The organism is Frankia sp. RB5 (assembly GCF_059816245.1).
The window spans coordinates 1-115343 of sequence record NZ_JCBATA010000006.1 but is presented as its reverse complement, the minus strand read 5'-3'; the positions used below and the strand labels follow the sequence as shown (position 1 = coordinate 115343).

Here is a 115343-nt window from a genome sequence, read left to right as displayed (position 1 = left end):
CCTGCATCGGGAGAGCCGGGACGCGTACGCGTTTCTCTACCAGCGTCGCGCCACCGCCTGGCTGTCGCCGGTCGACCAGTTCGAGCAGTGCTCGCTGCATTTCGTCTCCGCCAGCGGCTCGTCGTTCATCCAGCCGGCCGGCGACGGGGAACTCGGCCGATTCGCGCGTCCGGCGCGACCGCGTCGGGTGCTGGAGCCCCTGGTCACCCTTCTGGCGGCGCTGGGCAGAATTGACGACCACTTCGTGCGGGGGAGCTAGCGGAATCCGATGGACATCGTCGATCAGGCCCTGCTCCGATATGACGCGCAGGCGCTCGCCTTCCGGCCGGTTTCCTCGACGCTGGCGGACGGTGATCAGCTTCTCAGCAGCCCCCGGTTCGTCGCCCTGGCGGATGCGTCCTACCGGTCGCAGGACGTGCAGGCGCGCGCCAGCCTGTCCTTCGCGCGGGTGCCGGGGGACCCGCAGAACCGCGGAATGATCATCTGCAGGGTTCCGGACGTCCGCTCGCGCCGACTCGCCGCGGCGGCGCATGTGCTCATCGGCCGGGAGCTGAACGCCGGGACCGCGCTGGCGCTGTCCACCGCCTGGCCGCACTGGGACTGCACCGGCGGGGCGGCCCAGCCGCTGCAGCCGCTGGGCTGGTCGGGGCTGAAGAACGACGCCCAGCAGCGCAACCTCGACCTGCAGGCCGCCGCCCGGGCACCGGAGCTGGAAGCGGAGCTGACGCGGCTGGTCGACGCGCTGCTGCGGGTCGGGACCGGGCGGCTGGCGGTGATCGGCTATCGGTCGGACCCGGCTCTGCTGCTGGCGGGCGCACGGGAGATCCTGCGGGATTTCGTGGCGGAGGACTGGACCTTCTCGACGGGGGAGCCGGCGCAGAAGGCGGGCATCCGGATCACGTTCATGCTGCCGGGCGGCAGCGTGATGTCCGATGCGTACGCCGATCTGAGCGCCTATGACGCGGGCTCGTCCCAGCTGGTGTCCGTGGCGATCCTCGTGCGCGCCTTCATGAACTCGACGGACTTCAGGTCCTGGTCCGCCGAACGGGCCGAGCTCGAGATCAACGACCTCGACAGCCTGCTCGCCTGGGCCTCCCGCGGAGCGCCGTCGGCCCAGGCCGCCGTCCAGCTCGAACGCAACGCGCACGCGGAGGCCGCTCGGCAGTGGGAGCAGGCGCGAGGCGTGTGGGACTCCCAGCGGCGCGGCTGGGAGGCCAGTGCTCTCGAGGCGGAGGCCGAACGGCAGCAGCTGGCCGACGAGCTGGGCCGCACGCGGGATCAGCTGGTCGAGAGGGAACGAAAGCTCGCCGCGTCCCGGACCGAGGTGACGCATCTGCGCGAGTACCTGGCGGAGGCCGAGCAGACGGTGGTCGAGCTGCGGCAGGAACTCGGCGTCGCCAGAACCGGGCAGGCCAGGCGGGAACAGCAGGGGGCGTCGTCGATCGCCACCGGGCCGCAGGGCGGTCCGGCGCAGGCCGTTCAGACCGCTGCTGCCGCCGCCGCTGCCGCTGCCGCTGCCGAGGCCGCCGCTACTGCCACTGCCGAGACGGACAGGCAGACCGCCGCGGCCCGGCCTGGTCCGTGGACGCCGGACGCGTCGCCGGGATCGCCGCCACCGTCCACGGTCGTTCCGCCGCGCACGCTCGGCTCCGTGGGCCCGGCCGAGCGGCGGATGTCGTTCCCGCACCTCGACCCGGTCACCGTCTACATCGCCGTCGTCGTAGTCTGCCTGCTCGGACTCGTCCTGGTGGCGCTGGTCAGTGATGTGCTGTGGTGAGCACGGCGGGCAGCCGCCGGGCCGTGGACGGGCGGCTGTCGGTGGACGGCCCGCTGGTGGCGACGACGGGGCTGTTCGCGCTCGCTCCGGCCGCCGTCGCGATGCTGCTGGTGGCGGGGCTGCGGCAGCACCGGCCGGATCTGCGCGTGCCGCCGGCGTCCATGGTCGTGCTGCTCATCGGCCTGAGCGGATGGGCCGCGATGCTCGCGGCGGCGGTGAGCGCGCGGGGCTCGTCGCCACGACGCACCGAACCGTCGGGTGATCCTGACCGGGTCGTCGTGCCGCTGGTGGGCGCCGTCCACCTGCTGGTGGCGTTCGGTGTGCTGGTGCGGCTGCGGCTGGCGGGGGCCGGCGACGGCACCCGGTACCCGCTCACGGGGCTGATCCTTCCGCTGGTGGTGGGCACGGGTGGCCTGGTTCTGCTGGCCGGACTGGTCCGTGCGCTGCGGGCGGCGCCGTGGAGTCTCGAGGACGACGTCGTCCTGTCGCGGGTCGGCAGGTTCGCCGTGGTCGCGGCCGTGGTCGCGGTCCTGGTCGTCGGCCTCGCCGGCTACGACCACGGCGATCATCCCCGGCTGCGCCTGCTGGGCGCGGGCGTCCGGCCCGGGGCCATGGTGGCGCCGCTCGTGGTCGCCGCCTTCGCGCTGGCGGTGATCAGCTTCGACCCCCGCCTGGTCGGTCGCTACTCCTACGACGAGCAGGGCGACAGAGCGGCCACGGCACGGGTGGCCACGGCCATGCTGGTCATCATCGGCCTGGGCCTGGTGCCGATCCTCGGGACGCGCCATCCGGTGCCGGCGTTCGCCACCGTGGTCGCCCTGGCGGTGCTCGTCGCGGCGCTCACCGGTCACCGCGGGCTGCCCGCGGCGGGGTGTGGCCTGGTGCTTCTCGAATACCTGCTGATCGCCTGGGCGCAGGGGGTGTTTCACCACGACAACGGCTCCCGGGCCGCGGCGCTCGCGCTGGCCCGGGGTGGGCTGCTCGGCAGCGGGCCCGGCCAGGGGCTCGTGGAGGCCTACGAGCCCGGCCAGGGGGTGGGCGCGGGTGGCGGGCCCACGGGCACGGGCCTGGTCGCGGATCGGTACGCGCTGAACGTGCTCGCCGAGGAGGTGGGACGGGTCGGTCTGATCGTCGTGCTGGTCGCGGCGGTGATGATCGGGCTGTTGGTCGTCCGGCTCGCGGCCCGCGCCGGGCGCGGGCCGCTCGGTGCCTGGGCGTGGAGCCTCGCCGCCGCGACGGCGGTGACGCTCGCGCTGCCGCTCGTGCCGCTGGCCTGGTCGAACGTCAACGTCGAGGCGGCGCTGCCCGGCGTCGCCTCCGACGGGGTGGGCCTGGTCGTGCTGCTGTGGACGGTGGGGGCGCTCGTCGGCGTGGCCAGCGGGCGGGAGGTCTCCGACACGGCTCCACCAGATCCCGAGCTGCGCAGCCGCGTTCCGCTCGGTGGGGTGAGCCGGGTCCGTTCCGACCGGTGGACGTGGCTCGAGCGGCGGTGCCGGCGCAGTGCGCCGGGGCTGGTGGCGGCGGGCTGCGCGCTGCTGGTCCTGGTGGCCGTGATGGTCGGCCCCTCATCCGCGCAGCACCAGCGTGCAGGCGTCGCCCGGGAAGATCAGTGGATCAGGGACGCCGACCGTCAGCGGATTGGCATGTTCGGCGGGGTGCCGCTGGGCTGGCCGACGGCGGACGGCATCGATCCGACGGTCAGGAAGGTGCTCGACGACACCGTCGGGACCGTTCCCCGCTGCGCCGCGCGGCCCCCCGCGCAGGCCCGCGGCGATGGCCTGGGACCCGGCTGCCCGCCGCTGCCGACGGCGGTCCTCGACGTCAAGGGGCAGCGGGCGGCGTTCCGGGCGCTCGAGGAGAGCGGTTTCGACGGGTCGGTCGTGACCGTGGAGGTGGGCAGCGGCCGCCTGCCGGTCCTCGCGAACAGCGGGGCCGACGCGGCCGGCTGGTGGGCCGCCGCGCCGATCGGCGGCATGACGCGGCACCTGCTGGCCGCCACCCTGAACTCCGACGCGACGCTGGGCCGGGCCGTCCTCGGCGACCTGCGCCGCGCCGAACTCACGGAGCACGCCGCCGACCTGCTCAAGGCCGATCCGGCGTTCGACGCCGGGATGGTCGACCGCGCCCGCCACTCCCCGCAGTCGACGGAACCGGCCCTCGCGCCGCTGTTCACCGCGGTCGACCGGCGGATCAGCGACCGGTACAGGCGGTGCGTCAGCGACTTCGGCTCCTACGATGCCCCGCCGCGTTTCGCCTCGGACGGGGACTGTCCGCTGCGGTTGGCGGGGGCCGTGCTGGCGGACGGCGGCGGACCGGGCCACCCGAGTGTGTCCGGCCAGTCCGGCAAGGCCACGCAGCCGGATTCTTCGACCCCGGCGCCCCCGCCCCCGGCTCCTTCCCCCCCACCGCCCGCCCGGGACCTGCCGTCGCTGAGCCGGGACGCCCTGGCTGCCGTGCTGACGACGGGGCTCGGCGCGGCGGGGGAGCCACCCGAGGGCCTGGTCGGGGCGCTGCCGACGAGCAGGTCCGTGGCCGGCATCACCGCGGCCAGTGGTGGCGACTGCGGCGACGTCGACCGGTGCCTGCGTGCCAGTCCCCTGACGCTGACGGTCGTCGTCGCGGCGCTCGTCTGTCTGCAGGACCAGTCGACCCGCGAGCTGCCCGTGCCTCGTCTCCTGGCTGGCTACGTGGTGTCCGAACCGAAGCCGGTGCCGGTCAGCCTGGGCCCGACGGCCGTCGGGACGCTCGGGCGGGAGCGCGTGAGCGGGCGGGAACACGCGACGACCGTGCCGGACGGGGTCGGGGGAGCCTGGTCGGTCCGGATCCTGCCGAAGCGGTCCGGTCACCGGCAGGTGGTGCTCGTCGGCCATCTGCGTCCCGAGGGCGGCGCCGCCAAGGACCGGCAGGAACAGGCCGCCGCAACCGCCAGGAGTACCCAGACGGCCGCCGGCACCGTCCTCGACAAGGTCGCCCATGCCCTGGACGACTGACGGTGCCGGCCGGCGGCCCGCGGCGCCGGTACCGGTGCCGACACCGCGGGCCGCGCCGAGGCGCTCGATGATCCAGGTGTGCGGGAAGGGTTAGCGAGATCCGATGGACATCATCGACCAGGTCGTGCTCCGATACGACCGGGAGGCGCGCGGGTTTCGACCGGTGGCGTCGACGTTGCCGGCGGACGACCGGACGGCGGCGACGTCGCGGTTCGTCGCGTTGACGAACGCCTCCTACCGCACGCAGGACCTGACGGCGGGACGGAGCCTGTGCTTCGCGCGGGTACCGGACGACCAGGACGGCCGAAGTATGATCATCTGCCGGGCCCCGGAGACCAGCTCGGGCAGCGTCGCCGCGGCGGCGCACGTGCTCATCGGCCGGCAGCTGACCGCCCAGATCGCGCTGGCGCTGTCCACCTCCTGGTCGCGGTGGATGCTGACCGCCGGTGGGTCGGGGGCGCTCGCCCCCCTGGGCTGGACCGAGCTGGAGGGCGACGTGAAGGCGCGCAACCTCCAGGTGCAGGCCGACTCGCGGGCCCCGGAGCTGGAGGCGGAGCTGACGCGGCTGGTCGACGCGCTGCTGCGGGTCGGTTCCGGGCGGCTGGCGGTGATCGGCTATCGGTCCGACCCGGCCCTGCTGCTGGCGGGGGCGCGGGAGATCCTGGGGGACTTCGGGTCGGACGACTGGACCTTCTCGACGGGCGAGCCCGCGCAGAAGCGGGGGGTTCGGCTGACGTTCATGCTGCGGGGTGGCAACGTCACCTCCGACTCGTACGCCGATCTGGGCGGGTATGACGCGGGCTCGCCCCGGCTGATCTCCGCGGCGGTCCTCGTGCGCGCCTTCATGAACTCGGCCGCCCTGCGGACCTGGGCCGCCGAACGCGCCGAGCTCGGCATCCACGATCTCGACACCCTGTTGGACTGGGCCGGCCGGGGGGCGCCGTCGCCGCGGTCCCCCGAGTTCGCCAGCAGGTCACGTGAGCAGATCACCCAGCAGTGGCTGGCGGCACAGCGCGGCTGGGACAGCGAGCGGCAGACCTGGGACGCCGAGCGGCGAGCGCTGAACGACGAGCTGCTGCGCACCCAGCGGGAGCTGCAGAACCAGGATGTGCAGATGAAGATGAAGACCGCCAACGTCGTCGCCCTGCAGGAGCAGCTGGCCGCGGTGAACGCCAAGGTCGACGAGCTCAGCAACGAGCTCGACATCACGAGGTCGGTGCGCGGAGCCCTGGAGCGACACCTCATCACGAGGGACCAGCGGACTACCGCCTCCACCGCGGAGTTCGGGTCGACGCCGGCGCCCGGGGCCGGCGGCTCGGAAGCGGACGCGCGGTGAGCCCGCGCAGGGGTGGCGGCCGGCCGCCCGGCGCCGCGGGGCGCCCGGGGCGGTTCGCGGCGTGGCGGTCCCCGAGCAGCATCGACAGCCGGATCGGGCTGTGGGGGGCGACGAGCAGCGGGAAGACGACGATGCTCGCCGCGCTGCACACCGCCATGACCCAGCAGGACGGCGGCGACGACGACTGGATCCTCTTCAGCGCGAACGAGGCGACCCGAGCATTCCTGGCCCGGGCGCGGGCGCAGATCGCCCGGCGGGAGTTCCCGGTCCCGTCGCCGCACGAGGCCCGGGAGCTGTCGCTGAGTCTCCTGCGCCCGGACAGCGCCGGCTGGGCCCGGCGGCTGGTGCGCCGTGGAACGCGCCGCCGCGCGCGCCGCGCCGAGTTCCACATCACCCTGATGGACGTCAGCGGCCGGATGTACGCCCCGGCCACGTTCGACGACCAGGACGCAGACGACCGGAAACAGGCCGGCGACCTGTTCCGCGACGAGCCCGAGGCCGGTGACGCCGTCGAGCTCCTCGTCGACCATCTGGCCCGCGCCGACGGCATGGTCTATCTCTTCGATCCGCTGCGCGAGCTGGAGACCCAGGACTCCTACCAGTACCTGGAAAGCATGGTCGAGCGGGTGCTCGCACGGGCGGAGGAACTCGGCCGGCTGCCCGACGGCAAGCTGCCGCACTATCTCGCGGTGTGCATCAACAAGATCGACGACAGGCGCGTGTTCAACGCCGCCTACGACGGCGGTTTCCTGTCCGTCAGCGACAGTGACGAGATGCTGCCCGAGATCACCAGGGAGGACGCCGCGGACCTCTTCCGTCATCTGTGTTCCCGGGAGATGATGGGAGGGGCGGCCGGTAGTGGCCCGTGGGTCCGGGGCAGCATCGAACGGCATTTCCATCCGGGTCGAGTGCGTTATTTCGCCAGCTCGTCCATCGGTTTCTACGTCGGCAGTGGCGGCACCTTCCGCATTCAGGACTTCGCGAACATCGAGGCCGACGACCTGGGACGGCCGAGGATCCGCGGCCGGCTGAATCCGGTCAACGTGCTGGAGCCGTTCCTCTGGCTGGCCGAGTCGATCCGCGCCGCGCCCACGGCGCCCGCGCTCGAGAGCCGGCGAGGTGGCCCCGCCTCCACCGGCGAGGGCGACGGTCAGCCCGGGCACGCCGGCGCGGACGTCGACGACCCCCTGGCCGGAGACGACGCCGGACTGGGCGGGGTCCCCGGGCCCCAGCCGAGGTCCGACGAGGCGGACTGGGACGACAGCCCGTTCCAGACCCGCATCGACGAGATGCCGCCCCCGCCACCTCCGCCGCCCCCGCCGCCGTGGCAACCGAGGTGAGGCGGGTGAGGTGGCTCGGTGAGCCCGTCCGCGCCTGAGGACCCGGCACCCACGGCCGCCGGCGCCGCCCGCACGGGGCTCCCGGCTGGCGCGAGGCTCCCGACCGGCGCGAGGCTCCCGACCGGCATGGGGGCCGCGGGCGCGGGCGTGCCGGCCGGCTGGGCTGTGTATGGCAAGGTCGCCGGCACCGCGGACGACTACTCCGTGCTGCGCTCCAGCGGTGCCTACTTCAGCCGCGCCGACTACGACGGCATCCTGCGCCGCTTCGTCCCGGGCACGCCGCCGCCGCGCCCGCAGCGATCCGAGGCGTCCGGGCTGCCGTGGGCCACGATCAGCTACGCCCCGCTGCGCTCCACCGCGGCCGGCGGCGACGCGGACGCCAGCGTCCTGGGCCTCGCGGTGTGCGACTGGACGGACGTCACCGACGGCGCCGGCCGGCCGGTGGCCGCGACGTCCTACCTGTGTGCGCCGTTCGCCGCGTGTGCGGCCCTGCCCCTGGGCTACGAGGACCTGCACCTCGCCCTGCTCTGGGATCCGGCGGTCGCCGCGGCTCTCGGCCCGGGGGCGATCGGCCCGCGCCTGCCGCTCGCGGACCCGCCGGCCCAGGCCGGGGAGGTGACGCTCGGGTCGCTGCCCGGACTCGGCCCGGCGCACGTCGCACAGGCGCTGGAGGCGGATCCGGCGACATTCTGGCTCGCGGCCGGAACAGCGGCGCTGCTGTTGTGCCAGCCGGTGGCGCTGCTGGGCGCGCCGGCACTGGAACCGAGCACCCGGATCGCCGAGCGGCTCCGCTTCCTCGACGCGGTCGCGGCGCTGCTGCCGTACGGGCAGCGGGCCCGGCTGGTCGTCAGCACCTGGGCCGACTCCGGCAGCACCCACCGCATCCGGCTCGCCTACACCGACCGCGCCCGGCCCGGGGACGCCGCGGTGACGCTCGCCGGCCCGAACCGGGAGCCGAGTGTGCCGGCGCTGCCCCGCGGGGCGCGCGAGTACCACGCGCTGCTCGTCGAACTCCACGGGAACCGCGGGGTGCCGGTCGAGCGGATCGTCGAGCATCTGTGCGACCCGGCCTATCGGGCGGCGCGTCGCATCGCCGACCCGCGCCACGCCCTGCTCAGCCTCGCCGACCTGCCCGGGCCCACGTACTTCGCCACCCGGTTCGCCGCCCCAGCGCCGCCGAGGATCCGCGACGCGGCGCCGGCCGCGCGCTCCGCCAGGCCCACGGCGGCCGGCGGCAGGGGAGAGGTGCGCGGGACGGTGGCGCGACGCGACGGCACGGCGGCGGAGGTCGTGTCCGAGATCGTCGGCCTTGTCCGGGCGCAGCGGCAGCGGCGTCGGCTACTCGTCGGGGCATCCAGCGCCGAGTCGGACGCGGCGGTGCTCACGGTGCTGGCCGCTCGTACCGACACCGACGCCGTCGCCCTGGAACTGGTCCGGCTCGCCATCGAGGACGACCTGCGCGGTGCCGACGCCGAGCACCTGGGCCTGCCGACCGCGGCGCCGCACACCGTGGGCTGGCTCGGCTGGCTCGGGCGTGCGGACGGCCCCGGCGCGGCCGTGCGGCCCTTCGCCCGGATGATCTCCGGCCCGATCGACCCCGGCGCGCTGTCCGCCCTGGCGGCGCGCGGGCGTGCCCTGCGCGGAGACAGTCGCTACGCGCTGGCGTTCGTCCGGCTCGCCCGGCTTACCGGGCGCCGGCGGTCGCTGGACCAGCCGCTGTGGCAGTGGCTCACCGCCGCGGGGGCGACCGGGACGCTGGCGTCGCCGGAGTGCGCGGTCTGGGCGGAGGAGCTGAGCCGCCCGCCGATCGGCAGCGCCGTGGACGAGGCCCGCCTCGACCTGCTGCGGCTGCTGCTCGGCGCCGGGCCGGCCGAGCCCCTGCGGGCCCGGATGCTCAGCGTGTACTGGATCGACTACCACAACGCGCTGATCGCCGACTACCGCGAGCTGATCTCGCGCTACGAGCGTGACACCCGGCGGCTGACCGTCGCGGCCCTCGTCATGAACGGGCTCGCCGCCTCGCTGGACCGCGCCGGTTGGCCTGACGACGACCGCGCCGTGGATGACACGCTGCGGCTGCTGGCCCGGATGGCGCAGCGGGTGCGGTGGATCCCCCCGGGCCTGCGGGCCACCCTGGCCGTCTACCTGTCGGCCGCGCCGAAGGTGCGACTGCGCCGCTCCGAAGCCGAGCAGTGGATGCGTGACATGCTCGCCCTGTACGCCGCCGGCCCGACCACGCGCGGCGCGCCCTGACGCCGCGCACCGGACCTCACCACAGGTCGGTTCCCTCCTCCACCTGCGGGTCCGGCGCGCCCTGGGGGTCGCCGTACCCCGACCGCCGCGGGTACGGCGGCGAGGATCCGTTTCGCTCTCCTGACCGGTCCGCAGGGCGGTCACGGCCGCCCGGGTGCGGCGCGCCGGGGTGGCCCGGCGCGCTGGGCTGACCGTCCGCGGCCGGCCCCGGCGCGTCCCCATGCCCGCCCGCGCCCGGACGACCCGTTGTTCCCGATCCCCGCGCGGGCGGGCGCGGGGGTGGCGTGCCCTCGTCGTCGCGGCGGCCACGCCGACGTCCCCACCGCGGCTCGTCGGGCACCGGCCCCTGCGGTGGCCAGGTCCGCTGCGCGGTGCCCGTGCCGGAGCCGTTCTGGTCGGCGCCGTTCGCTGCGGCGGCGCGCTGGTGGGGCGGCAGGAGACCCGGCGCCAGGACCTGGTCCTGGCGCAGGTAGTTCACGTCCGTGTCGACGCGCCGCAGCTGCTCGCGCTTCCAGCGGTCGAGCCTGCGCTCGGCGACCTCGACCTGGTCGCGGACGCTGCGGCGGGCCAGCCCCTCCATCGCCTCGTCCCGGATGTCGCGCGCGGCCTGAGCCTCGCGCAGCGTGTCGACCTGGTAGATCATCTGCTCGGCCCGCAGTCGGCGGCTGCGCTGGCGGGAGATCGCCAGGTGCTCCCGTTCCTCGGCTTCCAGGCCCTCCTCGTACTTGCTCCTGCGGCCGAACGACATGAGGAGCTTGAACAGGATCGGCAGGCAGTCGATCGCCGTGATGAACGCGAGCAGCGTGTGGTGCGTGGTGCGCATCGTCGCGTTGTGCTTGGTCAGGTCGCCGAGCGCCTGCATGCGGATCAGCAGGCCGGTGTTGCGGCCGTTCGAGCTGTCGAAGCTGGACTGCAGCCGCCGGCGCTGGTCGAGCAGCGGGTTCAGCTGGCGCCGGTCCTCGTCCAGCCGGTCGCTCGCGTCCTGGACCGCCTTCGCCCGCCGGGCGGGAAGGTTCGCCACGGCGGTCGTGCGAGCCGTGTCCAGCTGCCGCTGCAGGGGATCGACGTTGGCCCGCTTGTAGTCGTCGGCCTGCTGGCGCAGGCTGCGCGTGCGGTCGCCCTCGCCGGGGCGGCCCGAGCCGACGCCGCCGCCGCAGTCGGTGCGGCCGGCCGCCTCACAGTTGGCCCGCCCGTTGAGCGCGTTGTACGTCTTCATCGGGTCCCGGTCCGGGCTCAGCGCGGCGCTCAGCCTGAGCACCGTCGTATCATCCTCCGCGGAGATGGAGCTTCCGTCGTTCTGGATGATCTTCTGCTGTGCGCCCACGTCCGCGGAGAGCTGGTTGATCCGTCTGACGATGGGGTTGTTCGGGTCGTTCCAGTCCTGCTGCTGGCTGGTCGCGGCGCTGGCCTGGATCAGCGCCACCTGCTGCATGATCTCCGGCTGGAAGATGCGCAGGACGAACGGCGTCGACACGACGAGACCGATGAGGAACGCCAGGGCGGCCCGGGGCAGCAGCAGCCACAGGTTGCCCCGCCCCGCGGTGGCCAGCAGCCAGCGGTCGAAGGACATGATGGCGGTGCCCCACAGCAACCCGGCGACGACACAGGCCACGATCGGCAGATCCAGCGCCATGTGCAGGGCGAAACCGCCGGACACCGCCGCCATGGCCGACGTGATGAACACCGAACTGCCAAGACCCACGTACTTGGGCCGGTCCGCCGGGAAACGGTCCAGGATCTCGAGGTTCGCCGTGGACAGCCACAGCATCAACCGCCCCATGACCGTGAACGGCGCCCTGATGAACCGGGCGCCCGCCCCGGCCACCGAACGCGGCGCCATCCCTGTCTCGTCCATGTTCGAGCCCCCGTCTCCCGCGATCAGGATACCCCGGACGGGGTGCCGGAACATCGCCGCCGCGTCGCGCGGGCCGCCCGCCTGGTGCGCTATTCACCGGGCCGCTCCCGCCCTTTCTGGGAAGCAAGCTGCGGACGGCCTGGATGGCACCCGCGACGACCTGCGGAAATAGCCATTTCAACGGCTGTGGAGGTGGCGGATGAGGGGGTGTCGGGCCGGCTGCGGTGGCGGTGCGCGCACCCTACCCGAACATCCGCCGCTCTGGACGCGGAACCTCGCCGTGCTAACCTTCCGGGCAGGGGGGAACAATGTGCGCCAGCATGCTGCTCGAGATCGCGGCGACACCGGAGGAAACCGCATCTCTCCGGGACAGGATGATGCGGAATCGGCACTCCGGTGCGCCGGAATCGGCGACTCCGGGCGAGAGCGCCGCGGAGCCCGCGGTGAACCGTGAGGGGGTTTCCGCGCGGGATCTGTGGGAGATTCTGACGTCCTCGGCGGTCCGTTGTGGCGGTGTTGTCTCCGGGATATCCGCGCAACCCGGCAGGTCGATTGTCACGGTGCGGCTCGACCTTCTCGCCTCGGCCGACGCGGACGCGCTGGAAGCCGATGTCTGCGCGGTGCTCGGGCTGCGGCGGGACGGCATTCGCTGGGACCGCCGGACGCGGGGCGCCGCCGGGCCCGGCAGCGTGTGCCTGCGGTGCGGAGGCGTCGACGACGATCATCTGGACGGCTGCGATGCCACGCGGAAATGACGCCGCCGGCGGGCGGCCGCGGTGACCGCTGCCGGTGACCGGCCGCGGCCCGCGGTGCGCCTGGGACGCGACCGGTGGAGCCCACCGGCTCCGGTCGGATACCTCGACAGCGTCCAGGCGCTGGGCGGGCTCGCCGCACCCCTGCTGGCGGGCGCCAGCTTCACCCTCGCGGCCCTGCTCCTGCCGGCGACCGCCGGCGGTGCCGGCGTCACCCCGGGCGCCGCGCCCGGGTCCCGGCTCTGCCGGTGGCCCGACATCACCCTGTTCTGTTTCATCGGGTCAGGGCTGGCGCAGGTCGCCACCGTCCAGGCGACGGTCTGGTGCCGCCGGCTGACCGCCACGCCCGCGGAGTTCATGACCTGGTACCCGGACGAGGTCCACGACGGCCGGCCCAGCCGCTGGCTGCGCAACGTGCAGGCCAGCCATCAGCGGCAGGCGTTGCGCTGGGCCGATCGGGCGCGGCTGTGGTACCACGCCGGGATTCTGCTGCTGCTCGCCGGCCTGGTCGCCGTGTCGGTGCCGCCGTGGCGGATCGGCGCCGAGCGCGGGGCCGTGGTCGCCCTGACGGTGCTCGGGCTGCTGGGGGAGCTGGCCTGGCTGGTCGTCGCGACGTTCCGTAGTCGGACCCGGCGGCGGCAGGGGCTGATCCACGGGGTGGGAGTGCTGTGCGGTCCGGTGCTGGCGGTGGCGGTCGCGGCCACCCCCTCCGGCACCTGGGGCACGTCCGGCGCCTTACGCGGCCTGGGTGCCGCCGGCGTGCTGGTCGTGGGGGTCGGCGTCCTGGCGGTGGCGGTGGAGATCGTCGTGCTGGTGAGCCGCCTGCTCACGTGGGGCTGGTTCGGCGTCCCGGTCAGCGGTGTCGGGCCGGGCTGGGCACGGGTGGCGACGCATGTCGTGGCCATCGTCGGGATCGCCGCCGCCGTCACCCTCGCACTGGCGGGCACGCGCCCCTGGCTGACGGCGGTGTCGGTGGCGGCGGTCGTTCCCGCGTTTGCGCTGGAGATGATCTGCGGCTGGCAGGTCTATGGTGCGGAACGGCATTCACGCGGCACCTGACGGTGCGATGACGTCGGGCGTGAGAACAGGAGACGGGGGCATGTTCGTGGGCGGTGGCGACGGGCCGGATGTCGGCCAGCCGGGCGACGAGCGGCGGGATACAGCGGGTCCGGAGACCGGCTCACCTGATATCGGCCGGCCGCGCATCCTGCCCTATTCCTGGATCATCGGACAGGACGATGCCAGGACCGCGCTGGAACTCTCGTTCATCGAGCCGCGTATCGGCGGCGTGCTGATCAGTGGTCAGCGCGGGACGGCCAAGTCCACCGTCGCCCGGTCGTTCAACCTCATGACGACCGGGAACCTTCCCGTCACACTTCCCATCAACGCGACCGACGACCGGATCGTCGGGACCCTGGACGTCCCCGCGCTGCTCGAGGGCAGATGGGCGGAACGCGAAAGCCTGCTGGAGGAAGCCGGCTCGCGCAAGGTGCTGTACGTCGACGAGGTCAACCTGCTGGACGACCACATCGTGAACCTGCTTCTCGATGTCGTCTCCACCGGTCAGCTCGTCGTCGCCCACGCCGCCACGGAACGGCGGGTCGAGGTCTCCTTTCAGCTCGTCGGCACGATGAATCCGGAGGAGGGCAGCCTGCGTCCGCAGCTGTTGGACCGATTCGGACTGCTCGTGGAAATGGTCACCGAGACCGACATCGACGTGCGAGCCCTGATCCTGGAGCGGGTGCTGGAGTTCGACCAGGTGTGCCGCACGGGCCCGACAAAGGCCTACCGACTGGCGCTGCGCGCCGACCGCCGACGCAAGGATCAGCTCAAGGGCGCCCGCGTGATGATCACGGACGGCGCGGTGGTGCTGCCGGACGCCGTGCGGGTCCAGTGCGCGCGCGTCGCGGCGGCGATCGGAGCGGTCGGCCACCGCGGCGACGTCACCCTCGCCCGCGCGGCCCTGGCGTTCGCCGCGCGGCGCGGCGCGGACGTCGCCACGGCGGAGGACATCAGGGCGGTCGCGCGGTTCGTCCTGCCGCATCGCCGGGGCGCCATCTCCCGCGGCGGCTCGGCGACCTGGAGCGAGGCCGACGACGCCACGGTGTCCAAGGCCCTCGGTGACGATGGCTGAGCGCGGGTCGGCCCGGCTCGACGCCCTGGTGGAATGCATGGCCCTGCACCCGGAACTACGCGGTCTGCTTCTGCTCGACGCCGAGCCTGACGGCGGCGAGGAACGTCTCGCGCTGGTCATCCGGCGGCTGGCCGGGGCGCTGAAGGCCGTGACCGGCCGCCCGGTCCGGGAGATCCGGCTCGGCGCCGGCACCTCCGACGACGACCTGTGGGCCGGGCTGCGGCTGCGGCCGGACCCGGCCGGGCGCGGCGTGCTCCTGGAGCACGTGCCGCGGCCGCTGCTCGAACAGCCGGTGGCGGGCGCGCCGATCGCCCCGATCCCGCTGGTGGCCGTCGCGGACCTCACCATCGTGAGCGTCCCCGCCGCCCGCGCGATCGTGACCATCGCCGCCGCCCCCGTCGCGGCGATGGAACGCGACGGCTTCTCCTGCCGGTGGGAGCCCACCGGGGCCTGGGTGGCGGTCTGCGACCCCACGAGGATCGGGAGCGTCAGCCCTCACCTGCTCGACCGCTTCCCGCTGCGCGCGCCGATCGCCAGCCTGGTCGCCTCCGCCTCCGCGTCCGTCTCCGTCGCTGGCTCCGATGCCTCGTCCGAGGTCCCCTCCACCGCCGCGGCCGACGCCGACCCGGGCGCCGCGCCCACCCCTGGGGATGCCGAGCGCGCCGAGGAGGGCCGGCGGTGGCCGGCCATCACCCGCTCGCTGCTCGTCGAGCTCGCCCAGCGGAGCCCGTCTGGTCCGGAGGGGCATCGTCGGCCCGTCGCGCTGGCGCGCCTCGCGGTCGCGTGCGCGCGTCGCCGCGGCGCCGACCAGGTCGAATGGGAGGACGCCGCGACGGCGTTCGGCCTGCTCGGCGTGCCGTGGTCGCACGCGGGCACCGACGCGGCCGAGGACCCGGGTGACGCGCAGGGCGCGTCCGTGTCCGGGCGCGTCACCGAGCCCACTGCGACGTCCACCTCCGGCCAGAGCGGCCAGAGCGGCCTGGCGACGCCGTCGGAGCACGCTCCCACCGCCCCCGACGCCACGCTCGTCCGGGATGAGTCCGGCCTCGGGCTGCCGGTCGAGCACGGCGGCCCCGCGGAACTGACGCATCAGGTGCTCCTGCCGACCGACCAGCGGGAGGCGGCGGCACTCGCGGCGGTGTACCCCGAGGACGACTCCGAGCCGCTGCGGGAGGCCGAGCCGCTGCGGCTGCTGTGGGCCGCCTCCCACAACCTGCGTCAGCTGCGCGGGCAGATCGTCGGCACGAGGGCCGCGACGGACCTGCGGGACATCGCGGTCGTCCCCAGCCTGCTGCGCGCGGCCGCCCGGCGCGCCGCCCGCCGGCCCCGGAGCCTGGCGCCGGACGGCCCGCTGCTGATCGACCGAGGTGATCTGCGCGCCTACCGGCGGATGCCGGTACCGGAACAGATACTGGTGCTGCTGCTCGACCACACCGCCCGGCCGGGCGCGTCGTGGGTTCCCGTGCTGTCGGGCTACCTGGAGTGGGCGTACGTCCAGCGGGCGCGGATGGCGGTCATCGAGGTCGGCGTGGCGGACGGGCCGGGGGCCGTACCCCAGCTGCACGCCGAGCGGTTCCTGGCGCGCGGCATCCTCGACCCCAGGATCTCCTCGGCGCTGGCCGCGCCCGCCGGCACGGCCAGCCCGCTGGCCCACGGCCTGGACCTCGCCCACCTGACGGTGCTCCACGCCCTGCGGCACGGCAACACGCTGGTCCGGGAGGCGTACCTCGTCATCGCGACCGACGGCCGGGGGAACGTCCCGCTCGCTGACAGCCGGCTCGGCGAGCTGCGGCCCGCGGTGGGGGACGCCGGGGTGCGCGACGCGCTCGAGGCCGCCTCGCGGCTGCGCGGACTGCGCCGGCTGGTCGTGCACGTCGTCGACCTCGGCGGCCCGCCCTACGCGGACCTGCCCCGGCGCCTCGCCAGCGCGAGCGGCGCCGCACCGCCCGCGACCCCGCGCCCATGAGTGACCTGGCCAGCGTCCTGCGAGGGGCACGACGCATCGCGCGGGGCCGGTCCGGTCCCCGGCTTCTGCCGACGTTCCCCGGGAGTCCGTCCGCCCCGGCACCGCAGTCCGCCGCCCCGGAGCCGGCCTGGGAGCAGCCGCCGGCACCGGAGCCGACGCCAGTACCCGCGCTCGCACCGGGACCGGCGACCGCGGTGGGACGAGCGTCGCTGGACGACTCTCACTGCCTGCCGGCGAGATTCGTCACGATCAAGGTGCACCAGGACAGCCCGACCGGATTCCGTATCGAGGGGTTCGAGGGCGGGGCCAGGACCTTCGGGGGCCAGCCCTCGGACGGGGCCGTGGTCGCCGGCTACGATCCCAGGAGGCTACGGCTCCGGGTCGAGGATCTGCAGGAGCGATACTCCGCGATACAACCCGTGGAGTTCATCGAGGACTTCAACATGTGGTCGCTCGGGAACCGGCGCAACGCGCTGCGGAGGTGGCTGAACGATCTGCGACTGCGCCATTCCGACCTCCACGTCATCATCGAGGACGGCACGAATCTCGCGATTCCGTGGGAGGCGTTCCGCCTTCAGCAGCCACCCGATCACGGTGATCTCCCGTGTGCCGGCTGGCTTGGCGCGGTCCTGCCCGTCACCCGGTGGACCCCGTGGTTCGGCGAGTATGTGGGCCCGTCGGACCTCGACCAGACGATCGCCTGCGAGGGCGGTGCGATCGGATACTTCGAGCGGGGTCTGGATTCCGGCGGAGCGGACCTGGCGAGCCTCGGTGACTTCCTCGCGGGGACACCCCACGTGGACGAGAACGCCTTCGTCGCTGCTCTTGGCGAACCCGTCCCGCCTGGCGAGAAGCGACCCGCCATGGTCTATGTCGGCGCGCACAGCGAAGCCGGGGATGATCGCGCCAGGACTTCCGTCGGGCCGTTCCGGCTCAAGACCATGATGCTCTATCAGGACCTGCCCCGCATCAGCGGCGGCCAGACCATCGTCTTCGTCAACGCCTGCAACTCGGCGGAGATGTTCACCGTCGGTCACTTCGGGGACGACTCGCTCTACGGGCTGCCGGACTTCTTTCTCCGCATGGGTGCCGTCGGAATGATAGGTACCACGTCGGCGATCGGCGTCGAGACGGCGCCGCTCGTTCTCGCGGAAATCCTCCGGGCGGCGGCCGACGACCCGCAGGCACCGATCCCGCAGCTGCTGAGCCGCCTGCGCGCCCAGGCGGACCTGGCACTCGGCCCGCCGCCGTACACGAACAGGGATATCGAGCTGGCCTGGCGCTGGATCGACACGTTCAACTACGTCTACTACGGCCACCCGCTCGCGACGCTGCGACTCGTCAGTCAACGGGTGCCGTGACATGACGGACGCCCCGGGACCCGACCCGGCGGCACCGACGGCGCTCACGATCGAGCCGGTCGTCAGCTGGCCGCACGAGGTGCGCGCGGGCGGGCTGTACCAGCTGACCGTCGACGTGCGGCCCGCCGCGGACGCGGGCGCCTGGCCCTTTCCGCGGGAGGAGGTGACGGTGCATCTGCAGCTTTTCTGCCCGCCCGGGATCGTTCCGACGCTCATGACCGAGCCCGCGGTGGTGCTCCACCGTTTCGGCGGTACCTACGGGCCCGCCCGCTACGTGCTGGCGGTGGACGATGCCGTTCGCAGTGGTTCCCTTCAGCTGGTGCTCAGTAATCGGGCGGGTGTTCCCTTCCACGTGGCCGGCCTCGCGTTCCGCGCCGTGCCGCAGGTGCGACCCGAACCGGAGGCGCCGGCCCCGCGGGAGCCACCGGTCACCACGGTGCATGTGACACGGACTGTGGCGGGGGATCCAGGGCTTCCCGCGGCGCCGGCCCACGGCACCGATGACCTCTCCGGTCGGCAGGACATCTCCCCGCACGAGGACGTCCACGCGGACGACCGCCCTCATCTCGAGACGCTGGGTTTCTGCCGGCCGGATGGGTCGCGGGTGGTGTGGGAGGTGGAGATGATGCCCGGCCCGGCGGTGCGGACGCGGAACTTCCGGACCCGGTACGGCCGTTACCAGAACTTTCCGCTGGCGATTCGGTATGCGGTCGGCGGGGAGAGCGCGGAATTCGCGCTGGAGAACGCGGTCGGGGCGGGGCTGCGGATGTTGCGGTTCTTCGACGCGGATCGGCGGTGGCCGTGGGAGGGGAATCCGCAGCGATATCCGTGGGAGCTCTCGCGGCTGGTGGGGTACGACGTGGAATGTGATGTCCCTTTCGCGATCACGGTGGAGTTCGGGATGCCGCTGGCGGGGTTGCGGTCCTCGGGGACGGCTGGGTCACTGTCGTCGCCGGATGATCTGCGGGCCTTCACCGTGGGACTCGCGCGTGGGCTGGCGGTGCTGGATCGGCTCGGCGTCGTCCATCGCCAGATACGGGAGAACACCGTGCACTGGGATGCGCGGAGCCGGGTGGTGCAGATCAATCGGTTCGAGTACGCGCGCCGGGCGGGGGAGCCGCGCGGGCGGCTGGCCCGGGTGGGGGCGCCGGGGGAGCGCGCGCTGCGGGACTGGGAGGCGCCGGAGCAGATCACCGGTGGTGGTCTCGTCGATCCGCGGGATGACGTGTTCAGCGCGGGCTGCGCGATTCTCGGCGTGACGGCGCGCGGGCTGTGCATCGGCCCGGACGGGATTCCCGACGCGTCCGCGAGCGGAGTCCCCTGGCTGGTGCATCTCCTCGACGGTGTGTTCGGCCCCGTCGCCACCCGCCCGGACGCCGCGGAGCTGCTGCGCCGGCTGGGCCACGACGACGTGCTGACCGACCTGCCCCGCCCGGAGCACGACGGTCTCGCCGAGGGGCACGCCGCCTACGACCACCTGATGGCCCTGAAGGACCCGCGTCGGATTCCGCCAGCCCGGCAGGTCCCGTCTCCGACCGCGCCTGCCCCCGATACGGCGCCGTAGCCGGCCAGGCCAGCTCGCCGCCGTATCCGTACCCGTGGCGGAACGCAGGAAGATTCTTCTACGGCTGGATCCCGCCGTGCACGATGCGTTGGCACGCTGGGCCGGTGACGAGTTGCGCAGCACGAACGCCCAGATCGAGTTCCTGCTCCGGGACGCACTGAGGTCCGCCGGGCGCATGCCGGCGGACGCCGGTCTGCTGCCGCGACGCGGCCGCCCCCCGGTCGGCGACGGCGGATCGCGACGAGATCGATTCTGTCCCGCCCGACGAGACAGAAGGATGACTCACCTCGTTCGGGTGTCGAGGAGCCTTGAGGCCAATCCGGTGGTGTGGTTGTTGGGGAATGGTTTGGTGAATCGCGTCAACCTGTCTGCTCCGTCTCCGCTCTAGAAGAAGTGGAAACAGTGGAACAGGAGCTGGGGCGACCGGGGCGTGCTGCCGCGATGGCCGGCTCTCAGCGGAACTGGAGGCGTTCATGACGCATGGTACGGACGGCATCATCCGCATTCCACCGGGGTGCTCTGGCGCGGAGCGTGCCGTGTATCAGGGGTCTGACCTGGGGGAATCGACTCGGCCTCGGCGACGTTTGGTCACCCGTCGCCTGCCCCGCGCCCTGGCCAGGCTGACCGCGCTGGCCCTGACCGGGATGGTCGGCGTGGCGCTGGCCGGCCCGGCGTCGGCGGCCGCCTCGACGACGGCGGCGGATGGCGGCGCGCGGCGGGCTCCGAGCGTCGACGGGGTGTCGGTCGGCTGGTTGCCCGGCGGCGTCAGCCTCACCAACGTGCAGCAGTCCACCCGGATCGGCAGCCCGGTCATCGTCGGCACGTTCCAGGGCGGCGACACGACCGTCCAGCTGACCGTCCAGCGGAGCACGCCCGACGCGACGCCCGCCCAGGTGGCCGCCGCCTACGCGCAGTACTACCCGGCCTCCCGGCTTGGCCGTATCACGCTGCGGGGCACCGAGGCCGTCACGTTGCGTCCCGAGGGCTCGACCCAGTTCAACGAGCTGACCTGGGTCGAGGGTCGCCCGGCGGTCGTGCTCACGGTGGCCGGGTACCGGGACGGGAAGGGCGGCGCCCCGACGAGCCTGTTCCCCGAGGCCGACCTGCTGCACATCGCCACGTCGCTCTCCGTCGGGCCGGCGCCGAAGCCGACGGCCTGGCAGACGCTGTCGCAGCGGCTGATCCGGGCCGCCTTCCCGGCCGGGCTGGACGCCACCAGCGCGCCGCCACGGGTGCCGCTGGCCCACGTGGAGAACGGCCAGCGCCTGGTCAGCCTGCTGGAGAAGTTCCGCGCCACCTACCCGGGCCTGGCGGCGAAGGTCACGGTGAACCAGGTGTATGTCTGGTCGAACGACCATGCCTCGGTCACGTTCACCATCGCCTATTCCTACCAGGGCCAGTCCGGTTCGATCGGCACCGCTGGCAAGGCGGTTTTCACCCAGGGCACGTGGAAGGTCTCGGAGGCGACCTACCGCAGCGTGCTGGCGCTGGCAGGACAGCTCGGAAACCAGCCGGCATAGAGCCGGCACGCTGTTCGCACAACCAGCCGGCTCGGTCCGCGCGGTCAGTCGACCATCGACATGGCGCGTCCCGCGAAGCGGCGGCTCACCTCACCGTGAGCCGCCGCTTCGTCGACGTGTACGCAGGGGAGTACGGGCGGTGCGGGCCTATTGATGGGGGCATACGTCACACGTGACGTCCTACGAGGCGTTCGAGGATTTCGTCACCGCTTCGGCCGACCGGCTCATGCGGACGGCCTTTCTGCTCACCGGCAACCGGCACGCGGCCGAGGATCTGCTGCAGGGCGCACTGGAACGCACCTACGAGCAGTGGGACAGCAAGAAGATCGTCGCTCCGGAGGCCTACGTCCGGCGGGCGATGGTGAACGCGTCCCTGCGGAGCTGGCGGTCACGCCGCTTTCGGGAGGAGCCGCTGGAGGCGTCGGCCGACCGGGCCAGCGCGGACGACGGCCCCGACCTGGCGCTGCGGGACCAGGTGCTCCGGGCGCTGCGGGAGCTCCCGCAACGGCAACGCGCCGTGGTCGTTCTGCGTTACTTCGACGATCTGCCGGAGGCGACGGTGGCCGACATTCTCGGCTGCAGCGTCGGGTCGGTGAAGACCCACGCGTCGCGGGCTCTCGCCCGACTTCGGCTGAGTGAGCATCTGGGGGACGTCCGCATGCGAAGTGGCAGGGGGCGTTGATGTCCGACGACGCCGGCAGGGGTCCCACATCGCATTGCGGCGTACCGGCGGATGGTCGTCTCGCGGCGAGCTCCGGAGCCGGTTCCGCGATGCCCGCCGGCGAGGCGGCCTTCGAAGAGGTGCTGCGTGACCTGTTGGACCGTTCCAGCCGGCAGATCACCGCACCCGCGGATCTGACCGCCAGAGTGCATGCCGCGGCGCCGGCGCGCCGTCGAGTGCGACGGCCGTATCGGACGTGTCGAGGCACTCTTGAACAGAGAGCGTGGCGGGAGCGGCGGCCCAGGAGGGCGGTGGTCGCGGCGGCGCTGGCCACGTGCCTGCTGGTACTCGGTGGCCTGATCGTCGACAGGTACGTGGGGACCGTGGGCGGGCTGAGTGTCGTCACCCCGGCGGGCAGCGGTGCGTTCTCCCGGCCCGACCCCGCCGCGACACCACCGGTAGGCGTCGCGCCCGCCCCCGGAACCGTCTACGCGCCGGTCACCCCTCCGCCGGTCACCCCTCCGACGGCCACCGCGACGCCGGACCCGGCCACCGCTGGCGCGATCAGAGCGGCGTTCGAGGGAGCGTTCGACGGCGACGCCGATCCCGACGACGGTCTCACCCACGTCCAGGACGGCGCGAGGTACCGCGCCATTACGCAGCGGTTCCTCGCACGCTATCCGGGCACCGTCGGTACCCTCACCGTGAGGGTCACCAGCATCGCCATGCTCAACGCGTACAGCGCCAGGGTCGATCTGGTCTTCACTCATCGAGACCCTGCCCTCGGCGGCCGCTGGGGCTACACGATCAACGAGCCGGGTCATGCTGTCCGTGAGGATGGCCGCTGGCTGGTCAGCGCGCAGACCTATTCGTTCCTCGTCGGCACCGCCTGAGCGGCGGCGCGGCGAGGCAATCGTGGATTCCTCGCTCTATGACGACGTCGGCGGTGTGGACGGGCTGCGCCTCCTGCCGGCGGCGTTCTACCAGCGGGTGCTCGCGGACGAGCTGCTCGCCCCCGTCTTCGCCGACTTCACGCCCGCTCACCTCGATCACGTGGCCGTCTGGCTGGCCGAGGTCCTCGGCGGACCCGGGGACTTCACCGCCCGCCTCGGCGGGCACCAGGCGCTGCTGCGCTTCCCAGGACCCCGTCGGCGCCGACCTGGGCGGTCCGGGCCCCACGCGCCACGCTGGGGATACCAGGGCCTGGTCCACTGACCGTCGGCACCGTGGAGCGGGCGGCGTCGGCCCCCGTCCGAGGGGCGATGTGACGCCCGGAAGTCCGGGCCGGTGGCACGTGGCCACCGGCCCGGACAGCGAACGTCAGTGCTGGGGCATGCGCTGCCAGCTGAACGGGCCGAACGCGTTGGCGCTCGCCGGCGCGTTCACGCTGGGCTTCACCGTCAGCCTGAGCCATTCGAGCGGGAACGTGCTGCCGTGCACGACGATCCGGTGGAAGTTCGCCACGTCGTATCCGGGATGTGCGGAGGACTCGTTCGCGCAGGCGACCTCGCCGGCCGCGGACTCGGTGACGCACGGAGCGGTCGGCGAGAGCGGGTTGTCCGACCGGTAGGTGTGTGAGTCACCGTTGAACATCAGCACCGGCTTGCCGAACGCGGTCGTGTGTGACGCGATGCTGGCGACCAGCGGCTCGTAGTTGGTGAGGTGCGCCGGGCTCTTGCCGTCGACGTCCCACATGTCGGCCTGCGAGATGATGGCGATCGAGGTGTCGCCGTTCTGGCGGGCCTGCGTGAACGCGTGGTCGAGCCACCGCAGGTCGGCGCCGGTGCGCTCCGCGGTCTCCTGCGTCTGCGCGGAGCTCGCCGTCGGCGCGCCGTACCAGACGTCGGCGTCGTTGTTCGATCCTCCGGGCACGTTCAGCGTGACGAACAGCGTGCCCTTCCGCTCGAAGATGACGTTCTCGACGTACTGCGCGTCCGACGGGTGCGCCGGGTCGTATTCCTTGGCCTGCGACTGGACGTGCAGCTTGCCGCTGCCGAGGGTCTCGCCGGCCGTCGGGAAGAACAGCGAGCGGACGAGCGCGAGGTTCGCGACCGGGTCGCCGCCGGCGTAGTCGACCGGCTGGCCGGTGGCCGGGTCGATCACATACTTGATCTTGTCGGTGGCCGGGTCGTAGGTGCCGCCGCCCTCGGCGGCCTTGTGGCAGTCGGTCCATTCGTTGTCGCCCGGGGTGTAGACCAGCGGCACCTGGAACTGCTGCCAGAGCGTCGCGATCGACTGGTCGTACTGGGCGGTGCAGTACTGCTTGCCCGAGTGGATGTCCCCGACGTGCACGGCCACGCTGACGGCCGGGTCGGAGTTGATCGAGTTGATGAACGACGGCGTGGCCTTGAACTCGGCATCGTCCGTCGGCGTGGTGCCGTACGGCGCATCGCCGTACACGGCGAGAGTGAACGCACCGGCGTCGGCCGGCGCGGCGGCCGAGGCGGGAAGTGCGGCGAATGCCGCCAGGGCGGCGGCGGCCCCCACGGCAAGCAGCGATCTACGCATCTGCAGGTCAGGTCCCCTCTGTCCGACCCCCGTCGGACCTAGCGGAGGAACGTAGTGCCCAAACCGCACCCCAGAGGGGGCCTCAACCTGTCCGCCAGTTGTACGAAAACACAACCGCTCAGCTCAGCGGCCTGATCGGGGCGTGCCAGGCCGGCACGCGAGCCGGTCGCCGGCTATGGCCAGGACGGGGTCGGTGGCGTGCTGTGGTGGGAGTGGTCTCGGTCACGCGTCCGCGTGGCAGCAGACCTCCAGTTCCATGCCGTCCGGGTCGCGGAAGAACAGGGACCACTCGGAGCCGAGGCGCTGGATCTCGCCGAGGTCGGCGCCCAGGTCGCGTAGCCGGTCCCGGGTCGCCTCCAGGGTCGCGAGAGAGTCGACGGCCAGGCCGTAGTGGTCGATCGGCCCCCGCCCGCCCGGGCGGCGCCGGTCCCAGGCGCCGTCCTCGGCCGCCGTCTCGAACACGTTGAGCGCCGCGCCTCCGCCGAGGTCGATGATCGTCATGCGGGGGTGGTCGTCCCGAGAGGCCATCTCGAACGTGATCGTCGCGCCGAAGGCCTCGACGTAGAACGTGATGAGCCGGTCCAGATCGGCCGTGATCGTGGCCACGTGGTTGAAGCCCGTCGTGATTGGCATTGCTCCCTCTCCCTGCCCGCCTACCGGCTGCCCGCCAGCCAGCCGTCCCAACCCGGCCGAAGCCTGCACCGAGCCGGCCGCGCTCGCGGGAAGCCGCTGCTGAGCCGCACGCTAGGACCTCAAGCCCAGTTCATGTCAACGGGATGGCCGGCGCGGCGCGGGGATAGCCGAGGAAGGCCTGCCGCAGATCCACCTGGTCGACGGCCGTCGGGCCGCTGAACCGTTTGACCAGCCGCGCGCGTCCGTCGGTGTCGCGGCCATGCACCCTCCCCAGCCGGATGATCTACTGCTGGGCGAACCGTAGAGGAGGAAGGATGTGAAGAGCGTGTGGATCCCGCCGTGGCGGGCCGCTGGCCGCGGCCGCCACCGGCGCGTGCGGATCCTTCGTGGCGGCCGCGTACTCTCGGGCCGATAGCAGGAGGCGAGACGGGGGCCTCCGCGATCGCGGGAGGCGCGCCGCGTGCCGCCGACACGTACTCCGCGCACCGAGCCCGCGCCGCTCGACCCGCCACGTCGACGTCCGCGCGCAGCTTTCCGCGGCCGCGAATCGCCCACCAGGAAGGCCGACACGCCCGTGCAACATCTCATCGCCGCTCACGGGGTCCTCGCGGTGTTCGCGTTGATGGCCCTCGAGTCGGCCTGTATCCCGATCCCCTCTGAAGTGATCATGCTGATCGGTGGTGCGCTGGCCGCCGGGGCGATCGGGGGCGCGCACCCGAACCTCGTCCTGGTCATCGTCGCCGGCGTGGTCGGCAACGTGGTGGGCAGCTACGCCGCCTGGGCGGTCGGCCGCTACGGCGGTCCGGCGGCGATTCGCCGCTTCGGTCGCTACGTCTTCCTGCGTGAGCACGATCTGGTGCGGGCGGAGCGGTGGTTCGAGCGGCGCGGCGCGGTCTCCGTGCTGGTCGGTCGGCTCCTGCCGGTCGTCCGGACCTTCATCTCCCTGCCGGCCGGCATCGCGGCGATGCCGCCGCTGCGCTTCGGGGTCTACACGACGATGGGCTGCATCCCGTGGACGGCCGCCCTGGGCATCGCCGGTTACGCCGTGGGCGACAACTGGGAGAAGATCGCCAACGGGTTCCACGGCCCCACCTACATCATCGTGGGGATCGTCGCCGTCATCCTGATCGTCCTCGCCGCTCGGCGCGTCAGAAGCCGCCGTACGGCCATCGCCGACGACCCCGCCCAGGACCGGATCGCCTGATCTACTCCGTCCGGCCGCCCGATGACGGCTGGCCGGGGTCCGCCGGGAGGGTCACGCCTCGGCTCCTGCCGCGGTCCCGGCGATCTGACCGGCGGCGAGCAGGGTGTCCAGCTTGGCGTAGCCCTGGTCCACGCCGACCTCCATCCCGCTGTGCAGGAAGGCGTCCCGGCCCTCGAAGCTGTCGCACAGCGACTGGGCGTGCAGCCGGGTGCGACCGTCGCCGAGGTCCTCGAAGGTGAGCGTCTCCAGCGCGACCGCGTCCGGCTCGCCCTCCCAGGTGAAGGTCTGCACGATCCGGTCCGGCCGGACCTCGTGGAAGCAGCCGTGGAAGCCGAACTCCAGGTCGTCCCGGGCGGCGACGTAGCGCCAGCTGCCCCCGGTGCGGGCGTCCCAGCGGTCCAGGGTGGTCGTCATCCCGTCCGGGCCTACCCAGCGGGCGAACAGCTCCGGGTCGGTGTGCGCCCGGAACAGCTGGGCGGGGGTGGCCGCGAAGTCCCGGGTGATGTGGATGATCGGGACCCTCGGGTCCGCCTCGATCGCCGCGGTCGCCGCGGTCGTCGTCGTGTCGTTCATGCCGTCTCCTCTCGCGCCGGGCGGTGCCCGGCCTCCTCGTCGTTCATCTCCGCCAGCACGGCATCCAGCCGCTTGTAGCGGGCCTCGGCCCGCTGCCGGTAGCGCTCGATCCACTTCGTCATCAGGTCGAAGACCTCCGCCTCCAGGTGCACCGAGCTGCGGTGCCCCTGCGCGCCGCGGCTGACCAGGCCGGCCTGCTCCAGCACCTTCACGTGCTTGGAGATGGCCTGCACGCTCACCCGGTACGGCGCCGCCAACTGCCCCACGGTGGCGTCGCCGTCGGTCAGCCGCGCCACCAGGTCGCGCCTGGTCGGGTCGGCCAGGGCCGCGAACAACTGCGACAGCGGGTCGCTCACCTTGACCTCCAGTTCTCAACCGCTTGGTTGATAACGTAGGTCGCCCGCGGGTAGATGTCAACCGATTGGTTGAGGATGACGTGCCGTAATCGGCTTGTAATTTCTCGCTTATCTGGTGTGCATGGCGGCTGGTGACCATCGACGGATGGTTGGCCTTGAGTTCCGGCTCCTCGGCCGCGTCGAGGTCTACCGGGACGGGCGGCCGGTGGATGTCGGCGGGCCCAAGCAGCGTGCCGTCCTCGCCTCCCTGCTGCTGCGGGGCGGCAGAGTGGTGTCGGTCGGGCAGCTCATCGACGATCTGTGGGCGGATCGTCCGCCGGCACGGGCGGCGGCCACGGTGCAGGTCTTCGTCTCCCAGCTGCGCCGGGCGCTCGAACCGGAGCGCTCACGCGGCGAGGCGGCGACCGTCCTGGTGACGGCGTCGCCCGGGTACCTGCTCGACGTCGAACCGCCCGCCGTGGACGCGCACGCGTTCATCGACCTGGTCGAACGCGGCCGGCGGGCGCTCGGCGGGGGAGACCCCGAACGGGCGGCGCGGCTGCTGCTGCGCGCCGAGGGAATGCTGCGCGGACCGGTGCTGGCCGATGTTCCGGCGACCCCGTTCGTCAACGCCGAGGCGGCCCGTCTGACGGAACTGCACCTGGGCGCGGTCGAGGACCGCATCGACGCCGAGCTCGCCCTGGGCCGGCACGCCGCCCTGGTCGCCGAGCTGGAGCAGGGGGTGCGACGGCATCCGCTGCGCGAACGGCTGCGGGCACAGCTGATGCTCGGGCTGTACCGGTGCGGACGGCAGGTGGACGCGCTGGCCGCCTACCGCGAGACCCGCCGGCTGCTGCACGGCGAGCTGGGCATCGAGCCGGGCGCGCGGCTGCGCGAGTTGGAACAGGCGGTGCTGCGGCAGGACCCTGCCCTCGCCTGGCAACGGCCGACGCCGACACCGTCGCGACCTGCCATGGCCGCCGGGACGGGTACGACGGGCGCTACGCCGGACCGCGACCCGCCAGCCGCGCGGGTGCTGCCCGCCGCCGAGACGGCGACCGCGGAGCGGTTGGGCAGGGTGCTCGTGGTCGATGACACCGGCATCAACCGCACGCTGCTGGCGACCGCGGTCACCAAGCTCGGATATGAGGCGGAGACCGCGCAGGACGGCCACCGGGCCCTGGAGATGCTGCGGGCGGCGCAGGACGGCCCGCGTGGGTTCGACATCGTGCTGCTGGACCTGCTCATGCCGGTGCTGGACGGGTACGCGACGCTCGCCGGGATCAAGGCGGACCCGCGCCTGGCCGACATCTCGGTGATCATGGTGTCGGCGGTGCCGGAGCTGGAGAGCGTGGTGCGCTGCATCGAACTGGGCGCGGTCGACTATCTGCCCAAGCCGTACAGCTCGACGATGCTCCGGGCCCGGCTGCGCGCGTCACTGCGGGCCAGACGGTCGGTCGTCGAGCGGGAGAGCGCGCTGCGCAGCGAGATCGCCACGCTGCGCGCGGAGGTCGCGCGGGCCCGCTCCGGCTCCGGACTCGACCGTCCGTGACGGGCCGGCCGTCTGTGCAGGGGCGGCCGATGTCGCTGCGCGGTCTGGTCCGCAGCGGGGTCGGTATCGGCGCCGTCCTGCTGGCCGCGATGTTGCTGGTCAGCCTGAAGGCCGAGAGCAGCACGCGGGGCGCGGCCGGGGCCGAGGCGCGACGGTCGCAGTCGTTGCGCCTGGCCTACGAGCTGCGGCAGACCTCCGACGACCTGACCCGGATGGCACGGACCTACGTGGTCACCGGCGAGGTCCGCTACCGCGGTTGGTTCCAGGAGATCCTGGCGATCCGCGACGGCACGGCGCCACGGCCCCGCGGCTACGACAACATCTACTGGGACGTCGTCACCGACACCGGCCGGCGGCCCACACCGTCCGGCCCGCCGGTCGCCTTCGCCACCCTGGCCGCCCGCGCCGGTTTCACCGATCGGGAACTGGACCTGCTCGGCACGGCGAAGGCGCGCTCGGACGCCCTCGCCGGCGTCGAGCAGCGAGCCTTCGCGCTGGCCGCGGCGGGCGGCACGGCGAACCGCCAGCGCGCGACGGACATGCTCTTCGACGCGTCCTACCTGCGGACCAAGGACGAGATCATGCAACCGATCGGGCAGGTGCTGACGCTCGTCGACACCCGCACGGCGCGGGAGACGGCCTCGGCCACCGACCAGGCACGGGCCTGGTCCGCGGGCGCGATCGGGGCGGCGCTGCTGCTCCTCGCGGGAATGGCGGTGTTCGCCGTGGTGACCCGCCGGGCGGTGCTGCGCCCGGTCGCCGAACTCGACGCCGCGACGGCCCGGATCGCCGCGGGGGCGGGCGACGTCCGGGCGCGCGTCGCCGGCGTCGACGAGCTGCGATCGCTGGCCCGGCGGTTCAACGAGATGACCGAGCGGGTCCAGGGCCGCTCCGCCGAGCTGCGGCTCCTGCACCGGGTCGCCGACGCGGCGCACCGTGCCACCGACCTCGCCACCGCCGCCGCCGACGTCGTCGACCTGATCCGCGCCCACACCGGCTGGCCCGTCGGCCGCACCTACCACCGCCACGGCGACCGCCTGGTAGCCCTGACGACCACCGCCGACCTCCGCGAGGACGTGACTCCGTCCGACCCGTCCTCGCCGGGGCCGGCGAGTCTGCCGGGCCGGGTGCTGGCGAGCGGGGAGGCCGTCTGGCTGCCTGATCTTTCCATCGAGCAGGGGACGATGCGCGGGCCGGGGGCCGGGATCGCCGTTCCGGTGCGGACCGGCCGAAGCGCGGACACACGCGAGCCCGAGGACGCGCAGGTGCGTGGGTCCGGCGGCGCCGACGTGGTCGCCGTGTTGGAGTTCCTCACCGTCGATCCGGTCGACCCGGACGAGGCCCTGCTGGCGCTCCTGTCGGATGTGGCCGGGCAGCTCGGCCAGGTCGCCGACCGGGTCCACACCGCCGACGCGCTGCGCGCCGCCGCGTCAGCCGCCCAGACCGCGAGCGAGGCCAAGAGCGCGTTCCTCGCCACCATGAGCCACGAGATCCGGACCCCGATGAACGCGGTCATCGGCATGTCGGGGCTGCTCCTGGACGGCCGTCTGGACGCCGCCGACCAGCGACATCTCACCGAGGTCGTGCACGACAGCGCCCACTCTCTGCTCCTGCTGATCAACGACATCCTCGACTTCTCCAAGATCGAGGCCGGCCATCTCCGCCTGGAGCGGGTCCCGTTCCACGTCGCCGAATGTGTCGAGGCCGCCCTCGACCTCGTCTCGGCCGACGCCGGCGCGAAGGACCTCGACCTCGTCTGCGCCGTCGAACCCGGCACGCCGCCAGCCATGGTCGGCGACCCGACGCGGATCCGGCAGATCCTGCTCAACCTGCTGAGCAACGCGGTGAAGTTCACTGAACGAGGCGAGATCACCGTCACCGTCGGCACATCGCCGTCCGGCACGGCCCCAGGTGCGGGCACCGGTCCAGGCACGGCCACGGCCATGGGCACGGACGCGCGGGCGGGCATGGGTCGGGGCGCCGGGGAGGGTACCCGAGAGTGGCGATTCACGGTGCGCGACACCGGTATCGGCATCCCGCCCGAACACCTGGAATCGATCTTCGACTCGTTCACGCAGGTCGACGCGTCCACCTCGCGGCGCCACGGCGGCACCGGCCTCGGCCTGGCCATCTGCCGCCGGCTGACCGCTCTCATGGGCGGCACGATCACCGCCGCCTCCCGACCCGGAGTCGGCACCACCATGACCGTCATCGTGCCGTCGCCGTCGGCCGCGTCGTCGACGGTGGCTCGGCGGGATCCTGTACCGGCCGACACCTCCGCTCTGGCCGGCGGGGAGGCGTTGCTGATGACTCCCGACTCCCGGACGCGCGCCCTGGTCGGGGAGTGGCTCGTCGGGTCATGGCGGATGCGGATCACGAACACGACGTCGATCGAGACCGTCCTGCGCTGGCTGCGCGCCGGCCGCCGCTACGACACGGTGATCCTCGACCATCGCCCCCCACACCTGGACGGCCTGACGCTGGCCTCGACCCTGCGCGACGATCCCGCCGGCACGCACGTGCCGATCGTGCTGCTGACCTCCTTCGCCCGCCTCCCCGGCCCTGACGCCCCGCCCGGCCTCACCGTCGTGACCCGCCCGCTCCGCCCAGCCCCCCTCTTCCGCGCGATGACCACGACCCAGGCCCCTCCCGTCGTAGCCGCCTCGCGGGCCACCCTCGACACCACCACGGCGAACGCCCAGGCAGCGAGCCCCGCGTCGGTCAGCCCCGCGTCGGTCAGCTCGGCGTCGGTCAGCTCGGCGTCGGCGAGCCCGGCGGCTGAGCGTGAGCCTCGGGAAAGGGCGACCGGCGGGGCCGAGGCGTTGCGGATACTGGTCGTCGACGATCACGCGGTGAACCAGCGGCTCGTACTTCTCCAGCTCGACAGGCTCGGTCATCGGGCCGATCTGGTGACGGGCGGAGCCGAGGCGGTCGCCGCGGTGTGGCGCGGGCGCTACGACGTCGTGCTCATGGACGTCCAGATGCCCGACCTCGACGGTCTGGCGGCGACTCGCCGGATTCGGGCCCACTTCGGCGGGTGCGGTCCCTGGATCATCGCGCTCACCGCGAATGCCCAGCCCGGCGCGCGGGAGGCGTGCCTCGCGGCGGGCATGGACGACTACCTCACCAAGCCTCTGGTCACCGCCGACCTCGTCGCCGCACTGGCCCGGGCGCGCCCGCGGGGTGGCCGATCCGTCCTGGATCCGGAGGCACTCGACCAGCTGCGCGAGCTCGTCGGCGGGAACGCGACCACCCTGTCCGGCCTCATCGCCGACTTCCTCGTCGACGCGCCGGTGCTGCTGGAGGCGCTGTCCGCGGCCCGCTCCGATCCGGGGCCGGCGCACCGTGCCGCGCACACCCTGAAGGGGCTCGGCGCCACCTTCGGTGCCACCGACCTGGTCCTGCTGTGCCAGCAGGCCGAGGCAGGCGCAGCTCTCGGCCGCGCCGGCGAGGTCGGTTCGACGGCGCGTGGCCACGGAGTCGCCGGCAGGATGAGTTCTGGGCCGCGCGACCTCATCGCCGCCATCGTCACCGAACATGAGCGCGTCGCGGTGGCCCTACGCGCCCTCGGATAGTCCGCGCGGGATCCCTCCCGGCCGCCCACGATTCACGTCCGACGGCCCGACGCGGGCTCGGACCCGGCTCTGGGCTCGGACCCGCTCGGATCCGGTTCTGGTGGGGGACGGGCGGCACTTGGCCGGTGCTTGGTGGTTGCTTAGCAGGCGGATGTTGGCTGCTCGGCAGGGGTCAGCGTTGCCCCCGTCGCCTGCCCGTCCGGGGCGCCGCCGGTGTCGGCGGCGGCCCGCTGGCGCGCCGGCGGACTCGGACCCGCGCCCGCAGAAAGGCAGCCCGCGATGAGCACGGTCAGCCCCCCACACGATCCCACCGCCCTTCAACCCGGCTCCGACGCCGGCTCCCCGCCCGCGGCCGGCTCCCCGCCCGCGGCCGGCTCCCCGCCCGGGGCCGGGTCCGCGAAGGAGACGCTGGAGGACTACACGCTCCGGTTCGCGCCGCGCAGTTACCGGCGGTGGGGCACGGGTATGGTCGCGATCTCGGCGCTCGGCGGCATCGCCTATCTCGCGGACTTCGCCATCGGGGCGAACATCGGAATCTCCTACGGCACGACGAACGCCCTGTGGGGCATCGCCGTCTTCGCCGTCGTCATCTTCCTGACCGGTTTCCCGCTGGCCTACTACGCGGCCCGTTACAACCTGGACCTCGACCTGATCACCCGGGGTAGCGGCTTCGGCTACTACGGCTCGGTCGTCTCGAACGTGATCTTCGCGTCGTTCACGTTCATCTTCTTCGCGCTCGAGGGATCGATCATGGCGCAGGGCCTGAAACTGGGCCTGCACATTCCCCTGTGGGTCGGCTACGCGACGTCCACGCTCGTCATCTTCCCGCTCGTGGTCTACGGCATGAAGCTGCTCTCGACGCTGCAGCTGTGGACGACGCCGCTGTGGCTGGTGCTGATGGTGCTGCCGTTCGCCTACCTGCTGATCCGCCACCCCGGCTCGGTGAACACGTTCTTCGACTACGGCGGCCAGGACGGCAAGGGCGGATTCGACCTCGGCTCGGTGTTCCTCGCCGCCGGCGTCTGCCTGTCGCTGATCGCCCAGATCGCCGAGCAGATCGACTATCTGCGCTTCATGCCGCCGCGCACGCCGGAGAACTCGCGCCGCTGGTGGACCGCGATGGTGCTGGCCGGGCCGGGCTGGGTGTTCTTCGGCGCCATCAAGCAGATCATCGGCATGTTCCTGGCCGTCTACATCATCGCGAACGTCGCGGACGGCGCGGGCGTGGCCAACCAGCCGGTGCACCAGTTCCTGGAGATCTACCAGGACCTGCTGCCGCACTGGGCGGCGCTGGCCCTCGCCGTCGCGCTCGTCGTCATCAGCCAGATCAAAATCAACGTGACGAACGCGTACTCCGGCTCGCTCGCCTGGACGAACTCGTTCACCCGCGTCACGAAGACCTACCCCGGACGGCTCGTCTTCCTCGGCTTCAACCTGCTCGTCGCCGTGATCCTGATGGAGGCTGACATGTTCAGCTTTCTGAACACGATCCTCGCCTTCTACGCCAACTGTGGCATGGCCTGGGTGGTGGCCGTCGCCTCCGACATCGTGTTCAACAAGTACCTGCTGAAGATCTCGCCGCGCCAGCCCGAGTTCCGCCGCGGGATGCTCTACGCCGTCAACCCGGTCGGCTTCGGCGCGATGCTGCTGGCCGCCGGTATCTCCATCATCGACTTCTACGGCGGCCTGGGCTCCGGCCTGAAGCCGTATTCGCCGCTGGTGGCGATCGTCCTCGCCCTCGTCCTGCCGCCGATCCTGGCCGTCGCCACCAAGGGGAAGTACTACCTGCGGCGCACGGACGACGGCATCGACCTGCCGATGTACGACGAGCACGGAAACCCGTCGGGCGAAACCCTCACCTGCCACATCTGCCAGCAGGACTACGAGCGCCCCGACATGGTGAAGTGCGAGACCCACGACGCCTACATCTGCTCCCTGGACCTCTCCACCGACAAGCGCGGCGACCACGTCCTGCCCGCCCAGGCCTGACGCCCCGTCGAGCCGACGCCCGACGGCCGACCCGGCCATCCTCAGCGAGGACGCCGGGTCGGCCACCGGCATCGCGTCACAACAGCGACCGCAGCTCTTCGACAGTCATGCCGGCAATGGACAGGATGTTGCGAAGAGTCCCCTTGGGAAGATCCTTACCCGCGTGAACGGGCACGACTACGGTCCTGCCGTCCGGGTGGCGCAGGACGTGGTGACTTCCACTGATGCGCGCCACGGTGAAGTCAGCTCGCTCAAACGCGGCAACGACCTTCGCACCTGGTACTGACGGGATGCCTGGCGGCATCAGGCGACATTGAGGGTAAGCGTCAGTTCATCGGGTGGGCCGACCTCTGCCAGCAGCACCTCCAAGGCTGCGCGCAGGTCCTCGAGGGCCGCTTCCCGGGTCGGGCCGTCGCCGACCGCCCCAACATCTGGGCGGAGTTGAGCCGAAGCGCACCAGACGCCGTCTTCGTCCTGCTCGATGGCGTAGGGCACGTGAACAACACGGGTCACGTCCACAATCCTCGCACACTTGCGGACCGACGCCGTGTCCGTAGGTAGGCCCGGCGCCATCGGCGCTGGCTCACTGACCCAGCAGCCTCTGTACCGGCTTCCCTGGCCTTCGCCCTCGTGCCCTGTCAGGCAGGATGGAGGTATGGCTGGGGGCGGGACGGCGCTGTTCGACACGGCTGTCGGCAGGTGTGGGGTTGCCTGGGGCGCTGACGGTCTGGTCGCTGTCGCGTTGCCGGCTGGGACCGACGCGGCGACTCTGGCGCTTCTTCGTCGGGACGTCGTCGCGGCGTCGCCGGGCACCGGGCCGGCCGACGCATCGTGCGATGGGGCGTCAGGCGATGGGGCTGCGGGCGCGGCGGGCGGTCCGCCGGCAGAGGTGGCGGAGGCGATCGCCAGAATGATCGGGCTGCTGGACGGCGTCCCGGATGATCTGGCTGATGTGCGCGTTGACCTGACGGGCGTGCCCGCGTTTCACCGACGGGTGTACGAGGTGGCTCGCGCGATCCCGCCGGGGCGGACGCTCACCTACGGGGAGGTCGCGGCCCAGCTCGGGATACCCGGCGCGGCCCAGGCCGTGGGGCGGGCGCTGGGGCGCAATCCGGTGCCGATCGTCGTCCCGTGTCACCGGGTACTGGCCGCCGGTGGGGCGATGGGCGGCTTCTCGGCGCCGGGCGGAATCGGGACGAAACGGCGGATGCTTGTCATCGAGGGCGCCATGACTCCCGCGCCTCCCACCCTCTTCTGACACCCGCGCCACCCGTGCGAGGACGGGCGGGCGGCCCAGGAGCGGCGTCGTCAGTGGCCGAGGACGCGGCGGAGGATCCGGTCGGTGCGCTGCCAGGCTTCGGGCGACACGGCGCCGAGCCGGCGCGACAGGCCTGACGCAGGCATCCACCCGACGAGTTCGGGCAGCACCGTCCCCGGCACCGGGAGGGTGATCCCGACGTCGGCGGCGTAGTCGTCGAACGGCAGCGGCTCGCCTGGCACGACCGGGCAGACCACGACCCGGCCGGTGTTCGCGTCGTTGTACATGTCGGCGGACACGATCAGCGCGTGCGCGGGAGCGTCAGCCCGCGCCCACACCTCACCCTGCCGCACGGCGCCGCAGTGCCTCGAGGTGGACGAACTCGTCGCCCAGGTACTCGGCGGTGATACCGAGAGCGGCGTTGCGTTCCTGCTGGCGGGCGAACCGCCGCGTCCACACCGCTTCGGACAGCGTCCGGTCGACCCAGGCGGACAGGGTCAACCCGGCCGCGGCGGCCTCGGCCCGCGCCGCCTCCAGCGTCTCCGCCCGCACCGACACGCTCATACTCGGCATAGGACGGATCATAGGACGTGGCCTCACACGAGTGCCAGGCTCACTGCACCTGGGGCACCTGGGGCACCTGGGGCACCTGGGGCACCTGGCACCTGGCAGCGGGCGACGTGCTGGGCCTGGCAGGTGGGAGTGCGCGGGGGCGGAGGCGTCGCGGCGAGGGTTGGGCCGTTGCCGGCGGGCTGGTTCTGCCACGTAAAGTGGTGGGCTGCCGGCTTTGGGTGGCATCGGGGGGTTGGGTGGCGGGTGCGCGGGGGGACGGTCCAAACCAGTGGCCGCCGATGCGGACGCCGTCGGGGATCCCCTACGGCTCTCTGCATGCCTCGGAGTGTCAGCAGGCCTACAGCATCGCCTTTGCCTACGCGATCGCGGCGGCGGCGCGTTGCACGATCTCCGAGCCGCGTTCGGACGTCGAGACGATCGACTACACGGTGCGGCAGGCGCAGAACCATCGGCGCTACAGCTCGGCGGTCGTGGACGTGCAGATGAAGTGCACCACCCAGGACGTCCTGCGGGACGACGGCGTGCACTGGTCGCTGAAGCGAGCGCACTATGACGGGCTGCGCGACCCGGACACCTATCACCGGAAGATCCTCGTCGTCCTGGTCGTCCCGCCCGACGTCACCACCTGGCTCGACACCGAGCCGGATCGGATGATCCTGCGGGGGCGGGCCTTCTGGACCTGCCTGGAGGGGGAGGGGCCGGCGGCGGGTTCGTCGAAGACGGTCCTTCTCCCGCGCCGGAACACCTACAATGTGGAACAGCTCCTCGGAATTCTGCAGCGCATTGGGGACGGAGGTAGGCCATGAGTATCGAGACGCAGCCTGCCCGGAACCTGACCTCCCCGGACGTCGAGCCGGGCGAGATCGAGTCTTTTTTGCGGACACGTGGGTGGCGGCGGGTCGATTATCGTCCGACCGTGAGCGCGGTCTGGGAGAACGCGCCGCTGGATGCCAGTCTGATGGTCCCTTACAACCGGCGGTATCGGGATTTCGTTCCGCGTCTGCAGGACGCGTTGAACACGATATCGCTGGTGTACGACATCGAGCAGGACGCGCTGCCGTTCCGCATAGCGAGTGCCGTCAACGACATCGTGCTGCTGCGGGCCGACCAGATCAGGGCTGGCGATTCCATCCCGCTGGGGGAGGCGCAGGTCCTGCTGGACGGGATGTCGCGCCTCATGCTGGTCGCCGCGTGTAGTGCGATCCGACCGCGCCCGTCGAATCCGGGGAAAAGGCCCACGCTGGCAACGGACTTCGTCGCCAACGACCTGCGGCTGGGGCATACGATCCGCGGAAGTTTCGTACTGCCCATTTTCGTGCATCTCGACGAAGCCGACGACGGTGACCACAACGTGCCGTCGGCGATGAACGGTAAGGCTCCTTTCAACGCGGAGAAGACCGGTCCGGCGAACCGGCCGGTGGCCTTCTCCCGCGTCGTGGTGGAAACGCTGGCGAGCGGGCTGGCCGCGACCCGCGAACTTCTCGATCCGCAGGGAACCATGTCGCTGGACGATGCGGTGGAACGCGGAGCCAGCGCGGAGATGGTCGAATCCGTCGGTGCCATGGGGCGGCAGAAGGGCGTGCGGTCTCTCGACCTGTCGTTCGTCTTCTCGGAATCACTGCCCCGCAGCCCCGGGACTCCCGACCGGGTGGAGCTTCCCCGGCCGGGCCGCGAGCAGGTCGAGAGGGTCGTCCGTTCGCTACGGCAGCGCCCCACCGAATCGCACATCGATATCGTCGGCCACGTCACCCGGCTCGAGCGGGCCGAGGACGACGATGGCGGGGTCGTCCTCATCGACGGGAACGTCGGTCGAGTGCGGCGCCGGGTGCGCCTGGAGCTGTCCGGAGATGCCTATCGGCTCGCCATCCGCGCCCACGAGCAGCGCAGGCCCGTGGTGGCCACCGGCGAACTCACCCTCCTCGGACGTTCCTGGCACCTCACCGGCGACCCGCAGATCCACTTCTCCAGCTAGGACCGCGGTGGTGGAGGCCGGCGGCGCGGTCCATCGGGCTCGTCGTTCGCGGAGCGTGGCATGGCTGACCATCGCGACCAGAAGGGCGAGAAGGAGGGCGGACGACCCAGCGGTGCCGAGGGCGAGCCCGCCCTTGGCGACGGGTTTGGTCAGAAAGTCTCCGACGGTGGCGCCGAGGGGACGGGTCAGGACGAAAGCCAGCCAGAACAGCGCCACGTTCGACACCGCCGGCACGGCGCGCAGCGCGAGGAGCAGCGCGAGCAGGCCGGTGATGAGCAGGGCGCTCGCGGCGTAGCCGAGGCCCGAGCTGTCCGACAGAAAGTCGCCCATCGAGGTGCCCAGCGTGTTCGACACCAGGATCGCCGCCCAGAACAGGCATTCGCCGCGGAACGTGTCGATGCGGCGGATCGAGAAGGTCAGGCCGGTGAGCTTCCAGACGGCGAAGACAGCCAGCAGCAGGGCGACAAGCATCGCCGCGCCGGCGGGATATCCGAGACCAAGGCCCTGCGGACCCCATCCCAGCGACCGAGCACTCCTGTCGAGATATCTCGCGCTGGAGTCGCGGTTCATGAAGTCGGACATCGTCGTGCCGGCCATGCTGGTGGACAGAATGACCGTCCAGTAGCGGAACGGGTGATAGCGACGGGAAATCAGCTGGGCGGCCAAGGTCATCACGAACAGCGCAAAAAGGGCGGCGGTCGTAAGAAAGTACCCGAGTCCCAGCGTCTGCGCGAAGAGATCGCCGGCGGTCTCGCCGAGTGTCGTCGCGGCGACCTTCATGACCCAGAACGCGGCGGTGACATGCGGAAGCCTCCCGTCTCCCGAACTCGTCCGGATTTCGGAGCGCAGGCGGCCCGCGGCTACCGTAACCGTCATATGAACCATTCTCCTGTGAATGTGACGCGGGAGGGCGGATGTGTGCCGGGCTGTCCGTTCCGTGTCGTTGCCGCACCGTGATCAGATGTCGGGGTGACCTTAGGAGAAGGCAAATGTGGAAACGATGTGAAGGCGAATTCTTCGTAGTGGTCTCGATGTGCGTGCGGGCCGTCTCCGTGCGGCGGGAATCACCGGTGCGCGCCGCGCCGCGCCGCGCGGCGGGGGGCGTGGGGCCTGACGCCGCTGGCCGCGCTGACCCTGTTCCCCCGGCACGCTGTGGCGGCGCCGGTCGAGGCGGTCGGAGGTCGGCGCCTGACCGCGCGATCGGGGCGCGCACGGCCGCCGGTGAACCGGTGTCGGGAATCGGACACCTGTCGACGCGCCGTTGCGGCGCAACCCGGCCCGGTGGCGGCACGTCCTCCTGTCGAGGGGCGGTGCGCCGTCCGACCCAACTGGTCCTGCCGGAGGCGTCGTGGACTCGTACGCAGGCGCGGTCGGGCAGGTGCCCGACCAGGACGAGGCGCCCGGCGCGGCGGTGAGCCTGCCGGGACGGCCGCTGCGTCCGACCGACCCACCCGCGCTCGGCGAGTACGAGCTGCTGGCCAGGCTCGGCGAGGGCGGGATGGGCACCGTCTACCTCGGCCGGGCGCCAGGTGCGTCCGGTGCGCCCGACGCGGCGGGCCGGCTGGTCGCGGTGAAGGTGGTCCGGCCGGAGCTCGCCGACGATCCGGAGTACCGGGCCCGGTTCCGGCGGGAGGCGCAGATCGCCCGCCGGGTCGCCCGGTTCTGCACGGCCGAGGTGCTGGCCGTCGCCGAGACGCCGGACGGCGCGCCCTACCTGGTCACCGAGTTCATCGCCGGGCAGACCCTGGCCGACGCGGTGGCCGGGAACGGCCCGCTCGCCTCCGCGGACGTCGAGCGGGTCGCGGTGAGCGTCGCGGCGGCGCTGACCGCGATCCACGGCGCCGGCCTGGTCCATCGTGATCTCAAGCCGTCGAACGTGCTGCTCTCGCCGCTCGGCCCGCGCGTCATCGACTTCGGCATCGCCTGGGCGTCGGACAGCTCCACCATCACCCGGGGCAGGTCGGTGGGCACACCGGCGTTCATGGCGCCGGAGCAGGCCAGGGAGGCGCCCGTCTCGTCGGCGACGGACGTGTTCGCCTGGGGCGGCCTCATCGTCTTCGCCAGCACCGGCCGCCCGCCGTTCGGCACCGGATCGGTGCCGTCGCTGCTGTACCGCATTGCCACCACGGACGTCGTGCTGGACGGTCTGGATCCCGCACTCGCCGCGATCGTCCGTGACGCGATGCGCCGCGATCCGGCCGAGCGGCCGACGGCGGAGGAGATCCTCAACCGGATGATCCGCCTCGGCGTGCGGGTCGACGCGACACCCATCGCACCCATCGCACCCATCGCCAACGTCGAGTCCGTCGCGACCGGGGCACGGTCGGCACCGGCGGCAGGCGCCGAGGACGCGCCTGCCGCCACGAAGGCTCGGGACGAGGTCCGCGCGGAGCTCGCGGCCGCTCCGACGGAGCTCGCGGCCGCTCCGACGGAGCTCGCGGCTGCTCCGACGGGGCGGGCGCGCGGGCGGCGCGGGACGTTGCTGGTCGCGATCACCGCGTTGAGCGTCCTGCTCGCGGGTGGTGCCGTCGCGTTCGCGGTGCGCGGCGCGCTCGGCGATCGGGCCACCGGCACCGGTGGCCCGCAGACCCTCACCGTCCCGGTCGGTCTGATCGGCCTGCGCGTCGACGACGCCGAGGCACGGCTGCGGACTGCCGGTTTCGCGCACGTCGGGCGGGTGACGAAGCCGGACGGCACGGCGCCGGCGGGCACGGTTGTCGACGTCAATCCGGCGAGCGGCAGCGACATCGCCCGTTCGACGAAGGTCGTGCTGACGGTGTCGGCCGGGCGCGGGGACATCGTCGGGCAGGGCGAGGTCGGGCCGACCGCGGGGGCGTCCGGTGGCACCACCACGACGGCCTCGGGCTCGGCGTCGGGTTCAGGGCCGGGATCGGGGTCGACGGCGTCCGTGGTGCCGGACGTCGTCGGCCAGCCATCCCAGCAGGCGTTGCGGATCCTGGCCGGCGCCGGCTTCACCCAGGTGACGGTTACCCGCGCTGTTGACGACCGCGCCGCCGAGGACACGGTGCTGAGCTCGGATCCGGCCGCCGGGACGAAGGCCGATCCGAGCGCCCTGGTCCGGCTCACCGTGTCCAGCGGAGCCGGGCACACCACCGTCGCCGACGTGGTGGGCCGCGGCGAGGCGGACGCCCGGTCGGCGCTGACGTCCGCCGGGCTGGAGGTGGTCGTGCGCGTCCAGCGAGGCCCGTCGACCGTCGGCCCGGGCCTGGTGGAGAAGGTCGATCCGGCCGCGGGCACGCAGGTCGCCTTCCGGACGACGGTGACCATCACCGTGGTCAGCGCCCAGGTCAGCGTGCCCGACGTGGTGGGCCAGGCCCGCGCGGACGCGGAGAACACGCTGCGCGGCTACGGCCTCGACGTCGTCGTGCAGCGGCAGACCAGCGAGCGGCCGGCGGGCACCGTCCTCGCGCAGTCGCCGGCGGCGGGCACGGTTCGCCGCGGCACCACCGTGACGATCACGGTCGCGATGGCACCGACGAGCGGCAGCAGTGAACCGCCGCCGGTGTCACCGCCGCCACCCTCGTCCGCGGGCGCGGCCTGACCCTCGGGTCGGCCTGACCCTCGGGTCGGCCTCGCTGCCCGGCACGGACCGATGCCGCCGGGGTTTCCGGCTGGCGGCGTCGGTCCAGGTGTGCATGGACGGTGATCAGTCCCCGTACGGGCGCAGCGTCGGGCGGGGCGGCTGCAGCAGCCGGTGCACGGTGAGGCGGTTGGACGTCGCGACGATGCCGGGCGGCGGCTGCGTGTCGCTGTAGTTCCCGATGTAGGCGATGAACGTCGTGTTGCCGAACGGCAGGTTCACCCTGGCGGTGCAGGTGGTGCCGTCGCCACAGGACGTCACCAGCGCGCCGGTCCGCCGGTTGAAGATCTCGATGAAGTAGGGCGTGGGCCCGACGTTGACCGAGGACGTGGCGGTGATCCTCGCCGTGGGCGAGGTGAAGTCGCGCGGCGCGACGCTGAGCGACAGGTGGTACTCCGGCGACCAGGTGACGGAGACGGTCGGCGATGTCCCGACCGCGCCATGGGGTGGGATCGCCGTGCTGAGCCGGGCGACGTAGGCGACGTAGGTGTGCGTCGTCGGCGTCGGCTGCGTGACGGAGGCCGTGCAGACAGTTCCGGAGCCGCAGCGGGTCACGTAGGTGTGGGCGCTGGTGTCGACGATGCTGATCCAGTAGGGGGTCGGGCCGACGTCCACGTGGGACCGGGCGGTCAGGGTGGAGTCCTGCGTCGACCTTGGCGATCCCGGGTCGGCGGACAGCGTGACTCGGTAGTCGAGGTCCGGTTCGACGCGCGCCCGGGACTTCGCGGTGACAAGGGACGCCGGCGGGGGGGCCAGGGTCGTCGTCGACGATGACGGCGGCGGCGGAGGCACCGCCTTGACCGTCGATGGGGACGCCTGGGCCGCGTACACGCAGGAGAAGAACGCGCCGAGAACGACGCCGACTGCAAGGAACAGCCGTGCGGCGGTTCGAGTGATATTCATGGCTGGATGATGAATCCCGCGCGGGCGTTCCCCGGTCCGCTTTCCGATGCGCCCAGCCTTACGCGTATTCCGTTAACTGTTCCCGATCCGAGCCATGGCAGCGAAAGCGGATGATGCCTCGCCTGTCGGCCGGGAGAAAACCAGGAAAAAATGGCGCACATCGCGCGCGCCCGGCTCACGTCGATGATCTTGTCGGACGTTGCGTGTGGCACCTGTCCTGTCGCGGACACCTCGCCCGAGGCGCCGCGTGGGTGGAAGCCCACGCGGCGCCGTGGAGTCGAGGCCGTCGAGGTGGTCGAGGTGGTCGAGGTGGTCGGATCAGTCGGGGAGGCGGTCGAGGATCCAGGTGCCGATCTCCTCGGTGAGGGCGCTGTGCGGGGTCCCGCTGGACGAGGTGAGGAAGTCGTCGAGCGCGCTCTCGTCCGGAGACAGCTGGTTGATGTTGACGTAGAGGTCGTCGTTGGTCTCGATGCCGCGGACGGCGACGGCGCTGACCGACGGCACGAAACAGATCGAGCGGTGGGAGACGTCGACGTTCTCGCCGGCCTCCTTCAGGGTGTCGGCGAGAATGCCGAACGACTCGAGGGTGCCGCCGGGGGCGCCGTCGAGGTCGGGGAAGTCGTTGGTGCGGACGGTGACGTTCCCGAGCAGGCCCTTGATCTCGGCGACGATGCGGTCACGGCCGCCGGCCTGGGTGAACAGCTGGGTTCCGGTCAGGAACGGGCCGTTGCTGCGCAGCGCCTCGACACCGGGCGGGACGCCGTTGCGGCGGCCGTCCCCAACGCCGTTGGCGACGCCGAGCAGGCGCGGGATCCGCGGCCAGTCATCGATCTGGCGCAGCTGGTCGAGGAACTCGGTGCGCAGCGGGTCCTCGGCGGGCGTGGCCGTCGGAGTCTCGATGTGGCGCCACAGCAGCTGGCGGGCGGCCGGGCTGTTGATGAGCTGGGACAGGGCGGCGTTCACCGGGGCGAGGTGGTGGGCGATCGCCTGCAGCGCGATCGGGATCGACGCGCCCCGGTGCGGGCTGTCGACGGAGAGGTACACCCCGACCTGGTGATCCATCCGCTGCATTTCCATCCGGGCCAGCGCGTAGCGGGTGACGATGCCACCCATGCTGAAGCCGCCGACCGCCAGCCGGTTGCCGCCGAGGCGCTCCGCGACGGCCCGGTGGATCGCGGCCGTCGCCGTCCTCGCGTTGTCCAGGATGGACGCGGAACGCTCGTCGAACCCGATCAGGACCAGGTCGCGGCCCCGCTCGCGCAGCCGGGTGGCGAACCGGTGCGGCTCGCCGTCGACGTGCTCCCAGGAGGCGTCGAAGTTCGTCGGACCGAGGTTGAAGCCGTCCGCGAGCAGCACCGGGCGGACCAGGCCCCGGTTGCCCTGGCCGTAGTAGACCCGTGCCGTGCCGCCCGGAAGCGACCATTCGCCGTCCGCTGGCGGTGCCTGCCGCGCCGGCTCCTCGCCGGCCGCGGTGACCAGCCCGATCGGCTTGATCGCCCGCCGGATGCGCTCGAGATCCTGGTTCGCCATCCCGTGTCCTCTCTCCGCTCGCGAATGATTACGGAGCGAAGTATCTCGGCTGCGGACCGTGCTGTCCGGGCGACGACTCGCGGGGCCGCGTGTCGTCCCACCTCAAGATCGACACCTGTCGAGTCGGGATCGAAATATGATGCTCGTCACCCTCTCGCGTCGGCTGTGTCGGTCGCTCATCGGCTGGTGACCGGATGTCCCGGTGGCGTGGGCGGTGGTGTCGGCGGGGCGGGTTGCCTGGCGCGGCTCCCGCCCGCGGTCCCGCGGGACGGTGCGGCCTCGCCGCTGTGGCAACCGTTCGAGGTCGACGGGTGACCACGACGTCAGCATGGTCCGCAGGCGCACGACTACCGCCCGGCCTGGCGCCGTGCTTCCCGGCACGCCCCGAGGCCCTGCCGGTCGATCGTTCGCCGCGTCGTCCGCGCCGTGGCACGACAGGTGGTGATGGCCGAACCGCGGGATGCGCGCGCCTGTTCGCCCCGTCGTCGGAGGCAGACTGTCGGTGGCGGTTGATAGGACGTTTCCGACGAAGTCCCCCTGAAGGGAACCGGATGACGATCAACGAGCATCTCAGGGAGCTGGCCGGGCGGCCGGTGGTCGAGTTCCAGCACGGGCGTGCGGGGAAGCCGGGCGGCGAGGTGGCCTGGCGCATCGCGGCCTCGTTCGACGGGCCCGTGTTCGAGGAGGTCCTGCGGGCGTTTCTCGACGAGGTCGCCACGGCCGGGGTGACCCATCTGGTCGTCGGCTACTGGGGCGCCTCTTACGACACGCACGGCGCCGTCGACCCGGTGGGGCTGCTGGTGGAGGCGGCCGGCCGGCTGCCCGGGCTTCGCGCGCTGTTCCTCGGCGACATCGTGATGGAGGAGGCGGAGATCTCCTGGATCGAACACGCGGACGTCAGCCGCCTGTTCGACGCGTTCCCCCACCTGGAGCACCTGGAGGTGCGCGGCAGCAACGGCCTGCGGCTGCGCCCGGTGCGCAGCCGCGTCCTGCGGACGCTGCGGTTCGAGTCCGGTGGCCTGCCCGCGGCGGTGGTGCGGGCGGTGGGCGACAGCGATCTCCCCGCGCTGGAGCACCTCGATCTGTGGCTGGGCACCGACGAGTACGGCGGCGACACGACGGAGGCCGACCTGGCCGGCATCCTGGGCGGCGAGCGGCTGCCCGCGCTGCGGCACCTCGGGCTGGAGGACGCCGAGATCGCCGACGCGGTCGCCGGGGCGCTCGCGGGGGCGCCGATCGTCGCCCGGCTGGAGTCACTCAGCCTGGCCATGGGAGCGCTCACCGACGACGGCGCTGCGGCCCTGCTGTCCGGTCAGCCGCTCGCCCACCTCCGGCGACTCGACCTGCACCACCACTACCTGACCGACGCCGGGATGAACAGGCTGCGCATCGCCCTGCCCGGCGTCAGCGTCAACCTCGACGAACAGGAGAGCCCGGACGACGAGTACCGCTACGTCGCGGTCTCGGAATAGCAGCGTGATGGTCACCGTGATCGGGTCGCCCGGAGACCGGCGCGTCGCGATGTTCGCCGCCGCGTGCCGTGCGGGCGGCCTGGACGAGCCACATGTCGTCCCGTGGGCGCGCGTGCTGGGCGCCACCGGCCCTGGCGGCGGTGGCCCTGGCGGCGGTGGCAGCGGCGGCGGGCTGGGGATCGTGCCCGGCGCGCCGCTGCGGATCGACTCGCCGGGCGACGACGCCGAGGTCGACGCGCTGCTGCGGGGGCCCGGCGATCCGGCGCGGGTCGGTGGCGGCGCGCGGTGGTACGCCACCTTCACCGCGGCGCTTGCGCGCATCGCCGCCGCGGGCGCGGCCGTCGGCGCGCGGCCGCTCGGTGACGTGGACGAGATCGCCGTGCTGTGCGACAAACGGCGCTGCCACGCCCGGCTGCACGCGGCGGGCGTCCCCGTCCCCGAGGCGCTGGGGCCCGTCGGTGACTATGCCGAGCTGCGCGCGCGGATGGCGGCGGCGGGCCTGCACCAGGTGTTCGTCAAGCCGGCGCACGGATCGTCCGCCGCCGGCGTCGTCGCGCTGCGGGCGGCGCCCGGCGGGCGGGTCAGGGCCGTCACCTCCGCTGCGCCGGCGGGCGAGGGCGCCGGGTACGTCAACGCGCTGCGGGTGCGGGCCTACGACGCGGAGCCCGAGGTGGCCGCCCTGATCGACGCGCTGGCGCCGGACGGGCTGCACGTCGAGCGGTGGCGGCCCAAGGCGGCCCTGGACGGCCGCGTCCTCGACCTGCGGGTGGTGGTGATCGCCGGCGAGCCGACCCACGTGGTCGTCCGGACCAGCGGCACCCCGATGACGAACCTGCACCTCGGGGGTGCCCGCGGCTCGGTGCCCGCGGTGCGCGAGGCGCTCGGCCCGGTCGGGTGGCACCGGGCGCTGGAGACGTGCGCGCGGGCGGCGGCCTGCTTCCCGGGCAGCCTGATGGTCGGCGTCGACCTGCTCGTCGAGCTCGGCTGGCGCCGCGTCGCGGTCGGTGAGGTCAATGCCTTCGGTGATCTGCTGCCTGGGATCACCGGGCTGACCGGCACCTGGGCGGAGGGGCTCGACGCCTACGCCGCCCAGGTCCGCGCCATGCTCGCGGCGCACCTGGCTGGAGCCGCCTCGTGAGTCGGGACATGAACGAGGTCGTCGGCAGTCACGACCTGCTGCTGATCACCCTGGACACGCTGCGCTACGACGTCGCGGCCGAACTCGCGGCCGCCGGGCAGACGCCGACGCTGTGCGGCCTGCTGCCCGGCGGCCGCTGGGAGCGCCGCCACACCCCGGGCAGCTTCACCTACGCGGCGCACACCGCGATGCTCGCCGGCTTCCTGCCGACGCCGGCCAACCCCGGCCCGCATCCGCGCCTGTTCGCCGGCAGCTTCCCCGGTAGCGCGACCACCGCCCCCGGCACCTGGACGTTCGACGCCGCCGACCTCCCGTCCGGGCTCGCGGCCAGCGGCTATCACACGGTCTGCGTCGGTGGTGTCGGCTTCTTCAACCGGCTCACGCCGATCGGCTCCGCGCTGCCGGGCCTGTTCGCCGAGAGTCACTGGGAGACCCGGTTCGGCGTCACCGACCCCGGCTCGCTGGACCACCAGATCGACCGGATCGCCGAGGTGCTGGACCGGCAGCCACCCGACCAGCGGCTCTTCCTGCTGCTCAACGTCGCCGCGCTGCACCAGCCCAACTGGTTCTACCTGGACGGCGCCACCCGCGAGCACGGCGACACCCGCGCGTCCCACGCCGCCGCGCTGCGCCACGTCGATCGGGCGCTCGGCCGGCTGTTCGCGCTGATGCGCCGTCCGTCTTTCGTGATCGTCTGCTCGGACCACGGCACCGCCTACGGCGAGGACGGCCACACCGGCCATCGCCTCGGCCACGAGGTCGTCTGGACCGTCCCGTACGGCGAGTTCGTGCTGTCATGATCGACGATGGCGGCACGTACCCGCGGGGCGACAGTCCCTACCAGCAGTACGTCTACGCGTACCCGCACAAGACGGCCTACCGCCCGCTCACACCCGCGCCCCGCCTGCACGACGTGTGGGCCGGCGAGGACCGGTCCGCGCTCGCCCTCTACCTGCACATCCCGTTCTGCGAGATGCGCTGCGGCTTCTGCAACCTGTTCACCCGCACGGGCGCGCCCGCCGGCCTCACCGGCGCCTACCTGGACGCGCTGGAACGCCAGGCCACGCGCGTCGCCGACGCGCTGGGGGAGGCCACCTTCGCCACGGCGGCCTTCGGCGGCGGCACGCCGACCTACCTGACCGCGGGCGAGCTGGACCGCCTCTGCGACATCGGCGCCCGCTTCGCCGCATCGGGCACCATCCCGCTCGGCGTGGAGACCTCACCGGCCACCGCGACCATCGACCGCCTCGCCGTCCTGCGCGAACGCGGCACCACCCGCGTCTCGATCGGCGTCCAGAGCTTCCTGGACGACGAGGCCCGCGCGGCCGGCCGTCCGCAGAAACGGGCCGACGTCGACGCGGCGCTCGGCCGCATCCGCGCCCTCGGCTTTCCCACGCTCAACATCGACCTCATCTACGGCATCGGCGGCCAGACGGCGGCCAGCTGGCGGCGGTCGCTGGCGGCGGCGCTGGCCTGGCGGCCCGAGGAGCTGTATCTGTACCCGCTGTACGTCCGCCCGCTGACCGGCCTGAGCCGGCGCGACCTCGACTGGGACGACCAGCGCCTCCAGCTGTACCGCCAGGGCCGCGACCACCTGCTGGCCGAGGGATACGAGCAGGTCTCGATGCGCATGTTCCGCCTGCCGACCGACGGCTTCGACTCGGACGCAGGCACCGGCGGGACGCGGTACTGCTGCCAGACCGACGCGATGGTGGGCCTCGGCTGTGGCGCCCGCTCGTACACCTCGGCGCTGCACTACTCGTTCGAGTACGCGGTCGGCGCCCGTCAGGTACGCGCGATCATCGACGACTACGTGCGCGCGACCGACGTCGACCGTCCCCGGGTCGGCTTCGCCCTCGACGATGACGAACGCCGCCGGCGCCACCTCGTCCAGTCCCTGCTGCAGGCCGACGGCCTCGACCGGGCCGCCTACCGCGCCCGCTTCGGCACCGCCGCCGACGCCGCCCTCGACACCAGCGCCGAGCTCACGGGCCTCGCCGCGCGCGGCTGGCTGGCGGAGCACGGCCCGAGCACCCTGCGACTGTCCGCGGAGGGCCTGGCCCGTTCCGACGCCGTCGGACCGGCCCTCTTCTCACCCCGCGTCCGCGCCCTCATGACCGACCACGTCCCCCGCTGATGGAACCGCTGACAATCCTCTACCGTGGGCCGCTGGCCAGCTGCGACCACGACTGTGGGTACTGCCCGTTCGCGAAGCGGCGGGACACGCCCGAGCAGCTGCGGGCGGACCGGGCGGCGCTGGAACGCTTCACCGGCTGGGTGGGCGAGCAGCCCCACGGCGTGTCGGTGCTGTTCACCCCGTGGGGGGAGGGCCTCGTCCGGTCGTGGTACCGCCGCGCGCTGGTGGAGCTCAGCCACCTGCCGCACGTCGGGCGGGTCGCGATCCAGACCAACCTCAGCCACCGCGTCGACTGGACGGCCGACGCCGACGTGCGCCGACTCGCGCTGTGGGCGACCTACCACCCGGGCCAGGAGCCCTACGAACGGTTCCTCGACAGGTGCCGTGACCTGGGTGAACGTGGCGTGCGCTTCAGCGTCGGCATCGTGGGGCAGCCCGAGCACCTGGCCGCAGCTCGCCGCCTGCGCGCCGACCTGCCGGGTGAGGTGTACCTGTGGGTGAACGCCGCCGACGGCCTCACCTACACCGCCGCCGAGGCCGCCCACTGGACGGCGATCGACCCGCTCTTCCCCGTCAGCCGCACCCCGCATCCCAGCCGCGGGCTGCCCTGCCACACCGGCGACACCGTCGTCTCCGTGGACGGCGACGGCACGGTCCGCCGCTGCCACTTCGTCCCGACCGTCCTCGGCAACCTCTACGACGGCTCGTTCCGCGCCGCCCTGCGTCCCCGCCCGCCCTGCCCGCTGGCGGTCTGCGACTGCCACATCGGCTACGTCCACCTGGAACCGCTGAACCTCTACCGCACCTTCGCCGACGGCATCCTGGAACGCATTCCGGCGGCAAGGAGAACCGCCGCGGATCGTGCCCGCCGGGCGGTCGCCGCCGCGACCGAGGACGCCGGGTGAGGACGCTGCAGGCGTATCGGTTCGCGCTCGACCCGAACAATGCCCAGGCCGTGAAGCTGTCCCGTCACGCCGGGGCGGCCCGGTTCGCCTACAACTGGGGTGTGGCCCGGGTGAAGGCCGCGCTCGCTCAGCGCGACGCCGAGATGTCGTACGGCCAGGGCGGCGATCAGCTCACGCCGGTGCCGTGGACGCTGCCCGCGCTGCGGCTGGCGTGGAACACGGCCAAGCATGATGTCGCGCCGTGGTGGGGCGAGTGTTCGAAGGAGGCGTATTCGGCCGGGCTGGACCGTCTCGCCCGCGCGTTGAAGAACTTCTCCGACTCGAGGAAGGGTGCCCGTGGGGGCCGTCGGGTCGGCTTCCCCCGGTTCAAAAAGCGCGGGAAGGCGCGGGAGTCGTTCCGGTACACCACCGGTGCCTACGGCCCGGCCGGTGACCTGCACGTCCAGCTGCCCCGGATCGGTCGGGTGAAGGTCCACGAGCCGATGGGCGCGCTCACCTCACGGCTCGCCGGCGGCCGGGCGCGGCTGCTGGGCGCGGCCGTGTCCCGGACCGCCGGCCGCTGGTTCGTGTCGTTCACCGTGCAGGTCGACCGCGACGTTCCCGAGAGCCCGTCGGCCCGGCAGTGTGCCGGCGGTACGGTCGGCGTCGACGCGGGCGTGAAGCACCTTGCCGTGCTCTCGACCGGCGAGCAGGTCGCCAACCCGAAGCCGCTGGCCCGCTCGCTGCGCACGCTGCGCCGCGCGTCGCGGGCCTACTCCCGGTCGGAACCGGGCAGCGCCGGGCGTCGGCAGCGCGCGGCCCGGCTCGCGCGCATCCACGCCCGGATCGCGAACCAGCGGCGCGACGGGCTACACAAGCTCACCACCCGGGTGGCGAAGAACCACAGCATGATCGTGGTGGAGGATCTGCACGTAGCCGGGATGGTCCGTAACCGGCGGCTCGCCCGCGCCATCTCGGACGTCGGGATGGCCGAGATCCGCCGCCAGCTCGCCTACAAAACCGGCTGGTACGGCTCGACGCTCGTCGTCGCCGACCGCTGGTATCCATCGTCGAAGACGTGTTCCGGCTGCGGCTGGCGAAACCCAAGCCTCACCCTGTCGGACCGCACCTTCACCTGCCAGTCCTGCGGACTGGCAGTCGACCGCGACCACAACGCCGCGGTCAACCTGTCCAACCTCGTCGCCGCCAGTACATCGGAGACGGTAAACGCCCGTGGAGCCGACCGTAAGACCGCGTCCGCGCGGCGGGTGGCTGGGAAGCGGGAACCCGGCACGGCCACGGCCGGTCAGACCGGGACCGCCGCCCCGCAAGAGGCGGCTGCGAGACAGAGGCTTACTCATGCTTCATGACTCGCAACGGTCACCGCGGCGTCAGGCCGGCGTGGTGCCGCCGGCCGCCGATTGCTGGACGACCTCGAACTCGAGCAGTGAGGAGCCTGACGCCACCGGACGCGCGCGCTCGCCGGAGTGCGCCTCCATGGCCGGCCCGGTCAGCCATGCCTGGAACGACTCCTCGCTGTCCCAGTGGGTGACGACGAAGTACCGGTCGTCTCCCTTCACCGGCCGTAGCAGCTCGAACGACAGGAAGCCGGGCTGGCCGTCCACCGCGTGCAGCCGGTTCGCGAACCGCTTCTCCAGCTCCGGACCGGCACCCTCGGGAACCTCGATCGCATTGATCTTCACAACAGTCACGAATACAGCCTAGGACCAGTCGGGCGGTGGCGAACCGCTTCCGCGCCGACTGCACTTCCGTGCCGACGGCACTCCCTCCGGTCAGCGGGTGCGGTGGACGGTGATGCGGGTGAAGGAGCCGACGTAGATGTGGCCGCCGTCGGCGAGGGGGAGAGAGCGGCCGGGGGCGATCGGGGTCCGGTCCTCGCCGATCCAGGTGCCGTTCGCGGAACCGAGGTCGGTGACGGTCAGCTGGCCGTCGGCGGCGTGGTCGAGGAAGGCGTGGGCGCGGGACACGCCGAGGTCCTCGGGGGCCACCGAGAGGTCTATCTGCGGCCGGATGTCGCGGCGGGGGCTGCGCCGGCCGATGAGCGTGCGCTCGCCGGTGAGGACGACGCGGCGTCCCGTGGGCGGGTCGGGGAACTCGACCTCGTCGTCGTTGCGGTCGAAGAACGCGCGGTCGGGACAGACCTCGGCCACCCAGCCCGCGTCGGGCTCGACCGGCGTCGACGCCTGCGGTGCTGCGGGCGTGGGTGGGGCCAGGCGGATCGGCTGCGGGGTGGGGGCGGTCAGGGGGGCGCCGGTGTCGAAGTCGTAGGCGCAGGCCTCGCAGTAGCGGCTGCCGGAGCGGGGCTCGGCGCACACCGGGCAGACCGGCTCGGATGGCGGTGGAGTCCCGGGCGGCGGGGTGGACCGCGTCGCCGGCGCCGCCAGAGCCCCATCGTCCGCCAGGCCGCCCTCGTCCGCCGGACCGGGGGTGAGGGGGAGGCCGCAGGTGTCGCACCAGTCGTCGGCGGTGGACAGGTGGCCGTCCGGGCAGAGCGGGCTCACGGCGCCTTCGGGGTGACGGTTCGGGTGGACGAGGCGTCGAGGTCCATCTCGTCGAGTCTGTCGACCCTGCGGCGCAGGGTGACGTGGCCGGTCGACGCGTCGACGATGTCGACCACCTTCTCCAGCCGGCGCAGCGTGTCCACGTCGCCGGACTCGGCGGCGAGGCGGGCCGCCCGGCCCAGCGCGGTGGCGGCACCCTCGTCGTCACCTGCCGCCCGGGCCCGGATGCCGTCCTGGATGACGCTGGCCAGCTCGGCCTGCCCGGTCCAGTGCGCGACAACCGGGTTGATCCGGGTGGACTCGGCGATGTCATCGGTCCAGGTCACCTCGACCTTCGCCGTCGACAGGGTGTCCTCGCCGTCGAGGAGGCTGATGCGGGCGGCCAGGCGCCGGCCGCCGACCGGCGCGGGCGGCACGTCGACGCAGACGTGGTAGTTGCGGGTCTCCGATCCCCAGGCTCCGGTCGGGTAGTCGTGGACAAGGTCGCTCACGGCCACCGCCCGGGCGGTCAGGTCGTCGATCTGCGGAGAGACCTGGCGGACGAACCGGACGCTGGCGCCCCGGGGAGCCCAGATCCGCAGCCGGACGTCGCCGACGCCGCGGTCCATCGCGGTCTGGATCACGGTCCGGAAGTCCTCGGCGATGTCCGACGGGCGGCGCAGCAACGCGACGGTGCCGAGCAGCGCCGTGGAGACCTTGCGCAGCTCCTCGACGTTCCAGTCGGCGCCGACCCCGCGGGCGTCGCACTGGAACACGCCCTCGCAGGCGGTCAGCGCCTCGGCGAACGTCTCCGGCGCCTCCCCGTTCTGGCCGTCGGTCAGCAGCAGGGCGTGGTGGATCGCGCCGGGCGCGGTGAGCATCAGGTCGCGGGCCGCGAGCAGCCATCTGCCGATGGCGGTGCCGCCGCTCGCCGCCAGCCGGTTGATCCGGTCCTTCGCCTCCTGCCGCGTCCGGTCGGACACCACGGCGAGGCCCCTGGCCGGGTAGATCATCGTGGCGCCCGACTCGCCCCGGACCACCGCGAAGGAGACGCCGTCGCGCAACGTGTCGACGGCGACCGCGGCCGCCCGCCGCGCCTCCTCCATCTTGCGGCCACCGCCCATCGAACCGGAGCAGTCGAGCAGGATCACCTCCACCGCCCGCGGGCCGGCCCCGATCGCGCTCGCACCCACGTCGGCGTTGACGGTGACCACCGCGTCGACCTGCGTGCCCTCCTCGGGCAGGTGCGGGTTCAGATGTACCTCGCTGGTGAACGACACCATCAGGCTCTCCCGGGAATGTCCATGACGACGACGGTGATGTTGTCGTGGCCGCCGGCGCGCAGGGCCGCGGCGGTCAGGTGACGGGCGACCTCGGCGGCGGACGCGCCGGCCGGCAGCTCGGCGACGAGGGCGGCCAGCACGCCGGCCGGCGAGGCGTGGTTCCACAGGCCGTCAGTGCAGAGCAGCACCCGGCCGGGTCCCGTCGGATGTGCGACGTGGATGTGCGGCGTGGTGCGCGGGCTGCTCCGGCCCAGCCAGGACGTGATCGTGTGGGCGCCGCGGGCGGTCTCCGCGTCCTCGGCCGGGATGAGGCCGGCCCGGGCGGCCTCGGCCGCGACCGTGTCGTCGGCGGTCAGCAGCCTCGGGCCGTCTCCGTCGAGCAGGTAGACACGACTGTCGCCGAGCCAGCCGACGGTCAGGACGCCGCCCGTGAACAGCGCCGCCGCGAAGGTGCAGGACGGATCCTCGCCGGGCCCGGCCGGCAGGGCCTCGATCGCGGCCTGGCCGGCGGCGGCCGCGGCGCGGATCGCGTCACCGGCCGCTCCGCCGACGCCACCCAGATCGGCGGTGTCGCCGTCCGCTCCGGTTGCGCCGTCCGCTCCGGTGTCGCCGTCGGCGATCGAGGCGGCCCGCGACGCCAGCGTGGCCGACGCCAGCGTGGCCAGGGCGGCCTCGGCGGCGGCGCGGGCCCCCGGACCCGATCCGGCGGCCTGCGAGACCCCGTCACACACCACCGCGACCAGGGCCCCACCGCCTGCGGCAGACGCGTCGGCGGCCATCGCGTCCTCGTTGGTCGGGTGGGTCAGGCCGCGGTCGCTGACCCCGCCGACCGGGCCGCGGTCGATCTCGGTGTGGTCGAACGGGTCGACCGCCGCGCGCCGCAGACCGCAGGTCACGCAGTAGCCGTCGGCGTCGACCTCGATGCCCTGGCACTCGGCGCAGGCCACGACGTCAGAGGGCGGCGGACCCGAGGACGGTGTCGGTGCGGGCGGGAGATCGGCGGGCGCGGAGGCGTGCTGCTGCAGGGCGGTGCCGCAGGCCTCGCAGAATCGGTCGGTCGGCAGCGCCTCGGCGCCGCAGGCGGGGCAGAGCGGCGGGCGGGCGGGAGTCTCGTGTGAGCCGTGTGAGCCGTGCGAGCCGGGGGAGGTGGGCTCGGGCGATGTGGGCTCCGGGGAGGCGGGCGTCAACGGAAGGTCCAGGGTCGGATCTGGTTCGCCTGGTCGACGAGGCGGTGGCGCTCGGTGTCGGTGGCGGCCTGCCGGGCCATCCGGCGGTAGACCTCCTCGAGACCGAGCCGCAGGTCGGCGTCCCGCAACGGGCGGCCGGCGACGTGGACGTCGTCGCCGGGACGCAGCGGGCCGCGCGGCTCCAGCAGGTCCAGCGCGGCGGTGAGCAGGTCGCGGGTGAGCGCGGGCCGTGATGGCGCCTGTGTGGGCAGCGCGTCGAGCACGCCCGCGGCCGCCGCGACGTCGTCCCGGGATGGCGTGCCGGCCGCGGTGCGGGTGCCGAGCAGTCGGGCCAGCGCTGCCTGGGCCTGCTCGTACGCGGGGGATGCCGGGGTCACCCGGCGGTAGGCCGCGGCCGCGCCGGCGCGGTCACCGGCCGCCGCCCGCAGCCGGGCGAGGCCGAACGCCGCGCTGGTGATCGTGTCGTCGGTGCTGGCGACGACGGTGTGGAGCCGCTCGGCGAGGGCCGGGTCGCCGGCGTCCTCGGCCGCGTAGGCCAGCGCCAGCTTGGGCGCGAGCTCGCCCGGGGCCTGCCCGTACACCTGGTCGAAGAGGTCACGGGCGGCGCCCGCGTCCCCCTGGGCCAGGCTGATCAGACCCCTGTAGTAGGCGGCGCGCCACTCCCACGGGTCCTCGGCCTCCACCGCGTCCAGCAGCTCCCGTGCCCGCGCGAAGCGGCCGGCTTCCAGCTGCGCGCGGGCGAGGCGCAGCCGCACCTCCACTCCCTCGACGCCCGCCGCGGCGAGCAGCGACTCCAGCTCGTCCGGGTCGACGGCGGGCAGCCGGGCCAGCGCGCCCGCCGCCGGGTCGGCGTCGTTGACGAGCAACCCGGGCAGCACCACCCACGGCGGGCCGGCCGGCGCACCGTCGGGTGAGCGCCCGGTCGGATGGGCGTCGGCGGTGAAACGCCGGCTCGTCCACCGCGACGGTTTGCCGGTCACGTCCGCCGCGACCTCCCGCAGCACCCCCTCCAGCTCGTCGTGCATCTCCTCGGCGGAGGCGAACCGCTCGTCCGGGTCGCGGGCGGTGGCCCTGACCAGGAACCGGTACAGCGAGTCGTACCGGGAGAGCACCGGATGGTCGGCGGGCGGCGGGATGGAGTATCGGTAGGTGGTGGTGTTGCCCCGGAAGTTCAGCAGCAGGGCGGCGAGCGTGCGCCCAACCGTGTACAGGTCGGAGGCGATGGACGGCCCGGCGCCGCCGGCCTCGACGATCTCGGGGGCGGCGTAGCCCGGGGTGTGGTAGCTCGCCCCGCCCTGCTGGTCCAGGTGGCGGACGGCGCCGAGGTCGATCAGCCGGACGGTGTCCCGGCCGAGCATCATGTTGTCCGGCTTGAGGTCGCAGAAGACCAGGCCGGTGCGGTGCAGGTAGGTGAACGCCGGCAGGATGGCGAGGATGTAGGAGATCGCCAGCTGGGCTGGCAGCGGGTCGGTGCGCCCGGCGGCGGCCCGGCGTTCCTTCAGCACGTCGCGCAGGGACGTGCCGCCGACGTGTTCCATCACGATGTAGCCGGTGCCGCCGTCCTCGACGAACGTGAAGATCTTGACGATCGCCGGGTGGTCGACCGTGGCCAGGAAGCGCCGCTCGGCGATGGCGGCGGCGCGGGCATCCGGGTCACCCTCGTCGAGCAGGCCCTTGAGCACCACCCAGAAGTCGTCGGCGACCGAGCGGTCCCGGGCCAGGTAGATCCAGCCCTGGCCGCCGTGGGCGAGCGCGCCGGCGATCTCGTAGCCGCCGAGGGTGTCGCCCGCCTTCAGCGCCGGTACGAACGAGAACGGCGCCTGGCACTCGCCGCAGAACCCGACCGTGCGGCCCGGTCGGCCGCCTCTGGCCCGGCCGACCTGGTGGCCGTTCGGGCAGAACCGCCGCGACTCCGGCACGCTGGGCGAGGTCAGCAGCCGCGACGACGGGTCGGGCACGGCGATCTCGGGGATCTCGACGAGCCCGCCGCCGAGCCCGCGCCGCCGCCCCGAGCCCGTCCCCGACCGGCGCGACCTGCCCGACCGCGACGACCCGCCGCTCGGCCCGCTACCGGCCGGCGACGCTGATCCGCTTCCGGCCGACCCGCCACTGGCCGACCCGCCACCCGCTGATCCGCCACCCGCTGATCCGCCACCCGCTGATCCGCCACCCGCTGATCCGCCCCCGGCCGGGGCGCTGGCGTCGGGAGTGCTGTGGGCCAGGCCCGTCTCGGTGCAGTAGCCGTCCTCGATGACGCCCGGGCAGCCCGGCTCCGGGCAGGCGATCACTGGCATGGCGCGCCCCCTCGTCCCTCATCCATCCGATGGCCCCACGTGCGACCGGCCGCCGGCGGGGACGCCTTCCGGTCGCGGTCGAGCGCCGCCGCGTAGACGGTGACCTGGGCGCTCGCCGCCGCCAGGTCTGTTGGCGCGGTGTACAGCAGGTCGTGGGCCGAGGCGTACATGATCTCGAGCGCGGGGTCCTCCGCGAGACCGGAGGCGACGGCCTTCTGCCGCAACGCGCCCAGCAGACCGCGCAGTTCGCCCCGGCGGCGCAGCGGCAGTGCGTTCGCGTCGGCGACCTGGCGGGCGTGCGCCCGCGTCCGCTCGGCGACGGCGGTCCAGGCTGCCAGGCCGCGGGCGGCGGCCAGGCGACGCTCCGGTGGTCCCGCGGCCAGCCCGCGCAGCCGGTCCAGCCAGGGCCGCAGGCCGCGGCCGGGATCATCGAGCCAGCCGTCGGGCAGCCCCAGCAGGTCCCCGTCCGCCAGGCGGATGCGTCCGGTGGCTTCCTGGGCCGACCACTCGCCCGCCGTCGCGGTGTCCACGATCTCCTCGAGCAGCATGCCGGCGTCGCGCAGCCCGGTATCGAGGGCGTCATAGGCCAGCGCCAGCGCATCCACGGCTGCGGCAGCGTGCGCGACGGCCTCGCCGGCCCGGGTCGCCTGCCCGGGCGGGGCCCCGAGCGGGTCCCTCGCCGCTGCCTCCATCACCGCGGCCAGCGCCGCTTCGGCCGCGCCGAGCTCCGCGAGCGCTGTGGCGCCGATCCGGGCCGCCTCGGCGGACACCCGTGCTACCTCCTGATGCACCCCGGTCAGGTCGGAGAGCAGACCGTCCTGTGCGGCCTGCACCGCGTCGAAGTCGGCCCGGACCCGTCCGACGGTCTTCGATATGTCCGCGAGCAGCCGCTCCGGCACGGCCACCTGCGCCGCGCCGGGCGCCCACCCCCCTCCGGCCGATGGTGCTGCTCCGGCTGACGGTGCTGGTCCGGCTGACGGCCCCGCTGCGGCTGACGGTGCTGCTGTGGGGGCCGGGCCCGGGTCGGTAGCCGACGGGTCGCCGGTTTCGGGGTGGGGTGGCCGCGGCCGGGCCGCCGTCGCGGCGGCGCGGAGCAGGATCGTTGCCCGCTCGCGTCGCCGGGCGGACCGTCCGCCCGGCAGCGCGTCGACGGTGGCGATCAGGTCGGACAGTTCCAGGTAGCGCTCGAACAGCCAGGCCAGTCGATCGAGCGCGACGACCGCGCGTGCGGCGGTCATCCCGGTGCACCGGTCCGGCGGGTCCAGCAGCGCCCGGCCCTGATGGCCGTCGAGTGCGAAGAGGTCCACCGCGAGTTGCGACGTCACCTCCCGCAGGCGCTCGATGGCCACATCCACCGCGGACAGTCCGCCGGCGATCATCGTGCTCGTCCCGTCGACACCGGCATGATCAGTCGCGGTACCGGGCCGCGGGCGGGGCCGGGACGTCGCCGAGCGTTCCGAGCCAGCGGTGGTAGATCGCCGCCCAGGTACCGTCCGCCTCGAGACCGGCGAGCACCCCGTTGACGAACCGGGTGAGCTCGGGATGGGTGAGGCTGACGGCGATCGCGTCCGGTTCCTCCTCCAGAGAACGGCCGATGATCCGTAGGTGTGGGTCCTGCGCCGCCATGCCGGCCAGGATCGAGTCGTCGGTGCTCACCGCGTCGACCCGGCCCTGCTGCAGCGCGACCAGGCAGTCGGTGTCGTTCGGTGCCGAGAAGGGGAGGGGCCGCGGCTTGCCCTGGGGGCGCGACTCGCTGTGGGCGATACGCTGCAACGACGTCGTCCCGGCCGCCGCGCACACCTTCTTTCCACCGAGATCGGCCAGTTCCCGGTAGCCGGACCCCTCCTGCACGAGCAGCCGCTGCTGGGCCCGGTAGTAGACGGCGGAGAAGTCGACCTGGGTCCGGCGTTGGCAGTTCACCGTCATCGTCGCGACCACCAGGTCGACGTCGTTGCCGCGGACGACCCCGACGCGCTCGTTCAGGGTGACGGTGCGCAGCCGGACGTGACCGTCGGAGCCGAACAGGGCCCGGCCGATCGCTTCCGCGAGGTCGACGTCGAACCCCTCCGCCTGCCCGGTCCGCGGGTTGATCGATCCGAACGGTGGTGCGTCCCCCAGGACGCCGACCCGCAGGTAGCCGCGACGGACGATCGCGGCCATGAACGAGCCCGCCGGCATCGCCCCGGGCGCGGGCAGAGAGGCCGGCGGGCGCCAGCTCGCCTCGGGGTCGACACAGCCGGGCACGGAGGCGGCCGAGGTGACCGCCGGGACCGGGGTGGTCGCGAGCGGGGCCAGCGGGCGGGCGGCGGCCGGCGGCCGGCTCGACACCGTCGCACATCCGCCGACCAGCGCCAGGCCGGCGGCGAGGACGCCCGCGCCGAGCAGGCGGGACTGGAGGTCGCGCATCGTCAGCTCCGGTAGCGAGGAAGTGGGGGGGGCGGGGGCCGGGCCGAGCGCGTGGTCCAGGCCGTGCGCGGCGTAGAGCCGTGCCCAGGTGCCGTCGGCGGCGAGCCGCTCCAGCACGCCGTTGACGAACACCGTCAGCTCCGGATGCGCCTTGCTGACCGCGATCGCCGTGGGCACGTCGAGGGGGCTCGGGCCGGCGATCCTCGTCTCCGGGTCCTGCGCCGCCATGCCGGCGAGCACCGTGTTGTCGTTGACGACGCCCTCCACCAGACCCCGCTGCAGCGCGACGAGGCAGTCGGTGACGTTCGCGACCGGGTAGGGGACGGGATGCGTGGGTGTGTCGACGATCCGCTGCAACGATGTGGTGCCGCTGGCCGCGCAGGCCTTCCGGCCGCTGAGGTCCGCCAGCTCCCGGTACGGCGACGAGCCCAGCACCAGCACGTTCTTGGACGCCTGGAAGTACACCGCGGAGAAGTCCACCTGGGCTCGGCACGCACAGGTGACCGTGATCGTCGCCGCCGAGAGGTCGACCTCGCCCTGCTGGACCACGTTGATCCGTTCGGCCGGCGTCACCGCCCGGAACCGGACATGGCCGTCCGCGCCGAACAGGGCCCGGCCGACCTCCTTCGCCAGGTCGATCTTGAAGCCCGTGAGCGCGACCAGGATCGCCGCCGCGACCTGCACGCCGGCGGACGGCACCCAGCGGCCCGTCATCGGAACTCGCTGATTCTTGGCTGGAAGCCGGCCAGGACGCCCACCGCGGCCAGCGCCAGCGCCAGGCTCACCACGATCCCGAGCCCGGTCAGCGCGTCAGCCGCGGAGCTGACCGAGGTGTCGAAGCGGCGCTGGCTCGTCGTCAACGCGGTGTCGGCGGCGTCGTCGAAGCGGCGGAACGTCGTCGTCCCGTCCCCGAGGGCCAGCTGGACGGCCCGCTGGAAGCCGCCGACCGCGGATGCCTCGGACCGCGTGCTCACCGCGCTCGCCTGGTAGGCGCGCCAGTACCGCTCCAGTGGGGTGCGGGTGGCGCTGTCGGGGCCGCCGAGCCGCCCGGCGGTCGGCAGCACGCCGGCGGGGTCACGGACGCCGGAGGCGTTGAAGCCCAGCCGCGCGGTCGCCGCGTCGGCGTCGGCGTCCAGGTCCGCGCCGTCGCCGTGGGCGATCAGGGAGAGGCTGGCGTCGCCCCAGGCGCGCAGGGCCAGCACCCGGGCCTGCGCGACGACCGTCATCGGGACGAAGCCGTTGTCGCGCGCGTCGACGAGCCGCGAGCGCTGTGCCGAAAGGTCCGCCAGGGTCAGGCCGAGGACGATCGCGGTCAGCGCCGTCGCCGCCGCCAGCCAGACGCTCAGGTACCGGTGCGTGCGACGGGCGAGCGACACCTGCGCGGCCACCAGAGCACCGAGCGCGAGCGCGCCTGTCACCGCGACCAGCGCCGGCTGCCACCAGCGGGTCGCGTCCTGGTAGCCGCCGTCGACCCGCCCCGCCTCGGCCGCCGCAAGCCGGTCGGCCGCCGGCAGGATCGAGGTCTGCATGAGGTTCGACGCCTGGCGCAGGTAGGCGCCACCCACCGCCAAGCCGAGCCGGTTGTTCGCCCGAGCCTGCCCGACCAGCCCGGTGTAGACGGGGATCTGGCTGGTCAGCACGGTCAGCGACGGCTGGGTCGAAGTCGGCACCCCCGCCCTCGACAGCGCCAGGATCTGCGCCGACGCCGCCGCGATGCCCTGCTCGTAGGCCTCGCGCTGGGCGGCCGGCTCGACACCGCCGGCCAGGAACGCGCCGGCCGCACTGGCGTCGGCCTCCGACAGGTCGGCGTGGATCCGCTGCGCCGCCACGAACGCCGGACCGGATGTGCCCCGGACCCCGGCCACCGCGTGCTGCCGGGAGACGACTGAGACGAACGCCGCGAGCCACAGCAGCACGATCGCCGCCACCAGCCCGACCGTGACCAGCCGCAGCCGCCCCGGTGGGGTCGCCGCCCGCCGGCGCGTGGTGTCGATCAGTCCTCGCGCCCACCGCCGCAGCACCGGCGGCCGCGCCGAGCCACCACCGGGCGCGGTCGAGGGTGACGCCGACCCTGGTGGCACCGCCAACCCTGAGTGGGCCGCCTTCCCTGCTGGCGAAACCATTCCTGCTGGCGACACCGTCGCTGCTGGCGACACCGTCCATGACGGTGACGCCGTCCCCGAAGCCACGACTGTGAGCGTAGGGCGACAGAGCCGTGCCAACCAGTGCCAGTCAGCCTCCCGACCATGCCTGGCCGGTGGGCGCCCGGGCGTGGTTGGGAGCGGCCCACCCGTCTGTCCTCGCGCCATTGGCGGTCACGGCACCGATCGCGGCCGCGTTGCCGAACAGGGCGGACCCCGACCTGTTCGCCTGGAACGGTGCCAACGGCCGCCCGCACGTGGCAGGGCGGCCGTCACCGCGTGGGTGACAGCCGCCCGTCGTCGCGGGGCTGATCCGGTGCGTCGCGTGGACGGTCAGAGCGCCGGCAGGTCGACCGAGCCGTCGATGATCTCGTGCGTGCCGAGGTCGACCGCGTGCACGCTCATGACCTGGTCGACGCCCAGGTCGGCGGTCTTGCTCATGGCCCGCACCCCGGCCGCGTCGGCCGTCACGGTCTGCTGGAAGAAGGTGACGCCGTTGTCGGCGAAGGCCACCGACCAGACGTGACCGGCCGGCGTGCCGATCTCGAACTCCTCGCCCACGACCAGGCCGGGGCCGTCGTCGTCGTGCTGCGACTTGAGCGTCCACGGGCTGCCGAGCGAGCCGACGCCGCTGGTCGAGACCGCCGGCCCGAGCCGCCGCCCGCCGCCGTGCCCGCCGTCGCCGCCGCCCCCGGGACCACCCGACGCCAGCGCCGCCGGCGCCGACAGCAGGCTCAGCCCCACCGCGACCGACGCGGTAAGCATGGTGACCGAAAGTGCCTTCCGTTGCATGGCCATCTCCGTTCCGGAGTGGATCCCGACCCCACCATCACGGTGAGATCGGGCCGACATCAGGAGATAGCGGTTGGGGTTTCGCCTGTTCGAGGCCCTCCTCGTGGGTCTCGCCGACGAACACGTAGGCGCAGTAGGCGAGGCGGTCGGCGACGGGGCCGGGGCGGCCGAGCTCCGCGGCGGTGCGGCGGTAGCGGTCGAAGATGGACCGGCAGGCCTCCTTCCCGTTGATGATCGTTGCCATGACATAGTCGCGGGCGGCGAGCTCCGGCGCCGACGACGCGCTCAGCGTCGTCACCCAGATCGGGGGATGCGGCTGCTGGTAGGGACGCGGCCACACGTTGACCTGGCGATGGTGGAAGTACTCGCCCTCCCAGCTGAACGGCCCGTCGTGCGACGTCCACGCCTTCGTGATCAGGTCTATGGCCTCCCAGAACCGGCCTCGCTGCTGGGTCGGGTTGGTGTTGGTGGCGTGGATCTCGGTGGGTGTGCCGCGGACGAACCCGGCCTGCAGGCGCCCCAGCGAGAGCACGTCGACGAGGGCGAGCTCCTCGGCGACGCGGACCGGGTCGGGCCGGTTGCCGACCGGGTTGCCCAGCGCCAGCAACCGGGCCCGGCTGGTCTCCCGGGCGAGGATGGCCAGGTGCAGCGGGACGGCCGAGTTCAGGCAGGACGCGGTGGCGTGGTGCTCGTTGAGCATCGGCGCGATCACCACTGGTGTCGACGTCGACCCGGCGGCCGTGTACCGGGCGGCCTTCCCGTCGGTGGGAAGCGTGTGCGGGGGACAGCGGCCCCGTGTCGCGAACTCCGCGTGTCGTGTCCGTTCTGTCACTCTGTTCTCGACACGGGCCGCTGTGAAGCTGCCACGGTCGGCGGCGACAGCGAGCCTGGTCCCTCAGGCGGCCACGAGGTGGAGGGGGAGGGTGGCGAGGCCGCGGATGACGCTCTGGTTGCGGTAGGTCGGCTCCCCGGGGGGCAGGGTGAGGTCCCGGGTGCGGACGAGGAGCAGCCGGAAGATGATCTCCGTCTCCATGCGGGCCAGGGGGGCGCCGAGACAGTAGTGGATGCCCAGGCCGAAGGTGTGGTGGCGGGCCGCAGGGGTGACGCCCGCGTAGCGGGTGACGAGGAAGCGGTCCGGGTCGTCGAAGACGTCCGGGTCGCGGTTCGCCGAGCCGGTGACGACGAGCACGCCGTCGCCCCGGCGCAACGGCCGGCCGTCGAGTTCGGTGTCCGCCAGGACCGTGCGCGGGATGAACTGGACCGGTGGGTCGTGGCGCAACATCTCCTCGATCGCGGCGGGGACGAGGCTCGGGTCGGAGCGCAGCAGCGCTGCCTGCTCGGGATGCAGGGCGAGGGCGCGAATCCCGCCGCTGATGAGATTGACGGTCGTCTCCAGACCCGCGACCAGCAGCACGGCGCACAGGGCGAGGACCTCGGTGCCGGTCAGCGCGTCCTGTTCGAGGTGCACCGAGACGAGCCGGCTCACCAGGTCGTCGCCCGGCCTCGCCCGCAGCCGGGCGATGAGCTCGCGGAAGTAGTCGTCGAGCTCCCGGGCCGCCCGGCGACGGGCGGCGATCTCCTCGGGCGTCTGGAGGAAGTCCGGATCGACGCCCCGGATCAGCGTTTCCGCCCAGTCGCAGAAGATCTGCTCGTCCACGGCGGGTACGCCGAGCAGTCGGCAGATCATCCGCAGCGGCACCGGTCGGGCGAGCGCCGCGACGGCGTCGACGTCACCGGCCGCGAGCGCCGCGTCGAGCAGGTCGTTCACGTAGACGGTGAGGTCGGGGGCGAGGCCGGCCAGGGCGGCGGGGGTGAACGCCCTGCTGACCAGCCGGCGCAGGCGGGTGTGGTCCGGCGGGTCGGTCCGCAGGAGCGATTCGAGGCCGTCATCCGCGTCGCCGTCCGGGCGGAACGGGCTGATCCGGTCCTTGTAGCCGTGGCCGAACGCGGGATCGGACAGCACGGTGCCGGCGTCGCCGTGCCGGGTGACCAGCGTGATCCGGTGGCCGCCCAGGTCGGTTCCGGGGAGCGGATCTTCTTCGCGGATGGCGCGGTAGGCCGGATACGGATCATTCTCCCGGGCTGCGGCGAAGGCCGCCAGCACGGGCGAGCCCGCATCGCCGGCCGCGTGCGGGGCGGAGGCTGTGGTGGACATTCGCAACTCCTCGGCTGGGAGTCCGCGTGGGCGGTGTTCCACGAGTAACGCGGTAATACTCCGCCGCGCGCGTCGCATACATCCAGCCGATCGACCGATCGACCGATCGGCAATCGGGCGATTGGCCGTGACACGCGACTCGCGTACCGGGAATGACGCGATCGATCCAGTGGGATCCGGGGGTCGTGGTTCGGCGTTCCGGTCGCAGGATGGGTGATGTGTCCGCGACGACGACATCACAGACCGAGCGCACCGCGCGCCCGGACGCGCTGTCCCCCGGCCGGGCGATGCTGCCGGTGGTGCTGTGCGGCACCGCGATGGTGGTGCTGGACATCTTCATCGTGAACGCGGCGATCCCGGAGATCGAACGGGATTTCCACACCTCGGCGAGCGGTCTCGAATGGCTGGTGACCAGCTACAACCTGGCGTTCGCGGCGGGAATGGCCACCAGCGGCCGGCTGGGGGACTGCTATGGGCGCCGCCGGGTGTTCGCCTGGGGGCTGGTGTTGTTCGTCGTGATGTCGCTGCTGTGCGGGCTCGCCAACGACACGCCGACCCTCGTCGCCGCCCGGACCGGCCAGGGGCTGGCCGCGGCGGCGCTGGTCCCGCAGGTTACGGCGATCATCAACCTCTCCTACAGCGGCGCCGCCCGGGCCCGCGCCTACACTGCCTACGCGCTGACCCTCGGCGGCGCGGCGGTCAGCGGCCAGGTCGTCGGCGGTGCGCTGATCGCCGCCGATCCCGCCGGCCTCGGCTGGCGCAGTTGCTTCCTCGTCAACGTGCCAATCGGCGCGGCCGCGCTGCTGCTCACCTGGCAGCACGTGCCGCCGGGCCGGATGGGCGGCACGGCGCCCCGCCTCGACCTCGTCGGCGCCGTGCTGGTCACGGCGGCCCTCGTCGCCGTCGTCCTCCCGCTGGTCGAGGGGCCCAACCAGGGCTGGCCTGGCTGGATCTGGGGCTGCGCCGCCGCCGCGGTGGTGCTGATCGCGGTCCTCGTGCCGGTGCAGCGGCGGACGGCGGCCCGCGGCGACGACCCGATCCTGCCGGCCGCGCTGTTCGCCGGGCGGGGCTTCAGCGTCGGGCTGGTCAACATCGTCCTGTTCTTCGCCGGCGTCGCGTCCTGGTTCTTCGTGCTCGCGCTGTATCTGCAGGACGGGCGTCACCTGAGCCCACTGGGGGCCGGGCTCGTCTTCAGCGCGCTCGGCGGTGGATTCCTGCTCAGCTCGCTGCGGGCGGCCCGGGTGTGGGAGCGCCTCGGGCGGCAGGGGCTCGCGCTGGGGGCGGGTCTGCGCGCGCTGGGGCTGGTCGCGCTGTGGGTGGTGGTCGGCGTGCAGGGAACCGGCGGTCAGATCGTCTGGATCGCGCTGCCGCTGGCGGTGGACGGGCTGGGCCAGGGCCTCGTGAACAGCCCGCTGATCGCATCCGTGCTGCTCGGACTGCGTCCGGAGGTCGCCGGCGCCGGGTCCGGGCTGGTGGCGTCGGCGCAGCAGGTGGGCAATTCGCTCGGGGTAGCGGGCGTCGGCGCGGTTTACTTCGCGGTCTGGCATGACACCGATTCGGTCGCCGCGGCCTTCCGGGTGAGCCTGCTCGTTCTCGCCGCTCTGAGCGTGGTCGTCGTCGGACTCGTCCAGCTCCTTCCCAATCCGCCAGGCCGGGAAAGCGGCGGTCGCGGGACCACTACCAGGTCCGGGACCAGTAGCGGGACCGGGAAGCCGCCACGAGTCGCGTCCTCGTCGTTCTCCTCATCGCCCTCGCCGCGGCGAAATTCCGGCCCCGCCGGCGCCCCGGGCTGAGTGCGACAGGTGGCCAGCTCCGCTCCATGTCCGATTCATCTGCGGTTGTCCCGGCCTGCTTAGAGTCAGATCGGGAGGTGCGATGGACACCAAGCTGGAACTCAGACACCTGGTGTACTTCCTGGCGATCGCAGAGGAACGACATTTTGGGCGTGCCGCTGCCAAACTCTTCATCGGTCAACCGACACTGAGCCAACAGTTGCAGCGACTCGAACGTCAGCTCGGTGTGGAGCTTCTCGCCCGCACCTCTCACGACGTGCGGCTGACCCCCGCCGGCCAGGCATTTCGGATCGAGGCCGAGCAGGTGCTGGAGCATGCCCAGCGGGCGGTGGACACGGCGCGCGAGGCCGCCTCCGGTCGCGCGGGCAAGATCAGTATCGGCTTCAACTTCGCGGCCGGTCAGCAGGTCCTCCGCCCGACCCTGCGCCGGCTGAGCACGGACTATCCGGGGCTGGCGACGACGCTCTGGGAGGGCCTGAGCGGCGCCCAGCTGTCCGCGGTCTCCGAGGGCAAGATCGACGTCGCGCTTGTCTACGCCGGTATCCCGCCCAAACCGCTGCTCACCCAGCGGGTGTCCACCGCCTCGCTCGTCGCAATGGTCGCCCGGCACCACCCGTGGGCCGAGCGGGAGCAGATTGCCTTCCGCGAGCTGGCGAACCAGCCGGTCGTGCTCCTGCGCCGGGAACGCAGCCCCGCGATGTACGACGCGGTGTTCGCGGCGGCCGAGCGGTGCGGCATCCCGCTGACGGTCGCCGCGGAGGTGGAGGACAGCGGGGCCACCGCGGTGATGGTCGAGACGCTGCGGGCGGTCGGCTTCATCTCGGACGCGCGGCCCCGACGGCCCACCGAGGATCTGGTCGCGCTGCGGATCGTCAACCCCACTCCGCGGGTCGGTGTGCGGGCCGTGTGGCGGCCGGACTCGCAGCCCGGGGTCAGTGCCTTCCTCAACAGCCTGGCGGCGGCGGCGCCGTTCCCCTCCTCGCCGGACGAGAGAACGGCTCGTGTGCCCCGTCAGCCGAATGAGGAGGGCCGTAGCCGGTAGGCCGCCCGACCCGCATGGGTTGACCGGCGCCCGCCGATAGCACCGTCGTCGTATCACCGCGCGGCGGGCCCGTGGCCACCCGACGGCGGCCCGGTGAACAATCCGAAATCTGATTCGCGATCGACCCATCGCTGCTGCACGATTGAAGCCCGGTTTGCGTGCTGGGAACATTTCCCGGAGTCGGTCAGCCGACGTCGTCTGATATCTGATCCGGAGAAATGGGTGCACGCATGAGGCTAACGGTCTTGGGCTGCCGGCAGGGGATGCCGGCGGACGGTCAGCCCAGCTCCAGCTACCTCGTCGAGACGGGGTCGGCCCGGCTTCTGCTGGATTGCGGGCCGGGCGCCGCCACGGCGCTCAGCTCGGTAGCGCACCCGAGCGACCTCGATGCCATCATCATCAGTCATCTGCACGCAGATCACTGCTATGACCTGTTGACGGTGGGAAAGACACTGCTGTCCGGCCGGCTGCGCGACCCGAAACGCTTCCCCACCCTCCGGGACGCGGCGCGGCACGAATGGCCGCCCATCCCGCTGTACGTGCCGAAGGGTGGGCGGTCCAAGCTCGACACTCTCGCGTCAGTCTTCCCCGTGCCGCATTTCCCCGTGCTGGACCGGTCGTTCGACGTCGCGTTCGACGTCCACGAGTACGAGCCTGCCGACACGTTCACCGTCGGCGACAACGCGATCAGCATGCACCGGATGAACCACTCGCTGCTCAACTGCGGAACGCGCCTGGAGAGCCCGGAGGGATCGTTCGCCTTCACCGGCGACACGGCCTACACCCCCGACCTCGTCACGCTCGCCCGCGACGTCGACCTGTTCCTCTCCGAGGCCACCCTCGAGGAACCCGACGTGACCGCGCACGGCCACCTCTGCGCGGCCGAGGCCGGTGACGCCGCGGCCGCCGCCGAGGTCGGGCAGCTCGTGCTGACCCACTTCATCACCGCCGACGAGACCTGGCTGAAGGCGCGCAAGGCCGATGCCGAGCGCTCCTTCCGGGGACCGGTGCACCTCGCCGCCCCCGGCCGCACGTTCGACATCCGTCCCGGGGGAGGAACCCGTTGAGTACACCTGACCAGCCGACGCGCGCCGGGCGTCGACGACGGTCCCTGACCGCCGCCATCGTCCTGGTGCTGGCGACCGTCCTGGCCGCCGTCAGCGCCTGCGGGGACTCGAGCACCGGCGGATCGACCACCGCGGGGTCGACCTCCGCCGCCGATCAGAAGATCACCATCAGGTTCCTGTCGTACAACTACGGCACGCCGGACATCGGCGGCCAGGGGACGCAGGCCCTGATCGACGCGTTCGAGAAGGCACACCCGAACATCACCATCAAGCCGCAGGGCGTCGCCGTGGCCGACGTGCTGACCCGGCTGCAGACCGACACCGCGGCCGGCTCGCCGCCGGACGTGGCCCAGATCGGCTGGAGCAAGATGGCGGCCGCCTACGACCTGCTGCCGATCGTGCCCGTGCAGAGCATCCCGGCCAAGGCGGACTGGGACGCCGCCATGGCCGGTTTCAACCAGCGCCTGCTGTCCGCCGTCGCGGTGAACGGCCAGGTCAAGGCGATTCCCTACACCATCTCGATTCCGGTGATCTTCTACAACGCGGACCTGTTCCGCAAGGCCGGCCTCGACCCGACCAGGCCGCCGACGACGATCGACGAGGTCAAGGCCGACGCGCTCGCCATCAAGGACAAGGCGAGCGCGCAGGGCGCGTACTTCGCCGTCGTCGACTCCGGCAAGTCGGACTACCTGACCCAGTCCCTGATCGCCAGCAACGGCGGGCGCGAGGTCGGCGCCGACGGCCAGCCGGCCTTCGACCAGCCGCCGGCCGTGGCCGCGCTGACCGCGATGCAGGATCTGACCACCTCCGGCGCGCAACCGGCGATCACCGCCACGAACGCCGTCGCCGCCTTCTCCGCCGGCAAGCTCGGCATGCTGGTCGGCAGCACCGCCGTCGCCGTCAGCCTGGCGAAGGCGGCGAAGGGCAGGTTCGAGCTGCGCAGCACGGGCTTCCCGAGCTTCGGCGGCCGTCCCGCGGCGCCCACCTACTCCGGTGCCGGGCTCGCCGTGCTGGCCAAGGACGAGGCGCACCAGCAGGCCGCCTGGGAGTTCATCAGGTTCCTGACCTCCCCGGAGGGCTTCACGATCATCACGTCGAAGATCGGCTACCTGCCCCTGCGGCCGAGCCTCGCGACCGACCCGAAGTACCTCGCCACCTACTTCGCCACCAACAAGCTGCTGTCGCCGGCCCTGGCACAGCTCGATCACGTCAGCCCGTACCAGTCGTTCAGCGGCAAGCGGGCCAGCCAGGCCGTCGTCGCCCTGCAGGACGACGCGGTGGAGCCCATCGTGCTGCGCGGGGCCAAGCCGGCGTCGACCCTGTCGTCGGTGGCCGGCCAGGTGCGCGGCGTCCTCGCGCAGAAGTGACCGCATGACCGTTTCCACCCTGGAGGCGGGGGAGCGTGGCGCGGCCCACGCCCCCCCGGGCGCACGTGCCCGCGCCCGTCCCTGGCTCTACCTGAGTCCGCTGGTCGTCGCGCTGCTCGTGTGGGTGTACGGGCCGCTGGTGTTCACCGCGGTGCTGAGCTTCATGAGCTGGAACCTGACGGACACCCATCTCTCGTGGCTGGGAACGGCCAACTACGCCCGGCTCGTCGACGGCCGGGATTTTCCGCGCGCCGCGCGCAACACGCTCGTCTTCGCGGCCGTGTTGCTGCCGTTCGCCACGGTCGTGCCGATGTCGCTGGCCATCGCGCTGTGGAAGCGGCCCGGTCGGGTGAGCTCCGTCTACCGGGCGCTGCTGTTCCTGCCGGTCGTGCTGGCACCGGTGGCGATGGCGATCACCTGGCAGTTCCTGCTCGACCCGCTGTCCGGGCTGGTCAACGTGATCACCGGCCGGCTCGGCCTCGGCACCCACAACTGGCTTGGCGATCCGGCCACCGCGCTGTACGCGGTCGGGTTCATCACCGCGGCCAAGGTCGTAGCCCTCAACGTCCTGCTGTTCGGCGCGTCGCTGGCGAGCCTCGACCGCGGCCTGCTGGAGGCGGCGGCGCTGGACGGCGCCACCGAGTGGGAGATCACCCGGCATCTGGTGCTGCCGCACCTGCGGCGCACCATCGTCCTGCTGGGGATGCTCTCCCTGGTCGTGGTGTGGCCGTGGATCTTCGCCAACGTCGCCGTGCTGACCCAGGGCGGCCCGGACGGTGCCACCGACAACGTCTACTACCGACTGTTCACCTACGCGTTCACCTTCTTCGACGCGGGCACGGCGTCCGCCGCGGCCGTGTTCATCACCACCGCGCTCGCCGTCGTGCTCGGCATCGGCCTGCTGCTGACCGGACGGAGGCGCCGTGACTTCGCCTGATGCCGTGAGCCCGGTCGGCGTGAGCCTGGGCGGCGCGACGATCCCGCGGCAGAGCGGGGTCCTGGCGCCCACGGCGCCCGCCGGGACGTCGCCGGCCCGGCCGCGGCGCGCGGCGTCCCGGCGGGCGCGGCGGATCGCGGGGGCGGTCGGCCGGCACACGCTGCTGCTCGCGGCCGTGGCCGTGATGGTCCTGCCGGTGCTGTGGGCGCTGGCGGCGTCCTTCAAGACTCCCGGCGGCATCTTCGACGAGAACCCGCTGCCGATGTCGCCGACCCTGGAGAACTACCGGGTGGCCACCGGCGCGTTCCCTGTCTGGCGGCTGCTGCTCAACACGGCCGCGATGGCCGCCGGGGTCACGCTGCTGCAACTGCTCATCGCGGTGCCGGCGGCCTACGCGCTGGTCCGTTTCCCACCCCGGGCGCATCGGGTGCTGACGGCGCTCATCGTGATCACGCTGCTGGTCCCGCCGCAGTCCCTGATCATCCCGCTGTTCCTGATGATCTCGCACCTGGGCTGGCGCAACACCTATCCCGGACTGGTCCTGCCGCAGCTGTACGGGACGGGCCTGGCGGTCATCCTGTTGCGCGACCACGTCCGGGCGGTGCCACCGACCGTGCTGGGGGCGGCCGTCCTCGACGGCGCGCGGCCGGGGGAGGTGCTGCGCCTGGTGCTGCTCCCGCTGCTGCGGCCGGCGTTGGGCGCGGTCTCGATCCTGCTGTTCATCACCTCCTGGAACGAGTACCTGTGGCCGAGCCTGGCCGCGCCGGACATCGACCACGCCAGCATCCAGCCCGGCCTGGCCTTCTTCCTCACCCAGGAGGGCCCGGAGTACGGGCCGCTGCTGGCCGGCTCGATGCTCGCGACCCTGCCCATCGTCGCCGTGTACCTGGTCGCCTCCCGCCGCGTCACCGACGCCTTCATGCACTCCGGAATCAGATGACGGACCTGGGACGAGAGATGACGGACACCGCCGACCCGACGACCGCCAGTCCGACCGCGGCCCCTCGTGCCGACGTCCCCCCGCAGGCATCGCGGCGAGACCGGTCCGCGGCGGCCGAGGCCGCGCCGGACGGGATCACGCTGACCGGCGTCGAGAAGCGGTACGGCTCCCACCCTGCGCTCGACGTGCCGCACCTGGGGGTGCCGGCGGGGTCGTTCACGGTCGTCGTCGGCCCGTCGGGCTGCGGGAAGTCGACCGGTCTGCGCATCATCGCCGGGCTGGAGACGGCCGACCGGGGGCGGGTGCTGCTCGGCGGCGTCGACGTCACCGACGCGCCGCCGGGGGAGCGCGGGGTCGCGCTGGTCTTCCAGGACTTCGCGCTGTACCCGCACATGACCGTCGAGCGCAACATCGACTTCAACCTGCGGCTGGCGGCCCGGCACGACCGGCGCTCCGGGCTCAGCCGCGCCGAGATCTCCACCCGGGTGGCCGAGGTCTGCGCGATGCTCGGGCTCACCGACCTGCGCCGGCGGCTGCCCCGGCAGCTCTCCGGCGGGGAGCGCCAGCGGGTGGGCCTGGCGCGGGCGATCGTGCGCCGCCCTGCCGTCCTGCTGCTCGACGAGCCGCTGTCGAGCCTCGACGCGCTGCTGCGCCAGCGGGCGCGGGCGGAGCTGGTCCGGCTGCACCGGGAACTCGGCAACACCGTCGTGCTGGTCACCCACGACCAGCTGGAGGCGTTGTCGATGGGCACGAACCTGGTGGTGATGAACGGCGGCCGGGTCGCCCAGACCGGGCCGCCGGAGCAGGTCTACCACCGGCCGGCGGACACGTTCGTCGCGACGTTCCTCGGCAGTCCGCCGATGAACCTGCACACCGCCGAGCCAACCGGTGACGGTCGGGTCCTGACCGGGGCGGGGCTGTCCGCGCGGCTGCCCGCGACGCCGGCGGCCCGGTCCGGGCCGCTGCCGACGCCGGTGCTGGTGGGCTGGCGCCCGGCCGACGGAACGCTGGAACCGGTGAACGAGGACGACCCGGCCGCGGGCTCCACCGTGACGCCGAACTCCGCCGCGCCGCCGTGCCCCGCCGGGGCGCCTGCCTCCGGCGGGGCGCCGGCCGGGGACGAGACCGGTGTCGTGGTGCGCGGTGTCGCGGACGTCGTCGAGTTCACCGGTGACGGCACCGTGGTGACCTGTGTGAGCGCCGCCGAGGGCGGCGGCCAGTGGGCGGTGAGCGTGCGCGGGCGGGACCGGGTGCCGGCGGTCGGTGCGGCGGTGCGGGTACACGTCCCCGCCGACCGGGTCCACCTGTTCGACCCGACCGACGGACGCCGCGTCGACGGATAAGCCGGGTCCCGATTCCGCCGGCGCCGGCGGAATCGGGAATACCTCTGCCTGACAAACGCGCCGGGTCGCCGCCCGGCGCGTTTGTCATTGTCGCCGACGACGGACTACATTCGACCGGATACCGACGTGACCGGCGTCTCCTTTCACTGGTCCGTCCCCTGTGGCGATAGATCGATTGCATCGATCCTTTCGTCTTGACGCTGGACCGGCCGGGCGACAGACTCAATTCAGGGTTTATGAGTATCGCCTGAACCTCCGCACCCGGCCGCTGTGGCTTTTGCCGCGGCCCGTCCATTGCCTCCGCCTTGTGGGCGCCGGATCCTTTCCTGTCAGCGGGGGCCGGCCGGCAGCGTTTCCGGCCGGCCGCCCGCCGCCCTGGATCGGCGGCGCCGAAGACCCCTCACCACCTGCCCGGACGCCGACCGTGGCGCGCGTGCTCCCGCCCGCCCAGCCACCGCCGGCCCGAATCCGCGCCACCTGCCGATCCGGACGGAAGGACCCGCACGTGAACACCACGACGACCGACCCCGCGGCGACCGCCTCCACCACGCCCGCCGCCGGCTCGATGTCCCTTGACGACGCCATCCTGGCCTCGTTCATGCCGGAATCCCGGCACAACCCGTATCCCGCCTACGACGTGCTGCGCGAGGCCGGTCCGTTCGTGCCCGGACCGTTCAATCTGCAGATCGTCTCCCGCTATGGTGAGGCCGACGCCATCCTGCAGGACTCGGGCTGGAGCCACGCCCAGGAGCCGGAGTTCCTGCACCCGAAGAGCGACGGCACGGACCTGCCCGCGTCGTTTCTGTGGATGGAGCCGCCGGACCACACCCGGCTGCGCCGCCTGGTCAGCAAGGCGTTCACCGCCCGGGGTCTGGAGTCGCTGCGGGGCCGGGTGAAGGAGGTCGCGACCGAGGTCGTCGACAGCGTGATCAAGGCCGGTGAGGTCGACGTCGTCGAGGAGCTCGCCTACCCGCTGCCGCTGACGATGATCGCCGAGATGATCGGCGTGCCGCGCGAGGACCACGACTCCGTCCGGGCCATGTCCGCCGGCATCGCCCGCGGCCTGGACCCCGACACACTGCTGACCGACGAGGAGCTCCAGTCCCGCTACGACGGGGCCGCGCACTTCCGCGACTACTTCGAGCGCCTCGTCGCCGAGCGCCGCGCCCACCCGAAGGACGACCTGATCACGGCGCTGGCCCAGGTCGAGGCCGAGGGCGACCGGCTGACCACCGGCGAGATGATCGCCACCCTTACCGTCCTGCTCGTCGCCGGGCACGAGACGACGGTGAACCTGCTGGCCAACGGCGTGCTGTCGCTGACCCGCAACCCCGACCAGTTCGAGGTGCTCAAGCGCGACCCCGACCTGGCGCTCGCCGCCGTCGACGAGCTCATGCGCTACGACGGCCCGTCGCACGCGACGACCCGGATGGCCGTGCGGGACATGGAGATCTCCGGGCACGCCTTCAAGGAGGGCGACGGCGTGCTGATCCTGCTCGCCGCCGCCAACCGGGACTCGCGGGTCTACGAGAACCCGAACCGGCTCGACCTGACCCGCTACGCCCGCTCGAAGACCATTCCCCGCCACCTCGGCTTCGGTGTCGGCCTGCACTACTGCATCGGCGCGCCGCTGGTCCGCCTGGAGATGGAGTGCATGCTGCGGGAGCTCGCGCGCCGCGCCCCGGTCATGACACTGCTGGCCGACCCGCCCCCCTACCGGCCGAACATCGTCGTCCGCGGCATCGCCGAACTGCCCGTCCGCTTCGAGGCCCCGGCGGCATGACCCTCGCGGCGGCGGGAGGCGCGCGGTGACGAGTCTCGACACCGACGCCCGACGAGCAGGCGGGACCGGCGCGACCGACGGTGCCGGCCCCGCCCTGGGGCTCGCCGGCGACGTCGTGGGCTTCGACGCCTTCGAGCCGACCCACCGAGCCAACCCCTATCCCAGATACCAGGCCATGCGGGAGCTCGCGCCGTTCTGCCCGATCCGCCTCGGCGCGGCCCGGGTGACGCTGGCGACCAGGTACGACGAGTGCGCCGCGGTCCTGCAGGGAGCGCAGTGGGGTCGCGCCTACGACGAGGGGCTGAACTCGTTCCGTCCCGGCGTCGATCTCGGCGAGGTACCCGGCGGATCGTTCCTGACGATGGACCCGCCCGACCACACCCGCCTGCGCGGGCTGGTGAGCAGGGCCTTCACGCCCCGGGCGAGCCTGGCGGAGACGCCGTTCGTCGAGCGGGTCGTGACCGACCTGGTCGACGCGGCGCTGGCCGCCGGCGGGCTCGACGTGGTCGCCGACCTGGCCCGGCCGATGTCGCTCGCGGTGATGGGACGGCTGCTCGGCATCGCGACCGCCGACGCGTCGCCCCTGCTGGACTGGATCCAGGGGATCACCCGCGGCACCGACCCGGACTCTCTGCTCAGCCCTGACGAGATCGCGGCGCGCACGGCCTGCGCCCGGGACCTCGGCCGCTTCCTGCTCGACCTGATCGCCGAGCGGCGCGAACGGCCGCGCGAGGATCTGGTGAGCCGGCTGGCCGCCGTCCAGCGCGACCAGGGGTCCCTCACCGTGCGCGAGGTCGTCGAGCTGGTCGCGCTGCTGCTCGCGGCGGGACTCGACACGACGGCCAACCTGGTCGCGAACGGGACGTTGGCGCTGCTGCGCCATCCCGACCAGCTGGCGCTGCTGCGGGCGCGCCCGGACCTGCTGCCGGCCGCGATCGAGGAGATGCTGCGCTACGACCCGCCGTCCCAGTTCGTCACCCGGGTGGCGCTCACCGACACCACCGTCGGTGAGCACCGGTTCCGCCGTGGCGACGGGGTGGTGGTGCTCAGCGCGTCCGGGCACCGTGATCCCGCCGCTTTCCCCGATCCCGACACGTTCGCCGTCACCCGCTACGCGGCGTCCCCACCCGCGCGCCGCCACCTCGGGTTCGCGCTCGGGCTGCACGTCTGCCTCGGCGCTCCGCTCGCCCGGGTCCAGGCTCAGGCCGCGATCGGCACCCTGGTCCGCCGCGGCGGCGCGCTGTCGCTCGCGACCGAGGACGTCACCTACCGACCGAACGCCGCCCTGCGCGGCCCGCAGTCCCTGCCGGTGAACCTGACCGGCGCCCCCACCTAGAGACACCCGGCGCGGCTGGTCCCGCGGCCGGTCCGACATCGCGAGGAGCACCTCGGCCATGCACAGCTTCGACGTCTTCCACCACTACGAACGCAAGCACTGGCGGTTGGCGGACGTGCCGTGGGACACGATCCGCAGGGACCTGGTCCGGCCCGAGTACGTCACGATGGCCAAGAGCGCGGTGATGGGTGAGGCGAACTCCATCGCCGCCCAGCACGGGTTCCTCAACGAGTTCGACGACTACGACTTCTCCGCGTTCGTCGCGGTCTGGGGCTACGAGGAGCTCCAGCACCACTTCGCGTTCCGGACCTGGCTGAACGCGGTCGACGCGGAGGTGCGGGAGTCGGCCGTCTCGGCGATGCGCGCGCCGTACGACCCGGGCACGACGCCATGCGCGACGCTCGCGACGAACATCATCTCCGAGCTGACCGTGAACCACGTGTACCGGGCGGTCGCGTCCTGGGTCGAGGAGCCGGTGCTCGCCGGCATCATGCTCAACGCCAGCCGGGACGAGGCCGGGCACGCCCGGGAGTTCCTGCACTTCGCCCGGATCCGGCTCCAGCGGCACCCCGAGGAACTGCCCTCGGTGCTCGAGACGCTGCATGTCTACACCGGCGAGCAGCGGATCAAGCATCCGGTCGGGGTGTTCAAGAGCGAACTGGTCGCCCTGCGCGACCACGAGACCATCGACACCGCCTTCGAGATGTTCCTGGAGAAGGTCGCCGATGCCGGCGAGCTGGACAAGCTCCAGGACAACATCCGCCGCGCGTTCTCCGCGCTGACCGGGATGGACGTCAGCTCCAACGCCCGGGTCCGCCGCCGCCTCGCCGAAGCGCTCGCATGACGGCCCCCGCCGACGCCGACGGCTTGGAGGCCATCGACCTGCCCTGGTACGTCCTGCCGGACTACCAGTGCTTCGGCTGCTCCCCGCACAACCAGCACGGCCTGCGGCTGCGGTTCACCCATCACGGCGACGGACTGCGGACGACCTTCCGCCTCGGGCGGCCGTACGAGTCCTACCCCGGCGTGGTCCATGGCGGGCTGCTCGGCGTCATCGCCGACGAGATCATGGGCAACCTGATCGTCCTGCGGACCGGGCAGATCCCGTTCACCACCGGCATGCGGCTGCGTTACGTCCATCCGGTGGCGGTCGGCGGCGATTACGAGTGCGTCGCCCGGGTCCGCGACGACAGCACCGGCACGCTGCTGCACGCCGAGTCCGACATCCGCACCCGGGACGGCGAGGTGGTCGCCACCGCCACCGCCAGCTACCGGACCGTCTCGCTGGACGCCGCCCGCGGACGCGTCGCCCTCGACGAGCCCGAGGTCGACGACCTGCACCGCGCCCTGGCGGCCGCGACCACCGCGTCCGCGTCCACCAGCGCCGCGCCTGTTTCCACCCGCACCGTCGCCGGGACCACCGTGGTCGCCGGCGAGCCGACCGAGATCACCGTGGAGGACTCCCATGCCCGTGTCGACTGACGAGCTGATCAGCGAGATCACCGAGATCGTGGCCGAGGAGCTCGGCGTCGAGGTCGACACGGTGTCGGCCGACGCGGACCTGCGCACCGTGCAGGGCGCCGACTCGGTGAAGGTGCTGCGGGTGATCGCCCGCATCGAGCGCGCCCGCGACGTCGAGCTGGAAGACGAGGCCGTCTTCGGCGCCTCGACGATCCGCGAGGTCGCCGAGGTCCTGCACCGCGCCCTCGCCGAAGAAGCGCGCGTATGACCACCGTGACCGGCTCCGCCGCCGGGACCACCGCCGCCACCGTGGAAGCCGCCGCCGCTACCGTCGCCGCCGCGGCTGACGAGGCCGCCCCGGCGGCGCAGACCGCGCAGACCAACCAGCACTACGACCTCGACCCGCGGATCTTCGGGCTGTTCCTCGACCCGTTGCGCAAGTACTCCTCGGGGTACTACCGCGAGCCCGGCCTGACCCTCGAGCGGGCGCAGGAGGCGAAGCTGCGCTGGGTCGCCGGCCAGCTCGGGCTGCGCGGCGGCGACCGGCTGCTCGACGTGGGCTGCGGCTGGGGCGCGCTGATCCTGTTCATGGCCCGGGAGTACAACGCCCGGGTCGTCGGGATCAGCCCGGCCGGCAACCAGCACGGCTACATCGCCGGGCGGGCCGTGGACCTGGGCGTCGCCGACCGGGTCAGCACCGTACAGGGCTACTTCGAGCACGCCGCCCTGCCCGCCGGCCCGTTCGACGCCGTGACGATGCTCGGCTCGATCGTGCACATGCCTGACCTGGTCCACGTGATGCGCCGCGCTCGCTCCCTGCTGCGCCGCGGCGGCCGGTACTACGTCTCCGAGACGTGCTTCCGCAACGCGGCGGCCCGAGACGAGTTCGACCGCCGGGCGGGCACCGAGTTCGTCCGCAACTCCATCTTCGGCTGGGGTGACATGCGCCCGCTGTCCGACCTGGTGCGTGCGGCCGAGGACGCCGGCTTCTCCGTCGTCGGTGTGGAGGACCTCACCGACGACTACCGGCTCACGATCGACGACTGGATCACGAACGTCGACCGCAGCGCCGAGGAGATCGACCAGATCCGGCCGGGCATGGCCGCGACCCTGCGCCACTACCTCGAGGTGGCGAACGCCGGCTGGGGCTACACCACCAAGCACTACGCGCTTGTCTGCCAGCGATCGCGCTGAGGCCGCCCGCCTGCCCGCCCGTTCCGTCGACCGGCCGCGCCCGTCGGCCGGTCGCCGCGTCGTCCACCGTCCAGGAGGAAGAGGACAGATGACCACCACCGTTCCCCGGGCAGTGGCGGAACCGGCGGGCCAGGCCGCCGGTCCGCTGCTGCCGCCCGCCGACCTCGCGCAGGCCGTCGGCTCGTTCATGCGCTCGTCGCCCGTCACCCGCCGGTGGGACGTCGAGACGGCGTTCAGCTGGTCGTCGGTCGACGGCGGCCGGCTCACCGAGGGCCAGCGCTCCGCCGTCGCCTTCATCACCTACATCGAGGACCACCTGCCGGGGTACTTCGGCCTGTACGCGCGGCGCTTCCCGCTCGACGAGTCGGTCGACGTGGCCACCTTCGTCCACAACCGCGAGCTGTACCACTTCACGGTGCGCTGGGCGCAGGAGGAGGACAGCCACGCCCGGGCCCTGTTCGAGTACCAGGTCGCGGCCGGCATCAGCGAGCCCGACCGGCTGCGCGACGAGCTGGGCCAGGAGGGGCGCAAGCCGTTCACCATGCCCCACGAGCACGCCATCTCGCTGTTCGCTTACGCCCTGGTCCAGGAGAAGGCCACCCAGATCTACTACCAGTCGCTGCGATCCGTTGTCGACGAACCGGTGCTCATGGACGTGCTGGGCCGGCTCAGCAAGGACGAGGCCCGGCACTTCACGTTCTTCGCGGACGTGGTCGAGCGCAGCCTGCGCCTCTACGGCGACCAGGTCGTCGAGCCGATCCGGGACGTCATCGCCGGGTTCCGGATGCCGCTGGCCGACACGCTGCGCGGCTACTGGCGCTGGGCGCTGAAAATCGCCGACACCGCGCACTACGACCACACCGACGCCTACGAGCACCTCATCCGGGTCGTCAACCGCGCCGTCGACGCCCGCACCGACCGGGTCGACGAGCTGGCCAGGTTCGTCGCCGCCTGCCGCACCCCCGCGGCCGCCGGCCAGGCATCGTAGGCGGCGGGCGAGATGGGCGCACTGGACGGCAAGGTCGCGGTGATCACCGGAGCGACCAGCGGCATCGGGGCCCGCACCGCCGAGGTGTTCGTCGCCGAGGGGGCGAGCGTCGTGCTCGGCGGGCGGCGGACGGGACCGGGGGAGGAGCTCGCCGCGGCGCTCGGCCCGCGGGCCAGGTTCGCCCGTGCCGACGTCCGCGTCGAAGCCGACATCGAGGCGCTGACTGCGGTCGCGGTGGACGCGTTCGGCGGCCTCGACGTACTGGTCAACAACGCCGGGCAGGGTGTCGAGGCGCCGCGTCCGCTGCCGGAGGCGGACCTCGCGGCGTTCCTCGACACGCTGGCCGTGCACGCCGGCGGCATGTTCCTCGGCATCAAGCACGCGGCTCGGATCATGATCCCGCGCGGGTGGGGCAGCATCATCAACATGTCGAGCATCGGCGCGCACCGGGCGGGCTGGTCGGACATCAGCTACTCGACGGCCAAGGCCGGCGTGCTCCAGCTGACCCGCTCGGCGGCCGTCGAACTCGGCCCGCACGGCATCCGGGTCAACAGTGTCTCGCCCGGGCCGATCCCGACCGGCATCTTCGCCAAGAACGCGGGCGTCGACGCCGAGCGGGCCGACCGGACCGCCGGCCTGCTGGAGCCGCTGTTCGCCGAGGCGATGGCGGCCCACCAGTCCATCCCGCGGGCGGGACGGGCCGACGACGTGGCCGCGGCGGCCCTGTGGCTCGCCACGGACGCGTCGTCCTTCGTCACCGGTCAGGACCTCGGCGTTGACGGCGGGATCTCGGCCGGCCGCCCGGTCGCCGTCGCCGTCGAGGAACGCCGCCTGCTCGCGAAGGCGTTCGCCGCCCTACCCTCCTGACCCGTCCCCATCCGTCCTGACGCGTCCCTGACCTTGTGCCTCGTCCCTGACCTTGTGCCTCGTCCCCGGCCACCCGGGGATCCCCGGTCCCACCCCTACCTGACCCGGGGGCCGGTTGCCGCCGCCGGTTCGTGCGCCACCGAGAGGTCCGCGTCGTCGGACTGGCTGACGATGCGGTCACGGCCCGTGCGCTTCGCCGTGTACAGGGCGTCGTCCGCGCGGGTCAGCAGGTCGCGCAGGTCGGCGTCGCTGGAGCGCAGCGTGGCCAGGCCGATGCTGAGCCGGATGTCGAGCGGCCCGGCGGAGGTCCGGACGGGCTCGGTGACCAGGTCGCGCAGTCGCTGCCCGAGAGAACGGGCGGTGGCCTCGGTGGCGGACATGAGCACGCCGAACTCCTCACCGCCCAGCCGGCCGAGGACGTCCTCGCGCCGGAACGCCCCCCGCATGCGCCGGGCGATCTCGGCGAGGACCTCGTCACCCACGAAGTGCCCGTGGGTGTCGTTCACCCGTTTGAAGTGGTCGATGTCGATCATCGCCGCGCTCAGCGGCGCGCCGATGGCGGCGTGCGCGGCGACGATCCGCTGTGCCTGCTCCAGGAAGTCGCGCCGGCTGGCGAGGCCGGTCAGCTGGTCAACGGCGGCCAGGCGCTGCACCCGTTCGAACAGCTGGGCGTTCTGCCAGCCGACGACCGCCTGGTCGAGCACGGTCCGGGCGATCTGCACGCGTGTCTCGCCGTAGGCGTCCGGCGTCCGGGAGGCGAGCGCGACCACCGCCCGGATGTCGTCGGACAGCGTGACCGGGATCATCATCCAGCTGCGCGCCGGGCCCGACCAGCCGGGCAGGTCGACGCCGTCCTCCGTCGTGAGCACCGTGCCCTGCCGGGCGGCGCGGATGAGGGGATGGCCGGCGGCGGGACGCAGCTCCTCGCCGGCCACCTCCTCGGCCACGTCGCCGTGCACCGACATGATCCGCACCGCGTCGTCCGCCGGGGTCAGCACCCACGCGGCGTCGAACGGGAGGACCGGCCGCGCCGCCGTCAGCACCCGGCCGAGGACGCCCCGGGTGCTGAGCGTCGAGGTCGCCTGCAGGGTGACGTCCCGGATCATCTCGGCCAGGTCCCGCTGGCGGCGCTCGGAGACGACCATCGTCTGCAGCCGCGCGGCCTCGGCCATGTGCAGCGCCAGTCCGACCTGCTTGGCGAGCGCGCCGAGGATGCGGGCGTCATCCTCGTCGAACAGCCCCTTGGCGACCCGGCTGTCGACGTAGACGACCCCGCTGCGCCCGGCACTGACGGGGACCGGGGCGGCGAGGATGCTACGCAGCCCGTACTGGACCGCGCTGCGCGACCCCAGCACGGCCCCCTGGTCGGTGCCGGTGACCACCAGCGCCCGCTGCTCCGCCCGCACCCGTTCGACGACCGTCGTCGCGAAGCCGCGCGGGACGGCGGCCGGCGGTCCCTGGACGTCGCGCTGGTCGGCCGCGCGCTGGTCGGCCGCGCACTGGGCGTACAGGGTGAGCGGCTGGTGGGCGTCGTCGGTGCCGCCGGCCGGCAGCAGCAGGTACGCGCGCTCCGCGCCCAGGATGCCGATGATCTCGTCGAGGGCCACGGCGACGACGGACTCCGGCGTCGAGGAGCGTCCGACCGACGCGCTGACCTGGAGCACGGCCTCAAGACGGCGGCGGTCCCGGGACGCTGCCGACCGTGACGTCCCGAACAGCGAGGTGCGAGATGCCTCGTCGGTCAGCCCGAACTCGTCGCGTACCCGGGCACGCTGGCGAAGCCAGCCCTGATGCCCGGCCAGGGCCATCGCCAGCTCCGCCTCGATCGCGGCGCGCTCGTTCTCCCCGACACCCCGCAGGCAGCGCGCCCGCGTCACCAGCAGGTCGAAGCGGATCACGGGTGCGTCGAGGTGATGCGCCCGACGCTCCGCGGTCTCCACCAGCCGGAGCGCGTGGTCGTAGTCGCCGGCGAGCTCGCTCGCGGCCGCCCGTAGCGCGCACAGCTCGGCGGCGAACAGCGGGTACGCGGCCGCGGATCGGGCGTCGCGCAGCGCCTGTCGCGCCACGCGCAGGCATCGCTCGCGGGCCGGACCGGGCGGTACCCGCCGCGCCTGCTCCAGCCGGCCCCGTGCCTTCACGATCGTGAAGTGGCGGAAGAACCTCGGTATCCGCCCGACGGAGCGCTCGACGGCCTCGCCGGCCTCGACGGCGGCGTCGAAGGCGGCCCCGGTCTCGTCGCCCGAGGCTTCCAGATCGGTGAGGTCGGCGCAGATCAGGTACCGACGCAGTCGCTCGGCGGCGGGTTCGGCCGCCAGCGCCTCGAGATCGGGGTGCGTGACCGGTGGCTGGCCGAGCAGGTGGGCCAGGCGCGCCCGCAGGACAGCGAGATCGGTCCGCAACGCCTCGTCGTCCGGCCTGGACTCGCAGTGCTCCCACGCCATCCGGGTCTCGCCCCGCAGCGCGAGGCTGCGGACAAGCGTCGAGTAGCTGCTCTCGGAGTAGTAGGTCTCGATCCAGCGCCCACCACGGCGGAATGCCTCGGCGCAGTCGCGCTCACCCGTCACGCCGCGGCTCCCGAGGATGATCAGCGCGATGGAGGTGTAGAGCATGATCTTTGTCTGCACCGCCGGGTCACCGCTGCGGTCCGCGAGGTCCCGCAGCCGTGGAACGTCGCGCTCCACCCGCCGTCGGCGTCCGAAGTCGGCCGCGACCATCGTGCGGGCGGCGCGGCCGCACAGGTACTCGTCGCCAGACCCGAGCCGCCGCCCCGGATACAGCGCCGACGTGGCGAAGGCCAGCATGGGACCGATCCGCCCTCCGAGCCATTCGCTCTCCACGCCGAGCTCATAGAGGCCGCAGCGGATGGCGTGCAGCTCCCGATCCTCGCCCCGGGCGCCACCGAAACCGGTCCAGGGCCAGCGGCAGGCGAACGCCGCCAGCCACCGGCCGAGGCAGACGACCACCGCGGCAACGGGATTCGCCGGTACGCCCCGGCCGATCTCGGCCAGTCCCTGGTGCACGTACTCCAGGGCCGCGGCGGTCCGGAACGTGGCGAAATCGATCTTGGAGAGGGCGAGGAAGTCCCGGGCCCGACGCCGGCGATCGGTCTGCGTGCGCAACGCGCGGGCGAAGTGCAGGCGCGCGTCGTCGGGTTCGATCGTCCGCGAGCAGGCGAAGGCGAAGCCCTCCTCAAACTCCGCGTCCGGTTCGAGGCCCGCCTCCAGGGCCGCGGCCTGCGCCGCCCGGTAGAAGGACACCGCCTCGTACGGTGCGGACGCGGCGAGCGCGGCCGCGGCCGCCTCGGCCGCCGCCCGGAAACGATGTGCCGGGGCGATCCCCCCGGCGATCGCGTGCCGGGCCCGCTCGTAGGTCCAGCTGTCGCCGCGGGCCTCGTTCGCCTCCAGCGCCTCGACGACGCGCCGGTGCACCGCGGCCCGCTCGGGCGGGCTCATCGTCGACAGCAGAGCCTCGTGCACGCAGTCGTGCACGAACGACCAGCGGCCGTCGCCGTTGTCCCGGACGAGCTGATGCGCCCGGGCCCGCGCCGCCGCCGTCGCGACCCCGATCGGGGAGCGGCCGGTCACCGCGGCGACCAGCGTGAGGTCGAAGGTGCGGCCGAGCACCGCCGCCGTGCCCAGGACGGCCACCGCCGTCCGGTCGAGCGCGTCCACCCGGTGCCGGATCAGGTCGAGGACCTGCTTGGGTAGCCGCAGCGTGTCGAGACCCGCCCGGTCCACGACGTATCGCCCCCAGTCGGGGCGGATGAGACCGGCGTCGATCACCGCTCGCAGATACTCGACCATGGTCAACGGATTTCCCGACGAGCGCACGGTGAGGTCCCGGACGAACGCGCTGTCGGTGATCTCGCCGAGGTAGCCGCGCACGACCTCGGCCGCCTCGTCCTCGCCCAGCGGTCCGAGCTCGATGTCCCAGCTGGTCGCGCAGCCGGGCGCCAGCCGCCGCGAGGGGTCGCGGGTCGAGGCGACGATCAGCAGCGGGACCGGGTCCGCGGCGGCGGTCAGGTCCTCCAGCACGCGGCGGTCCGCGGGGCCCAGCCACTGGACGTCGTCGATGCAGAGGACCATTCCGCCGGACAGCCGGGCGAAGCGGCGCATGCACTCGACCATGGCCATGCGGTAATGAGCGTCCTCGGCGTCCGGGACTCCCGCCCCCGGGCCGCCCACCCCCATCAACGCCCCGAGGGCGGGACTGGCGCGGGCGAGCTCCACCGCGTCGGCGCCCGCCGCCGCCACCTTGCGCGCACGCAGCTCCCGCGCCACCGGCTCGGGCTCGTCCGCCATCCGGCGCATCCAGTCGTCGGACAGGCCGCGCAGCAGGGCCAGCGGGGCGGCGGCGTCCGCGGCGCACCGGCCGCGGACGACGGCGGGTGTCGACGTCAGGCCGCGCGTGGCCAGCAGGTCCATGATGAGGGCGGTCTTGCCGACACCCGCCTCGCCCGCGATGGTCACGACCCCGGACTCACCGGCCATGCAGCGATCCCAGGCGCGTGACAGGATCCGACGCTCGCGGTCGCGGCCGATCAGCTGGCCCGCGCTGAGCCGGACCGGCGCGTGGCCGTCGCCCGCGCCCGTGCCCGCGCCCGAACCGCTGGGCGCGAACGGCATGAGTGCGGCGATGACCTCCCGCGCCGACTGGAACCGGTCGTCCGGCTCCTTGGTCAGCAGCCGGTGGACGACGGCGGCGAGCTCGGCGGGCACGTCCGCGCGCGACTCGGCCAGCGGGCGGGGCTCCGCCACCGCGTGCTGGCGGAGCAGCTCCGCGACGTCGTCCGCGGCGAACGGTGGGCGGCCGGCGAGGCAGGTGTAGAGCACCGCGCCGAGGGCGTACAGGTCCGTACGCGGATCGACCGGCCGCCGCAGCACCCCGGACTGCTCGGGCGCGCCGTACACGAGCGTCCCGACGGCACGATCCGACGGCGCTTCACCGGCCCGGGTCATCAGCCCGAAATCGAGCAGGACGGCCCGGCCGTCCTCGCTCATCATGATGTTCGCGGGATTGACGTCCTGGTGCACGAGGCCGCGCTGGTGGGCTTCGGACAACGCCGCGGCCACATCACGCGCCATCCGTGCGGCGTCGGTGATTCCCAGCGGCCCGGCCGTGAGCCGCGTCCGCAGCGTTTCCCCCTCCACCAGGTCCATGACCAGGTAGGGGCGGTCCTCGACATGCCCGGCCGCCCATACCCGAGCAATGTTGGGATGCCGGATACAGGACAGGATCGTCGCTTCCCGGGCAAATGTCCGGGCAATGCCGTTGTCGGGAGCGATCGCCTGCAGGGCAACTTTCACGGCGTACTTCCGGGACGCCCGCTGCGCCCGATAGACGACGGAGTACGAGCCGCGACCTATCTCCGCTCCCATCTGCAGCCCAGGAACTTCCAGTCGCGCCACCCGGTCACCTCGCCGCCCTGTCTCCGGACGCCGTACGCGGCAATTCTTGCTCGACCTGGGACTGATCGCACTTCGGGTGGACGTCGAGGGGTCTGTCGCGGCCCGTCTCGTGAGCGAGACCGTGCGCCCGTGCGTCCGCGTGGTCCGGGCGGGACGGCACCGGCAGCGGGTCCGGCTCCGATGCGCGTGGCCGCAGGTCGCCCGGCCGGTCCTCACCGGCCGGGGCGGCCGGCCGGGCGCCCGCCGGATCGGCGGCGGCGCCCGGGACGGGCCGGGAACCGCCGGGAAGGAGGCGGGCGATCGCGTCGGAGTGCGAGGCGGCGAGAGGGCCGATCACGGCGAGGATCAGGACGTAGCCGGCGGTGAAGGGCGCGATGCGGGCGTCGAGGCCGGCGGCGGCCGCCAGTGAGGCGACGATCAGCGCGAACTCGCCGCGGGCGAGGACCGACAGGGTGATGGTGACCGCCGCGGTCATGTCCATGCGGTGGATGCGGGCGGCGACGAGGCCGGCGGCCGCGTTCAGCACCAGGGTCAGGACGATCGCCGCCAGCACGGGCCCGGCGACGGACCACACGTCCGCCGGCGCGATCCGCAGGCCGAACGCGAAGAAGAACAGCGCGCCGAACGCGTCGCGCAGCGGCACGACGAGTGGCCGCACCCGCCCGGCCACCGGGCTCGCGGCGAGGATGAGCCCGGCCATGAACGCGCCGATGGCATCCGAGACGCCGACCAGCTCCGCGCCGCCGGCCACGAGCACCGCGAGGCCGACGAAGCAGACGACGAGCAGGTCGTCATCGGGGTCGTCGACGAGCCGCGCGACGGTCCGCGCGCCCCACCGGGCGAGGGCGGCCAGCGCGAGCAGGAACGCGAACCCGCGCCCCACCTGCAGCGCCAGGTCTGTCATGCCGCTGGACCCCTTGATGATCGGCTGCAGCAGGGCCAGATAGAACGCGAGGAAGACGTCCTCGACGACGATGATCCCGAGGATCAGCGGGGTCTCCCCGCGGTTCATCCGCCGCAGCTCGAACAGCAGCTTGGTCACGATGGCCGACGACGAGATCCCGACGATCCCCGCCAGCGCGACGGCCTCGCGCTCGCCCCAGCCGAGCAGATGGCCGAACAGCAGGCCGCCGCCGACGTTGAGAAGCAGATAGCTGCCGCCGGCGAACAGCAGCCTCCGCCCGCCGCCGATCAGCTGATCGAGGTGGAACTCAAGCCCCAGGGAGAACAGCAGGAAGATCAGGCCGAGCGCGGCGAGGACCTTCAGTTCCCCCGGATCCTCGAACAGGACGAGTCCCGGAGTGTGCGGGCCGAGCAGGATTCCGGCGGCCATGAACACCGGAATGGTGGGCAGACCGATCCGCCTGCCGGCGCGGGCGAGCAGACCCGCGGCGAGAAACGAACCTCCAAGTGCGACCAGGGACCGTCCCAGCTCCACATACCCTCCTCGTCCGTGCCGGCCCGGCTGATCACGTGTCACTGGCCGGCTGATCATGCAGTCGGTCGGTTGCGGCGAACGTCTCGTCGTCCGCTGTCGTCAGGGGCCTCGACGCCGTCGACATCGGGTATCGACATCGGCATCGGCGTCGGCGGCGTTGTTGTCGTCGGCGTCGTGTCGATCAGTGCTGCTCGGTGGCGCGGCCGCGATCCCGCCGCGGACGTCGGGCGCGTCCCGGTCCAGGGCCGTCCCGTCCGGGAGGCGGCCCGGCCGGCGGAGCCGGGCGGCGCGTCTGCCACCCAGACGGCGTCCACGAGCACGTCCGGCGGCCCGAGGGGCGGACATGATGCCGCCTCCTCTCGGCGTGATGCCCCGTTTGCGACAAAGGAAACGGGCGAGCGGCGTGGCTCACACCGCGGTGCCGCCGGCGCGACGCCTCGTGCACTCCTCGGCACCAGGAACGGATGGGGCGCGGTCGTCAGGCCGGCGACCTGCGGCGACAGGGAGGAATGCGGTGGCCCGCGTCCTGGTCGGTTCGGTGCCTGTTCGAGCGAAATGGGCGAAACGCTAGGCTCTATTCCGCGGGGGTCAACCGGAATCCGAGGGGGCCACGGCAGTGACGGGTGTGGGTCGGCACGAGCCGACCGGCAAGTGGTGGAAATCTCTCGCGGAGGAGCGCGTACCGGTGGAGCTGAAAATCGATCAGCCGCACACGGCCCGCATGTATGACTATTACCTCGGGGGCAAGGACAACTACCCCGCCGACCGGGAGGCGGCCGAGCAGGCGATCGCCACGTTCCCCACGCTGCGCACCACCGCCCGCGCGAACCGGTCCTTCCTGCACCGGGCCACCCGGTTCCTGGCCGGCGAGGCCGGGATCCGCCAGTTCCTGGACATCGGAACGGGCATTCCCACCAGTCCTAACCTGCATGAGGTCGCGCAGGAGATCGCCCGGGAATCCCGCGTCGTCTATGTCGACAACGATCCCATCGTGCTCGCCGCGGCCCGCGCGCTACTGACCGGCACCCCCGAGGGGCGCACGGCCTACCTGGAGGCCGACCTGCACGACCCGGCGGCCATTCTCGCCTCCGCCGCGCTGCGTGAGACCTTCGACCTCGGTCGGCCGGTCGCGCTGTCCCTGATCGCCGTCCTTCACTTCTTCCCCGACGAGCGTGGGCTGCGGGACATCGTGCGCACACTGACAGGCGCGCTGCCCGCCGGCTCCTATCTCACGATCAGCCATGCGACCGGGGACTTCGCCCCCGAGCGGATGGACGAGCTCATCGGCATCTACCGCCGGCGCGGGCTGGCCGCCCAGGCCCGCGGCCGGGCCGAGATCGCGCGCCTGCTCGATGGGCTCGACCTGGTCGACCCGGGCATCTCCGTACTGCACCGCTGGCGGCCGGACTCCTCTGACGAAGCCGGCCTGACCGACGCCGAGATCGCAGGCTACGGGGTCGTCGCCCGCGTGCCCTGACGCCGAGAGGCCCACGCCGTCGCGTGCGGCGGGCGGAAGGGACGCCCCCCGAACGGCCCCTGGGGGACATGCGTCCCCGCAGGGTCAGCAGGCGGCGCTGGCCGACATCCCGTAGCCGCGTGCCAGTGGGCGGCCGGCGGGCGACGTCGTCGCCACCGGGAGGTGCCCAGACGGTGGGATCGCGCCGGTGAGCACCGCGGCCAGCGCCGTGATCGAGGCAGGGTCGGCGGAGTAGGTGGCCAGCCAGGCCGCGGGTGCCGGCGGTGCGTGGTACGGCGCGCCGGTGGACACGACGATCGAGCCGGGGGCGGCCCGCGCGGCCGACCCGTCCCCGGCCACCGTGACCGTCGCAGCCGCCCGTCCGCCGTTCGCCGGCGCCGCGATGCCCCGCGCCGCGAGGGCCGCGCGCAGCCGGGCCGCCGCCGTGGACGTGCCGACGACGGTCGCCGTCGAACCGGCGCGCAGAGGTAGGGCGCCGCAGTTCCGGGCCAGCAGCGTCACCGATCGGGACGCGATGCGCGCGGCCACGGCGGCACCGTCGGCGGCCGGTCGGGGCGACGCGTGCGCCAGGCGCCACTTCAGCCGCAGCACCCGGCGCACCGATTCGTCGACCCGGCCGGCGGGGACCCGCCCGGACCGGACCGCGCCGAGCAGGCCGTCGCGCGCCGCGACCAGATCCGGCGGCATGAGCAGCAGGTCGACGCCGGCAAGCACGGCCCGCACCGCCGCCTCGCCGGGGGAGTACCGCTTCGTGATCGCCGCCATGTTCAGCGCGTCGGTGACGACCACGCCGTCGAAGCCCAGCTCGTGGCGCAGCAGCGTCGTCACCGTCGCCGTGGACAGGGACGTCGGCGTGGCGGCGTCGAGGGCGGGAACGAGCAGGTGACCCACCATCACCATGGGCACTCCCGCGGCGATCGCCGACCGGAAGGGGGCCAGGTCCACCGCGGCCAGCCGCTCCCGCGACGCCGTCACCAGCGGCAGGTCCAGATGGCTGTCGACGGAGGTCGACCCGTGGCCGGGAAAATGCTTCGCCGCCGCCGCGACCCCGGCCGACGAGAAGCCGCGCACCGCGGCGGCGGTGAAGCGGGCGACGGCGGCGGGGTCGTCACCGAACGATCGTTCGCCGATCACCGGGTTCGCGGGGTTGGTGTTCACGTCCGCGTCCGGCGCGAAGTCGACGTTGACACCGAGCCCCCGCAGGTCCGCCCCGGTCACCCGGGCGGCGTCACGCGCGTCGTCGACCAGGCCACCCGCGCCCTGCGCCATCTGGTCGGGCAGCAGCGTCACCCCGTCCCGGATCCGCAGCACCGGCCCCTGCTCCTGGTCGGCGGCGACGAGCAACGGGATGGCCGACGCCGACTGGAGGCCCGCCGTCAACCCACGGACCTGGGCCGGTCCGACGATGTTGTCGGGCAGCGCGCCCGGCCCCGTCCCACCGGCGTCGAACAGGGTGACCCCACCGAGCCCGAGCGAGCGCACGGCGTCGGCCGCCGTGTCGGCGTGGGCCACGAGGCGATTGCCGGCGACGGCGCGCGGCGCCCGGTCCCCGGCGGACGTCCCGAACACGTAGCCCATGAGCAGCTGGCCGATCCGCGCCTCCAGGCTCATGCCCGCGAGCGTGGACTCGACCCAGCGCGACGCCGCGGCGTCGTCCGCCGCCAGCCCGTCGTCCAGCCCGCCGCCCGGCGCCTCGGTCGGCGAGGCCGGCCCGCCGGTGGCCGTCGAGCCGCCCGCCGCGGCACCGGCGGGCGAGGGGGTGATCGACCCCTCGGTGCCGATCGCGCGGCCGAGCGCCTCCCGTCGTGGGGCCTGCTGCCGATCACCGTCGGCGGAGCCGCCGCCCGCCGGGCGACACCCCGCCGCCACCAGGACGCCGACCACCAGCAGCGCCGCGGCGCACACCCGGCGCATCCGGCGACTCCGGTGCGTCCGGGGCGTCCGGCCGTGTCGGCGCGCGGCGTCGGAGGTCCCCGCGGGCACGGAGCTGGAGGGGACATTCATTGCCAAAAGGTTACGCGCACGGCGATCTCCGACCGCCCGGGCCGAGGCCGGACCAGCCGCCACCCGCCGACGGAGATGTCAGCGTGGCATGGCCGCCCGTCGCACGGCGGGGACCTCGCCGTCCGGGCTACCCACCCGACGTGTTCGCATTCTGCTAACAGTCGTCCAGCCGACCTCGCACGGCAGCCGGTCCCGCTTCGCCCGATTTGGCCTCTGCCATGGCCGGCAGGCCGGTGGCCAGGCAGAACGCAGATCGCCGCGGCTCGCAGACGGAAGCCGGGCGGACCGCCGTTCGCTGCGGGGGCAGGGTTCGCAACGCCTGGATGGGGGGGAACGGGACAACCTGTGCCCGCCAGCCGCCCGCCGGCATGTCACCCTGTGAGGTAGCCAGTGTTCGACGAGCTGGGGAACATGCGGCTCTCGCCTTCGGGCGCGAGGGACCATGGTGGGATCGAGGAGGCGTGGCGACCTATCTGCTCGGCCTGGGAGCCGCGGTCTGTTTCGGCGTCGCCGCCGTCATCCAGCAGCGGGTGGCCTTTCGCGCGCCGCCGGGTGACGTCCTGCGGCTGCGGCTGCTGCTCTGGCTGGTGCGGCGACCGCTGTGGGATCTCGGTGTCGCCATCGGCGGCCTGGGCAGTCTGCTGGCAGCCGCGGCGCTGACGCACGGCGCGGTGGCACTCGTCGAGCCTCTGCAGATCTGCCAGCTGCTGTTCGCCCTGCCGCTCGCCGCCCTGCTCGCCCGGCGCGTCGTCCCCCGGCGGGACTGGCTGTCAGCTGCGGCGACCGCCATCGGCCTCGCCCTGTTCGTATGCGCCGGGAAACCGGACTCGGGCGATGCCCGCGCCGCCACGACCGTCGGCTGGGTGACGACCGGCGTCGTCGTCGGGCTGCTGGTGTTCTGGGCCGTGTGGGGCACCCGGCGGCTGGCCGCCGTGCGGCGCGCGCCGCTGCTGGCCGCGGCCGCGGGCCTGCTGTCAGCGCTGCAGGCCGCGATCGTCAGCGGCGCCGGTCATCTCCTGACCGCGCAGGGAGCCGACGCGCTCGCTCGTTCCTGGTTCCCGTGGGCGGTGGCGGCAGCCGCCGTGATCAGCGCGGTCCTGGCGCAGAGTGCCTACGAGATGGCGCCGCTGCCGGCCTCGCTGCCCGCGTCGGTCAGCGTCGAGCCACTCGCCGGCGTGGTGATCGGGGTGACCCTGCTCGGCGGGGGGCTGCGGCTGGCGCCGCTCGCCATCGTCGCCGAGATCATCGGCCTCGTCGTGATGACCGTCGGCGTGCGGACGCTGGCCAGATCGCCACTGATCACCGGGCAGTTGTCACGGCTGGCGGCCCGCCAGGCCCAGGGTCGCCTGTCGCGGCTGGAGGAGCAGGTCCACCACGACCTGGAGCGGCTGCGCCACGACCTGCGGGCAAGCCGGCGGACCGGCCCGGCCAACCCGGCGATCCGGCGACTGCGCAAGCGGCTGAGCCGCGACCTCGACCGCATCGGCGAGGAACTCGCGAGTCTCGCCGACGAGCGGGACAGGTTCGAGCAGCAGTTGCGCTCCCAGCCCCCGGTCGAGGTGGCCCCCGCTGTCGCGACGCGGGCGGTGGGGCCGGGCCTGCCCGCTCGGGGCGCGGCGGCAACCCGCTCCGTGCAGGCCGAGGGCGACAGCGTGCCCGCCACGGCGGTGGCGGCCGTGACAACGGTGAAGGCCGTGCGCCGCGACGGCTCGGTGCGCGGCAGGCGTCTCGCTCGAGGCGGCCTCGCCCGGCTACCGCGAGCTCCCGGGCACCAGATGGCCGGCGTGAGCAGTGGGGCGGGCGCGGCCTACGGTGCTGGTGCTGGTGCTGGTGCTGGTGTGGGTGGTGGCTCCGGGCGAAGCGGCGGCGCCGCTTGTGGCGACCTGCCCACCCAGCCGCTGCGGCGGGGGCGGGCGCGCACCGTGCTCGGCGACGACCTGGTGCCCGTCGACGGTCTGCTCGCAGCCCGCCGCGAACTTGACGCCCGTGCCGAGGATCTGCGTCGGCAGGCGGATCGACTGCGTCGCGCCACCCGCCGGATACTCGCTCAGCACGGCACAGCCTGAGCCAAGCCGCGGGCGTGCTTCCATCGGTTGGACCGGCGCGCGGGCCACCAGATCGACCACCGGGGTACGCGCGGATGGAGCCGGCTCAGCGGCGCCCTCGCCGGAATCCGGGCAGCAGCGTCTGGACCAGCGCGTCCGTCTCCGCCTCGGCCCGACCACCCCGGCGCGAGCCGCCGGCACTGATCGAGCGGTACATCTCCGTGACCACCGCCTCCAGGGTCCGCCGGTCGCCTCTGGCGGCGACCGTGCGCAGCAGGTCTCGCCAGAGCACCTCCGAGGTGGGCACGGCCCGAAGCCCGGTCCGACAGGCGGCCATGGCCGTCATCGTGTCCCCGAAGCCGAGGGTGAGGCCGGCGAGCCGGTGGGCCACGTCGACGACGCCGGCCCGGGTGCTGCGCGCGATCGGCCCGGTCGTCGCCCACCGGTACCGATCGGCGGGCAGAGTCGTCCACAGTGGACCGCTGACCATCCGCAGCGCGGTGGTGAGGTCCACCTCGGTGTCGCTGCCGACCATGTCAGCCCGGTGGCTGTAGGCGACGAACAGCTCCCAGTCACAGCGCACCTCGGCGCTCAGCCGCCAGTGGCCCTGTGTGTCCGCCGTGAGCCTGGGGCGCCCCTCGGCGTCGACGCCCAGCCAGTGCCGCGCCCGGTCCAGGGCGGTGTGCACGGCGTCGACGTCTCCCGCATCGGCGCCCGCGAACGTGATCTCCTGGGTGAGCTGCTGCTGCGGCGCTCCCTCCCGGTGCAGGGCGAGGTAGACGACGAGCTCGGTGAGCAGGTCGAGGTCAACCGTCGGCTGCGGGCCCGGCGCCTCGACCGTGGGCGTGCCGAGGACCCGCACCTGGGCCTCGCCGGTGGCCTCGGGCTCGTCCATGCGGGCCGGGTCGTGCGTCGCGGCGCCGGCTCCAGCGGCCGCGGGTCCGGAGATCCCGGTAGTGATGGGTGGTCCGCCACGGCGAGGCGGATCCGGGATCGTCGGATCCCCATCCGTGTAGGTCGGGCTCGCCGACGGCCGCGCGGATGCGCCGGTCGGCCAGGCGGTCGTGCCCGGCTGGTTCGCGACGGCTGGACCGACCGAGCCGACCGGCGGGATCGGGGCAGGCGTCGCGGGACCTGAGGGTGGCACGGTTTCGTTGGGTGGCGGTACGGGCGGGCGTGGCGGGAGGACCGGGCGAGGGGGCGTGGGAACCCGCTCGGGCGGCACGCCGTACTGCTGGGACGGTGCGGGTCGGCGTGGCGTCGGCTCGGGCGTCGGTGTCGGCTCGGGCGTCGGTGTCGGATGGGGCGGCCCCGAGGCAGGGCGCGGCGGTTGCGGCATGGGGGGCGGTTGCGGCACGGGCGGGAGTGGGTGCGTGGACGCGGGGGACGGGTTGGCACCGGCTGGTTGGGTGACCGCGGTCGGCCGCGCCTCCCCGGCCGCGAACTGGCCGGCCTCCCGGTTGGCCCGCATGCGCGGGGTTTCGAAGTAGAGGACGGGTGGGACGCGGGGGAGGTCGGTGGGCCGGATCCGTGGTCGCCCCGGAGTGAACAGCAGTTGCGCGGCAGCGCCGGCTCTGGGCGGCTCGTCGGTGGACAGAGAGGCAGCCCGCACTGTGGGCGACGTGTTCTGGCTGTCCGTGACCACCCCTGGGCCGGCAGTCCCGGGCCTGGGGGTGCCGTACGGGGCAGGCTTCGAGGCGGATGGAGTCGGTGGGGTGGCGGGAGGAGGTGGGGGTGGCGGTTCGGCGGGATGGCGGCGCCCGTCGGAGGGGGGACGGGTGGAGTCGTTGTCAGGGCCCGGCGGCCGCGCGTCGACCGGGCCGGCGGGCTGGGGTACGAGGCCGGAACGGGACGGTGTCCAGGGGACAGCGCCGGGCACCGTTCCAGGTCTTGCCGGTGGCCGGGTGATGTCGTCGTCCGTCCCCGGCGCACGGGCACCGGGTGCGTGCGATGCCGCCCCGGCGGTCCCGGTACTCGGGGATGTCGTCCCGGCGGGGTAGGCGGCGCTCGATCCGCCGGCCGTTGACTCCGCTCCGGCTGCCCCGGCCCCCGCCGGCGCCCTTCCGGCCGCTCCCGGCGGCACGGCGGCCGCGGCGGCTTGTGGCGAGGCCGGGGCGGCGGTTGCCGGGTGACGGAACAGCGCGGCGATCGCTCGGTACTCGGCTGGGGCCACGCCCTGCGCCCACACGTCGACGCCGAGCACTCCGAGCGACATCCGTCGGTCCGCATCGACGGTGAAACGCCACCGTGCCGCGGGGGAGTCGCCGATCGTCAGGATCCCGATGGCATGGCGGCGCCCCTGTGACATCCTGATCAGCCGGGCGGTCTCGTTGTCCTCGGTCGGCTGCGCGAGGATGAGCAGGTCGGGGGCGAGCGATCCAGGGTTGCCGGCGATGCGCTGGCCGGCCTCCAGCGGGAAGTCGTCGCCGTCCTCGTCCGCGTCCGCGTCCTCGGGTCCTGACAGCTCGTCGAGCGCGTACCGAACGTCCGGCGCGGCCCACAGCCGTTCTGGTGCGACCTCCAGAAGTTCGCCGAGCGCGTCGTCGGGCGGAAATCCGACGAAGCAGACGCGCAGGTCGTCCGACCACATGTTGGTGGCCAGCTCGAGCGCTGCCGCGATCGCGATCTGTGTCGCGACCGCTCGGTCGCCGAGGAGGCTGATCACTCCTGGCGCACCTTCGATGTCCACCAGGATGCGGCTGCCGCCGTCGTCGTGCCCGAAGCTGACCAGCGCGGGGAACGGCGCCGGCACTCCACCCGGTGCCGACGGGCCCAGGTCCTCGCCGAGACTGTCCAGGAGTCCGGGGATCCGATCGATCCGCCACGAGCCCGCCACCTCCCCGGGCACCCACGGCGCAGGAGGAGGTTGGGCCTCGGCCGGTGCCATGTGAAGGATCATGGTCTGGTCGGTGAGGATCGCCGCGTAGACGGGCGGGAGCAGGCGTCCCTGGGCGGTGAGGCCGGAGGCGAGGGCTCGAAGAGCGCGGTCGACGAACCTGGCCGCGTCGGGGTCCGCGGCGAGCAGCAGCGCCTGCTCCGCCGCCGTCGGTGCCGGCGTCGCCCCGGCTCTCCGCTCGGCCAGCGCGACAAGGACGCCGGCCGCGAGAAGCCCGGCGCCGGCAAGGCCCAGAAACTCCGGTTCCGGCGTGTGAAACGCCGAGATCGACACGGCCGGCGTCTCCCAGCCCGCCGACGCCGTGTCGCTGGCCGCGGGATCGGCCGCCGTGTCCACGTTCGGGCCGGCGCCAACGGCGTGCCGGCTGTGACCAGTCCACGTCTCCTGTCCGCCCCCGCCCACGCCGGAACCTGGCGGTATGGACTCGGGATCGTGGGACCAGGCGATGTCCCTGATCCTTCCGCCCGCGAATCCCCCATCCGCGTTGCCCGGCGGCAGAGCGCTGTCGTCGGCGTCATCGACGAGGTCGGCGTCGTCATCGAGCGTCGTCGCGGGATCGGCCTGACCGGCGACCTCGGACCAGACGTTCGCGGCGTCGGGAACATGTAGGACCCGCAGGCCCTCGCCCTGGGCGTCAGCGGGTAGGAGCAGCACCCATCCAGCGTGGATCAGGGAAGGTTTGGACAGGGTTCGCCCGTCGGGTTGGGTCCGGCCTTCGTTGAGGTCGAAGATCTCTCGGTATCGCAGGCCGTCGCCCAGGAACCGCTCGGCGATGCCCCACAGAGTGTCATGATGTCGCCCCTCGGCGGGGCGCACCTCGTATAGCTTGACCACCCGATCCCCGGGCATCAGCCGGCGGTGCTGGTCCATCACAGGACTGATCAGCTCGGGCCGGCTTCCCGGCCGGTCAGACGGCCATCCGGTCGTCTGACCGGTGGGCTGTGGACCGGTAGACGCGGCCTGCTCTGGCTCGGACATGACGCCGTGTGCCGATCCGGTCTCTGCCGGACCCGGCGTGTCAGCGCCGGGGCCGACCGTCCCAGCCGGCCCGCCGAACAGATCGTCGTCGTATCGGTCGTCGTAGCCGTCGCCGTGGCGGGTCACCAGGCCATCGACGGCATCATCCGGGTAGGGCGGCTCGAGGACCGGGCGGACGGTGGCGCCGGTGGCTGTTCCCACAGGGTTGCCGGATGCCCGCTGCGGCGTGACGCCGTGACCGTGGGCCGGGGCCGGCCGGGATGCACGGATCGGTGCGCGGTGTTCCGTGCTCCCGAGCGGGTCGCCGACCACACGGCGTGGCACCTCGCCGTCCTCGTCGTCGGCCGGCTCCGTGGGGGGCAGCTGCGGACGAGGCGCCGAGGGCGGCACGGCTCGAGGGGCCGCGGCCGGGCGGGTGGGGATGGGGCCGGCCGTCGCCTGACTGTAGGTCATCGGGACGATGAGCGCCGTCGTGCCCGAGAGGAGTAACGCGGTGACGATGAGCCGGCGGGCGAGCGCCTGGGGCGCGCCACCGAGGGGAATACGCGGCGCGAGACCGCTTCCCCGCACCTCGGCCCGCCACTCCGCGATGAGGCACGCGAGGAAGTGCGCCCATGCGGCCCAGAAGAGCAGGGACACCACCGCGCGTGCCACGGCTCCGGCTCCGTCGCCGGCCTGGATCGGCGGACCGAGCGCCACGACGAGCAGCACGGGGACCCCGGCGATCGCCATGACGATCGCCGCGAGTGCGGCAGCTGCACGCCGACGGTCCCTCGCCCGTTCGTCGCCGGTGGAGGTCGGCAACGACTGGCGCGCCGGGACTCCCCGTGCGGACGTGCTCACCAGCTCCGACTCGCCGGGAGGCCGGGGTGCCGGTGGGGAGGCCGGGGCGCCCGGCTCGGTGACCGGCGGCCGGAGGTGCCTGGAGCGAGCAGGCGGCTGGGACGGCGACGGTGCCGGGGGGAACGGTGATGGTGACATGGATCGTCCCCGATCAGGTACAGGGTCGGGCGGACGAGCGTGCCAGTCGCGGGGCGGCGTTGGTCCGTGGGGCACGCCGTGTGGCGCTCATGCTAGGGCGGCGGCGACCGGAATTTCGTGTGAAGCAGTAGTTCCATGGCCTTCCTGTGACCATTGACTGGATCCGATGGTTGGGAAGACGTAGTTCTACCTGGCGGTGAACGGTGTGGTACTGAGAAGTGCGGCCGGCCGGCCGAGGCGGGGAAGTTCGCTGGGAGCGGTGCGCTGTGGGCATCCGGCCTCCTCACGCCGCTGCGCCGAGTGGTGACAGCAGGACGAACAGGTTGTAACCGTACCAGTGCGGTCGCGGAACGGGAGCGGTGGGGTGACGTATTTGACGTCTTCCCTGCACGATGAGCATCCATTACGCCTGATGGCCTTCGGGTTCGCTGGTTGGTCTTGCACTGAGTAGTCATCCGTCCCCGATTGTCCGTGCTCGGAGTACTTCGCCGCGGCAGGCGAAGTGGGTCGGGAGGCGGGGCGATCCGGCGGCTGTCGGTTCGCCCCGCCGGTGCTCCCGAGCGGTACCACGCGCGCGGGCGACGGCTGTGGCACCGGTCGCGGGCTGGGGCGCGGCGGCTCAGCGTGCGTAGTACTCGACGACGAGCTGCTCGTCGCAGACGATCGGGATCTCGGGGCGGCGCGGCCGTCTCTCCGTGATCACGGTGAGTTCGCGTTGATGGACCTTTAGGTATGGCGGCGTGCTGGCCGTCGGGGCCGGCCCGTCCGCGATCAGTCGGAACGGGGGCGTGGAGCGGCTGCGGGGCGCGACCGAGATGACGTCGCCCGGCTGCACCCGCCGCCCCGGGCGGTCGACTCCGCGGCCGTTGACGTGGATGTGCCCGTGGCTGACGAACTGTCGAGCCTGGTAGATCGTCTTTGCCAGGCCGGACCGCCAGACGGTCGCGTCGAGCCGGGTCTCCAGGTCCTCGAGGAGGGCGTGACCGGTCCTGCCGGCGCTTCGCGTTGCCTGGGTGAACGCGGCGCGCAGCTGCTTCTCGCTGATGTGGTATTGGAAGCGCAACCGCTGCTTCTCGCGTAGCCGCTCCTTGTAGGGCGTCATCGTCACGCGGCGCTGACCGTGGACGCCCGGGGGGAACGGGCGCCGCTCGTAGTACCGCACGGCCTTGTCCGAGAGGGGCAGGCCGAGGCTCCGGCTCAACTTGACCACCGGCTTGTGGCGCAACGTCGTCTCCTCCGTTAAGTTAGGCGAACCTAAGCAAGGGAAGCTTAACCACAGGTTGACCTGGAGGTATGTGATGGCGGACCAGCGGCGAGGCGTGGACAGCGCACCGATCAGGGCTGCCAGATCCCTGATCAGGTCAGCGCCGTACGCGAGCCTGGCCCTGTGGGGTGGGCGGGTGGTGCACGGCCTGCGCTTCGTGACGACGGTCGAGTCGCTTCCAGGTGCCTTCTCCGGCCCAGTGGTGGTGCACGGCCATCCCGGTGTGTCTCCTGCCCATCCGGTGGTCGGCTTGTCGACGGCGCCCGAGCTGTCGCCGATGTCATCGGTGGTCGATGGCACCACGGCGTTGGAGGCGGCGCATCTCCTGCTGCTGGTGCCGACTGCCGCTGGGGCGTGGCCGCAGAGCGACGACATGGCCGCCCGGGTGAACATGTCTGGATCCGAGCCGAGTACGCGTCGTTGGGTGTCGGTGGCGCTCGGCGGTTGGGTAGCGTCGCTGCCCCCCGAGTTCTGCCGGGCGGCCGCCGTGCTTTTCGCTGAACGGCATCCGACGCCCGATTTGTTCGACCTTGGCACCGGCTGGACGATCCTGCGAATGGAGATCGCCGAGGCGGTGGTGCGCACCGACCGGGTCTGTGCGTTGCTCGACACGGAGGAGTCGATCGGGCTACTCGCCGGCGAACCTCGTGACTGAACACCGGCCGGCAGCCACCGATCATCCCGCGTTCTGAATCTCGTTCTGGATCTCGGCGAGCCTGGCCCGCAGCTGGTCGAGCTGGGTGTGCAGATCGGTGAGGGTCCGCTCGTAGCTGGGCCAGACGTTGGTCCGGAAGTCGGCCGCTCCACGTCCGTCCCAGTTCTCCGGGTCGGTGAGCACTCTGGCGATCGAGCGCAGCTCGTCGAAGTGGTGTAGCAGCGTGCCGTTGACGATCGAGGCGAGGTCCGAGACGGCGGATGCGGCCTCCGGAGTGCTACGGACGGTGATACCCGAGGTGGTCATCGCTCTCCTTGCTCTGGCGGTACGGCGGGATCGTCGGCGGTGGTCAGCTTCCCGCCGCCGCGGTCCTTCTGTTGATCTCGGCGATGCCGTGCGCGAGCTCGGTGAGGTCGGCGTGCAGATCGATCAGCGCGCGCTGGACCTCCGGCCAGATCTGGCTGCGGAAGACCTGCGCCTTGGGGCCCTCCCAGAAGCGCGGGTCGGCCAGCGTGTTGCCGTGGTGGACGAGGGTCGTCGCCGTTCTTTGCAGATCAGGCAGCAGCTGACCCATCCGGGAGGCGGCTTGCATGGCTGCCGGAGTGGTGACCGTTCTCATGACGCGTGGGCTCCCGGTTGTGGTTGGGTGCGGCGGTGGGGGACGGCGATGGTGGCCGGGCAACCTGCACGGGCCGCAGGCGCCCCCGCCGGACGAGAACCCCCCGCCCCGGCGGCACCGGTCCGCTGCCTGGACGGGGAAGGCGCGTTCCCAGGAGATCGCCGTCGGTCACACGCCTCGGCGCGAGTAGCAGACCGTGCTCCTCTCGGCGCACGTCGACCGTGAAGCCGCGGTACTGCAGAAGCAGATCCTCGGTTGAGCCAGCAATGATCAGAATCCCGCCGAGATCGCGTGCGCGTCTCCAGTAGTCGGCCAGCGCGCTGGCGGCTGGCTCCCCGACGAGCTCCGCATCGTCCACGAGCACGACCGGTGCCCTGCCCGCTGCGTCGATGGAGGGTGTTCCGTCAGCTCCAGCCCCTGGCCACAGCAGCCTCGTGACAGGGTGAAGCTGCTCCGGGGGATTCGGCCGGTTCTGCGTGGCATGCCCGGAGAGCGGGCTCAGGCCGGCGTCCAGCACGACCACCATGTTGCGGTGATCGATCAGGTTGCGCAGGGCGCAGGCTCGTGGCGTCACGGCGACGAGGGCCATACCCTGCCGCAACAGAGCCAGCGAGATGGTGACAAGTGTGGAACTGCGGCCGGATCGGGGCGGCCCTCCCACCACGAAGCCGGTGTCGTCCGAGAGATCGATCTCGACGGGGGAAAGATCGTCACCACCCAGACCGAGCGGGACTCGGAGTCCGGTCGAGAGCAGCGGCGCTGGCCGGTCGCGTAGTGCTGCGGCCATCTCAGCCGCTGTCACGCGGGTGGGCAGTGCCTCCACGCGGAAAGGCCGCATGCCTCCCGAGGCCGGGACGGTCGCGGGGGCCAGGACCGAGGCCCGGGCCCCCAGCGAGCGCAGGGCCGCGGCCTGGCTGCGTCCGGCGGGCTCGCCATCGAGCAGTCCGACCTGCACCTCAACCGGCGTGGCGAAGCGTCCTCCGGTCGCCAGAGCTCGCCCCGCGGGCAGGTGTCCCGGCAGCGTCGCCGCGGTGATTCCCGCGAGAGCGTAGTCCGCGGGATCGGCCATGCGCAGGATCAGGCGTTCGTCGACGAGGGAGGTGAGGCGTCCCGTCAGCCCGCGCCGATCCGTGGAGAGGATGACCCGCAGACCGGCCCCGAGGCCCTCCCGCAGCAGCCGCATCAGGTCCTCAACCAGATCGCCACCGTTCAGGTCCTCGAACTCGGCGAGGAATCCTTCGAATCCGTCGAGGAGCAGAAGAAGATACGGCAACGCGGCCCCGGGGCCCGCCGAGCGCCGAGCCTCGAGCAGGTCGGCGACACCGTCGACGGCAAAGCGGCGCCGTCTCTGGTCGACGACGGCGATCAGACGGGCGAGCAGGCGGCCGACGCGCTCGGGGTCGTCTCTTCCGACGAGTGCCCCCGTGTGCGGCAGTGCCGTGATGGCGGCCAGTGCTCCGCCCCCGCAGTCCAGGCCGTAGAGGTGAACGTCGCGAGGGGACAACGCGCCCGCGACCGCACCGGCCACGGCACGCAGCGCTGTGGAACGTCCGGATCGCGCCGCGCCCACGACCAGGAGGTGGCCGCCGTGTTCCAGATCGACGGTGAACGGGTCCTGCCGCTGCCGGTCGCAGTCGTCGACGAGTCCGATGGTCACTGGCCGCACGGCGTGAACCGCGGCCGCAGACAGGGGAGGAACCGGCGGAAGGGCGGACAAGGACAGGCGTTCGGGCAGGGGAGGGAGCCAGGGGCTCGGCTGGGAACCGATCCGCAGGCAGGCGGCTGCTTCGCGCACTGAGTGGACAAGGGCGGTCAGCTCTGTCGTCGGCGCGTATGACGTCGCCTCCGGCTCGGCAGCGTCGACGAGCGGTCGGAGATCGGGCCACGGAAGGCGGGTGACCTCCAGCCCCGCTGGCGTGACCAGGTCGTCCGGTGAGGGGGCGCTGGCCCAACCGGTCTGCACCACCGTGACCCGATCGGGGCCGCATCGCACCACGGCGCGTCCGGGTGTGCTCGGGTCGATCAGAGCGGCGTCCGGGCTGCCCACGACGTCCTCGCTCTCGGCGATGTCCGTTACGCGCAGGGCGACGCGGAGGTTGGTGTTCGCCCGGATCTCGGGCGAGACGACGCCGCTGGGCCGCTGTGTCGCCAACAGGAGGTGGAGCCCCAGGGAACGTCCGCGTTGGGCAAGGCCGACGAGACCGGAGACAAAGTCGGGTAGCTCCCGGGCCAGCGTGGCGAACTCGTCGACCACGAGGACGAGTCGGGGCGGAGTCGCCGCCGGCCGCTGCCCGGGTGGCAGCCGGCTGAGGGACTCGAGGTCCCGGGCGCCGTAACGGGCGAGCAGTCCCTCGCGCTGCCGCAGTTCGGCTGACAGCGACGTCAGCGCCCGCCGCACGAGATGTGGATCGAGGTCCGTCACGAGGCCGAGGGTGTGGGGTAGTCCTGCGCATTCGGCGAACGCGCTGCCGCCCTTGTAGTCGACGAGCACGAATGTCAGCTCGTCCGGACGGTAGGCGACTGCGTGCGCGGCGATGATGGTCTGGAGCAGCTCGGACTTGCCCGCTCCCGTGGTCCCCGCTATGAGCCCGTGCGGACCGTCAGCCTGAAGGTTCAGGGCGAAGACGGCCCCACCAGCGATGCCCACCGGGACGGGACGGCCACCGGTGGCGGGACCCGGGGATCCGGCTGATGCCCACCGAGCGGCGATCGCGGTGGCGGTCGTGCCATAGGGGGCCAGAAGCTCGGACAGGCGGACGGACCCGGGGAGCCCGGTGTCCTCGCTGATGTCCCGCAGCGGCGCGAGCGCGCGTGCGACCGACTCGCACCATCGAGAGGTGCCCGCCAGCCCAGTCAGACTTCTGCGTCGGCCGGCGGGTCCGACGAGATCCGGCCGGACCCGCCGGACTGTTGAGCCCTGGTCTCGGCGCAGTGTCAGGTACTCCCCGTCCGCGTCCACGACGGTCCGGCACTCGACGGGAAGGTTCCGAACGGCAGTCTCGAGGCACACGATGTGGACACCGAGCTCAGGTCCGGTGCGCAGCAGAGCGATCATCCCGGGAACGGCCCGAAGCGCTCGGGCTCCCTCGATGACCACCAGCACGTCACGGCCGCGCGCGATGCCTCGGGACCCCTGCTCCCTCCGCCCGTCGATCAAGGAGAGCAATTCGGCGACCTGCGCGGCGCAGCCCACCTCGCCCGCGGCGAACGACACCAGTCGCGCATCGGCGCTCTCGTACCGGCAATGCGGCAGCCAGCGGAGCCAGCGCCACGCGTCGGCGTCGCGTGGCTCGGCCACCAGAACGCGGACGGCGAGCTCCGCCGGGCTGTGCAGTACGACGGCCTGGGCGACGAGCCACGATCCAAGTTCGCTGGCGCCACCGGCAGGTATGGCCACGCCGGCCACGCCGTGCTCGGGCAGGTCGATCACGGCGGGAAAACACGCCCTGAGCGGACTGGCGGCCCGCGCCGCCGTCGAGACCGCCACCGTGCTGGGCTGCTCCGCTGTGCCAACTCGCAGCCGCAGGTAATCCGCGTCCTCGGGGCGCCTCCGCCACAGCCCGGCATCTCGCTGCCAGGCGATGGCGAACAGGGCTGCCGGGTCCGGGTGGTCCGTGTGCCGTTCCCGCTGTTCTCGTCGCAGGGCCTGCCGCGCCGCCCGCTCGACGGCGAGGCAGGTTCGCTCGTGCCGAGCCTGGTCGGACCGATGAGAGCTGCGGTCTCTGCGCCGGGTGCTCAGGACCGACGCGCCAAGGGTCAACGGGCCGACGGCGGCGAACAGCAGGAGGGACGCTGATCCCAGGATCATGGCCATGCCGCCGGCGGCGAGCACCGGTAGAAGCGTCGCCAGGACGGGGACGGGCATGGAACGCGGACGCGTGGGTGGCACTGGGAGCGTGAACGCGGTCGCCGATGGCGTTGGGCGAATTCTGGGCGGCCGGTTGACGTTGAACCGAGGGGCGGGCAGCTGAGCGCGCGCGGCCTGAACGGCCGGACGCGTGAATCGCAAGGTGGCAGGTGGCGTCCCCACCAGCGCGACGATCGTTCCCTGGGGCATGGCCGGTGGTCGCGAGATGACCCGCGTACCCGTCCCGGGTATGAGATCGAATGTGCCGTCGACGGCCACGCGCACCGTGAGCAGCGGTGGCCGCGGAAGTCCGCCGCCGAGGGTGATCACTCCCCCTGGTGAGACGCCGACCCGGTGCTCTCCGGCGGGCAGCGGGTGGACGACGCCGGCTCCCACACCCGTGACGATCGCCAGGTCAAGCAGGCCGGCGCTCGACGAGCGGCGAGCCTGCGACGCGTCCAGGAGCACGACCACGCCCTCATGAAGCGGGGAGCAGCCGAGTGGCAGGTCGGGATCCAACGCGCGAGGGCTGTCAGCGAGGCTCAGCGACGGCCCGGCCCGTGCGGATGCCCGATCTCCGGTGCTGGGTCGGATGACACAGGCGAGGGCGGTGGCGAGGTGCCGGACGGTATCGCGGCCGTCGGCTCTCAGAAGCACGTCGGCGTGCGTGCCCGTACGGGAATCGTGGACGGTGAAGGAGAGCTGCATGGGCCGAAGAATACGGCCCGGAATCCGATCCTGGCGAGGCTGGGCGACGCTGCGTATATGAATTTGAGGTTGTGGTCGTGGGGTGGCAGATTGGAATAGCGAAAGCCTCTACTGCGGCGTGGAGCGAGATTTTCGGTCGGTCCGTCGCCTGTTCCGGGAACGCACGCGGATCACCTCGGCGCCGGCCCTTGCCACCAGCGCGTCCCCGGTCTCCTCAGACGCGGAGGCGGCGGACCGGGAGGAGGCTCCGCGCCGGGACCCCTTGCCAACAGGCCCTGCCTGAGCGGAAGATGCGGAGGCGACGGCGAGCGCGACGCCGACGCTGACCGACAGATGGATCCGGTGGCCGTGTACTTCGAGCGGCTCATCGAGCGCGGCCGCCAGTCGCTCCGCCAGATCGGCCGCCGCCTGAGCCGTTTCGGTGTCGGAAAGAACCACGAATTCGTCGCCGTCCCATCGACCGATGATGTCGCCGGCTCCCAGTACGCTCGAAAAGCGCCGAGCGGAAGCATGTAGCGCGGCATCGCCAACCGTGTAGCCGAAGGAGTTGTTGATGTGGCGAAACGCGTCCAGGTCCAGAAAGAGCACTGCCGGACCGGATTTCCCGGGTGACGCTCCCGTGTCCGCGCGGGCGTCGGCCGTGGGATCGGCGGTCAGGCGGGTTGTGAGCAGGGCGCGCAGGGCGGTCCGGTTCGGCAGGCCGGTGATCGGATCGGTTGTGGCCTGGCGGCGAAGATCGTCCTCGCGGTGGCGTCGGTCGGTGACGTCGTCAACCACGACGAGCAGTCCGTTGCCCCGGACGAGCGTGCTCAGCCGTACGTCGAGCCAGCGTTGGCCGCGGACGGCCGGGTGGGGCATCTCGACGCGGGCCCTGGTCCGACGTCGATCGATCAACTGGCGCGACAGTGTCGCCAGCATCCGAATCGGCGCGGCCGGATCGCCCGGCAGACTCCCGTGGACGCGGGTCTCGGTGGCGCCGGCGGCGTCGCCACCGCGCGCCGCCGCCTCCATGGCGTGCTCACAGGCGACCAGCCAGCTCATTCCAGGTCGAACGGGCAACAACGCGACCCCGGTCGCGGCACTACGCCGCCAGGCCTCGTTGAGCCGAACCACCGTTCCGTCCGGCCCGAGGACGGCGACTGGAGTGGGAAGCGAGTCGAACACGGCCGCCGCGACATCATCGGTGATCACCGAGCAGGGATCCTTCCGGCTACCGGACCAGGTGGCGGTGGAACGCCGCGTGAGAGCCCCTACTCGCACGGCACGCGCTATCGCGCAAGGAGACCGATCCGGCCGGTTCTGTGCCGGTGAGGGTCGCCGCAGTGATGCCAGACCGCATCCTTCCGGCGACGCTCGACGGGCAGTCTCCACTTTGTCGAACAGTGTTCGGGGAAAGGTCTGCGTGAGGGCTGGACATGTGTTGACATAGTGACTGCGTGCGCATTCAGTGATCCTGACGCCGGAGCGGCGAGCGGTGTCGCGATGGGAAGCAGCCGACCCGCGGCGCGTCGCCTGACCGCAGGGACGGGGGCCGCGACCGACGTCCCCTGTGGCGCAGGGGCGACGTCAGCCCGCTCGCCTTCCGGCAAGCGGGTGGGTCAGATTCCCTTCAACAGCTCACGCATTCGGGTGATCTCGCTGGTCTGTGCGCTCTTGATGTCGGTCGCGAGCGAGCGGGCCGCCGGGTTGACTCCATCGCGGAGCTCTCTGCTGGCCATGGCGAGTGCGCCCTGGTGATGCTCGATCATCATCGTGAGAAACATGCGGTCGAAAGCGGTGCCGCTGGTGTTCCTGAGGGTGGTCATGGCGAGGTCGGACATCATTCCGTCCATGGTGCCCATCGGCTCCGCGGGCGTCGTGCCCGCGTCGGGCATGACGTGGTCGTGACCGGCGGGGCCAGGCATCGATCGGTCATCGCCGGCATCGTCCTGCGCCGGCTCCGTCGCCTGCCCCCAGGCCTTGAGCCAGCTGGTCATAGTGGTGATCTGCGGCGTCTGCGCGGTGCGGATCTGATCCACCAGCGTTTCGACCCTGCCGTCTCCGGGGCGCGTCGGAGCGAGATCCGCCATTTCGATCGCCTGTCGATGATGGATGATCATGTGCTGGGTGAAGGTGGTGTCGGCGCCGTTGTGGGCGCCGCTCCCCGGATCGTCGCTGTCGTTCCCGCCGCAGGCCGCGAGCAGGGCCGCGGTCGCGATCATTGAGAGCAACAGTGCCAGTCGTCTCATGGTGAAGCGATCCCTCGTTCTGTCGGTGCGTAGCCGTGGTCGGGTGCCGGTCAGGGGTCCGCGGAGGGATGTCCTGGGCGGCAGCGGCCGATCTACCGGCGAAGCACGCAGAGCTGGGCGAGCGAGGGAGTAGCGGAGTGCCAGGACTCGCCAGGGGGCGGCCGGCCACCAGGCGAGCATGCGGACCCGCAGAGCAGGCACCGTGATGCGGAGACGGCAAGAGCACCGGCGAGGAGCAACGCGAAGGCCAGCAGTCCCGTAGGGCGGAGAAATGCCAGGCACATCGCGCCGGTATGCAGATGGTGAGGTGTGTGCGCGACGGAGCGGGGGTGCAGGCTTGGATCGGGCGCTGCCAAGTTCGTGTGAGCCATCCGCGCCTGGCGGCCAGGCGGTGCTGGGCCGCCGGACGGCAACGCCGGCATGTCGCCGTTCCAGGGTGCGCCGAGGGGGCCGTGAACTGCTGGCCTAGTGGCGCTCAATAGTACTCTTTGGCCCGCTATAATGGTCAGGTGAACCTGAAGGAGTGGGCCGAGTCGCGGGGCGTCGCGTACGTGACCGCCCGGCGCTGGTACGCGGCTGGCACGCTCCCGGTCCCCGCCCGCAAGGTTGGCGGCCTGATCCTTGTCGGCGACGTCGAGACACGGCTGGTGCCATCTGGTGTGACGGCGGTGTACGCCCGGGTGTCGTCCGCTGACCAGGAGGCCGACCTGGACTGGCAGGTCGCCCGGGTCACCGTGTGGGCGGTCGGGCAGGGCCTGCCCGTTGGCCGGGTCGTGACCGAGGTCGGTTCGGTGTTGAACGGCCACCGCGGGAAGTTGTTCGTGTTGCTGGGCGACCCGGGGGTGAGCGCGATCGTCGTCGAGCACCGCGGCCGGTTCGCGCGGTTCGGCGCCGAATACGTCGAGGCGGTGTTGGCCGCGCACGGCCGGGAGTTGCTGGTCGTCGACCCGGCCGAGGTCGACGATGATCTGGTCCGGGACATCACCGAGATCCTCACGTCGCTGTGTGCCCGGCTGTATGGCCGCCGCGCGGCGGCGAACCGGGCTGCCCGCGCGGTCGTCGAGGCCACGAAGGACGGTCCGGTGTGAAGACGATGCAGGCGTACCGGTTCGCGCTTGACCCGAACGACGCCCAGCTTGCCGGGCTGCGACGGCACGCCGGGGCGGCCCGGTTCGCCTACAACTGGGGTCTGGCGCTGGTGAAGGCCGCGCTTGCCCAGCGCGACGCGGAGAAGTCCTACGGGATCGACAGCGACCAGCTCACCCCAGTGCCGTGGACGCTGCCCGTCCTGCGGCGGGCCTGGAACGCGGCCAAGGACGATGCCGCCTCATGGTGGGCGGAGTGCTCGAAGGAGGCGTACTCGGCCGGGCTGGACCAGCTCGCCCGTGCGTTGAAGAACTTCGGCGACTCCCGCAACGGGAAACGCAAAGGCTGGCGGGTCGGGTTTGCCCGGTTCAAGAAGCGCGGCAGGGCACGCGACAGCTTCCGCTACACCACCGGCGCCTACGGTCCGGCGGATGACCTGCACGTCAAGCTGCCCCGGACCGGGCGGGTGAAGGTCCACGAGCCGATGGGCGCGCTCACCGGCCGGCTTGCCGACGGCCGCGCCCGGCTGCTCGGCGCCACCGTGTCCCGGACCGCCGGGCGCTGGTATGTCTCGTTCACCGTCGACGCCGACCGTGAGATCCCCGCCCAGCCCGGTCGCGGCGGCGTGGTCGGCGTCGATCTGGGCGTGAGGCACCTTGCTGTCCTCTCGACCGGAGAGCGGATTGCGAACCCGAAGCACGCCCGGCGGTCCGAGCGCCGGCTGCGCAGGGCATCCCGGGCCTACGCCCGGGCGAAGCCAGGAAGCGCCGGACGGCGCAAGCGGGCGGCCGCCCTCGGCCGGATCCACGCCCGGGTCGCCAACCAGCGTCGCGACGGCCTGCACACACTCACGACCCGGCTCGCGAAGAACCATGACGTGATCGTGGTCGAGGATCTCCATGTCGCCGGGATGGTCCGTAACCGGCGGCTCGCACGCGCCGTCTCGGACGTCGCGATGGCTGAAGTCCGCCGGCAACTCGACTACAAGACCCGCTGGTACGGCTCGACGCTCGTCGTCGCCGACCGCTGGTATCCGAGCTCGAAGACCTGTTCCGGCTGTGGCTGGCGAAACCCAAGCCTGCCCCTGTCGGATCGTACGTTCACCTGCCAGTCCTGCGGGCTGGTAGCCGACCGCGACCGCAACGCCGCGGTCAACCTGGCAAACCTCGTCGCCGCCAGTACATCGGAGACGGAAAACGCCCGTGGAGTCGACCAGAGGACCCCGCTTGCGGGGCAGGTGGCTGTGAAACAGGAACCGGGCACGGCCACGGCCGGTCAGACCCGGGGTGCCCCACCATTAGGTGAGGCGGCATGAACGGCGCTATCGAGCGCCCTCATGCAACGGCATCGCCAGACGGTCGCCTGACGGCGTTGGGATGCCGGCATGGCTGGCGAGGGGGGCGTGGCTGGCGGGGGCGGCATGGCTGGCGAGGGAGGCGTCGCTGGCGAGGGAGGCATGGCCGGTGTTGATGGACAGGCCGGCGTGCATGACGAGGACGCCGAGCAGGAGCGGCACGGTCAGCCAGAGTCGTGACAGCCCCGCGCCCCGAGCGAGTGGACGGGGCCGGACAGGCACGCCTTGGATGGTGCTCCGCCGACCGGCTGGTCGCCGAACCGACAGGCACCTCCGGACAGTGACCCGGTCCCACGAGGCAACGGCGAGACGTGATCGCGGGAACCGGTGCTGCCCGCGGAAACGGAGGCCCACGCAGACGTCCCGGCGAGGCTGGGCTGCTCGTAGGGCCAGTCGTGCGACGGACCCCGGGAGCGAAGGGCGGAGGCTCCGGGATTTGAACCCGGGAGGGGGTTGAAGCCCCCAACCGCATTAGCAGTGCGGCGCCATAGACCGGACTAGGCGAAGCCTCCCAACGTGCGTGCTCATCATAGCGTCTCCCCCGCGCGTGCCAACGGGGCGGGTCCTGCCCGGAGCGCGCGGGATGGATCACACCACGGTGGGCGCGGGCCGGCGGGTCAGGTCTGTGGTCAGGCCGGGATGGCCGACGCCTCGGATGACGGGTCCGCTCGCGGCTCGACGCCCGTGGCGGGCGTCGTCGCGCCGCTGCCCGTCCCCGGGAGATTCCCGGCAGGCTCGCTGGTGCCGGCGGGGGCCGCGGTTGCGTCGCTGTCCGCCCGCCCGCCCAGCGCGGTCAGCACCGCGTGCGCGATCTCGGCCCTGCGAGCTTCGTCGGCCACCGGGCCGCCATCGGCCTCACGCAGGTAGAAGGCGTCGACCACGTCGAGTCCGAGGGTGGCGACGATCGCGGTGGCCACGTCGAGGCGCAGGCCGGAGAGCTCACGCACGATCCGGAACAGGACGCCCGCGCGGTCGGGGGCCCGCACCTCGAGGACGGTGGTGGTCCCGAGGTCGTCGAACAGCACCTGCGGTGGCCCCGGTGTGGTCCACTGCTTCACCCCGGCGTAGTCGCGTTCCCGGGCGGCGAGACGCTCGGCGATGTCCACCGTGCCGGCGAGCACCGCGCGCAGGTCGGCGAGCAGTTTCGCCCGTTCCGGCGTCCTGCCGTGCGGCGCGGCGACGGCGGCCTGCAGCAGCGCCCGCCCATCCTGGCTGCGGGCGGAGGCCCGGCGGATGTCCAGGCGGTTGAGCGCGAGGACGCCGGCTGTCACGGCGAGCAGGCCGACCTGGTCGGCGGTGACCACGACGATCTCGAACATGCCCTCGTCGGGCAGCGGGTTGACCTGGACAACGTGTTCGTCGGGCAGGGCGAGCAGCGCGCGCTGGCGATCGTCGAGGCGCGGCGGGCAGGGGACCCGCTCGCCGTCGAGGAGGGCGCGGGCGCGGGCGACCAGATCGCCGATCAGACGGGCCTTCCAGGCGTTCCACGCGGTCGGGCCGGTCGCGCGGGAGTCGGCCTCGGTAAGGCGGTGCAGTAGCGACAGGATCCGGTCGCTGCCAGCGGCGGTGGCGACGGCTCGGATCGTGGCCATGTCGTCGATGTCGCGTCGAGTCGCGGTCTCCCCCAGCAGCAGGTGATGGCGGACCATCGCGACGAGAACCTCGACGTCCTCGTCGGGCAGACCGAGTCGTGGGCCGATCCGGCGGACCTGCTCGATGCCCGTGTCGGTGTGGTCGCCGGGAAAGCCCTTGCCGATGTCGTGCAGCAGGGCGCCCAGCAGGAGCAGGTCGGGACGGTCCACGTCCCGGGTGAACGCGGCCGCCCGCGCGGCGGCCTCCATCAGGTGCCGGTCGACGGTGAAACGGTGGTACGGGTTGCGCTGCGGTCGGCTGCGCACGGCTGCCCACTCGGGGAGCAGACGGACGAGCAGACCGACCTGGTCGAGGGACTCCAGGACGCCGACGGCTGCGTCCCCGGTCGCGAGCAGGGCGACGAGCGCGTCGAGGGCGGCAGGCGGCCAGGGAGCGGGCATCGGCGGTGCCTCGCGGGCGAGGCGGTCGACGGCGTAGCGGCCCAGCGGCAGGCCGGTGCGCGCCGCGGCGGCGGCGACCCGGAGCACCAGGATCGGGTCCTTCGTCGGCTCGGCGTCCAGGGCGAGCTGGATCTCGCCGCCCTGGTCGATCACCCCTTCGTCGAGCGGGCGGCGAACGGGGCGCCGGCCGGGCCAGCGCGACGTGGAGCGCAGGCCGGCGAACGTCCGGTACCAGGTCGCGTCCCAGGCCCAGGAGATCGTCCGGCCGGCGTCGGCGACCGCGTGGGCGAGCGCCATCGAGTCGGCGTAGCCGAGGGCCTCCGCGACCGCGGTGCCGTCCTGCAGCAGCAGCCGGTCCTGTGCGCGCCCGGCGCTGAGCCGGCGGATCTCGCCGCGGGCGTCGAGGAGCACCTCGGCGGCGGCCAGCACCCGCTCGGAGGGGACCTCGGCGACCCAGGCGGCCGCAAGGGCGTGCAGGGCGTCGACGTCACGCAGGCCGCCGCGGGACTCCTTGAGGTCGGGTTCGAGCAGGAACGCGACCTCGCCGAGGCGGGCCGCGCGCTCGGCGACGGCGGCCGCGAGCTCGGGGAGGCGTTTCGGCGCGCGGGTGCGCCACCGGGAGCGGGCGCGGCGAGCCAGGTCCTTCGAGAGGTTCTCGTCGCCGGCGATGTGACGGGCGTCGAGCAGACCCAGGGCCGCTTTGAGGTCCTCGTCGGCCACCGCGTTCGCCTCGTCGATCGTGCGCACGCTGTGGTCGAGGCCGATGCCGGCGTCCCACAGCGGATACCAGATCGCGTCGGCGAGGGCGGTGATGTCCCGTCGTGCGCCGTCGTGCAGGAGGACCAGGTCGAGGTCGCTGCCGAAGGCGGGCTGGGCCCGGCCGTAGCCGCCCACGGCGACGAGGGCGACGCCCGGGCCCGGGTCGCCGAACAGCTCGAGGAGCACCTCGTCGGCCAGGTCGGTGAGCTGGCGGCGCAGGGCGGCCCCGGTTGCCGTGGGGAGCGGGTCGTGGCGTCCGCGCAGGATGTCCAGACGGTCCTTCATGGCTGTCTCCTCCGCGAGCGGAGTCCGGCCGTGGCACCCGTGGAACACCTCGGCCTGCCGGACGCATGGCGCGGCACCGCGCTGGTGATCGCGCGGTGCCGCCTCATGTGATGGTGCGTGGTGGGTGCCGGCGTGGCCAGCACCCGGACGTGCCGGGGTGATCAGAGCGCGTCGGTGCCGCGTTCGCCGGTGCGGACTCGCACGACCGAGTCGACCGGGACGACCCAGACCTTGCCGTCGCCGATCTTGCCGGTCTGCGCGGCCGCGGTGATCGCGGCGACCAGGTCGTCCGCGGCCTCGTCGGCGACGACGATCTCGATCTTGATCTTCGGGACGAAGTCGACCTTGTACTCGGCGCCCCGGTAGACCTCCGTGTGGCCCTTCTGGCGGCCGTAGCCCTGGACCTCGGAGATCGTCAGGCCGTGCACACCCAGCTTCTCCAGCGCCGTCTTGACGTCGTCGACCTTGAACGGCTTGATGACGGCGGTGACGAGCTTGGTCATGCCTGGGCCTCCTCAGGCACCTTGACGGAGCTGACGGACGACGACAGCGAACCGGCGCCGCCGATCGAGGTGTACCGGTAGGCGGTCTCGCCGTGCAGCGCCTCGTCCATGCCAGTGAACTGGTCCTCCTCGCTCAGCTTCAGGCCGATCGTGTACTTGATCGCCAGCGCGATGATCGCAGTGACGACAGCCGAGTAGCCGAGCGTTGCGCCGACGGCCAGCGCCTGCTCGCCGAAGACGCTCCACGGGCCGCCGTAGAACACGCCGTCCTTGCCCGCCGAGTTGGTGTCCACGGTGGCGAACAGACCGGTCAGCAGGGCGCCGAGCACACCACCGACGAGGTGGACCGCACCGACGTCGAGCGAGTCGTCGATGCCGACCTTGCCCTTGATGGACGTGGCCAGGGCGCAGACCACGCCGGCGATGCCGCCGACCGCGATCGATCCCATCGGCGAGACGAAACCACAGGCCGGGGTGATGGCGACCAGACCCGCGACCGCACCGGACGCGGCGCCCAGCGTGGTGGCCTTGCCGTCGCGGATCCTCTCGATGACCAGCCAGCCGAGGATGGCGACACCGGTCGCGATCTGCGTGTTGAGCAGCGCCACACCGGCGAGCTTGTTCGCGCCCAGCGCCGAGCCGGCGTTGAACCCGAACCAGCCGACCCACAGGATGCCGGTACCGAGCAGGACGAACGGCACGTTGTGCGGGCGGAAGTCGCCGCTGGGCCAGCCGGCGCGCTTGCCGAGCACCAGCGCGAGCACGATCGCGGCGATACCGGCGTTGGCGTGCACGACCGTGCCACCCGCGAAGTCCATCGCGCCGCGCTTGAACAGCCAGCCGTTGGTCGCCCAGACCCAGTGGGCGATCGGCGAGTAGACGAACAGCGACCACAGCGTGATGAACACCGCGAAGGCGCTGAACTTCATCCGGTCGGCGATGGAACCGGTGATGAGCGCGGGGGTGATGATCGCGAACATCATCTGGAACGCCACGAACACCACGTACGGGATCGCGGCATCGCCGCTGGTCAGGTTCTGCAGGGCGAAGAAGTGGAAGCCGCCCCAGAACCCGTTGCCGTCACCGAAGGCCAGGCTGAAGCCGAGGACCGACCAGACGAGCGTGATCATGCCGATGGTGAAGAAGTTCTGCATGATCATGCCGAGGACGTTCTTCGCACGGACCATGCCGCCGTAGAAGAACGCCAGCCCGGGTGTCATGAACAGCACGATCGCGGCACTGGTGAGCATCCACGCGGTATCGCCCGAGTTCAATTTGTCCATTTCACTCCTGTCATCCCCCCGCGCGTTGCGCGGACACTACGCTCACCCGGTCGCCGGCCACGCTGCGCTCGTCCCGGATCCTCGGGTCCGAAGGTTCGGCAGGATCTGTTCCCGACCTGTGTCTAAGCTGTTTCTGACGTGTGAAATCGCTGAATTGGGCGACCTGTGGCCCGTTTCGGCGGTCTCACAGTGGGTCTCCGGAGACTCTGCGCCCACTTCGGCGTGCTTCCGTGACTGTATAACTGCACACAGTTACGGTCCGGCGGTGTGAGCAGCGTCCCCACGGAGGGCCGGCGCAACGCCGGCGAATCGTGTTCCGAGACCCGCCACCGCGACGCCGACTCGGGCGCCGATATCGACGCCGACGCGGGCGCCGATATCGACGCCGAAGACGCGTTCCGGGCGCGCCGTGGACGGGCCGACGTCCCGACTGCGGCTTCGTGTCCACCAGACCCACCGCGCGCATCCCGCCAGGCGGTCTCGTGCCTCACGGGGCTGCTCCTGGCCGCGCCGATGGCGCTGACGGGCCTGGCCGGCGCGGCCTGGGGGGCGCCGGGGCCGGCGGCACCCGCCACGTCCTCGAGCCTCGCCGAGGTCCAGGTGGAGATCGACCGCACGAAGGCGGCGCTGGACGCGTCGGTCCGGCAGTCGGCGCGGGCGGCGGAGGAGTTCGACGCCGGTCGAATCCGGCTCGCGGCCGCCGAGCGGGCCGCCTCCGCCGCCGCTGCCCGGGTGGGGCGGGCCAACCAGGCCGTGCGGGCGGCCTCGGATCGCCACCGGGGACTGGCCGTCTCGGTGGACCGATCCGGGGGGTTCAGCGAGCTGTCCCTGCTGCTCGGCGGTGACCCGCGCCGCGCGCTGGACCGGCTGGGTGCCGTCGACGCGCTGGCGCGCCGCCAGCGGGTGGCCGACGGCGGGCTGCGTCTGGCTCGCCGGGATCTCACCGAGGCGCGGCGGGAGGCGGACGACGCGCTCGCTGGCAAGAAGAAGATCGTGGATGACCTCGCCGAGCGGAAAAGCGCCCTCGCGGCCACCGCCACGGACCAGCAGGACCTGCTCGGTCAGCTCCAGGCACGCTTCGCGGAGCTGGAGAAGCGGGCCAGGGCGCGGGCGGAGGCCGCCCGGCGGGCCAGACAGGCCGCGGCCGCCGCCGCGGCCGCCGCGGCGGCGCAGATCGGAAGAGCCCACCTCTGAACACCAGACACAACATGACATCTCGTATGCCGGCGTCTGCTTGTGTGTGGGGGGGGGGGGGGGGGGGGGGGGGGG

Annotated in this window: 88 protein-coding genes and 1 tRNA gene (1 of these 89 running past the window's edge); 50 read left to right on the top strand and 39 right to left on the bottom strand. The window is 72.8% G+C overall.

Annotation, left to right across the window (positions count from 1 at the left end; genetic code table 11):
- The 6 genes from AC6EXY_RS04840 to AC6EXY_RS04815 all read left to right on the top strand — a co-directional run.
- On the top strand, nucleotides 1-259 hold the final stretch of the coding sequence (locus tag AC6EXY_RS04840) for a TRAFAC clade GTPase domain-containing protein (protein WP_101834938.1). Its footprint begins 848 nt before the window's first position; only the last 259 of its 1107 coding nucleotides appear in the window; its start codon lies beyond the left edge, outside the window; the stop codon is at nucleotides 257-259.
- A 9-nt stretch (nucleotides 260-268) separates the two neighbouring features.
- Nucleotides 269-1777, top strand: a complete 1509-nt coding sequence (locus AC6EXY_RS04835; protein ID WP_499816722.1) for a hypothetical protein — start codon at nucleotides 269-271, stop codon at nucleotides 1775-1777.
- The gene (locus AC6EXY_RS04830) at nucleotides 1774-4767 is read left to right on the top strand and encodes a hypothetical protein (RefSeq protein WP_499816723.1); all 2994 of its coding nucleotides are present in this window, start codon (nucleotides 1774-1776) and stop codon (nucleotides 4765-4767) included. The genes AC6EXY_RS04835 and AC6EXY_RS04830 overlap by 4 nt, the downstream gene beginning before the upstream one ends.
- A 103-nt stretch (nucleotides 4768-4870) precedes the next feature.
- Nucleotides 4871-6103 (top strand): hypothetical protein, encoded by a 1233-nt coding sequence (locus tag AC6EXY_RS04825; protein WP_101836030.1) that lies wholly within the window; start codon nucleotides 4871-4873, stop codon nucleotides 6101-6103.
- Nucleotides 6100-7443, top strand: a complete 1344-nt coding sequence (locus AC6EXY_RS04820) for a hypothetical protein (protein WP_101836032.1) — start codon at nucleotides 6100-6102, stop codon at nucleotides 7441-7443. The genes AC6EXY_RS04825 and AC6EXY_RS04820 overlap by 4 nt, the downstream gene beginning before the upstream one ends.
- Nucleotides 7444-7461: 18 nt before the next feature.
- Complete coding sequence (locus AC6EXY_RS04815; protein ID WP_165818670.1) at nucleotides 7462-9696, top strand: hypothetical protein; 2235 nt, start codon at nucleotides 7462-7464, stop codon at nucleotides 9694-9696.
- Between the two features lie 16 nt (nucleotides 9697-9712).
- Here AC6EXY_RS04815 and AC6EXY_RS04810 read toward each other — a convergent pair whose 3' ends face one another.
- On the bottom strand, nucleotides 9713-11536 hold the full coding sequence (locus tag AC6EXY_RS04810) for a DUF4407 domain-containing protein (RefSeq protein WP_499816724.1): 1824 nt from the start codon (nucleotides 11534-11536) through the stop codon (nucleotides 9713-9715).
- 335 nt (nucleotides 11537-11871) lie between these two features.
- Between AC6EXY_RS04810 and AC6EXY_RS04805 the strand changes: the two genes are divergently transcribed.
- The 10 genes from AC6EXY_RS04805 to AC6EXY_RS04760 all read left to right on the top strand — a co-directional run bounded on the left by AC6EXY_RS04805 (nucleotide 11872) and on the right by AC6EXY_RS04760 (nucleotide 22724).
- Nucleotides 11872-12306, top strand: a complete 435-nt coding sequence (locus tag AC6EXY_RS04805; protein WP_133150898.1) for a hypothetical protein — start codon at nucleotides 11872-11874, stop codon at nucleotides 12304-12306.
- 21 nt (nucleotides 12307-12327) lie between these two features.
- Complete coding sequence (locus tag AC6EXY_RS04800) at nucleotides 12328-13362, top strand: hypothetical protein (RefSeq protein WP_101836040.1); 1035 nt, start codon at nucleotides 12328-12330, stop codon at nucleotides 13360-13362.
- Nucleotides 13363-13402: 40 nt separating this feature from the next.
- The gene (locus AC6EXY_RS04795) at nucleotides 13403-14437 is read left to right on the top strand and encodes an AAA family ATPase (protein ID WP_499816726.1); all 1035 of its coding nucleotides are present in this window, start codon (nucleotides 13403-13405) and stop codon (nucleotides 14435-14437) included.
- A complete protein-coding gene (locus AC6EXY_RS04790; protein ID WP_101836043.1) occupies nucleotides 14430-16403 on the top strand; it encodes a hypothetical protein in 1974 nt (657 codons plus the stop codon). The genes AC6EXY_RS04795 and AC6EXY_RS04790 overlap by 8 nt, the downstream gene beginning before the upstream one ends.
- A 194-nt stretch (nucleotides 16404-16597) precedes the next feature.
- Complete coding sequence (locus AC6EXY_RS04785; protein WP_101836045.1) at nucleotides 16598-17764, top strand: hypothetical protein; 1167 nt, start codon at nucleotides 16598-16600, stop codon at nucleotides 17762-17764.
- A gap of 1 nt (nucleotide 17765) precedes the next feature.
- The gene (locus AC6EXY_RS04780) at nucleotides 17766-19328 is read left to right on the top strand and encodes a hypothetical protein (RefSeq protein ID WP_499816727.1); all 1563 of its coding nucleotides are present in this window, start codon (nucleotides 17766-17768) and stop codon (nucleotides 19326-19328) included.
- Nucleotides 19329-19912: 584 nt separating this feature from the next.
- Nucleotides 19913-20848 carry an MTB12 C-terminal domain-containing protein gene (locus tag AC6EXY_RS04775; RefSeq protein ID WP_499816728.1) on the top strand — a complete coding sequence of 312 codons (936 nt, stop codon included), beginning with the start codon at nucleotides 19913-19915 and terminating at the stop codon, nucleotides 20846-20848.
- 172 nt (nucleotides 20849-21020) lie between these two features.
- The gene (locus AC6EXY_RS04770; RefSeq protein WP_499816730.1) at nucleotides 21021-21530 is read left to right on the top strand and encodes a SigE family RNA polymerase sigma factor; all 510 of its coding nucleotides are present in this window, start codon (nucleotides 21021-21023) and stop codon (nucleotides 21528-21530) included.
- A gap of 290 nt (nucleotides 21531-21820) precedes the next feature.
- Complete coding sequence (locus tag AC6EXY_RS04765) at nucleotides 21821-22402, top strand: MTB12 C-terminal domain-containing protein (protein WP_499816731.1); 582 nt, start codon at nucleotides 21821-21823, stop codon at nucleotides 22400-22402.
- A 22-nt stretch (nucleotides 22403-22424) separates the two neighbouring features.
- On the top strand, nucleotides 22425-22724 hold the full coding sequence (locus AC6EXY_RS04760) for a globin domain-containing protein (protein ID WP_499816732.1): 300 nt from the start codon (nucleotides 22425-22427) through the stop codon (nucleotides 22722-22724).
- A gap of 105 nt (nucleotides 22725-22829) precedes the next feature.
- On the opposite strand, the gene AC6EXY_RS04755 is transcribed toward AC6EXY_RS04760, so the two are convergent.
- The 3 genes from AC6EXY_RS04755 to AC6EXY_RS04745 all read right to left on the bottom strand — a co-directional run bounded on the left by AC6EXY_RS04755 (nucleotide 22830) and on the right by AC6EXY_RS04745 (nucleotide 24915).
- A complete protein-coding gene (locus AC6EXY_RS04755; protein WP_101836053.1) occupies nucleotides 22830-24017 on the bottom strand; it encodes a hypothetical protein in 1188 nt (395 codons plus the stop codon).
- 222 nt (nucleotides 24018-24239) lie between these two features.
- Nucleotides 24240-24650, bottom strand: a complete 411-nt coding sequence (locus tag AC6EXY_RS04750; protein ID WP_101836055.1) for a VOC family protein — start codon at nucleotides 24648-24650, stop codon at nucleotides 24240-24242.
- A gap of 130 nt (nucleotides 24651-24780) precedes the next feature.
- A complete protein-coding gene (locus AC6EXY_RS04745; RefSeq protein WP_279354733.1) occupies nucleotides 24781-24915 on the bottom strand; it encodes a hypothetical protein in 135 nt (44 codons plus the stop codon).
- A 402-nt stretch (nucleotides 24916-25317) separates the two neighbouring features.
- On the opposite strand from AC6EXY_RS04745, the gene AC6EXY_RS04740 reads away from it, so the two are divergent.
- Nucleotides 25318-25854: a DedA family protein gene (locus AC6EXY_RS04740; protein ID WP_499842299.1), complete on the top strand. Its 537-nt coding sequence runs from the start codon at nucleotides 25318-25320 to the stop codon at nucleotides 25852-25854.
- A gap of 51 nt (nucleotides 25855-25905) precedes the next feature.
- Here AC6EXY_RS04740 and AC6EXY_RS04735 read toward each other — a convergent pair whose 3' ends face one another.
- Together AC6EXY_RS04735 and AC6EXY_RS04730 are read right to left on the bottom strand one after the other, a co-directional pair.
- Complete coding sequence (locus AC6EXY_RS04735; RefSeq protein ID WP_101836059.1) at nucleotides 25906-26427, bottom strand: SRPBCC family protein; 522 nt, start codon at nucleotides 26425-26427, stop codon at nucleotides 25906-25908.
- Nucleotides 26424-26783: an ArsR/SmtB family transcription factor gene (locus AC6EXY_RS04730; protein WP_101836061.1), complete on the bottom strand. Its 360-nt coding sequence runs from the start codon at nucleotides 26781-26783 to the stop codon at nucleotides 26424-26426. Before AC6EXY_RS04730 ends, AC6EXY_RS04735 begins: the two co-directional genes overlap by 4 nt.
- 145 nt (nucleotides 26784-26928) lie before the next feature.
- On the opposite strand from AC6EXY_RS04730, the gene AC6EXY_RS04725 reads away from it, so the two are divergent.
- The 3 genes from AC6EXY_RS04725 (at nucleotide 26929) to AC6EXY_RS04715 (ending at nucleotide 33878) form a co-directional block, all read left to right on the top strand.
- A complete protein-coding gene (locus AC6EXY_RS04725) occupies nucleotides 26929-28314 on the top strand; it encodes a BTAD domain-containing putative transcriptional regulator (RefSeq protein ID WP_101836063.1) in 1386 nt (461 codons plus the stop codon).
- 29 nt (nucleotides 28315-28343) lie between these two features.
- Entirely contained in the window at nucleotides 28344-31889 is a 3546-nt protein-coding gene (locus AC6EXY_RS04720; protein ID WP_499816733.1) for a response regulator, read from the top strand.
- Between the two features lie 279 nt (nucleotides 31890-32168).
- Entirely contained in the window at nucleotides 32169-33878 is a 1710-nt protein-coding gene (locus tag AC6EXY_RS04715) for a purine-cytosine permease family protein (RefSeq protein WP_499816734.1), read from the top strand.
- A 76-nt stretch (nucleotides 33879-33954) separates the two neighbouring features.
- On the opposite strand, the gene AC6EXY_RS04710 is transcribed toward AC6EXY_RS04715, so the two are convergent.
- On the bottom strand, nucleotides 33955-34182 hold the full coding sequence (locus AC6EXY_RS04710; RefSeq protein WP_101832951.1) for a type II toxin-antitoxin system HicA family toxin: 228 nt from the start codon (nucleotides 34180-34182) through the stop codon (nucleotides 33955-33957).
- On the bottom strand, nucleotides 34182-34391 hold the full coding sequence (locus AC6EXY_RS04705; protein ID WP_499816735.1) for a type II toxin-antitoxin system HicB family antitoxin: 210 nt from the start codon (nucleotides 34389-34391) through the stop codon (nucleotides 34182-34184). Before AC6EXY_RS04705 ends, AC6EXY_RS04710 begins: the two co-directional genes overlap by 1 nt.
- 397 nt (nucleotides 34392-34788) lie before the next feature.
- Between AC6EXY_RS04705 and AC6EXY_RS04700 the strand changes: the two genes are divergently transcribed.
- Nucleotides 34789-35136 (top strand): methylated-DNA--[protein]-cysteine S-methyltransferase, encoded by a 348-nt coding sequence (locus AC6EXY_RS04700; protein WP_499816736.1) that lies wholly within the window; start codon nucleotides 34789-34791, stop codon nucleotides 35134-35136.
- A 50-nt stretch (nucleotides 35137-35186) separates the two neighbouring features.
- Here AC6EXY_RS04700 and AC6EXY_RS04695 read toward each other — a convergent pair whose 3' ends face one another.
- Nucleotides 35187-35489, bottom strand: a complete 303-nt coding sequence (locus tag AC6EXY_RS04695; protein ID WP_499816737.1) for a hypothetical protein — start codon at nucleotides 35487-35489, stop codon at nucleotides 35187-35189.
- Nucleotides 35476-35709, bottom strand: a complete 234-nt coding sequence (locus tag AC6EXY_RS04690) for a hypothetical protein (protein WP_133150745.1) — start codon at nucleotides 35707-35709, stop codon at nucleotides 35476-35478. The genes AC6EXY_RS04695 and AC6EXY_RS04690 overlap by 14 nt, the downstream gene beginning before the upstream one ends.
- A 278-nt stretch (nucleotides 35710-35987) precedes the next feature.
- On the opposite strand from AC6EXY_RS04690, the gene AC6EXY_RS04685 reads away from it, so the two are divergent.
- A complete protein-coding gene (locus AC6EXY_RS04685; protein ID WP_165818324.1) occupies nucleotides 35988-36515 on the top strand; it encodes a DUF4365 domain-containing protein in 528 nt (175 codons plus the stop codon).
- 893 nt (nucleotides 36516-37408) lie between these two features.
- Here the strand turns inward: AC6EXY_RS04685 and AC6EXY_RS04680 are convergent.
- Nucleotides 37409-38557, bottom strand: a complete 1149-nt coding sequence (locus AC6EXY_RS04680) for a COG4705 family protein (RefSeq protein ID WP_243407402.1) — start codon at nucleotides 38555-38557, stop codon at nucleotides 37409-37411.
- A gap of 472 nt (nucleotides 38558-39029) precedes the next feature.
- Between AC6EXY_RS04680 and AC6EXY_RS04675 the strand changes: the two genes are divergently transcribed.
- A complete protein-coding gene (locus AC6EXY_RS04675; protein ID WP_499816738.1) occupies nucleotides 39030-41243 on the top strand; it encodes a Stk1 family PASTA domain-containing Ser/Thr kinase in 2214 nt (737 codons plus the stop codon).
- Nucleotides 41244-41348: 105 nt separating this feature from the next.
- On the opposite strand, the gene AC6EXY_RS04670 is transcribed toward AC6EXY_RS04675, so the two are convergent.
- Both AC6EXY_RS04670 and AC6EXY_RS04665 read right to left on the bottom strand, forming a co-directional pair.
- Nucleotides 41349-42185 (bottom strand): hypothetical protein, encoded by an 837-nt coding sequence (locus tag AC6EXY_RS04670; RefSeq protein WP_101831337.1) that lies wholly within the window; start codon nucleotides 42183-42185, stop codon nucleotides 41349-41351.
- A 318-nt stretch (nucleotides 42186-42503) separates the two neighbouring features.
- Nucleotides 42504-43715, bottom strand: coding sequence for an esterase/lipase family protein (locus tag AC6EXY_RS04665; protein WP_101831336.1), 1212 nt, complete (start codon nucleotides 43713-43715; stop codon nucleotides 42504-42506).
- 551 nt (nucleotides 43716-44266) lie between these two features.
- Here AC6EXY_RS04665 and AC6EXY_RS04660 point away from each other — a divergent pair.
- Genes AC6EXY_RS04660 through tnpB (AC6EXY_RS04635) form a run of 6 tightly spaced genes read left to right on the top strand, consistent with a single transcriptional unit; the run spans nucleotide 44267 to nucleotide 50716 of the window.
- On the top strand, nucleotides 44267-45187 hold the full coding sequence (locus AC6EXY_RS04660; protein ID WP_101831335.1) for an STM4015 family protein: 921 nt from the start codon (nucleotides 44267-44269) through the stop codon (nucleotides 45185-45187).
- 7 nt (nucleotides 45188-45194) lie between these two features.
- Nucleotides 45195-46325: an STM4014 family protein gene (locus AC6EXY_RS04655; RefSeq protein WP_243407401.1), complete on the top strand. Its 1131-nt coding sequence runs from the start codon at nucleotides 45195-45197 to the stop codon at nucleotides 46323-46325.
- The gene (locus AC6EXY_RS04650) at nucleotides 46322-47125 is read left to right on the top strand and encodes an STM4013/SEN3800 family hydrolase (RefSeq protein ID WP_243407400.1); all 804 of its coding nucleotides are present in this window, start codon (nucleotides 46322-46324) and stop codon (nucleotides 47123-47125) included. Before AC6EXY_RS04655 ends, AC6EXY_RS04650 begins: the two co-directional genes overlap by 4 nt.
- A complete protein-coding gene (locus AC6EXY_RS04645) occupies nucleotides 47122-48462 on the top strand; it encodes an STM4012 family radical SAM protein (RefSeq protein WP_101831332.1) in 1341 nt (446 codons plus the stop codon). The genes AC6EXY_RS04650 and AC6EXY_RS04645 overlap by 4 nt, the downstream gene beginning before the upstream one ends.
- Nucleotides 48462-49367 carry an STM4011 family radical SAM protein gene (locus AC6EXY_RS04640; protein WP_499816739.1) on the top strand — a complete coding sequence of 302 codons (906 nt, stop codon included), beginning with the start codon at nucleotides 48462-48464 and terminating at the stop codon, nucleotides 49365-49367. The genes AC6EXY_RS04645 and AC6EXY_RS04640 overlap by 1 nt, the downstream gene beginning before the upstream one ends.
- Nucleotides 49364-50716, top strand: coding sequence for an IS607 family element RNA-guided endonuclease TnpB (tnpB, locus tag AC6EXY_RS04635; RefSeq protein WP_499816741.1), 1353 nt, complete (start codon nucleotides 49364-49366; stop codon nucleotides 50714-50716). Before AC6EXY_RS04640 ends, tnpB (AC6EXY_RS04635) begins: the two co-directional genes overlap by 4 nt.
- Before the next feature lie 21 nt (nucleotides 50717-50737).
- Here the strand turns inward: tnpB (AC6EXY_RS04635) and AC6EXY_RS04630 are convergent, their stop codons facing one another.
- From AC6EXY_RS04630 to AC6EXY_RS04580, 11 genes are all read right to left on the bottom strand, one after another.
- Nucleotides 50738-51058 carry an antibiotic biosynthesis monooxygenase family protein gene (locus AC6EXY_RS04630; RefSeq protein WP_165818582.1) on the bottom strand — a complete coding sequence of 107 codons (321 nt, stop codon included), beginning with the start codon at nucleotides 51056-51058 and terminating at the stop codon, nucleotides 50738-50740.
- An 81-nt stretch (nucleotides 51059-51139) separates the two neighbouring features.
- The gene (locus AC6EXY_RS04625) at nucleotides 51140-51868 is read right to left on the bottom strand and encodes an FHA domain-containing protein (RefSeq protein ID WP_499816742.1); all 729 of its coding nucleotides are present in this window, start codon (nucleotides 51866-51868) and stop codon (nucleotides 51140-51142) included.
- On the bottom strand, nucleotides 51865-53130 hold the full coding sequence (locus AC6EXY_RS04620; protein ID WP_499816744.1) for a vWA domain-containing protein: 1266 nt from the start codon (nucleotides 53128-53130) through the stop codon (nucleotides 51865-51867). Before AC6EXY_RS04620 ends, AC6EXY_RS04625 begins: the two co-directional genes overlap by 4 nt.
- Complete coding sequence (locus AC6EXY_RS04615) at nucleotides 53130-54317, bottom strand: protein phosphatase 2C domain-containing protein (protein ID WP_499816745.1); 1188 nt, start codon at nucleotides 54315-54317, stop codon at nucleotides 53130-53132. The genes AC6EXY_RS04620 and AC6EXY_RS04615 overlap by 1 nt, the downstream gene beginning before the upstream one ends.
- The gene (locus AC6EXY_RS04610) at nucleotides 54314-56611 is read right to left on the bottom strand and encodes a serine/threonine-protein kinase (RefSeq protein WP_499816746.1); all 2298 of its coding nucleotides are present in this window, start codon (nucleotides 56609-56611) and stop codon (nucleotides 54314-54316) included. Before AC6EXY_RS04610 ends, AC6EXY_RS04615 begins: the two co-directional genes overlap by 4 nt.
- Nucleotides 56602-57990, bottom strand: a complete 1389-nt coding sequence (locus AC6EXY_RS04605; protein ID WP_101835458.1) for a hypothetical protein — start codon at nucleotides 57988-57990, stop codon at nucleotides 56602-56604. The genes AC6EXY_RS04610 and AC6EXY_RS04605 overlap by 10 nt, the downstream gene beginning before the upstream one ends.
- A 28-nt stretch (nucleotides 57991-58018) precedes the next feature.
- Nucleotides 58019-59731 carry a transporter substrate-binding domain-containing protein gene (locus AC6EXY_RS04600; RefSeq protein WP_499816747.1) on the bottom strand — a complete coding sequence of 571 codons (1713 nt, stop codon included), beginning with the start codon at nucleotides 59729-59731 and terminating at the stop codon, nucleotides 58019-58021.
- Nucleotides 59728-61098 (bottom strand): GlnX family signal transduction membrane protein, encoded by a 1371-nt coding sequence (locus tag AC6EXY_RS04595; RefSeq protein ID WP_243408075.1) that lies wholly within the window; start codon nucleotides 61096-61098, stop codon nucleotides 59728-59730. Before AC6EXY_RS04595 ends, AC6EXY_RS04600 begins: the two co-directional genes overlap by 4 nt.
- A 393-nt stretch (nucleotides 61099-61491) precedes the next feature.
- On the bottom strand, nucleotides 61492-61950 hold the full coding sequence (locus AC6EXY_RS04590; protein WP_499816748.1) for a hypothetical protein: 459 nt from the start codon (nucleotides 61948-61950) through the stop codon (nucleotides 61492-61494).
- Between the two features lie 37 nt (nucleotides 61951-61987).
- Complete coding sequence (locus AC6EXY_RS04585; protein WP_499842298.1) at nucleotides 61988-62782, bottom strand: LLM class flavin-dependent oxidoreductase; 795 nt, start codon at nucleotides 62780-62782, stop codon at nucleotides 61988-61990.
- Between the two features lie 63 nt (nucleotides 62783-62845).
- Complete coding sequence (locus AC6EXY_RS04580) at nucleotides 62846-64105, bottom strand: cytochrome P450 (RefSeq protein ID WP_499816749.1); 1260 nt, start codon at nucleotides 64103-64105, stop codon at nucleotides 62846-62848.
- A gap of 218 nt (nucleotides 64106-64323) precedes the next feature.
- Between AC6EXY_RS04580 and AC6EXY_RS04575 the strand changes: the two genes are divergently transcribed.
- From AC6EXY_RS04575 to AC6EXY_RS04505, 15 genes are all read left to right on the top strand, one after another.
- The gene (locus tag AC6EXY_RS04575; RefSeq protein WP_165818649.1) at nucleotides 64324-65898 is read left to right on the top strand and encodes an MFS transporter; all 1575 of its coding nucleotides are present in this window, start codon (nucleotides 64324-64326) and stop codon (nucleotides 65896-65898) included.
- Nucleotides 65899-65980: 82 nt separating this feature from the next.
- Nucleotides 65981-66940, top strand: a complete 960-nt coding sequence (locus AC6EXY_RS04570) for a LysR family transcriptional regulator (protein WP_101835452.1) — start codon at nucleotides 65981-65983, stop codon at nucleotides 66938-66940.
- A gap of 230 nt (nucleotides 66941-67170) precedes the next feature.
- Nucleotides 67171-68007 carry an MBL fold metallo-hydrolase gene (locus tag AC6EXY_RS04565; RefSeq protein ID WP_101835450.1) on the top strand — a complete coding sequence of 279 codons (837 nt, stop codon included), beginning with the start codon at nucleotides 67171-67173 and terminating at the stop codon, nucleotides 68005-68007.
- Nucleotides 68004-69374 carry an ABC transporter substrate-binding protein gene (locus tag AC6EXY_RS04560; RefSeq protein WP_243408074.1) on the top strand — a complete coding sequence of 457 codons (1371 nt, stop codon included), beginning with the start codon at nucleotides 68004-68006 and terminating at the stop codon, nucleotides 69372-69374. Before AC6EXY_RS04565 ends, AC6EXY_RS04560 begins: the two co-directional genes overlap by 4 nt.
- A gap of 4 nt (nucleotides 69375-69378) precedes the next feature.
- Nucleotides 69379-70311, top strand: coding sequence for a carbohydrate ABC transporter permease (locus tag AC6EXY_RS04555; RefSeq protein ID WP_101835448.1), 933 nt, complete (start codon nucleotides 69379-69381; stop codon nucleotides 70309-70311).
- Entirely contained in the window at nucleotides 70298-71251 is a 954-nt protein-coding gene (locus tag AC6EXY_RS04550; protein WP_243408073.1) for a carbohydrate ABC transporter permease, read from the top strand. The genes AC6EXY_RS04555 and AC6EXY_RS04550 overlap by 14 nt, the downstream gene beginning before the upstream one ends.
- Nucleotides 71252-71268: 17 nt before the next feature.
- A complete protein-coding gene (locus AC6EXY_RS04545; RefSeq protein WP_101835446.1) occupies nucleotides 71269-72594 on the top strand; it encodes an ABC transporter ATP-binding protein in 1326 nt (441 codons plus the stop codon).
- 505 nt (nucleotides 72595-73099) lie between these two features.
- The gene (locus AC6EXY_RS04540) at nucleotides 73100-74377 is read left to right on the top strand and encodes a cytochrome P450 (protein WP_243408072.1); all 1278 of its coding nucleotides are present in this window, start codon (nucleotides 73100-73102) and stop codon (nucleotides 74375-74377) included.
- A 25-nt stretch (nucleotides 74378-74402) separates the two neighbouring features.
- Nucleotides 74403-75713 carry a cytochrome P450 gene (locus AC6EXY_RS04535; protein ID WP_499816751.1) on the top strand — a complete coding sequence of 437 codons (1311 nt, stop codon included), beginning with the start codon at nucleotides 74403-74405 and terminating at the stop codon, nucleotides 75711-75713.
- Between the two features lie 58 nt (nucleotides 75714-75771).
- Nucleotides 75772-76557 carry a ferritin-like domain-containing protein gene (locus AC6EXY_RS04530; protein WP_101835444.1) on the top strand — a complete coding sequence of 262 codons (786 nt, stop codon included), beginning with the start codon at nucleotides 75772-75774 and terminating at the stop codon, nucleotides 76555-76557.
- Entirely contained in the window at nucleotides 76554-77195 is a 642-nt protein-coding gene (locus AC6EXY_RS04525) for a PaaI family thioesterase (protein ID WP_101835442.1), read from the top strand. The genes AC6EXY_RS04530 and AC6EXY_RS04525 overlap by 4 nt, the downstream gene beginning before the upstream one ends.
- Nucleotides 77179-77442 carry an acyl carrier protein gene (locus tag AC6EXY_RS04520; protein ID WP_101835441.1) on the top strand — a complete coding sequence of 88 codons (264 nt, stop codon included), beginning with the start codon at nucleotides 77179-77181 and terminating at the stop codon, nucleotides 77440-77442. The genes AC6EXY_RS04525 and AC6EXY_RS04520 overlap by 17 nt, the downstream gene beginning before the upstream one ends.
- On the top strand, nucleotides 77439-78368 hold the full coding sequence (locus AC6EXY_RS04515) for an SAM-dependent methyltransferase (RefSeq protein WP_101835440.1): 930 nt from the start codon (nucleotides 77439-77441) through the stop codon (nucleotides 78366-78368). Before AC6EXY_RS04520 ends, AC6EXY_RS04515 begins: the two co-directional genes overlap by 4 nt.
- Nucleotides 78369-78456: 88 nt before the next feature.
- Nucleotides 78457-79356 carry an acyl-ACP desaturase gene (locus AC6EXY_RS04510; RefSeq protein ID WP_499816752.1) on the top strand — a complete coding sequence of 300 codons (900 nt, stop codon included), beginning with the start codon at nucleotides 78457-78459 and terminating at the stop codon, nucleotides 79354-79356.
- A 12-nt stretch (nucleotides 79357-79368) separates the two neighbouring features.
- A complete protein-coding gene (locus AC6EXY_RS04505; RefSeq protein WP_101835438.1) occupies nucleotides 79369-80223 on the top strand; it encodes an SDR family NAD(P)-dependent oxidoreductase in 855 nt (284 codons plus the stop codon).
- A 95-nt stretch (nucleotides 80224-80318) separates the two neighbouring features.
- On the opposite strand, the gene AC6EXY_RS04500 is transcribed toward AC6EXY_RS04505, so the two are convergent.
- Nucleotides 80319-85631: a diguanylate cyclase gene (locus AC6EXY_RS04500; protein ID WP_499816753.1), complete on the bottom strand. Its 5313-nt coding sequence runs from the start codon at nucleotides 85629-85631 to the stop codon at nucleotides 80319-80321.
- Between the two features lie 4 nt (nucleotides 85632-85635).
- Nucleotides 85636-87069 (bottom strand): cation:proton antiporter, encoded by a 1434-nt coding sequence (locus tag AC6EXY_RS04495; protein WP_243407517.1) that lies wholly within the window; start codon nucleotides 87067-87069, stop codon nucleotides 85636-85638.
- 616 nt (nucleotides 87070-87685) lie between these two features.
- On the opposite strand from AC6EXY_RS04495, the gene AC6EXY_RS04490 reads away from it, so the two are divergent.
- On the top strand, nucleotides 87686-88546 hold the full coding sequence (locus AC6EXY_RS04490; protein ID WP_101831882.1) for an SAM-dependent methyltransferase: 861 nt from the start codon (nucleotides 87686-87688) through the stop codon (nucleotides 88544-88546).
- An 84-nt stretch (nucleotides 88547-88630) separates the two neighbouring features.
- Here the strand turns inward: AC6EXY_RS04490 and AC6EXY_RS04485 are convergent, their stop codons facing one another.
- Entirely contained in the window at nucleotides 88631-90460 is a 1830-nt protein-coding gene (locus AC6EXY_RS04485; protein WP_101831881.1) for a glycoside hydrolase family 3 protein, read from the bottom strand.
- 551 nt (nucleotides 90461-91011) lie between these two features.
- Here AC6EXY_RS04485 and AC6EXY_RS04480 point away from each other — a divergent pair.
- Complete coding sequence (locus tag AC6EXY_RS04480; protein WP_499816754.1) at nucleotides 91012-92616, top strand: DMT family transporter; 1605 nt, start codon at nucleotides 91012-91014, stop codon at nucleotides 92614-92616.
- An 85-nt stretch (nucleotides 92617-92701) separates the two neighbouring features.
- Here the strand turns inward: AC6EXY_RS04480 and AC6EXY_RS04475 are convergent, their stop codons facing one another.
- Entirely contained in the window at nucleotides 92702-97312 is a 4611-nt protein-coding gene (locus AC6EXY_RS04475) for a peptidoglycan-binding protein LysM (protein ID WP_499816755.1), read from the bottom strand.
- Nucleotides 97313-98069: 757 nt separating this feature from the next.
- Nucleotides 98070-98675 carry a 30S ribosomal protein S4 gene (gene rpsD, locus AC6EXY_RS04470; RefSeq protein ID WP_101833342.1) on the bottom strand — a complete coding sequence of 202 codons (606 nt, stop codon included), beginning with the start codon at nucleotides 98673-98675 and terminating at the stop codon, nucleotides 98070-98072.
- 73 nt (nucleotides 98676-98748) lie between these two features.
- Here rpsD and AC6EXY_RS04465 point away from each other — a divergent pair, with 73 nt between their 5' ends.
- Nucleotides 98749-99369 carry a hypothetical protein gene (locus AC6EXY_RS04465; RefSeq protein WP_499816757.1) on the top strand — a complete coding sequence of 207 codons (621 nt, stop codon included), beginning with the start codon at nucleotides 98749-98751 and terminating at the stop codon, nucleotides 99367-99369.
- A gap of 21 nt (nucleotides 99370-99390) precedes the next feature.
- Here the strand turns inward: AC6EXY_RS04465 and AC6EXY_RS04460 are convergent, their stop codons facing one another.
- The 5 genes from AC6EXY_RS04460 to AC6EXY_RS04440 form a co-directional block, all read right to left on the bottom strand.
- A complete protein-coding gene (locus tag AC6EXY_RS04460; RefSeq protein WP_101833344.1) occupies nucleotides 99391-99675 on the bottom strand; it encodes a hypothetical protein in 285 nt (94 codons plus the stop codon).
- Nucleotides 99676-99718: 43 nt separating this feature from the next.
- Nucleotides 99719-99988 (bottom strand): pyrophosphorylase, encoded by a 270-nt coding sequence (locus AC6EXY_RS04455; RefSeq protein ID WP_101833345.1) that lies wholly within the window; start codon nucleotides 99986-99988, stop codon nucleotides 99719-99721.
- Nucleotides 99924-103853, bottom strand: a complete 3930-nt coding sequence (locus AC6EXY_RS04450; RefSeq protein ID WP_499842297.1) for an FtsK/SpoIIIE domain-containing protein — start codon at nucleotides 103851-103853, stop codon at nucleotides 99924-99926. The genes AC6EXY_RS04455 and AC6EXY_RS04450 overlap by 65 nt, the downstream gene beginning before the upstream one ends.
- A gap of 798 nt (nucleotides 103854-104651) precedes the next feature.
- Complete coding sequence (locus AC6EXY_RS04445; RefSeq protein ID WP_499842296.1) at nucleotides 104652-105584, bottom strand: diguanylate cyclase domain-containing protein; 933 nt, start codon at nucleotides 105582-105584, stop codon at nucleotides 104652-104654.
- 557 nt (nucleotides 105585-106141) lie between these two features.
- Nucleotides 106142-106771, bottom strand: coding sequence for a DUF305 domain-containing protein (locus AC6EXY_RS04440; protein WP_499816760.1), 630 nt, complete (start codon nucleotides 106769-106771; stop codon nucleotides 106142-106144).
- 509 nt (nucleotides 106772-107280) lie between these two features.
- On the opposite strand from AC6EXY_RS04440, the gene AC6EXY_RS04435 reads away from it, so the two are divergent.
- Together AC6EXY_RS04435 and tnpB (AC6EXY_RS04430) are read left to right on the top strand one after the other, a co-directional pair.
- Nucleotides 107281-107859 (top strand): IS607 family transposase, encoded by a 579-nt coding sequence (locus AC6EXY_RS04435; protein ID WP_499816761.1) that lies wholly within the window; start codon nucleotides 107281-107283, stop codon nucleotides 107857-107859.
- Nucleotides 107856-109172: an IS607 family element RNA-guided endonuclease TnpB gene (gene tnpB / locus AC6EXY_RS04430; RefSeq protein ID WP_499816762.1), complete on the top strand. Its 1317-nt coding sequence runs from the start codon at nucleotides 107856-107858 to the stop codon at nucleotides 109170-109172. Before AC6EXY_RS04435 ends, tnpB (AC6EXY_RS04430) begins: the two co-directional genes overlap by 4 nt.
- A gap of 6 nt (nucleotides 109173-109178) precedes the next feature.
- Here the strand turns inward: tnpB (AC6EXY_RS04430) and AC6EXY_RS04425 are convergent, their stop codons facing one another.
- The 5 genes from AC6EXY_RS04425 to AC6EXY_RS04405 form a co-directional block, all read right to left on the bottom strand.
- Nucleotides 109179-109433: a hypothetical protein gene (locus AC6EXY_RS04425; protein WP_133150792.1), complete on the bottom strand. Its 255-nt coding sequence runs from the start codon at nucleotides 109431-109433 to the stop codon at nucleotides 109179-109181.
- Between the two features lie 199 nt (nucleotides 109434-109632).
- Nucleotides 109633-109723 (bottom strand) — tRNA-Ser (locus AC6EXY_RS04420).
- A 117-nt stretch (nucleotides 109724-109840) separates the two neighbouring features.
- Complete coding sequence (locus AC6EXY_RS04415) at nucleotides 109841-112288, bottom strand: [protein-PII] uridylyltransferase (protein ID WP_101833351.1); 2448 nt, start codon at nucleotides 112286-112288, stop codon at nucleotides 109841-109843.
- A 161-nt stretch (nucleotides 112289-112449) separates the two neighbouring features.
- Nucleotides 112450-112791, bottom strand: coding sequence for a P-II family nitrogen regulator (locus AC6EXY_RS04410; RefSeq protein ID WP_101833352.1), 342 nt, complete (start codon nucleotides 112789-112791; stop codon nucleotides 112450-112452).
- Entirely contained in the window at nucleotides 112788-114074 is a 1287-nt protein-coding gene (locus AC6EXY_RS04405; protein WP_101833353.1) for an ammonium transporter, read from the bottom strand. The genes AC6EXY_RS04410 and AC6EXY_RS04405 overlap by 4 nt, the downstream gene beginning before the upstream one ends.
- A 267-nt stretch (nucleotides 114075-114341) precedes the next feature.
- On the opposite strand from AC6EXY_RS04405, the gene AC6EXY_RS04400 reads away from it, so the two are divergent.
- Complete coding sequence (locus AC6EXY_RS04400; RefSeq protein WP_499842295.1) at nucleotides 114342-115268, top strand: coiled-coil domain-containing protein; 927 nt, start codon at nucleotides 114342-114344, stop codon at nucleotides 115266-115268.
- The last annotated feature ends 75 nt before the right edge of the window (nucleotides 115269-115343 follow it).

Bases quoted from the DNA above. Each gene is read 5' to 3' on its own strand.
- AC6EXY_RS04460 (WP_101833344.1), bottom strand. From the start codon at position 99,675: ATGACCACCTCGGGTATCACCGTCCGTAGCACTCCGGAGGCCGCATCC.
- AC6EXY_RS04620 (WP_499816744.1), bottom strand. From the start codon at position 53,130: ATGGTGTCGTTCACCAGCGAGGTACATCTGAACCCGCACCTGCCCGAG.
- AC6EXY_RS04755 (WP_101836053.1), bottom strand. From the start codon at position 24,017: ATGCGTAGATCGCTGCTTGCCGTGGGGGCCGCCGCCGCCCTGGCGGCA.
- AC6EXY_RS04645 (WP_101831332.1), top strand. From the start codon at position 47,122: ATGATCGACGATGGCGGCACGTACCCGCGGGGCGACAGTCCCTACCAG.
- AC6EXY_RS04465 (WP_499816757.1), top strand. From the start codon at position 98,749: ATGGCGGACCAGCGGCGAGGCGTGGACAGCGCACCGATCAGGGCTGCC.
- AC6EXY_RS04570 (WP_101835452.1), top strand. From the start codon at position 65,981: ATGGACACCAAGCTGGAACTCAGACACCTGGTGTACTTCCTGGCGATC.
- AC6EXY_RS04405 (WP_101833353.1), bottom strand. From the start codon at position 114,074: ATGGACAAATTGAACTCGGGCGATACCGCGTGGATGCTCACCAGTGCC.
- AC6EXY_RS04655 (WP_243407401.1), top strand. From the start codon at position 45,195: ATGGTCACCGTGATCGGGTCGCCCGGAGACCGGCGCGTCGCGATGTTC.
- AC6EXY_RS04555 (WP_101835448.1), top strand. From the start codon at position 69,379: ATGACCGTTTCCACCCTGGAGGCGGGGGAGCGTGGCGCGGCCCACGCC.
- AC6EXY_RS04485 (WP_101831881.1), bottom strand. From the start codon at position 90,460: ATGCGCCGGGTGTGCGCCGCGGCGCTGCTGGTGGTCGGCGTCCTGGTG.
- AC6EXY_RS04580 (WP_499816749.1), bottom strand. From the start codon at position 64,105: ATGTCCACCACAGCCTCCGCCCCGCACGCGGCCGGCGATGCGGGCTCG.
- AC6EXY_RS04565 (WP_101835450.1), top strand. From the start codon at position 67,171: ATGAGGCTAACGGTCTTGGGCTGCCGGCAGGGGATGCCGGCGGACGGT.
- AC6EXY_RS04690 (WP_133150745.1), bottom strand. From the start codon at position 35,709: ATGCCGAGTATGAGCGTGTCGGTGCGGGCGGAGACGCTGGAGGCGGCG.
- AC6EXY_RS04795 (WP_499816726.1), top strand. From the start codon at position 13,403: ATGTTCGTGGGCGGTGGCGACGGGCCGGATGTCGGCCAGCCGGGCGAC.
- AC6EXY_RS04450 (WP_499842297.1), bottom strand. From the start codon at position 103,853: ATGCCCGTCCCCGTCCTGGCGACGCTTCTACCGGTGCTCGCCGCCGGC.
- AC6EXY_RS04805 (WP_133150898.1), top strand. From the start codon at position 11,872: ATGCTGCTCGAGATCGCGGCGACACCGGAGGAAACCGCATCTCTCCGG.
- AC6EXY_RS04810 (WP_499816724.1), bottom strand. From the start codon at position 11,536: ATGGCGCCGCGTTCGGTGGCCGGGGCGGGCGCCCGGTTCATCAGGGCG.
- AC6EXY_RS04670 (WP_101831337.1), bottom strand. From the start codon at position 42,185: ATGAATATCACTCGAACCGCCGCACGGCTGTTCCTTGCAGTCGGCGTC.
- AC6EXY_RS04835 (WP_499816722.1), top strand. From the start codon at position 269: ATGGACATCGTCGATCAGGCCCTGCTCCGATATGACGCGCAGGCGCTC.
- AC6EXY_RS04515 (WP_101835440.1), top strand. From the start codon at position 77,439: ATGACCACCGTGACCGGCTCCGCCGCCGGGACCACCGCCGCCACCGTG.
- AC6EXY_RS04660 (WP_101831335.1), top strand. From the start codon at position 44,267: ATGACGATCAACGAGCATCTCAGGGAGCTGGCCGGGCGGCCGGTGGTC.
- AC6EXY_RS04600 (WP_499816747.1), bottom strand. From the start codon at position 59,731: ATGACGGGCCGCTGGGTGCCGTCCGCCGGCGTGCAGGTCGCGGCGGCG.
- AC6EXY_RS04790 (WP_101836043.1), top strand. From the start codon at position 14,430: ATGGCTGAGCGCGGGTCGGCCCGGCTCGACGCCCTGGTGGAATGCATG.
- AC6EXY_RS04520 (WP_101835441.1), top strand. From the start codon at position 77,179: ATGCCCGTGTCGACTGACGAGCTGATCAGCGAGATCACCGAGATCGTG.
- AC6EXY_RS04685 (WP_165818324.1), top strand. From the start codon at position 35,988: ATGCGGACGCCGTCGGGGATCCCCTACGGCTCTCTGCATGCCTCGGAG.
- AC6EXY_RS04455 (WP_101833345.1), bottom strand. From the start codon at position 99,988: ATGAGAACGGTCACCACTCCGGCAGCCATGCAAGCCGCCTCCCGGATG.
- AC6EXY_RS04445 (WP_499842296.1), bottom strand. From the start codon at position 105,584: ATGAGCTGGCTGGTCGCCTGTGAGCACGCCATGGAGGCGGCGGCGCGC.
- AC6EXY_RS04410 (WP_101833352.1), bottom strand. From the start codon at position 112,791: ATGACCAAGCTCGTCACCGCCGTCATCAAGCCGTTCAAGGTCGACGAC.
- AC6EXY_RS04750 (WP_101836055.1), bottom strand. From the start codon at position 24,650: ATGCCAATCACGACGGGCTTCAACCACGTGGCCACGATCACGGCCGAT.
- AC6EXY_RS04530 (WP_101835444.1), top strand. From the start codon at position 75,772: ATGCACAGCTTCGACGTCTTCCACCACTACGAACGCAAGCACTGGCGG.
- AC6EXY_RS04590 (WP_499816748.1), bottom strand. From the start codon at position 61,950: ATGCAACGGAAGGCACTTTCGGTCACCATGCTTACCGCGTCGGTCGCG.
- AC6EXY_RS04510 (WP_499816752.1), top strand. From the start codon at position 78,457: ATGACCACCACCGTTCCCCGGGCAGTGGCGGAACCGGCGGGCCAGGCC.
- AC6EXY_RS04505 (WP_101835438.1), top strand. From the start codon at position 79,369: ATGGGCGCACTGGACGGCAAGGTCGCGGTGATCACCGGAGCGACCAGC.
- AC6EXY_RS04735 (WP_101836059.1), bottom strand. From the start codon at position 26,427: ATGAACGACACGACGACGACCGCGGCGACCGCGGCGATCGAGGCGGAC.
- AC6EXY_RS04415 (WP_101833351.1), bottom strand. From the start codon at position 112,288: ATGAAGGACCGTCTGGACATCCTGCGCGGACGCCACGACCCGCTCCCC.
- AC6EXY_RS04440 (WP_499816760.1), bottom strand. From the start codon at position 106,771: ATGAGACGACTGGCACTGTTGCTCTCAATGATCGCGACCGCGGCCCTG.
- AC6EXY_RS04825 (WP_101836030.1), top strand. From the start codon at position 4,871: ATGGACATCATCGACCAGGTCGTGCTCCGATACGACCGGGAGGCGCGC.
- AC6EXY_RS04605 (WP_101835458.1), bottom strand. From the start codon at position 57,990: ATGATCGCCGGCGGACTGTCCGCGGTGGATGTGGCCATCGAGCGCCTG.
- AC6EXY_RS04725 (WP_101836063.1), top strand. From the start codon at position 26,929: ATGGTTGGCCTTGAGTTCCGGCTCCTCGGCCGCGTCGAGGTCTACCGG.
- AC6EXY_RS04710 (WP_101832951.1), bottom strand. From the start codon at position 34,182: ATGCCGCCAGGCATCCCGTCAGTACCAGGTGCGAAGGTCGTTGCCGCG.
- AC6EXY_RS04665 (WP_101831336.1), bottom strand. From the start codon at position 43,715: ATGGCGAACCAGGATCTCGAGCGCATCCGGCGGGCGATCAAGCCGATC.
- AC6EXY_RS04780 (WP_499816727.1), top strand. From the start codon at position 17,766: ATGACGGACGCCCCGGGACCCGACCCGGCGGCACCGACGGCGCTCACG.
- AC6EXY_RS04610 (WP_499816746.1), bottom strand. From the start codon at position 56,611: ATGCCAGTGATCGCCTGCCCGGAGCCGGGCTGCCCGGGCGTCATCGAG.
- AC6EXY_RS04715 (WP_499816734.1), top strand. From the start codon at position 32,169: ATGAGCACGGTCAGCCCCCCACACGATCCCACCGCCCTTCAACCCGGC.
- AC6EXY_RS04640 (WP_499816739.1), top strand. From the start codon at position 48,462: ATGGAACCGCTGACAATCCTCTACCGTGGGCCGCTGGCCAGCTGCGAC.
- AC6EXY_RS04700 (WP_499816736.1), top strand. From the start codon at position 34,789: ATGATCGGGCTGCTGGACGGCGTCCCGGATGATCTGGCTGATGTGCGC.
- AC6EXY_RS04545 (WP_101835446.1), top strand. From the start codon at position 71,269: ATGACGGACACCGCCGACCCGACGACCGCCAGTCCGACCGCGGCCCCT.
- AC6EXY_RS04720 (WP_499816733.1), top strand. From the start codon at position 28,344: ATGTCGCTGCGCGGTCTGGTCCGCAGCGGGGTCGGTATCGGCGCCGTC.
- AC6EXY_RS04525 (WP_101835442.1), top strand. From the start codon at position 76,554: ATGACGGCCCCCGCCGACGCCGACGGCTTGGAGGCCATCGACCTGCCC.
- AC6EXY_RS04680 (WP_243407402.1), bottom strand. From the start codon at position 38,557: ATGACGGTTACGGTAGCCGCGGGCCGCCTGCGCTCCGAAATCCGGACG.
- AC6EXY_RS04740 (WP_499842299.1), top strand. From the start codon at position 25,318: ATGCTGATCGGTGGTGCGCTGGCCGCCGGGGCGATCGGGGGCGCGCAC.